The 112,574-nt window shown below is 73.2% G+C and carries 105 protein-coding genes and 1 pseudogene (1 of these 106 running past the window's edge); 40 read left to right on the forward strand and 66 right to left on the reverse strand.

The features are described from left to right. Positions 1–281 precede the first annotated feature (281 nt). Positions 282–674 (forward strand): DUF202 domain-containing protein, encoded by a 393-nt coding sequence (locus tag AB0E77_RS25025; RefSeq protein ID WP_361574173.1) that lies wholly within the window; start codon positions 282–284, stop codon positions 672–674. Next, positions 671–994 (forward strand): DUF202 domain-containing protein, encoded by a 324-nt coding sequence (locus tag AB0E77_RS25030; RefSeq protein ID WP_361574175.1) that lies wholly within the window; start codon positions 671–673, stop codon positions 992–994. Before AB0E77_RS25025 ends, AB0E77_RS25030 begins: the two co-directional genes overlap by 4 nt. A gap of 40 nt (positions 995–1,034) precedes the next feature. Here AB0E77_RS25030 and AB0E77_RS25035 read toward each other — a convergent pair whose 3' ends face one another. Next, entirely contained in the window at positions 1,035–1,976 is a 942-nt protein-coding gene (locus AB0E77_RS25035; protein WP_361574177.1) for an NADP-dependent oxidoreductase, read from the reverse strand. A gap of 219 nt (positions 1,977–2,195) precedes the next feature. On the opposite strand from AB0E77_RS25035, the gene AB0E77_RS25040 reads away from it, so the two are divergent. The 3 genes from AB0E77_RS25040 to AB0E77_RS25050 all read left to right on the forward strand — a co-directional run bounded on the left by AB0E77_RS25040 (position 2,196) and on the right by AB0E77_RS25050 (position 5,569). Then, positions 2,196–3,230, forward strand: coding sequence for a phosphotransferase family protein (locus AB0E77_RS25040; protein ID WP_361574179.1), 1,035 nt, complete (start codon positions 2,196–2,198; stop codon positions 3,228–3,230). Between the two features lie 6 nt (positions 3,231–3,236). Next, the gene (locus AB0E77_RS25045; RefSeq protein ID WP_361574181.1) at positions 3,237–4,451 is read left to right on the forward strand and encodes an acyl-CoA dehydrogenase; all 1,215 of its coding nucleotides are present in this window, start codon (positions 3,237–3,239) and stop codon (positions 4,449–4,451) included. 161 nt (positions 4,452–4,612) lie between these two features. Then, the gene (locus AB0E77_RS25050) at positions 4,613–5,569 is read left to right on the forward strand and encodes a LysR family transcriptional regulator (RefSeq protein ID WP_361574182.1); all 957 of its coding nucleotides are present in this window, start codon (positions 4,613–4,615) and stop codon (positions 5,567–5,569) included. On the opposite strand, the gene AB0E77_RS25055 is transcribed toward AB0E77_RS25050, so the two are convergent. Genes AB0E77_RS25055 through AB0E77_RS25065 form a run of 3 tightly spaced genes read right to left on the reverse strand, consistent with a single transcriptional unit; the run spans position 5,508 to position 8,564 of the window. Beyond that, a complete protein-coding gene (locus tag AB0E77_RS25055; RefSeq protein ID WP_361574184.1) occupies positions 5,508–6,101 on the reverse strand; it encodes a TetR/AcrR family transcriptional regulator in 594 nt (197 codons plus the stop codon). The genes AB0E77_RS25050 and AB0E77_RS25055 overlap by 62 nt on opposite strands. A 25-nt stretch (positions 6,102–6,126) precedes the next feature. Beyond that, a complete protein-coding gene (locus tag AB0E77_RS25060; protein ID WP_361574186.1) occupies positions 6,127–7,797 on the reverse strand; it encodes an AMP-binding protein in 1,671 nt (556 codons plus the stop codon). Next, positions 7,794–8,564, reverse strand: coding sequence for an SDR family oxidoreductase (locus tag AB0E77_RS25065; RefSeq protein WP_361574188.1), 771 nt, complete (start codon positions 8,562–8,564; stop codon positions 7,794–7,796). Before AB0E77_RS25065 ends, AB0E77_RS25060 begins: the two co-directional genes overlap by 4 nt. A gap of 160 nt (positions 8,565–8,724) precedes the next feature. On the opposite strand from AB0E77_RS25065, the gene AB0E77_RS25070 reads away from it, so the two are divergent. Further along, positions 8,725–9,984, forward strand: coding sequence for a DUF1343 domain-containing protein (locus AB0E77_RS25070; protein WP_361574190.1), 1,260 nt, complete (start codon positions 8,725–8,727; stop codon positions 9,982–9,984). Positions 9,985–10,012: 28 nt separating this feature from the next. Here the strand turns inward: AB0E77_RS25070 and AB0E77_RS25075 are convergent, their stop codons facing one another. Next, positions 10,013–12,820 (reverse strand): penicillin acylase family protein, encoded by a 2,808-nt coding sequence (locus tag AB0E77_RS25075; protein WP_361574192.1) that lies wholly within the window; start codon positions 12,818–12,820, stop codon positions 10,013–10,015. Positions 12,821–13,070: 250 nt separating this feature from the next. Here AB0E77_RS25075 and AB0E77_RS25080 point away from each other — a divergent pair, with 250 nt between their 5' ends. Next, on the forward strand, positions 13,071–13,673 hold the full coding sequence (locus AB0E77_RS25080; RefSeq protein WP_361574194.1) for a hypothetical protein: 603 nt from the start codon (positions 13,071–13,073) through the stop codon (positions 13,671–13,673). 287 nt (positions 13,674–13,960) lie between these two features. Here AB0E77_RS25080 and soxR read toward each other — a convergent pair whose 3' ends face one another. After that, complete coding sequence (gene soxR, locus AB0E77_RS25085) at positions 13,961–14,479, reverse strand: redox-sensitive transcriptional activator SoxR (RefSeq protein ID WP_361574196.1); 519 nt, start codon at positions 14,477–14,479, stop codon at positions 13,961–13,963. A 106-nt stretch (positions 14,480–14,585) separates the two neighbouring features. On the opposite strand from soxR, the gene AB0E77_RS25090 reads away from it, so the two are divergent. After that, a complete protein-coding gene (locus AB0E77_RS25090) occupies positions 14,586–15,047 on the forward strand; it encodes a MaoC family dehydratase (RefSeq protein ID WP_361574198.1) in 462 nt (153 codons plus the stop codon). A 21-nt stretch (positions 15,048–15,068) separates the two neighbouring features. On the opposite strand, the gene AB0E77_RS25095 is transcribed toward AB0E77_RS25090, so the two are convergent. The 3 genes from AB0E77_RS25095 to AB0E77_RS25105 form a co-directional block, all read right to left on the reverse strand. Continuing rightward, on the reverse strand, positions 15,069–15,716 hold the full coding sequence (locus tag AB0E77_RS25095) for a TetR/AcrR family transcriptional regulator (protein ID WP_361574200.1): 648 nt from the start codon (positions 15,714–15,716) through the stop codon (positions 15,069–15,071). Between the two features lie 101 nt (positions 15,717–15,817). Continuing rightward, positions 15,818–16,105, reverse strand: coding sequence for a YiaA/YiaB family inner membrane protein (locus AB0E77_RS25100; RefSeq protein WP_361574202.1), 288 nt, complete (start codon positions 16,103–16,105; stop codon positions 15,818–15,820). A gap of 61 nt (positions 16,106–16,166) precedes the next feature. Continuing rightward, entirely contained in the window at positions 16,167–17,318 is a 1,152-nt protein-coding gene (locus AB0E77_RS25105; RefSeq protein WP_361574204.1) for an acyl-CoA dehydrogenase family protein, read from the reverse strand. Between the two features lie 103 nt (positions 17,319–17,421). Between AB0E77_RS25105 and AB0E77_RS25110 the strand changes: the two genes are divergently transcribed. The 3 genes from AB0E77_RS25110 to AB0E77_RS25120 all read left to right on the forward strand — a co-directional run bounded on the left by AB0E77_RS25110 (position 17,422) and on the right by AB0E77_RS25120 (position 19,837). Then, positions 17,422–18,063, forward strand: a complete 642-nt coding sequence (locus AB0E77_RS25110) for a TetR/AcrR family transcriptional regulator (protein ID WP_361574206.1) — start codon at positions 17,422–17,424, stop codon at positions 18,061–18,063. Between the two features lie 46 nt (positions 18,064–18,109). Next, positions 18,110–18,823 (forward strand): winged helix-turn-helix domain-containing protein, encoded by a 714-nt coding sequence (locus AB0E77_RS25115; protein ID WP_361574208.1) that lies wholly within the window; start codon positions 18,110–18,112, stop codon positions 18,821–18,823. A 63-nt stretch (positions 18,824–18,886) separates the two neighbouring features. After that, positions 18,887–19,837, forward strand: a complete 951-nt coding sequence (locus tag AB0E77_RS25120) for a DMT family transporter (protein ID WP_361574210.1) — start codon at positions 18,887–18,889, stop codon at positions 19,835–19,837. Positions 19,838–19,867: 30 nt separating this feature from the next. Here AB0E77_RS25120 and AB0E77_RS25125 read toward each other — a convergent pair whose 3' ends face one another. From AB0E77_RS25125 to AB0E77_RS25165, 9 genes are all read right to left on the reverse strand, one after another. Continuing rightward, positions 19,868–20,965, reverse strand: a complete 1,098-nt coding sequence (locus AB0E77_RS25125) for a Zn-dependent alcohol dehydrogenase (protein ID WP_361574212.1) — start codon at positions 20,963–20,965, stop codon at positions 19,868–19,870. Between the two features lie 23 nt (positions 20,966–20,988). Then, positions 20,989–22,377 carry an aldehyde dehydrogenase family protein gene (locus AB0E77_RS25130; protein ID WP_361574214.1) on the reverse strand — a complete coding sequence of 463 codons (1,389 nt, stop codon included), beginning with the start codon at positions 22,375–22,377 and terminating at the stop codon, positions 20,989–20,991. Positions 22,378–22,497: 120 nt separating this feature from the next. After that, complete coding sequence (locus AB0E77_RS25135; protein ID WP_361574216.1) at positions 22,498–23,832, reverse strand: ABC transporter ATP-binding protein; 1,335 nt, start codon at positions 23,830–23,832, stop codon at positions 22,498–22,500. Positions 23,833–24,393: 561 nt separating this feature from the next. Further along, entirely contained in the window at positions 24,394–24,585 is a 192-nt protein-coding gene (locus AB0E77_RS25140) for a hypothetical protein (protein WP_361574218.1), read from the reverse strand. 34 nt (positions 24,586–24,619) lie between these two features. After that, complete coding sequence (locus AB0E77_RS25145) at positions 24,620–25,897, reverse strand: MFS transporter (RefSeq protein ID WP_361574220.1); 1,278 nt, start codon at positions 25,895–25,897, stop codon at positions 24,620–24,622. A gap of 20 nt (positions 25,898–25,917) precedes the next feature. After that, positions 25,918–27,372 carry a citrate:proton symporter gene (locus AB0E77_RS25150; RefSeq protein WP_361574222.1) on the reverse strand — a complete coding sequence of 485 codons (1,455 nt, stop codon included), beginning with the start codon at positions 27,370–27,372 and terminating at the stop codon, positions 25,918–25,920. Positions 27,373–27,495: 123 nt separating this feature from the next. Further along, on the reverse strand, positions 27,496–29,739 hold the full coding sequence (locus tag AB0E77_RS25155; RefSeq protein ID WP_361574224.1) for a molybdopterin oxidoreductase family protein: 2,244 nt from the start codon (positions 29,737–29,739) through the stop codon (positions 27,496–27,498). 385 nt (positions 29,740–30,124) lie between these two features. After that, positions 30,125–30,742: a TetR/AcrR family transcriptional regulator gene (locus AB0E77_RS25160; RefSeq protein ID WP_361574226.1), complete on the reverse strand. Its 618-nt coding sequence runs from the start codon at positions 30,740–30,742 to the stop codon at positions 30,125–30,127. After that, positions 30,739–31,356 carry a hypothetical protein gene (locus AB0E77_RS25165; protein WP_361574228.1) on the reverse strand — a complete coding sequence of 206 codons (618 nt, stop codon included), beginning with the start codon at positions 31,354–31,356 and terminating at the stop codon, positions 30,739–30,741. Before AB0E77_RS25165 ends, AB0E77_RS25160 begins: the two co-directional genes overlap by 4 nt. A 160-nt stretch (positions 31,357–31,516) precedes the next feature. Between AB0E77_RS25165 and hmgA the strand changes: the two genes are divergently transcribed. From hmgA to AB0E77_RS25180, 3 genes are read left to right on the forward strand one after another with little or no spacing between them, the layout of a single operon-like run. Next, on the forward strand, positions 31,517–32,842 hold the full coding sequence (gene hmgA, locus AB0E77_RS25170; RefSeq protein ID WP_361574230.1) for a homogentisate 1,2-dioxygenase: 1,326 nt from the start codon (positions 31,517–31,519) through the stop codon (positions 32,840–32,842). A gap of 27 nt (positions 32,843–32,869) precedes the next feature. Continuing rightward, positions 32,870–33,619 carry a GntR family transcriptional regulator gene (locus AB0E77_RS25175; protein WP_361574232.1) on the forward strand — a complete coding sequence of 250 codons (750 nt, stop codon included), beginning with the start codon at positions 32,870–32,872 and terminating at the stop codon, positions 33,617–33,619. A 22-nt stretch (positions 33,620–33,641) separates the two neighbouring features. Continuing rightward, complete coding sequence (locus tag AB0E77_RS25180; RefSeq protein ID WP_361574234.1) at positions 33,642–34,799, forward strand: type ISP restriction/modification enzyme; 1,158 nt, start codon at positions 33,642–33,644, stop codon at positions 34,797–34,799. 86 nt (positions 34,800–34,885) lie between these two features. Here AB0E77_RS25180 and AB0E77_RS25185 read toward each other — a convergent pair whose 3' ends face one another. Then, positions 34,886–35,590, reverse strand: a complete 705-nt coding sequence (locus tag AB0E77_RS25185) for a TetR/AcrR family transcriptional regulator (protein ID WP_361574236.1) — start codon at positions 35,588–35,590, stop codon at positions 34,886–34,888. Between the two features lie 63 nt (positions 35,591–35,653). Between AB0E77_RS25185 and AB0E77_RS25190 the strand changes: the two genes are divergently transcribed. Beyond that, positions 35,654–36,598, forward strand: a complete 945-nt coding sequence (locus AB0E77_RS25190) for an ATP-binding cassette domain-containing protein (protein ID WP_361574238.1) — start codon at positions 35,654–35,656, stop codon at positions 36,596–36,598. Further along, the gene (locus AB0E77_RS25195; RefSeq protein ID WP_361574240.1) at positions 36,595–37,416 is read left to right on the forward strand and encodes an ABC transporter permease; all 822 of its coding nucleotides are present in this window, start codon (positions 36,595–36,597) and stop codon (positions 37,414–37,416) included. The genes AB0E77_RS25190 and AB0E77_RS25195 overlap by 4 nt, the downstream gene beginning before the upstream one ends. A 154-nt stretch (positions 37,417–37,570) precedes the next feature. On the opposite strand, the gene AB0E77_RS25200 is transcribed toward AB0E77_RS25195, so the two are convergent. From AB0E77_RS25200 to AB0E77_RS25210, 3 genes are all read right to left on the reverse strand, one after another. Next, complete coding sequence (locus AB0E77_RS25200; RefSeq protein ID WP_361574242.1) at positions 37,571–37,840, reverse strand: hypothetical protein; 270 nt, start codon at positions 37,838–37,840, stop codon at positions 37,571–37,573. Between the two features lie 115 nt (positions 37,841–37,955). Continuing rightward, positions 37,956–38,771, reverse strand: a complete 816-nt coding sequence (locus AB0E77_RS25205) for an anti-sigma factor (RefSeq protein WP_361574244.1) — start codon at positions 38,769–38,771, stop codon at positions 37,956–37,958. Next, a complete protein-coding gene (locus AB0E77_RS25210) occupies positions 38,768–39,310 on the reverse strand; it encodes a sigma-70 family RNA polymerase sigma factor (RefSeq protein WP_361574246.1) in 543 nt (180 codons plus the stop codon). The genes AB0E77_RS25205 and AB0E77_RS25210 overlap by 4 nt, the downstream gene beginning before the upstream one ends. A 282-nt stretch (positions 39,311–39,592) precedes the next feature. On the opposite strand from AB0E77_RS25210, the gene AB0E77_RS25215 reads away from it, so the two are divergent. Continuing rightward, positions 39,593–41,248 (forward strand): serine/threonine-protein kinase, encoded by a 1,656-nt coding sequence (locus AB0E77_RS25215; protein ID WP_361574248.1) that lies wholly within the window; start codon positions 39,593–39,595, stop codon positions 41,246–41,248. Here the strand turns inward: AB0E77_RS25215 and AB0E77_RS25220 are convergent. After that, on the reverse strand, positions 41,218–42,024 hold the full coding sequence (locus tag AB0E77_RS25220) for an SGNH/GDSL hydrolase family protein (RefSeq protein ID WP_361574249.1): 807 nt from the start codon (positions 42,022–42,024) through the stop codon (positions 41,218–41,220). The two genes, AB0E77_RS25215 and AB0E77_RS25220, sit on opposite strands and share 31 nt — an antisense overlap. 621 nt (positions 42,025–42,645) lie before the next feature. On the opposite strand from AB0E77_RS25220, the gene AB0E77_RS25225 reads away from it, so the two are divergent. The 5 genes from AB0E77_RS25225 (at position 42,646) to AB0E77_RS25245 (ending at position 47,346) form a co-directional block, all read left to right on the forward strand. Further along, positions 42,646–43,473, forward strand: coding sequence for a glycosyltransferase family 2 protein (locus AB0E77_RS25225; protein WP_361574251.1), 828 nt, complete (start codon positions 42,646–42,648; stop codon positions 43,471–43,473). Next, positions 43,470–44,480, forward strand: coding sequence for a glycosyltransferase family 2 protein (locus AB0E77_RS25230; RefSeq protein ID WP_361574253.1), 1,011 nt, complete (start codon positions 43,470–43,472; stop codon positions 44,478–44,480). The genes AB0E77_RS25225 and AB0E77_RS25230 overlap by 4 nt, the downstream gene beginning before the upstream one ends. Then, entirely contained in the window at positions 44,473–45,288 is an 816-nt protein-coding gene (locus AB0E77_RS25235; RefSeq protein ID WP_361574255.1) for a polysaccharide deacetylase family protein, read from the forward strand. Before AB0E77_RS25230 ends, AB0E77_RS25235 begins: the two co-directional genes overlap by 8 nt. A gap of 84 nt (positions 45,289–45,372) precedes the next feature. Next, complete coding sequence (locus AB0E77_RS25240) at positions 45,373–46,467, forward strand: DUF5925 domain-containing protein (RefSeq protein WP_361574257.1); 1,095 nt, start codon at positions 45,373–45,375, stop codon at positions 46,465–46,467. A 15-nt stretch (positions 46,468–46,482) separates the two neighbouring features. After that, the gene (locus tag AB0E77_RS25245; protein WP_361574259.1) at positions 46,483–47,346 is read left to right on the forward strand and encodes a DUF72 domain-containing protein; all 864 of its coding nucleotides are present in this window, start codon (positions 46,483–46,485) and stop codon (positions 47,344–47,346) included. Here the strand turns inward: AB0E77_RS25245 and AB0E77_RS25250 are convergent. Further along, positions 47,334–47,702: a GntR family transcriptional regulator gene (locus AB0E77_RS25250; RefSeq protein ID WP_361574261.1), complete on the reverse strand. Its 369-nt coding sequence runs from the start codon at positions 47,700–47,702 to the stop codon at positions 47,334–47,336. The two genes, AB0E77_RS25245 and AB0E77_RS25250, sit on opposite strands and share 13 nt — an antisense overlap. Before the next feature lie 70 nt (positions 47,703–47,772). Here AB0E77_RS25250 and AB0E77_RS25255 point away from each other — a divergent pair, with 70 nt between their 5' ends. Together AB0E77_RS25255 and AB0E77_RS25260 are read left to right on the forward strand one after the other, a co-directional pair. Continuing rightward, positions 47,773–48,699, forward strand: coding sequence for a GNAT family N-acetyltransferase (locus AB0E77_RS25255; protein WP_361574263.1), 927 nt, complete (start codon positions 47,773–47,775; stop codon positions 48,697–48,699). After that, a complete protein-coding gene (locus AB0E77_RS25260) occupies positions 48,680–49,180 on the forward strand; it encodes a DUF402 domain-containing protein (protein ID WP_361574265.1) in 501 nt (166 codons plus the stop codon). Before AB0E77_RS25255 ends, AB0E77_RS25260 begins: the two co-directional genes overlap by 20 nt. Here AB0E77_RS25260 and AB0E77_RS25265 read toward each other — a convergent pair. Continuing rightward, positions 49,161–49,808, reverse strand: coding sequence for a class I SAM-dependent methyltransferase (locus AB0E77_RS25265; RefSeq protein ID WP_361574267.1), 648 nt, complete (start codon positions 49,806–49,808; stop codon positions 49,161–49,163). The two genes, AB0E77_RS25260 and AB0E77_RS25265, sit on opposite strands and share 20 nt — an antisense overlap. Before the next feature lie 112 nt (positions 49,809–49,920). Between AB0E77_RS25265 and AB0E77_RS25270 the strand changes: the two genes are divergently transcribed. Then, complete coding sequence (locus tag AB0E77_RS25270) at positions 49,921–50,055, forward strand: hypothetical protein (protein ID WP_077799539.1); 135 nt, start codon at positions 49,921–49,923, stop codon at positions 50,053–50,055. A gap of 33 nt (positions 50,056–50,088) precedes the next feature. Here the strand turns inward: AB0E77_RS25270 and AB0E77_RS25275 are convergent, their stop codons facing one another. Further along, positions 50,089–50,550: a GNAT family N-acetyltransferase gene (locus AB0E77_RS25275; RefSeq protein ID WP_361574269.1), complete on the reverse strand. Its 462-nt coding sequence runs from the start codon at positions 50,548–50,550 to the stop codon at positions 50,089–50,091. A 166-nt stretch (positions 50,551–50,716) separates the two neighbouring features. Between AB0E77_RS25275 and AB0E77_RS25280 the strand changes: the two genes are divergently transcribed. Beyond that, positions 50,717–51,739, forward strand: a complete 1,023-nt coding sequence (locus AB0E77_RS25280) for a lytic polysaccharide monooxygenase (RefSeq protein WP_361574271.1) — start codon at positions 50,717–50,719, stop codon at positions 51,737–51,739. Between the two features lie 101 nt (positions 51,740–51,840). Here the strand turns inward: AB0E77_RS25280 and AB0E77_RS25285 are convergent, their stop codons facing one another. Both AB0E77_RS25285 and AB0E77_RS25290 read right to left on the reverse strand, forming a co-directional pair. Further along, positions 51,841–52,704 carry an alpha/beta fold hydrolase gene (locus tag AB0E77_RS25285; RefSeq protein WP_361574273.1) on the reverse strand — a complete coding sequence of 288 codons (864 nt, stop codon included), beginning with the start codon at positions 52,702–52,704 and terminating at the stop codon, positions 51,841–51,843. A 173-nt stretch (positions 52,705–52,877) separates the two neighbouring features. Next, on the reverse strand, positions 52,878–53,324 hold the full coding sequence (locus AB0E77_RS25290; protein WP_361574275.1) for a MarR family winged helix-turn-helix transcriptional regulator: 447 nt from the start codon (positions 53,322–53,324) through the stop codon (positions 52,878–52,880). 117 nt (positions 53,325–53,441) lie between these two features. Here AB0E77_RS25290 and AB0E77_RS25295 point away from each other — a divergent pair, with 117 nt between their 5' ends. After that, positions 53,442–53,816 carry a cupin domain-containing protein gene (locus tag AB0E77_RS25295; protein WP_361574277.1) on the forward strand — a complete coding sequence of 125 codons (375 nt, stop codon included), beginning with the start codon at positions 53,442–53,444 and terminating at the stop codon, positions 53,814–53,816. 14 nt (positions 53,817–53,830) lie between these two features. Here the strand turns inward: AB0E77_RS25295 and AB0E77_RS25300 are convergent, their stop codons facing one another. Beyond that, complete coding sequence (locus AB0E77_RS25300) at positions 53,831–54,835, reverse strand: hypothetical protein (protein ID WP_361574279.1); 1,005 nt, start codon at positions 54,833–54,835, stop codon at positions 53,831–53,833. Then, positions 54,832–58,365 carry a DNA polymerase III subunit alpha gene (locus AB0E77_RS25305; RefSeq protein ID WP_361574281.1) on the reverse strand — a complete coding sequence of 1,178 codons (3,534 nt, stop codon included), beginning with the start codon at positions 58,363–58,365 and terminating at the stop codon, positions 54,832–54,834. The genes AB0E77_RS25300 and AB0E77_RS25305 overlap by 4 nt, the downstream gene beginning before the upstream one ends. A 152-nt stretch (positions 58,366–58,517) precedes the next feature. Between AB0E77_RS25305 and AB0E77_RS25310 the strand changes: the two genes are divergently transcribed. Further along, the gene (locus AB0E77_RS25310; RefSeq protein WP_361574283.1) at positions 58,518–59,588 is read left to right on the forward strand and encodes a DUF3533 domain-containing protein; all 1,071 of its coding nucleotides are present in this window, start codon (positions 58,518–58,520) and stop codon (positions 59,586–59,588) included. 76 nt (positions 59,589–59,664) lie between these two features. On the opposite strand, the gene AB0E77_RS25315 is transcribed toward AB0E77_RS25310, so the two are convergent. The 7 genes and pseudogenes from AB0E77_RS25315 to AB0E77_RS25345 form a co-directional block, all read right to left on the reverse strand. Then, positions 59,665–60,747 (reverse strand): S1 family peptidase, encoded by a 1,083-nt coding sequence (locus tag AB0E77_RS25315; protein WP_361574285.1) that lies wholly within the window; start codon positions 60,745–60,747, stop codon positions 59,665–59,667. A 299-nt stretch (positions 60,748–61,046) separates the two neighbouring features. After that, on the reverse strand, positions 61,047–61,955 hold the full coding sequence (locus AB0E77_RS25320) for a S1 family peptidase (protein WP_361574287.1): 909 nt from the start codon (positions 61,953–61,955) through the stop codon (positions 61,047–61,049). A 206-nt stretch (positions 61,956–62,161) separates the two neighbouring features. Further along, entirely contained in the window at positions 62,162–62,947 is a 786-nt protein-coding gene (locus AB0E77_RS25325; protein WP_361574289.1) for a DUF1684 domain-containing protein, read from the reverse strand. Between the two features lie 106 nt (positions 62,948–63,053). Next, entirely contained in the window at positions 63,054–64,130 is a 1,077-nt protein-coding gene (locus AB0E77_RS25330; protein WP_361574291.1) for an LLM class flavin-dependent oxidoreductase, read from the reverse strand. A 63-nt stretch (positions 64,131–64,193) separates the two neighbouring features. Then, positions 64,194–64,987, reverse strand: a pseudogene (locus tag AB0E77_RS25335) (amino acid ABC transporter ATP-binding protein). Next, a complete protein-coding gene (locus AB0E77_RS25340; protein WP_361574293.1) occupies positions 64,984–66,771 on the reverse strand; it encodes an FAD/NAD(P)-binding protein in 1,788 nt (595 codons plus the stop codon). Before AB0E77_RS25340 ends, AB0E77_RS25335 begins: the two are co-directional and overlap by 4 nt. Continuing rightward, positions 66,768–67,625 carry an amino acid ABC transporter permease gene (locus AB0E77_RS25345; protein ID WP_361574295.1) on the reverse strand — a complete coding sequence of 286 codons (858 nt, stop codon included), beginning with the start codon at positions 67,623–67,625 and terminating at the stop codon, positions 66,768–66,770. Before AB0E77_RS25345 ends, AB0E77_RS25340 begins: the two co-directional genes overlap by 4 nt. Positions 67,626–68,021: 396 nt before the next feature. Here AB0E77_RS25345 and AB0E77_RS25350 point away from each other — a divergent pair, with 396 nt between their 5' ends. Further along, the gene (locus AB0E77_RS25350; RefSeq protein WP_361574297.1) at positions 68,022–68,969 is read left to right on the forward strand and encodes an ABC transporter substrate-binding protein; all 948 of its coding nucleotides are present in this window, start codon (positions 68,022–68,024) and stop codon (positions 68,967–68,969) included. 28 nt (positions 68,970–68,997) lie between these two features. On the opposite strand, the gene AB0E77_RS25355 is transcribed toward AB0E77_RS25350, so the two are convergent. Then, positions 68,998–70,194: a DUF5685 family protein gene (locus AB0E77_RS25355; RefSeq protein ID WP_361574299.1), complete on the reverse strand. Its 1,197-nt coding sequence runs from the start codon at positions 70,192–70,194 to the stop codon at positions 68,998–69,000. Between the two features lie 291 nt (positions 70,195–70,485). On the opposite strand from AB0E77_RS25355, the gene AB0E77_RS25360 reads away from it, so the two are divergent. Further along, positions 70,486–70,923, forward strand: a complete 438-nt coding sequence (locus AB0E77_RS25360; protein ID WP_361574300.1) for a cell division protein SepF — start codon at positions 70,486–70,488, stop codon at positions 70,921–70,923. A 54-nt stretch (positions 70,924–70,977) separates the two neighbouring features. On the opposite strand, the gene AB0E77_RS25365 is transcribed toward AB0E77_RS25360, so the two are convergent. Next, positions 70,978–72,171, reverse strand: a complete 1,194-nt coding sequence (locus tag AB0E77_RS25365) for an acyl-CoA dehydrogenase family protein (protein ID WP_361574301.1) — start codon at positions 72,169–72,171, stop codon at positions 70,978–70,980. Between the two features lie 361 nt (positions 72,172–72,532). Beyond that, positions 72,533–74,143: an MFS transporter gene (locus AB0E77_RS25370; protein ID WP_361574303.1), complete on the reverse strand. Its 1,611-nt coding sequence runs from the start codon at positions 74,141–74,143 to the stop codon at positions 72,533–72,535. A 305-nt stretch (positions 74,144–74,448) separates the two neighbouring features. On the opposite strand from AB0E77_RS25370, the gene AB0E77_RS25375 reads away from it, so the two are divergent. Further along, a complete protein-coding gene (locus AB0E77_RS25375) occupies positions 74,449–75,588 on the forward strand; it encodes a mannosyltransferase family protein (RefSeq protein ID WP_361574305.1) in 1,140 nt (379 codons plus the stop codon). Between the two features lie 237 nt (positions 75,589–75,825). Then, positions 75,826–76,845, forward strand: a complete 1,020-nt coding sequence (locus AB0E77_RS25380) for a phosphatase PAP2 family protein (protein WP_361574307.1) — start codon at positions 75,826–75,828, stop codon at positions 76,843–76,845. Between the two features lie 105 nt (positions 76,846–76,950). Here the strand turns inward: AB0E77_RS25380 and AB0E77_RS25385 are convergent, their stop codons facing one another. Further along, positions 76,951–77,166, reverse strand: coding sequence for an I78 family peptidase inhibitor (locus tag AB0E77_RS25385; protein ID WP_361574309.1), 216 nt, complete (start codon positions 77,164–77,166; stop codon positions 76,951–76,953). A gap of 634 nt (positions 77,167–77,800) precedes the next feature. On the opposite strand from AB0E77_RS25385, the gene AB0E77_RS25390 reads away from it, so the two are divergent. Together AB0E77_RS25390 and AB0E77_RS25395 are read left to right on the forward strand one after the other, a co-directional pair. Beyond that, on the forward strand, positions 77,801–78,583 hold the full coding sequence (locus tag AB0E77_RS25390; protein ID WP_361574311.1) for a hypothetical protein: 783 nt from the start codon (positions 77,801–77,803) through the stop codon (positions 78,581–78,583). A gap of 64 nt (positions 78,584–78,647) precedes the next feature. After that, entirely contained in the window at positions 78,648–78,962 is a 315-nt protein-coding gene (locus tag AB0E77_RS25395; RefSeq protein WP_361574313.1) for a hypothetical protein, read from the forward strand. A 62-nt stretch (positions 78,963–79,024) separates the two neighbouring features. On the opposite strand, the gene der is transcribed toward AB0E77_RS25395, so the two are convergent. The 5 genes from der to aroH all read right to left on the reverse strand — a co-directional run bounded on the left by der (position 79,025) and on the right by aroH (position 83,490). Next, positions 79,025–80,503, reverse strand: a complete 1,479-nt coding sequence (gene der / locus AB0E77_RS25400; RefSeq protein ID WP_361574315.1) for a ribosome biogenesis GTPase Der — start codon at positions 80,501–80,503, stop codon at positions 79,025–79,027. Between the two features lie 74 nt (positions 80,504–80,577). Then, positions 80,578–81,165, reverse strand: a complete 588-nt coding sequence (locus tag AB0E77_RS25405) for a lysophospholipid acyltransferase family protein (RefSeq protein ID WP_361574373.1) — start codon at positions 81,163–81,165, stop codon at positions 80,578–80,580. A 62-nt stretch (positions 81,166–81,227) separates the two neighbouring features. Beyond that, positions 81,228–81,923: a (d)CMP kinase gene (gene cmk, locus AB0E77_RS25410; protein ID WP_361574317.1), complete on the reverse strand. Its 696-nt coding sequence runs from the start codon at positions 81,921–81,923 to the stop codon at positions 81,228–81,230. 122 nt (positions 81,924–82,045) lie between these two features. After that, positions 82,046–83,131, reverse strand: coding sequence for a prephenate dehydrogenase (locus AB0E77_RS25415; RefSeq protein WP_361574319.1), 1,086 nt, complete (start codon positions 83,129–83,131; stop codon positions 82,046–82,048). After that, a complete protein-coding gene (aroH, locus tag AB0E77_RS25420) occupies positions 83,128–83,490 on the reverse strand; it encodes a chorismate mutase (RefSeq protein ID WP_361574321.1) in 363 nt (120 codons plus the stop codon). The genes AB0E77_RS25415 and aroH overlap by 4 nt, the downstream gene beginning before the upstream one ends. Before the next feature lie 139 nt (positions 83,491–83,629). On the opposite strand from aroH, the gene AB0E77_RS25425 reads away from it, so the two are divergent. Next, positions 83,630–84,028: a Rieske (2Fe-2S) protein gene (locus tag AB0E77_RS25425; protein ID WP_361574323.1), complete on the forward strand. Its 399-nt coding sequence runs from the start codon at positions 83,630–83,632 to the stop codon at positions 84,026–84,028. Positions 84,029–84,051: 23 nt separating this feature from the next. After that, positions 84,052–84,795, forward strand: coding sequence for a nucleotidyltransferase domain-containing protein (locus tag AB0E77_RS25430; RefSeq protein WP_361574325.1), 744 nt, complete (start codon positions 84,052–84,054; stop codon positions 84,793–84,795). Here AB0E77_RS25430 and AB0E77_RS25435 read toward each other — a convergent pair. The 12 genes from AB0E77_RS25435 to AB0E77_RS25490 all read right to left on the reverse strand — a co-directional run bounded on the left by AB0E77_RS25435 (position 84,721) and on the right by AB0E77_RS25490 (position 98,370). Then, positions 84,721–85,473: a nucleotidyltransferase domain-containing protein gene (locus AB0E77_RS25435; RefSeq protein WP_361574327.1), complete on the reverse strand. Its 753-nt coding sequence runs from the start codon at positions 85,471–85,473 to the stop codon at positions 84,721–84,723. The genes AB0E77_RS25430 and AB0E77_RS25435 overlap by 75 nt on opposite strands. A gap of 4 nt (positions 85,474–85,477) precedes the next feature. Beyond that, complete coding sequence (locus AB0E77_RS25440) at positions 85,478–86,500, reverse strand: ADP-ribosylglycohydrolase family protein (protein WP_361574329.1); 1,023 nt, start codon at positions 86,498–86,500, stop codon at positions 85,478–85,480. Then, positions 86,497–87,216 (reverse strand): NUDIX domain-containing protein, encoded by a 720-nt coding sequence (locus AB0E77_RS25445; RefSeq protein ID WP_361574331.1) that lies wholly within the window; start codon positions 87,214–87,216, stop codon positions 86,497–86,499. Before AB0E77_RS25445 ends, AB0E77_RS25440 begins: the two co-directional genes overlap by 4 nt. A 79-nt stretch (positions 87,217–87,295) precedes the next feature. Beyond that, positions 87,296–88,411: a pseudouridine synthase gene (locus AB0E77_RS25450; RefSeq protein ID WP_361574333.1), complete on the reverse strand. Its 1,116-nt coding sequence runs from the start codon at positions 88,409–88,411 to the stop codon at positions 87,296–87,298. Next, positions 88,411–88,980 carry an SMC-Scp complex subunit ScpB gene (scpB, locus tag AB0E77_RS25455; protein WP_229869722.1) on the reverse strand — a complete coding sequence of 190 codons (570 nt, stop codon included), beginning with the start codon at positions 88,978–88,980 and terminating at the stop codon, positions 88,411–88,413. The genes AB0E77_RS25450 and scpB overlap by 1 nt, the downstream gene beginning before the upstream one ends. Positions 88,981–89,042: 62 nt before the next feature. Further along, positions 89,043–90,404: a segregation/condensation protein A gene (locus tag AB0E77_RS25460; RefSeq protein WP_361574335.1), complete on the reverse strand. Its 1,362-nt coding sequence runs from the start codon at positions 90,402–90,404 to the stop codon at positions 89,043–89,045. An 18-nt stretch (positions 90,405–90,422) separates the two neighbouring features. After that, a complete protein-coding gene (locus AB0E77_RS25465) occupies positions 90,423–90,986 on the reverse strand; it encodes a hypothetical protein (protein ID WP_361574337.1) in 564 nt (187 codons plus the stop codon). Next, a complete protein-coding gene (locus AB0E77_RS25470; protein WP_361574339.1) occupies positions 90,971–92,101 on the reverse strand; it encodes a ParA family protein in 1,131 nt (376 codons plus the stop codon). Before AB0E77_RS25470 ends, AB0E77_RS25465 begins: the two co-directional genes overlap by 16 nt. A gap of 413 nt (positions 92,102–92,514) precedes the next feature. Then, on the reverse strand, positions 92,515–93,639 hold the full coding sequence (gene ald, locus AB0E77_RS25475) for an alanine dehydrogenase (RefSeq protein WP_361574341.1): 1,125 nt from the start codon (positions 93,637–93,639) through the stop codon (positions 92,515–92,517). Between the two features lie 134 nt (positions 93,640–93,773). Continuing rightward, on the reverse strand, positions 93,774–95,801 hold the full coding sequence (locus AB0E77_RS25480; protein ID WP_361574342.1) for a tetratricopeptide repeat protein: 2,028 nt from the start codon (positions 95,799–95,801) through the stop codon (positions 93,774–93,776). A 201-nt stretch (positions 95,802–96,002) separates the two neighbouring features. Beyond that, on the reverse strand, positions 96,003–96,638 hold the full coding sequence (locus AB0E77_RS25485; RefSeq protein WP_361574344.1) for an NUDIX hydrolase: 636 nt from the start codon (positions 96,636–96,638) through the stop codon (positions 96,003–96,005). Positions 96,639–96,720: 82 nt separating this feature from the next. Further along, the gene (locus AB0E77_RS25490; RefSeq protein ID WP_361574346.1) at positions 96,721–98,370 is read right to left on the reverse strand and encodes a CTP synthase; all 1,650 of its coding nucleotides are present in this window, start codon (positions 98,368–98,370) and stop codon (positions 96,721–96,723) included. Positions 98,371–98,900: 530 nt separating this feature from the next. Between AB0E77_RS25490 and AB0E77_RS25495 the strand changes: the two genes are divergently transcribed. The 3 genes from AB0E77_RS25495 to AB0E77_RS25505 all read left to right on the forward strand — a co-directional run bounded on the left by AB0E77_RS25495 (position 98,901) and on the right by AB0E77_RS25505 (position 103,916). Then, on the forward strand, positions 98,901–100,703 hold the full coding sequence (locus tag AB0E77_RS25495) for a glycoside hydrolase family 15 protein (protein WP_361574375.1): 1,803 nt from the start codon (positions 98,901–98,903) through the stop codon (positions 100,701–100,703). A 93-nt stretch (positions 100,704–100,796) separates the two neighbouring features. Next, positions 100,797–102,179: an FAD-binding oxidoreductase gene (locus AB0E77_RS25500; RefSeq protein ID WP_361574348.1), complete on the forward strand. Its 1,383-nt coding sequence runs from the start codon at positions 100,797–100,799 to the stop codon at positions 102,177–102,179. 66 nt (positions 102,180–102,245) lie between these two features. After that, on the forward strand, positions 102,246–103,916 hold the full coding sequence (locus AB0E77_RS25505) for a PucR family transcriptional regulator (protein ID WP_361574350.1): 1,671 nt from the start codon (positions 102,246–102,248) through the stop codon (positions 103,914–103,916). An 11-nt stretch (positions 103,917–103,927) separates the two neighbouring features. Here the strand turns inward: AB0E77_RS25505 and AB0E77_RS25510 are convergent, their stop codons facing one another. The 5 genes from AB0E77_RS25510 to AB0E77_RS25530 form a co-directional block, all read right to left on the reverse strand. Next, positions 103,928–105,073 (reverse strand): glycosyltransferase family 4 protein, encoded by a 1,146-nt coding sequence (locus AB0E77_RS25510; RefSeq protein ID WP_361574352.1) that lies wholly within the window; start codon positions 105,071–105,073, stop codon positions 103,928–103,930. Positions 105,074–105,315: 242 nt separating this feature from the next. Then, complete coding sequence (gene recN / locus AB0E77_RS25515; RefSeq protein WP_361574354.1) at positions 105,316–107,058, reverse strand: DNA repair protein RecN; 1,743 nt, start codon at positions 107,056–107,058, stop codon at positions 105,316–105,318. 155 nt (positions 107,059–107,213) lie between these two features. Continuing rightward, positions 107,214–108,119, reverse strand: a complete 906-nt coding sequence (locus AB0E77_RS25520) for an NAD kinase (protein ID WP_361574356.1) — start codon at positions 108,117–108,119, stop codon at positions 107,214–107,216. After that, positions 108,116–108,931 carry a hemolysin gene (locus AB0E77_RS25525; RefSeq protein ID WP_361574358.1) on the reverse strand — a complete coding sequence of 272 codons (816 nt, stop codon included), beginning with the start codon at positions 108,929–108,931 and terminating at the stop codon, positions 108,116–108,118. The genes AB0E77_RS25520 and AB0E77_RS25525 overlap by 4 nt, the downstream gene beginning before the upstream one ends. Before the next feature lie 7 nt (positions 108,932–108,938). Then, complete coding sequence (locus AB0E77_RS25530) at positions 108,939–109,244, reverse strand: hypothetical protein (RefSeq protein WP_361574360.1); 306 nt, start codon at positions 109,242–109,244, stop codon at positions 108,939–108,941. 42 nt (positions 109,245–109,286) lie between these two features. Here AB0E77_RS25530 and AB0E77_RS25535 point away from each other — a divergent pair, with 42 nt between their 5' ends. After that, positions 109,287–109,634 (forward strand): SCP2 sterol-binding domain-containing protein, encoded by a 348-nt coding sequence (locus tag AB0E77_RS25535; RefSeq protein WP_361574362.1) that lies wholly within the window; start codon positions 109,287–109,289, stop codon positions 109,632–109,634. 32 nt (positions 109,635–109,666) lie between these two features. Here the strand turns inward: AB0E77_RS25535 and AB0E77_RS25540 are convergent, their stop codons facing one another. The 3 genes in view from AB0E77_RS25540 to AB0E77_RS25550 are tightly spaced (each overlapping or abutting the next) and all read right to left on the reverse strand, a layout consistent with a single transcriptional unit that may run on beyond the window. Beyond that, positions 109,667–110,548, reverse strand: coding sequence for an ABC transporter ATP-binding protein (locus tag AB0E77_RS25540; RefSeq protein ID WP_361574364.1), 882 nt, complete (start codon positions 110,546–110,548; stop codon positions 109,667–109,669). After that, the gene (locus tag AB0E77_RS25545; RefSeq protein ID WP_361574366.1) at positions 110,545–111,582 is read right to left on the reverse strand and encodes an iron chelate uptake ABC transporter family permease subunit; all 1,038 of its coding nucleotides are present in this window, start codon (positions 111,580–111,582) and stop codon (positions 110,545–110,547) included. Before AB0E77_RS25545 ends, AB0E77_RS25540 begins: the two co-directional genes overlap by 4 nt. Beyond that, a protein-coding gene (locus tag AB0E77_RS25550) for an iron chelate uptake ABC transporter family permease subunit (RefSeq protein WP_361574368.1) crosses the window boundary here: on the reverse strand, positions 111,579–112,574 show its 3' portion. The gene runs 48 nt beyond the window's last position; 996 of the gene's 1,044 nt are visible here — the last part of the coding sequence; its start codon lies off the right edge, out of view; its stop codon occupies positions 111,579–111,581. Before AB0E77_RS25550 ends, AB0E77_RS25545 begins: the two co-directional genes overlap by 4 nt.

The following is a 112,574-nucleotide window of genomic DNA, read 5'->3' on the forward strand; positions in this document are numbered from 1 at the left end:
AGCGGTTGGCGCGTCAACGCCCCGCCTGCTGGCAAGGAACCGATTTCGCGCCGTTCCGAGGACGGACACCCCCCGGCGCGGCCCCGACCCACCACACAACGCAACGCGCTACACGCACCCCCACCGAACCCGCACAGGCCGCCGCAGGCATCCCGCCCAACCGCCGGAGGCCACCGCAAGCACCGCCCCGCACAACCGCCGGAGCCCACCGCAGGCACCGCGCACGGCGCCGCACAACCGCCGGAGGCCACCGCAGGCATCGCGGCCGATAGGGTCCCCGCGTGATCGAATTCGTGCGGAACATCCGGCTCTGGTTCGTGCCCGAGGAGGCGCGGAAGGAGGGCGGGACTCCCGACTACCGGTTCTCGCTGGCCAACGAGCGCACCTTCCTCGCCTGGCTGCGCACCGCCCTCGCCCTGATCGGCGGCGGGTTCGCGGTGGACCAGTTCCTGCCCGACCTGCGCTGGGGCTGGCGGGTAGGACTCGCCCTCGCGCTCCTCGCGGCCGGCGTGCTGTGCTCCCTGCGCGCCGTCAACCACTGGGTCCGCTGCGAGCGGGCGATGCGCCGCGGCGAGGACCTCCCCGTCTCCCGCTTCCCGGCACTGCTCAGCCTCGTCGTCGCGGTGGTCGCCCTGGTCATGGTCGTCGTCGTCCTCGTCGGGTGGGAGGGATGAGCCCGAGCACAGCCGCGGACCGCGACCCCGGCCTTCAGCCCGAGCGCACCCGCCTCGCCTGGCGCCGCACGACCCTGTCCGCCACCGTCGTCGCCGTACTCGCCGCGAAGGCCGCGCTGCACGCCGGTCCCACGCCCGCCGCACTCGTCGCCACGGCACTGTGCTGCGCCCTCTGGCTGGGCTTCCTGACCATCGCCCACCACCGCATCCGCTCCCTCGCCTCGACGAGCCGCCCCCCGGTCATCGCCCCCGGCAAGGCCACGGCGGCCGCACTGTGCACGGTGGGGCTCGCGGTGTGCGGAGCGATCCTCGTCGCCTAGCGGCGCTCGGGGCCGCGCCCGGGGCCCGGCCCGCCGCCTCTCACGACGCCTCCGCCTCCCAGTCCACCGTCACCACGATCTTCCCCCGCGTCCGCCCCTCCTCGCTGCGCCGGTGCGCCTGCGCCGCCCGCTCCAGCGGGAACGTCTCCGACACGTGCACGCCCACCACCCCCTGCTCCGCCAGCTCGGTCAGCCGCAGCAGGTCCTCCGCGTCGGGCCGCACGAACAGATACCGCCCGCCGTAGTCGACGACATCCGGGTCGGCGATCGACACCAGCCGCCCCCCTGCGCCCAGCAGATCCGCGGAGACCCGCAGCGTCTCGCCGCCGACCGTGTCGAACACCGCGTCCACCCCCTCGGGCGCCAGCCCCCGCACCCGTTCGGCGAGCCCCTCCCCGTACGACACCGGCTCCCCGCCGAGCTCCCGCACGTAGTCGTGGTTGCGCTCACTGGCCGTACCGATGACCCGCGCGCCCAGATGCCGGCCCAGCTGGACGGCGATCGAGCCCACCCCGCCCGCGGCGGCGTGCACGAGGACGGTCTCGCCGCGCGCGACGCGCAGGGCCTTCAGGACCTGGTACGCGGTCAGCCCGGTCAGCGGCAGCCCGGCCGCCTCCTCGTAGGTGAGGTTGCGCGGCTTGCGCGCGAGGGTGCGCACGGGGGCCGCCACGTACTCGGCGAAGGTGCCCCGGGAGAGGAAGTCCTCGCGGACGTACCCGATCACCTCGTCCCCGACGGCGAACTCCGTCACGGACGCTCCGGGCTGCACGACCACCCCGGACACGTCCCACCCGGTGACGACCGGGAACACCGGCTCGAGGATCGCGTCGAGGTACCCCTCGCGGCACTTCCAGTCCACCGGATTGACCGCGGCGGCCCGCACCTTCACCAGCACCTGGTCGGGACCCACCCGCGGATCACGGACGTCTCCGTACTCCAGCACCTCGGGACCGCCGTACCGCGCGTAACTGATCGCCTTCATGGCTTCGACCTTCCGGGCTGCCTCCCCGCCGCGCAAGCCGAATGCCCGGATATGCACCCTCCCACCCTCCTCCCCTCGCCCCACCCTGCTCGCGCTCCTCCCCGTGCCGCCCCGCGTCGGCCTATCGTGGCCCCGATCACGTTCCGCTCCCCCACTGGACGCCATACCGACCGGTCGGCATCATGAGTCGCGTACTGTTCACCAGCCCGAGGAGTGACGATGAGCCCCGACCACCCGCCCGGACTCGATCTCGACCGGTTGCGCGCCCTGCTCGACCGCGAGCGGCCCGGTCTGGTGACCGGCCCGTTGTCCGGCCGGCTGATCGAGGGCGGACGGTCGAACCTCACCTACGCGGTCTCGGACGGCGCCGCGAAGTGGGTCGTGCGGCGCCCCCCGCTCGGCCATGTGCTGGCCACCGCGCACGACATGAAGCGCGAGCACCGGGTGATCAGCGCCCTGCACCCGACGGACGTGCCGGTGCCCCGCCCGGTCCTCCTGTGCGAGGACGAGGAGGTCCTCGGCGCGCCCTTCTACGTCATGGAGTTCGTCGACGGCACCCCGTACCGCACCGCCGACCAGCTCGTCCCGCTCGGCCCCGAGCGCACCCGCGCCGCCGTGCTGAACCTGGTCGACACGCTCGTCGGACTGCACGCCGTGGACCCCGCCGAGGCCGGCCTCGCGGACTTCGGCCGCCCCGAGGGCTTCCTGGACCGCCAGCTCCGCCGCTGGGCCAAGCAGCTCGACGCCTCCCGCAACCGTGACCTCGCCGGCATCGACGAACTGCACGCCACGCTCGGCCGGGAGCTGCCCCGCTCCCCCGCGCCGACGGTCGTGCACGGCGACTACCGGCTCGACAACGTCCTGATCGGCGAGGCCGACGGCGAGCAGGACAGGATCAAGGCGATCCTCGACTGGGAGATGTCCACGCTCGGCGACCCGCTCACCGACCTCGGTCTGCTGGTGATGTACAGCAGCCCGCTGGGCCTGCCCGACTCGCCCGTCTCCACCACGGCCCAGGCCCCCGGCCACCCGTCCCCCGCCGAGCTGATCGAGCGCTACGCCGCCCGTTCGGGGCGCGACGTGTCCGCCGTCGCCTGGTACACGGCGTTCGCGTGGTTCAAGCTCGCCGTGATCCTGGAGGGCATCCACTACCGCTACACGCTGGGCCAGACGGTCGGCCGCGGCTTCGACCGCATCGGCGAACTCGTCCCCGTCTTCATCGAGCACGGCCTGACCACCCTTCAGGAAGGCTGATCCGTCATGGACTTCGCGTTCGACGCACGCACCGAGGAACTCCGCGCCAAGCTGCTCGCCTTCATGGACGAGTACGTGTACCCGGCCGAGCGGGTCGCCGACGAGCAGCGTGCCCTCCTCGTCTCCCCCTGGGACACCCCGCAGGTCGTGGAGGACCTCAAGGCCGAGGCCCGCCGCCAGGGCCTGTGGAACCTGTTCCTCCCCGACGCCGGGTACGGCGCGGGCCTCACCAACCTCCAGTACGCCCCGCTCGCCGAGATCACCGGCCGCAGCCCGCAGTTGGCGCCGACGGCGACGAACTGCGCGGCGCCCGACACCGGGAACATGGAGGTGCTGGCCCAGTTCGGCGACGAGGCGCAGAAGAAGCAGTGGCTGGAGCCGCTGCTCGCCGGGGAGATCCGCTCGGCGTTCGCGATGACCGAGCCGGAGGTGGCCTCCTCGGACGCCACGAACATCACCACGCACATCGAGCGCGACGGTGACGAGTACGTCATCACGGGCCGCAAGTGGTACATCTCCGGGGCGATGAACCCGGACTGCAAGATCTTCATCGTGATGGGCAAGACGGACCCGGACGGCGCGGACATCCGCCGTCAGCAGTCCATGGTGCTGGTTCCCCGGGACACGCCCGGTGTGACCGTGAATCGGGCGATGCAGGTCTTCGGTTACGAGGACCACCACCACGGCGGCCACGCCGAGGTGACCTTCGACCACGCGCGCGTGCCGGTGTCGAACCTGATCGGCGAGGAGGGCGGCGGCTTCGCCATCGCACAGGCCCGCCTGGGTCCGGGCCGCATCCACCACTGCATGCGGCTGATCGGCATGGCCGAGCGGGCGATCGAGCTGATGTGCCGCCGGGCGGTGGACCGCACGGCGTTCGGCAAGGCGCTGGCCCAGCAGGGCGTCGTGCAGAACTGGATCGCGGACGCCCGGGTCACGGTCGAGCAGCTGCGGCTGCTGGTGCTGAAGACCGCCTGGCTGATGGACACGGTCGGCAACCGGGGTGCCCACACCGAGATCCAGGCGATCAAGATCGCGACGCCGCGCGCGGTGGTCGGCATCCTCGACCGGGCGATCCAGCTGCACGGCGCGGGCGGTGTGAGTCAGGACTTCCCGCTGGCCGAGCTGTACGCCGGCGCCCGCACGCTGATGCTCGCCGACGGCCCGGACGAGGTGCACCAGCGCTCGCTGGCCCGCCGGGAGATCAAGAAGTACCTCTAGTAGCCGCCCGAGTAGTGATGGTCCGTGCGCACCAGGGCACGGACGAACGAGACGAGACGGGTCCACGGTGAGGGTCTGCGCGTCATGCCTCCAGGCTGGCGCGCGGACCTGCCGTCGGTCCAACAGATCGTTTCGCTGCGGCCCATCTCTAGAATAGATGGATGGAGATCCGTCAGCTCCGCCACTTCCTTGCGGTCGTCACCGAGGGCAGCTTCACGGCCGCCGCGCGCCGCGAGCTGATCGTGCAGTCGGCGCTCAGCACCTCGGTCCGCAACCTCGAACGGGAGCTGGGCGCCGACCTGTTCGACCGCACCGGCCGCCGGGCCGTGCTGACGGAGGCGGGCCGCGCGCTGCTGCCGCGGGCCCGCGCGCTGCTGGCCGGCGCCGATGAGGCCCGGCAGGCGGTCGCGGCGGTGACGGGGCTGGCCACCGGCCGGGTCTCCATCGGCACGATCCAGACGCTGACCTGCGTGGACCTGCCCGCGGAACTGGCCACGTTCCACCGCCGGTTCCCCGGTGTCCAGGTGTCGGTGCGGGACGCGCCGGTCGGTGAGCTGACCGAGGCGCTGCGCGCGGGCGAGCTGGACCTCGCCTATCTCGTGCCGGACGCGGGGCCACTGCCCGAGGGGCTGACGCCGTACGCGTCCTGGCAGGAGGAGCTGGTGCTGATCACCGCTCCGGGCCACCGCCTCGCCGAGGCCGGGCGGACGCTGATCAAGGATCTCGCCGAGGAGCCGTTCGTCGACTTCCGCGCGGGCACCGGCCTGGAGACGGCGGTGCGGCGGCTGGCGGCGCACTGCGGCCTGGAGCGCCGTATCACCTGCGACGTCACGCAGATCGGGCTCCTGGTCGACCTGGTGCGGGCCGGGATCGGGGTGGCGTTCGTGCCGCGGCGGATCGGCGAGCGGGCCGGGCTGCCGTGCGTGCGGATCCGGCAGCCCGAGCCGGGCCGCACCGTCGTACTGGCCGGGCGCGGGCCGCGGCCGCGCAATCCCGCGGCGGCGGCCCTGACCGACCACCTCACCGGCCGGCTGCCCGGTCAGCCCGCGGACCGGCTCACGGACGCAGCGCCCGCAGCAGCAGGTCGGCCAGGTGGTCGGCCACTTCCTGCGGGGTGAGCGGGCCGTCGGGGCGGTACCAGGTCGACAGGTGGTGCACGGAGCCGAAGTGGTAGTCCACGACGAGGTCGGCCGGGACCTCCTTGGTGAAGACGCCGGCCCGCTGGCCCTCCTCGATGAGCGCGCGGAAGCGCTCGTGGTAGCGCCGGCGTTCGGCGCGCACCTGCTTGTTCTTCTCCGGGCTCAGCTGGTGCATGGACCGGAAGAAGATCGACGCGTCGTCGAGGTTGTCGATGGTGGTGACGACGACGTCGGCCGCCGCGGCGCGCACCCGCTCCTGGACCGGCTCGTCGGAGTCCGCGTAGGCGTCCAGCCGCTCCTGCTGGAGGCGCAGCACGCGCGCGTACACCTCGTGCAGGAGATCGTCCTTGGAGCCGAAGTAGTGGTACAGCGCGCCCTTGGTGACGCCGGCCGCCTCCACGATCTCCTGCACCGAGGTGCGGTCGTAGCCCTGCTCCGCGAAGAGCCGGGTGGCGGCGGCCAGGAGCCGCTGCGGCACCGGAGTGCCGTCCCCGTCCGTGGTCCTGGGCACTGCCGTCACCTGCCTTTCCCTTGTTTCACTGTCCGACGTCGTGCGTGCGGGAACGCAGTTCCCGACGGAGGATCTTCCCACTCGCCGTCTTCGGCAAGTCGGTCAGGATCTCCACCTGACGCGGGTATTTGTACGCGGCCAGTCTCTCCTTGCAGTACGCGGCCAGCGCGTCCGGGTCGGTGTCGGCTCCCGGGCGGAGGCTGATGTAGGCCTTCACGGTCTCGCCGCGGTATCCGTCCGGCACGCCGACGACGGCGGCCTCGCGCACCGCCGGGTGGGTGTAGAGGACGTCCTCGACCTCGCGGGGCCAGACCTTGAAGCCGGAGGCGTTGATCATGTCCTTCTTGCGGTCGACGACGTAGAGCCAGCCGCGCTCGTCCATGAAGCCGATGTCGCCGGTGCGCAGCTCGCCGCCGGGGAAGGTCTCGGCGGTGGCGTCGGGGCGGCGCCAGTAGCCGGGGACGACCTGCGGGCCGCTGACGACGATCTCGCCCTGCTCGCCGAAGGGCACCTCCTCGCCCTGGTCGTCCACGATCCGGACGACCGTCTCGGGGCCGGGCACGCCCACGGCGAGGGTCCCGGAGACCGGGTCGACGGGTGCCTCCAGGTGGGGCGGGACGGAGGCGCAGGGGGCGGTGCACTCGGTGAGCCCGTAGCCGTTGCGGATGTACGGGCCGAAGCCGGCGCGGAACTTCTCCACCAGGGCGGGCGGCAGCGGGGCGCCGCCGGAGGAGATGTTGGCGAAGGACGCGAAGTGCTCGCGGGTGACGCGGGGGTGGGCGGCGAGCGCCATGAAGGCGGTGGACGGGCCGACGGTGTAGTGCGGCCGGTGCTCGGCGAAGGCGTCCAGGACGACGCCCGCCTCGAAGCGGTACGCCAGGACGAGGGTGCCCGCGCTGTTCAGGCAGGCGCCGAGCTGGCAGACCATGCCGGTGATGTGGAACAGCGGCGCCAGCGCGAAGTAGACGGGCGCCTCGGGCAGGCCGAGGCCGGTGCGCTGCCGTTCGGCGTTGTACATGATGTTGCGGTGCGTGTTGGTGGCGCCCTTGGGAGTGCCGCTGGTGCCCGAGGTGTAGCTGATGAGCGCGGTGCCGTCGGGCTCGGGGTCGCGTTCCTCGGGTGCCCGGTGGCCGGCGCGGGCCGCCTCGGTGAGGTCGTCGGCGTCGTCGGGCCGCGGCAGCCGCTCGAAGGTCAGCACGCGGGCGTCGTTCCGGGTCTGGAAGTCCAGCTCGCAGGCGGTCAGCACGATCCGCACCGGCGAGCCGGCGGCCGTGTCGCGCAGGTAGCCGTCCCAGGCCCGGTCGGAGCAGATCAGGGCGGCCACCTCGCCGTCGCGCAGGACGTGTCCGACCTCCCCCGACTTGTACATGGGGTTCACCGGCACGACGACCGCGCCCGCCTTCCAGGCGCCCAGCACCGCGAGCACGAAGTGCGGGGAGTTCTGCAGCAGGACGGCAACCCGGTCGCCGGGCTCCAGGCCGCGGGCGGCGAGGTGCCCGGCGACGGAGTCGCTCAGCTCGTCCACGTCTCGGTAGGTGAGGCGGCCGTCGAAGTAGGCGAGGAAGGTGCGGTCGGGCGCCTCGGCGGCGGCCCGGCGCAGGGCGTGCACCAGGGAGGCGTCCGGGTCGAGCGGGGCCTTCTGGACGTCGGTGAGGAGGTCCAGCCAGGGCCTGGCGGCGTAACGGGAGCCGGTCATCGCCCCGTTCCCTCCTCCCACTGGCGCTGGACGTGGTTCATGCCGCGCAGCCAGCGCTCGGGGTCGGCGGCGCGGGCCTGGTAGTACCCGGCGACCTCGGGGTGCGGGAGGATCAGGAAGCGGTCCTGCTCGATGCCCTCGAACAGGGCGTCGGCCACGTCCTCGGGGGCGATCGCGGTCGGCGCGAGCACCAGCTCGCCCGCGCTGCCGCTGGCGGTGAGCATGTCGGTGCGCACGCCCTGGGGGCAGATGGCGTGCACCTTGACGCCGCGGTGGCGGTAGGTGAGGGACAGCCACTCGGCGAAGGCGTAGGCGCCGTGCTTGGTGACGCTGTAGGGGGCGGCGCCGATCATGGTGAGCAGTCCGGCCGCCGAGACGGTGGAGACGAAGCGGCCGTGGCCGCGCTCCAGCCAGTCGGGAACGAGTTGCTGGGCGGCGCGGACGTGGGCCATCACGTTGACGTCCCAGGCGAGCGCCCAGACCGCCTCGTCGGCCGCCTCCGAACCGCCGCATCCGACACCGGCGTTGGCGCAGTAGACGTCCACCGTGCCGCCCAGTGCGTCGCGGGCCTCGCCGATGACCGCGGAGGCGTCCCCGGCGACCGCGATGCCGCCGATCTCCTCGGCGACGGCCTTCGCCCGTCCGGCGTCCAGGTCGTTGACGACCACCCGGGCGCCCTCGGCGGCGAAGCGGCGGGCCAGCGCGGCGCCGATGCCGCCTCCCGCCCCGGTGACGACGACTCCGGCATTCTGCACGGCTTCCACCATCGGTCTCCTTCGACACGGCTCGGGCACTGCCGGACGACAGACTAACCAGTCGGTATGCACGGCGGAAGAGGTGAACCGCGGTTCGAGTCGTTCCGTGGGACCGGGGGCGCGGGTTAGCGTGCGTGCGCATGACACCCGCCGAGATCACGGAGGTCACCGCATGACGCTGTCCAGACGCACCCTGCTCGCCACCACGGCCGCGGCGGCGGCCACCGCCTCGGCCGCGGGCCCGGCCCAGGCGGCCCCCTCGGGCGGCGGCCGGGGCGGGGGCCACCGGCTGCGCACCGGCTTCGAGCGGCTGGCCGACGACGGCTACGCCCTGCTCGACGGCGAGCGCGTCGGCATCGTCACCAACCCCACCGGCATCACCCGGGACGTGCGCCACATCGTGGACGTGATGCACGCCGACGACCGGGTGAACCTCACGGCCGTCTTCGGGCCCGAGCACGGCTTCCGGGGCACCGCGCAGGCCGGCGGCTCCGAGGGCCGCTACGACGACCCGGCGACCGGCCTGCCCGTCTACGACACGTATCTGAAGAGCGGGCAGCCGCTCGCGGACGTCTTCACGGCCTCCGGCGTGGACACCGTCGTCTTCGACATCCAGGACGTGGGCGCGCGCTTCTACACGTACATCTGGACGCTGTTCGACTGCATGGAGGCGGCCGCGCTCGCGGGCAAGCGGTTCGTGGTGCTGGACCGGCCGAACCCGGTGACCGGGCGGGCGGCGCTGGGGCCGGTGCTGCACAAGGAGTTCGCCACCTTCGTCGGACGGCAGCCGATCGCGCAGGCGCACGGTATGACGGTCGCCGAGCTGGCGCTGCTGTTCAACGGCGAGTTCCTGGCCACGCCCGTGCGGCTGGAGACGGTCACGATGACCGGCTGGAAGCGGTCGGAGTTCTTCGACGCCTCCGGGCTGCCCTGGGTGCCGCCGAGCCCCAACATGCCGACCCCGGAGTGCGCGCTGGTGTACTCGGGCACGTGCCTGTTCGAGGGCACGAACCTGTCGGAGGGGCGCGGCACCACCCGCCCGTTCGAACTGCTCGGCGCCGAGGGCGTCGACGGGCGCTGGGCCGCCGCCGCGAACGAACTCGGCCTTCCCGGTGTGCGGTTCCGGGAGGCGTACTTCGCGCCCACCTTCTCCAAGTTCCAGGGCAGGACGGTCGGCGGTGTGCAGCTCCATGTGGACGACCGGGCCGCCTTCGACCCGGTGCGCACCGGGATCGCGCTGCTGGTGACCGCCAAGCGGAGCTGGGACGGCTTCGCCTGGCGGCCGGACAACTGGATCGACAAGCTCACCGGGTCCACGCAGGTGCGCACGATGATCGACGCGGGCGCGGACACCGACGAGGTGACCGGCGCCTGGCAGCGGGAACTGGCGGCGTTCCGCAGGACGCGCCGCCAGTACCTCCGCTACCGCTGATCCGCGTCACCGGCGCGGTGCCGGCCGGTCACCGGTGGGACGTGAACTCCACGACCTGCTGGTAGGTCGGCCGGTTCTGCCAGCCGATGCCGCCGTGCTTGATGCCGCCGAGGGTGCGGTGGATCACCGAGTCGGCGCACCACTGGTCGCCCGCGGAGCAGCTGTCGTCGCCCGGGTAGACCTGGGCGGCGGTGCGGCTCGCGGCCTCCTTCAGGGTGGAGACCAGGGTGTCCCGGCAGGCGGCGAGGTCGCCGCCCCCGCAGTACTCGCGGGCGAGCGGGCCCTCGACGGACTCGCCGAGCACCGAGCGGAGGTCCTTGTCGACATAGCTCCACCAGCCGTACTGGAAGGCGCTGCCGGCGTGGGCGCCGGTGGGGCCGTGGGCGGCGGACGGGGACTCGTCGACGGGCAGGTTGCGGGTGAAGGCGTCGTAGAGGCCGCTGCCGAGGCCGGGTGCGAACTCGGCCTTCACGAGCAGCGGCCACCAGGCGTCCAGGGTGCGGATCGCGTCGGCGTGGGCGTACTTCCTGGAGCCGGCCGAGGTCTCGGTGCGCAGGCCGCCCGCGGACAGCCACGCCTTGAGCCGGTCCACGGCGGTCTTCGCCGCGGGATCGGTGACCGGCGCCGACTCGACCACCTTCAGCAGTTCGGGCAGCACGTCCTCGGCCCGCAGGTCGGCGAGGCCCGCCTCGGCCATGGCCTTCACCAGCGCGGCCCGGGTGACTCCGCCCCGGGCGACCAGTTTCCTCACCCGGTCGTCGAGCAGGTTGCCGCGGTGGACGGAGCCGTTGCCCCAGGAGGCCGCCGGGTAGTCCTTGGCCTGCTTGTTGTTCCAGGAGATGTAGTAGTCCTGGTCGACCGAGCGGGGATGGGCCGACGCGGGCGTGTAACGGGCCGTGTTGGAGGCCGGATCCCAGCCCTGCCACTCGTACGCGTCACGCGCCCACACCGGGAACTCGGCGTCGACGCCGTCCGCCCGTACCGGGTTGTCGCCGCTGTTGTAGTACGCGGTGTGCGCGGAGTCGGCGTAGAACCAGTTGAAGGTGTAGTTGATGTGCTGCACCGCGCTCTGGAAGCGTTCGGGGCCGGTGAGGTAGTCCGGGTCGTTGAGCATCTGGAAGCCGATGATGGAGTCGGCCTCGTGCAGGAAGGACGAACGCAGCGTGGTGTAGGCGACCTTCTTGCCGCCGACCGTGGCGCGGGACTCGACCGGGCCGTACTTCGTGCGCCAGACCCGCATCGTGTAGGAGCCTGCCGCGGTGGAGTCGGCGACGGTCGGCTTCCAGGCGTTCTTGCGCTCGATCTTCTCCATCGGCGTGCAGGTGCCGCGGTAGAGGTAGTGGTAGTCGTCCTGGCACAGCTCGACGGCGTAGGTGTCGATGATGTCCTGGCCCGAGGTGGTGGCGCTCCAGGCGTAGTCCTGGCCGCGGCCGAGCTCGACGTACATGCTCAGGCCCGCGAAGGAGGCACCGCGGGCGCTCAGGCCGGGCCCCTGGAGTTCCTGGAGCATGAGCAGCTGGGGTGCGAAGTAGCCGGTCTGCGGGCCGAACACGGCGACCGGGTTGCCGCTCTCGGTGTGCTCGCCGCTGACGACGAGGGCGTTGGACATGCCGCGCCGGGCCGAGGTGACGGCCGCGTCCGCCGCGGTGGCGGAGGCGCCGGTCGCGCCGGCCGAGACCGCGCTGCCGGTGCGGTCGTACACCAGGGGCTCCGCCCGGACCGAGCCGGCGTCGGGCAGGGCGCGGCCCTGGGGGTCGTCCGGGGTGGGCAGGTACGGGAAGCTGCCGTCCTGCTGGGTGAGGACGGCCTCGGGGTCGTTGCGCTGGCGGAAGGACTCCCAGACCTTCGTGCCCTCGACGACGCCGTACTTCTCCTGGGCGGCGAGCAGGGACAGCGCGTTGTTCACCTCGCCGCCGCCGCCCGCGCCGAAGAGCGAGCCGATGACGGAGGCCAGCGCGATCAGGTCGGTGCGCCGGAACCGGTCGATGGTGCCGGCGTTGGTGATGGCGTCCTTGTGGCCCGTCAGCACGTACTCGCCGGGGAAGTAGCGGCCCTTGTCGGAGGCGTCGATGTAGGCGTTGACGCCGGCGACGTAGGCGTCCACGTCGGCGAGGGCCTGCTTGCCGCGCTCGCCCGCCTTGGCCGCGGCGCTCTCGATCTGCGCCTCCAGGTCGGCCTCGGAGTACGGGGCGCTGCGCCAGAACTGCTGCTCGAGTCCCTGGTTGGCGGGGGCACCGCCGGCGAAGGGGGTCAACTGGCCGCGCCCGACGTGCCGGAAGAGGTCCATGAGCCACAGCCGGTCCTGGGCAGCGGCGTAGCCGGCGCCGAACTCGGTGCCGTAGCGGGTGGTGCCGGTGATGTGCGGCACGCCGGTCTTCTTGTCGCGGACGATGGTCACGTCGTCGCGTCCGGCGGGGCGGACGGTGGAGGCGACCTGGTCGGCGGGGACGCCGAAGGAGGCGTCGTTGAAGAAGCTGTCGACCTTGTCGTCGGTGAGGCCGCTGTAGCCGGTGGCGAGGTTCGCGTAGGGGCCGAGCTGGTCCTCGGCGTGCGCGGGCTGGGTGCCGAAGGCCTGGTTGAGGAGGATCTCGGCGAGGGTGGCGTTGCCGTTCTGGCCGGGCGGCAGGATGTCGGAACACCGGCCGCCGCAGTGGTCGTCGGCCGCCGCTCGCGGTGCCGTGGGGGTGGTGGCGCCCGGGCCGGCGGCCACCGCCGGGGAAAGCGGTGACAAAAGTCCGGCAATGAGCGCGCATACGGATGCGCTCTTCAGGAACCCGTGGAAGCGGCGGGGAGTTCTCAGTCTGTCAAGGGCGTTGCGTGGGGTGCGCCGTTGCATGGCAGCTCCTCCCGACGAGGGTGGGCCCGGACGTTACCGCCGGTATCCCCGAGTGGGAAGGTGAACATGCGTCAGTTCTCGAACGGGTGCGATCGGCGGCGGGAGGTATCGGCTTATGGGAGGCATCGGAAATCGGATGGAGCCGAATCGCGTGTCGATACGTCTATTCGGCGACGTCGGGAGGACGACTCCGTACGACGACGCCGAAGTGACCGAAGTGCAGGTGCAGGTGTGACGGAGGTGCAGGGCGATGGCCGGTTTCCGGAGTCTGGCGAGACAGGTCCGCGATCCGCGGTGTGACCTGGCGCTACGGCGCTATTCGCTGCGCAAGTGCCTTGAGCGGTTCGCCCCTTACGGGCACAGGGCGACCTGGGACCATCTGTGCTCGCGGGCCGGCTTCGGCCCCGAGGACCGCTCCCCCGACCCGGCGCGGCTCGTGGCCGCACTGGAGGAGCTGGAGGAGGCGCGGTCGGTGTGGCTGGCCTACGAGGTGGAGTTCGCCGAGCGGCGCAGGAAGGAGAAGCACGACGGCCTGCGCAGGCCGGGCAGTGTGGACGACTGGCACCGGCTGACCTGGGGCGGTTTCGGGGTGGCCTGGTGCGACGACCCCGGAGTTCATCCCGACGGGCCGCTGGCGGAGGTCCTGCGCCGGCTGATCTCGGCGCTGGAGCGCGAGCCGGGCTCGGTGTGCCCGGTGTGTGACGGGGACCGGCTGGTCTGGAAGTACGGGCTCGACCATGAGCCGTCGACGGGGCCGGTCTGCACGGACTGCGGGATTCTGGTGCCGCGGCCGGTGCTGACGGCGGAGGCGCTGACGGGGGCCCGGCGGGGGCGGTTGTTGATGTCGGCGTAGGGAGCGGTACGGCACCCTGCTGGTGCGTCGGGGCCACGTCCGCCCACGACAGGGTGCGGCGGCGCGGGTGCCGGGCGGGTGGGTCGCGCGGACCGGCGTCGGCCGGGTGCCTCCCCCCAGAGGGGGACCCGCAGCGCCCACCCTCCCCCACGCTCGGCTTCGCTCGCGCGGGGGGACCTCCATGAGCGGGGGGGAACCCCCCATCGCCCCTGGGGTACCTCCCAGGCCGTTCAGGCACTGGGGGGCACGACTGTCCGCAGCTCGGGCAACCGGGGCGGCTGGGGCGGTCAGTCGCAGCAGGGCTCGCCCTGGGGCCGGGTTCGTTGTGGGACTCGTGGGGAGGCGGGGCGGCGGCGTTCCACCAGGAGGCGGGAGCCCGAGCCGCTCTCACCGAAGACGTCGTCCGGGTTGGACAGCACGCAGGTGTCCAGGGAGAGACAGCCGCAGCCGATGCAGTCGGTCAGGTGGTCGCGCAGGCGGTTGAGCTGCTTGATGCGCTCGTCCAGTTCCGCGCGCCAGGCCTCGGAGAGGCGCGCCCAGTCGTCCCGGGTGGGCGTGCGCCCCTCCGGCAGTTCGCCGAGCGCCTCCCTGATCGTGGCGAGCGGGATGCCGACGCGCTGCGCGGCCCGTACGAAGGCGACCCGGCGCAGCGCGTCGCGGCTGAAGCGGCGTTGGTTGCCCGAGGTTCGGCGACTGCTGATCAGGCCCTTGGACTCGTAGAAGTGCAGGGCGGAGACGGCGGCGCCGCTGCGCGCGGCGAGCTGGCCGACCGTGAGCTCGTGGATCTTCTCGGGAATCTGAGGCACTCGCCCAACCTACCCACCCCGTCACCCGTCCGGTCCGTTGACAGGGGCCCCGGCGGCGACCATGCTAAGCAGTTGCTTAGCAATTTTCGACGCGGGAGGCCGGGACATGGCAGAGCCGAGGATCTTCACATCCGCCGACGACGTGAAGGCGGCGGTGGGCGAGCAGCTGGGGTACACCGACTGGCTGGAGGTCGACCAGAAGCGCATCGACCTGTTCGCGGAGGCCACCGGCGACCACCAGTGGATCCATGTGGACCCGGAGAAGGCCGCCGCCGGCCCGTTCGGCGTTACCATCGCGCACGGCTATCTGACCCTGTCGCTGCTCCCGCTCTTCGGGCCGCAGCTGATCCAGGTGGAGGGCGTGAAGATGGGCGTCAACTACGGCACCAACAAGGTGCGCTTCCCCTCCCCCGTGCCGGTCGGCTCGCGGCTGCGCGCCACGGCGACGATCACCGGCGTCGAGGACGTCAAGGGCGGGATCCAGGTGGCCGTCGCCTTCACGGTGGAGCGCGAGGGCGGCGACAAGCCCGTGTGCGTCGCCGAGTCCGTCTCGCGCTACTACCTGTGAACCGCCGCCATCCGTGAGCCGCTACACCGCTGGAGCGGCGCCGGGCTCCTTGGCCCGCACCATGCGCAGCACGAGGTCGGCGTAGAGCGCGCCGACCTCGTCGGGCGTGCGGGGGCCGTCGATGTTGAACCAGCGGGCGACGTCGATGCACAGGGACAGCACGGCCAGCGTCGTGCCCTGCACGTCCACGACCTCGAACTCGCCCGCGGCCACGCCCTCCTCGATGATGCGCCGCACCTGCGCGTCGACCTGGCGGCGCAGCGCGACGATCTCGGCCCGGGCGTCCGGCCCGAGCGCGTCCAGCTCGTACTGCACCACCCGTGCGGTGGTGCGCCGCCCGGCGTGCCAGCGCACGAAGGAGCCGACGGCGTCGGCGAGCCGCTCGGTCGCGCTGCCGTCGCCCTCGGCCGCCGTGCGCAGGATCGACAGCGCCCGGTCGTGGCCGATCCGGCTGATGCGGTGGAGCAGCTCTTCCTTGGTCTTGTAGTGGATGTAGAGCGCGGCCGGGCTCATCCCGGCCCGCCCGGCGATGTCGCGGGTCGTCGTCGCGTGGTACCCCCGCTCGGCGAAGGCCTCCACGGCGGCGACCAGCAGTCGCCGGGCCGCGTCAGGCGTGACCTCGTCCCACGGCTCGATGTCGCCGCCCGCCGTCTCGGCCGCCGTACTCATCGCTCGATCGCCCCTCTCGGTGACATGAGCTCCCACCATACCGCCGAAGCTGAGCGGGCGCTTAGGGGCGCTCGGCGCACAGGTGATCGCCCCGGCCTTCGCTACAGCTTCTCGAAGGGGTCGTGCTCGGCGAGGAGCTTCTCCAGCCGGGCCTGGTCGACGCGGCTGACGATCTGTCCCGCCTCCTGCCGGTCTCTGATGATCTTGGCCAGGGTGAAGGCGGAGGTGACGAGGTACAGGACGGCGATGGCGAGGAAGGCGCGCACCCACGCATCGGCCTGGAGCCGGTAGATGCCGATGGCGGTGGCGATCATGGCGACGGCGAACGACGCGACGGCCTGCCCGTAGAAGGCGGCGGTGCTCTGCTGCTTGACCGGTGTCTCACTCATGGGGACAAGCGTCGGCGGATGTGGCGCCCACCACATCCGCCGACGTACTCAGTTCACGTACTCAGAAGGCCGAGACCCCGGTGAGCGCCCGCCCGATGACCAGCTTCTGGATCTGGCTGGTGCCCTCGTAGAGGGTCATCACACGGGCGTCGCGCAGCAGCTTGCCGGCCGGGTACTCGTCGATGTAGCCGTAGCCGCCGAAGACCTGGAGGGCGTTGTTGGCGGCGCGGACGGCGGCCTCCGAGGCGAAGAGCTTGGCCTTGGACGACTCGACCGCGAAGGGCTGCCCGCGGTCGATCAGGTCGGCGACCCGCCAGGTCAGCAGCCTGGCCGCGTCCACGTCCAGGGCGATGTCACTGATCAGCTCCTGCACCAGCTGGTGGTGGGCGATGGTCTTCCCGAACTGCTCACGCTCGCCCGCGTACCTCACCGCCGCGTCCAGCGCCGCCTGCGCGATGCCGACGCAGCCTGCCGCGACGGACATCCGCCCCTTGGCGAGGGCCGACATGGCGACCGAGAAGCCCTTGCCCTCGGGAGCCAGCATGGCGGAGGCGGGGACGCGCACGTCCTCCAGGACCAGTTCGGCGGTGGCCTGGCCGCGCAGGCCGAGCTTGCCGTGGACGGTGCGGCGGGTCAGGCCGGGGGTGTCGGCGGGGACGAGGAAGGCGGAGACGCCCTTGTGGCCGGGGGCGTCGGTGGAGCGGGCGAAGAGCAGGACGACGTCGGCCCAGGTGCCGTTGGTGATGAACATCTTGGTGCCGTTGATGACGTAGTCGTCGCCGTCGCGGACCGCGCGCGTGGAGAGGTTCCCGGCGTCCGACCCGGTGCCGGGCTCGGTCAGGCCGAAGCAGCCGACGTACTCGCCGGAGGTCAGCCCCGGCAGCCAGCGGCGCTTCTGCTCCTCGTCCCCCCAGGCGGCGATGGTCTTGGCGACCAGGCCGAGGGAGACGGAGACGATGCCGCGCACGGAGCTGTCGCCGCGCCCCAGCTCCTCCGTCACCAGGCAGTACGCGAGGTGGTCGCCGCCGCTGCCGCCGTACTCCTCGTCGACGGTGAGCCCGAGGAAGCCCACCTCGCCGAGCTTCTTGACGAGGGACCGGTCCACCTCCTCGGCTCGGTCCCAGGCGACGACGTGGGGGGCGATCTCGCGCTCCACGAAGTCCCGGGCGAGCTGCCGCACGGCGGTCTGCTCCTCGCTGAGCTCCAGGTTCATGACGGGTCACCCCACAGAAGACGGATCCGGACAGGCGTACCTTGAAAGCCGGACATTTAAATTAGCACTGCTAGTTTACGTGCGCAGCCCTACTATGTGCGCCATGGCCCGACCGCGCAAGCCCCTGCTCAGCACCGACCGGATCGTCGAGACGGCCCGCGCGCTGGTGGACGCGGAGGGCCTCGCCGCCGTCTCCACGCGCCGGCTCGCGGCGGAGCTGGGGGTCAGCGGGCCCTCGCTCTACAACCACTTCCGCACCAAGGACGAGATCCTGGAGGCCGTCGCCGACTCGGTGAGCGCGCAGGTCGACCTGTCGATGTTCGAGGACGGCCGGGACTGGCGGACGGCGCTGCACGACTGGGCCGTCTCCTACCGCGCGGCCCTGCGCGACCACCCGAACATCGTCCCGGTGCTGGCCCACGGGCCCGGCCGCCGCCCGGCCGCGCTGCACCTCGCGGACGCCGTCTACGGCGCGATGGTCGCGGCGGGCTGGCCGCCCGCGCAGGCCACGTCCATCGGCGCGCTGATGCGGTACTTCGTCATGGGCTCCGCGCTCGGCTCCTTCGCCCGGGGCTTCCCGGACGACGCCGACGCCTACGACCCCGCCGACTACCCGCACCTCGGCAAGGCGCACCTCCTGGCCGAGCAGCAGGAGAAGATCGACGAGCGGGCCTTCGAGACGGGGCTGACGGCCCTGCTGGACGGACTGGCCCAGCAGTACGAGCAGACGGCGCGGCAGGCCTGAGGACACTTCGGCGCCCACCGAAGTGTCCGTGCCCCATCCTGGACGCATGACCGACAGAGACGGCGAGGCACCCGGCCTCGCACGGTTGGCCGGGCTGATCGCCGACGAGACGCGGGCCGCCTGCCTGCTGGCACTGCTCGACGGGCGGGCGTGGACCGCGGGCGAGCTGGCCCGGCACGCGGGCGTGGCCGCGTCGACGCTGAGCGAACACCTCGGCAAGCTCGTCGCGGGCGGGCTGCTCGCCGAGGAACGCCAGGGCCGGCACCGGTACGTGCGGCTGGCCGACGAGCGGATCGCACACCTCGTGGAGGACCTGGCCGCGCAGGTCGCCCCCGAGGCGGCGGCCCGGCGTCCGCGCACCCTGCGGGCGTCGAGCGCCGGTTCGGCGATGGCCCGCGGGCGCACCTGCTACGACCATCTCGCCGGGCGGCTCGGCATCACGGTCACCGACGCGCTGACCGGGCGCGGACTGCTGCGCCAGGACACCGGCTTCGCGCTCACCGACGCGGGGCTCGACTGGTTCGGGGCCGCCGGGATCGCCCTGCGGCCGACGGGCCGCCGGCCGTTGGCCCGGGCCTGCCTCGACTGGACCGAACGCCGTCCGCATCTCGCGGGCGTCGCCGGAGCGGCCCTGTGCCGGCACGCGCTGGACGCGGGCTGGTGCGTGCGCATCGGCTCGGAGCGGGCGGTCAAGGTGACGCCGGCCGGCGAGGGCGCGCTGTCCGAGCTGCTGGGCATCGACCCGGCGGCGCTGCGCTGAGCCCGTGGGTCCCCGTCCGAAAGCCGCCGGTCCCCCCTGCCCTTCCTTCCTAGCCTCAGGAGCATGATGAGCACCGCCCCGTCCCGTCGTGCCGGACTTCTCGCCGCCGGCGCCGCCACCGTCACCGTCGTCCTGTGGGCCTCCGCCTTCGTCTCCATCCGCAGCGCGGGTGAGGCGTACTCACCGGGCGCGCTGGCGCTCGGGCGGCTGCTGTCGGGCGCGCTGACGCTTGGCGTGATCTGGCTGCTGCGCCGGGAAGGGCTGCCGCCGCGGCCGGCCTGGCGGGGGATCGCGATATCCGGGCTGCTGTGGTTCGGCTTCTACATGGTCGTCCTGAACTGGGGCGAGCAGCAGGTCGACGCCGGCACGGCCGCCCTGGTGGTGAACGTGGGGCCGATCCTCATCGCGCTGCTCGGCGCCCGGCTGCTCGGGGACGCGCTGCCGCCGCGGCTGCTCATGGGGATGGCGGTGTCGTTCGCCGGTGCGGTGACCGTGGGGCTGTCGATGTCCGGCGGGGGCGGCTCCTCGCTGCTCGGGGTGGTGCTGTGCCTGCTGGCGGCCGTGGCGTACGCGGGCGGGGTGGTCGCGCAGAAGCCCGCGCTGGGACACGCGAGCGCGCTCCAGGTGACGACGTTCGGGTGCCTGGTCGGGGCGGTGCTGTGCCTGCCGTTCCTGGGGCAGCTGGTGTCGGAGGCGGCCGACGCGCCCGTCTCCGCGACGCTCAACATGGTCTACCTGGGCGTGTTCCCGACCGCGCTGGCGTTCACGACGTGGGCGTACGCCCTGGCCCGGACGACCGCCGGCCGGATGGGCGCGACGACCTACGCGGTGCCCGCCCTCGTCGTCCTGATGTCGTGGCTGGCGCTCGGCGAGGTGCCGGGGCTGCTCACGCTGGCGGGCGGCGCGCTGTGCCTGGCGGGCGTGGCGGTGTCGCGGTCCGGCAAGCGCGCGGCGGCGGCTCCGGAGCCGGGCGGGGCCCCGGAGCCGCGCCGCGCGGACGCGGGGCGGCGCTGACGACGCCGGTGACCGGTGAGGCCCGGGCCCCTAGAAGACCACCAGCGCCCTGCCGCCCTTGCCGGCCAGCATGTTCTCGAAGGCGGCCGGGATGCCGTCGAGGGCGATGCGTTCCGTCACCAGGGCGCCGAGGTCGAGGCGTCCGGTGCGGACGTGCTCGGCCAGGACCGGGAGGTCGCGGGCCGGGTCGGCGTTGCCGTAGACGCAGCCGGAGAGGGTGCGGCCCCAGTGGAAGATCTCCAGGGCGTTGAAGGCGACCTGCTGGTCCTTGCCGCCGATGCCGACGACCGTGGTGCGTCCGCCGCGCCGGGTGGAGTCCCAGGCCGTGCGGATGGTGACCGCGCGGCCGACGCACTCGACGGCCGCGTCGACGCCCTGCTTGCCGGTGAGGGCGCGGATCTCGCGGGCGGTGGTGTCGGAGGCGATCAGGAAGTCGGTGGCGCCGGCGGCACGGGCCAGCTCCTCCTTCTCCGGGGACACGTCGACGGCGATGATCTTCGACGCGCCCGCGATCCGGGTGGCCTGGAGGGCGGCGAGGCCCACTCCCCCGGCGCCGAACACCGCGACGGTCTCGCCCTCGCGGACCTTCGCCGAGTGGTGGACGGCGCCGTAGCCGGTGAGGACGGCGCAGCCGAGCAGCGCGGCGTCGGCCAGCGGGATGCCGTCCGGGCAGGGCAGCACGCAGGACGCGGCCACGACCGTCTCCTCGGCGAACGCGGCGACGTTCAGGCCGGGGTGCAGGTCGGTGCCGTCGTCGGCGCGGCGGGCGTGCACGTTTGCGGCGCCGGTCAGGGCGTTCGCGCACAGCCAGACCTCGCCGAGCGAGCAGGCGTGACAGGCCCCGCAGGACGGGGCCCAGTTGAGGACGACGCCGTCGCCGGGCGCGACGTGGGTGACGCCCTCGCCGACGGCGACGACCGTGCCGGCGCCCTCGTGGCCGAGGACGGCGGGGAGCGGCACGCGCATGGTGCCGTTGGACAGGGACAGGTCGGAGTGGCAGACCCCGGCTGCGGCGAGCCTCACCCGGACCTGGCCGGGGCCGGGCTCGGGCAGCTCTATGCCGGTGACCTCCAGCGGGGCGCCGACGGCGGGTACGACGGCGGCACGGACTGCGGTACGGACGGCCATGACGTGGACGACTCCCCTGCGGGCTAGAACTGGAGGGACTTGGTCTGGAGGTACTCGGTGAGGCCGTGCGCGCCCAGTTCGCGGCCGACGCCCGACTGCTTGTAGCCGCCGAAGGGGGCCAGCGGGTTGAAGCGGCCGCCGTTGATGTCGACCTGGCCGGTGTCCATGCGGCGGGCGAAGGCGACGGCCTCCGCCTCGTCCCCGGCCCAGACGGCCCCGGCGAGGCCGTACACCGTGCCGTTGGCGATCCGCAGGGCGTCCTCCTCGTCCTCGTAGCGCAGGACGGTCAGGACGGGTCCGAAGATCTCCTCCTGGGCGACGGTCATGTCCTCGGTCACGTCGGCGAGGACGGTAGGGCTGACGAAGTAGCCCTTCTCGCGCGGGGCCTCGGGGCCGCCCGCGACGAGGCGCGCGCCCTCGGCGACGCCCTTCTCGATGTAGCCGCGCACCCGCTCCTGCTGCTTGGCGTTGACGACCGGGCCGATCCGGTCGCCGTACTTCGCGGCGGCTTCGGCGGCGAGCGTCACGGCCTCGTCGTACTGGTCGCGGTGGACCAGCATCCGCGTCCACGCGCTGCACGTCTGGCCGGAGTTGGACATGACGTTGGCGACGCCGACGCCCACGGCCCTGGCCAGGTCGGCGCTCGGGAGGATCACATTGGCGGACTTGCCGCCGAGTTCCAGGGCGACCCGCTTGACGGCGGCGCCGGCGATCGCGCCGATGCGGCGGCCGACGGCGGTGGAGCCGGTGAAGGAGACCAGGTCGACGTCCGCGTGCTCGGCGAGGGCCTGCCCGGCGACCGGGCCGAGGCCGGTGACCAGGTTGAAGACGCCCGCCGGGACGCCGGCCTCGTGCACGGCCTCGGCGAAGAGCTGCGCGGTGAGCGGGGTGTCCTCGGCGGGCTTCAGGACGACCGTGCAGCCGGCCGCGAGCGCCGGGGCGACCTTGGCGACGATCTGGTGGAGCGGGTAGTTCCAGGGGGTGATGGCGCCGACCACGCCGACCGGCTCGTGGTGGACGACGGAGTTGCCCACCTTCTCCTCGAAGGCGTACGTGGCCGCCAGCTCGGCGTAGGAGCCGGCGACCGCGAGGGGGACGGCGGCGTGCACGGCCTGCGAGAACGGCAGCGGTGAGCCGAGCTCGGCGGTGACGGTCTCGGCGATCTCGTCCTTGCGGGCCGCCAGCACGTCCCGAAGGGCGGCCAGCCGCGCGGCGCGTTCGGCGGGCGGGGTGGCGGCCCAGCCCGGCAGGGCGGCGCGGGCGGCCCGTACGGCGGTGTCCACGTCCAGGGCGGTGCCGGCGGGGACCTTGCCGATCACCTGCTCGTCGGCCGGGTTCACCACGTCGATCGTGTCCCGGCCGTCGGCGGGGCGCCAGGCTCCGTCGATGTACATGCCGTCGTGTGCCTTCATCGCGTTCCTTCCGGGCGGGCCTCGTCGTCGCCCCAAACTAGCGCCGATAGTTTTACGGCACCAGGGGCGGCCACCATGGTGGCGCGGCTCACCCTCCCGGAGGGCCGGATGCGGCCGGAATCACTCCTCCAGGTCCGGCAGACGCGCCGGAGCGGGACAGATCCGCTCGCCGTGCTGGTCGAAGACGAAGAGGTGGGCGAGGTCGACGAGGAGGGGGACCTGCATGCCGTGACGGAGGTGCATGTCGGGGGTGGTGCGCACGATCAGGTCGCCGGGCAGGCGGCCGTCGGGGGCGGTGACGGCGGGCGCGGCCTCCGCGGGTTCGTCCATGACCACCACCGGACCGGCGCGCAGGGCACCCGCCCGCTCCTTCAGCCGGTCGAGGACCGTGCCGTCGCGGCGGCGCCCCGCGGGGCGGGCGGCGGGGCGCGGCGCCTCCAGGTCGGGCACGACGGCGGGCCGGGAACCGGTGTTGAAGTGGACCAGGACCTCGTGCCCCTGGAACTCGACGTGCTCCACCAGGCCGGTGAGCAGCACCTCGCCCGGTCGGGCCGAGGCGGGGTCCGCGATCCGGACGGCCTCGGACCTGAGGCCCACGATGACCTCGCGGCCCTGCTGGACGCGGAGCAACTGGTGGTCCAGGGAGAGCGGTTCGGGCAGGCGCAGGAACTGCTTGCCCAGACTGATGGTCATCGCGCCGTCGAGCGGGGCGCGCACGAGGCCGCGCAGCAGGTTGATGCGCGGGGTGCCGATGAAGGCCGCCACGAAGACGTTGCGCGGCAGGGCGTAGACGGTGCGCGGGGTGTCCACCTGCTGGAGCACGCCGCCGCGCAGGACGGCGACGCGGTCGCCGAGGGACATGGCCTCGGACTGGTCGTGGGTGACGTAGACGGTGGTGACGCCCAGTTCGCGGGTCAGGCCCGTGATCTCGGCGCGCAGGTGGTTGCGGAGTTTGGCGTCGAGGTTGGAGAGCGGTTCGTCCATCAGGAAGGCGGTGGGCCGGCGGGAGATGGCCCGGCCCATGGCGACGCGCTGGCGTTCGCCGCCGGAGAGCTGGGCGGGGAAGCGGTCCAGGAGGTCCTCGATGCCCAGCATGCGGGCGGTGGCGTCCACGCGGGGGCGGTGGTCGGCCTGGGGTGCCTCGACGCGCAGCGGGAAGCCGATGTTCCCGCGGGTGGTCATGTTGGGGTACAGGGCGAAGTTCTGGAAGACCATCGACATGCGCCGCTCGGCGGGGAGCAGGTCGTTGGCGTACTCGCCGTCCAGCAGGAGCCGGCCCTCGGTGATCTCCTCCAGGCCCGCGATCATGCGCAGGAGGGTGGACTTGCCGCAGCCGGAGGGGCCGAGCAGGACGAGGAACTCGCCGGGCGCGATGTCCAGCGACAGCCGGTCCACCACGCGGACGCCTCGCGCGTAGGTCTTGCTCACGTCGTGCAGGGAGATGGCGCGTGTCATGGAGTGTCCCCGGGGGCTCACTGGGCGCTGGGTCTTCGCGGACGGACGCCTCGCACGGGACGCACGGGGCTTGTGAGTCACGGAAGTTAACGGACTGTGCGCGGCCGGGGAAGACACCGGACGCCAACTCGCGGAAGCGTCCGTATACCGAGAAAGCGGACGCCCGGATTCAGGTGCGGGGGTGTCTCAGGGGGTGATCAATGCGGTGTCGCCGCGGGGGCGGGCGCTGTCGCCGCGCGGGCGGGCGGACCGGCGCCGCGGGTCCGGCGGCAGGGCCCGCCCTCGCGCCGGTCAGCTGTCGGGCCCGGCCGGGCAGACGACCGGGCGGCCGGGGCCCGCTCGGCGCTGCGCGGCTTGTACGGCACGACCGGCCCCGTCCCCGCCCTGTGCGGCTTCGCAGCCGGACGGTCCGGCCGGGCAACGACCAGGCGGCCGGGACCGGGCCCGGTACTGCGGGACCGACGACCGGCGGCGCCCGGCGAGGCGCAACTGCCCGGCCGGGATCGCCCCTGCCCTCGGCGGGGCCGGCTTGTCACGACCGGCGTGCGGGTGCGCGCAGCGTCACCCGTCCGAGTCGTCGCCGCCGCTCGAGCGGCCGGACGAGCGGCGGGAGGCGCGGGCCAGTTCGCCGGCCGCGAGGGTCACGCGGGCCACTCCGCGGACCCAGCGCGGGCCGCCCCGGGCCGCCCACACCACGCAGACGCAGCCTCCGACGACGAGCAGCAGGACACCGCTCAGGACGAGCACGGTCACGGTCGTTCCCCCGATTCGCTTGTGGTCGCCCCCATCATCCCCCGTGGCCCGGCGGGCCCTCCTGGCGGCCACCGCCCTGGCACGCCGTACGACGGGACGACGACCGGGCCCGGTCGGGGCGGCCGGCGGACGGGCGGTCGGATGCCGGTCCGGACGGGGAGCGCAGGGCGACGCCCGAGGAGAGCAGGAGCAGGGCGCCGAGCATCACGAAGGGCGCGGCCACGCCCGCGACACCGGCGATCAACCCGGCCGCGGCGGGCGCGGCGACCTGACCGAGGCGATTGCCGGTCAGGCGCAGCGCGAGGGCGGTGGAGCGGGCCTCGTCGGGAGCCGCCTGGACGACGGTCGTCATGGACAGCGGCTGGCCGACCCCCAGACAGAAGCCCAGGACGACGAGCATCACGCCCAGCGCCCACACCGGCACCGGCAGCGCGACCCCGGCGCACAGCACGGCCGCCAGCAGACAGGTGACGGTGAGCAGGACGGTGCGCCCGAGCCGGCGCAGCAGGGGCGTCAGCACCAGCCGGCAGGCGATCGTGGCCGCGGCGCGCAGGCTGAGCAGGACGCCGATGACGGCCGGGGAGATGCTCCGGTGCTCGCCGACCACCGGCAGGTAGGCGGTGAGGATGTCGGTCGCGGACAGCACCGACAGGCTGATCAGGATGCCCGCGGGCACACCACGGGACCGCAGGATGCCGCCCACCGGCACGCGCGGCCCCTGTGCCGTACGCGGGCCTGCGCCCGTCGGGTGCTCTATGCGCCACAGCGACGTGAAGGCGACGGCCGCGCCCGCGCCCGCGACGACCAGGGCGAGCGCGCTGCTGCCGGCCATGTCGGGGCCGCCGATCAGCGCGCCCGCGGCGATGGGGCCGACGAGCTGGCCGAGCGAGGCCCCGATGGTGAAGTGGCCGAAGTTGCGGTCCTGTTCGTGCGGCGCGGACTGGCGGGCGACCAGGGACTGGGCGCCGATGACGAAGCAGAGGTGTCCGAGGCCCATGACGCCGCTCCACAGGGCCATCGCCCACAGGGACCCGGCGGCACCGCTCAGCGCGCAGCCGCCGGCGATGAGCACCACTCCGACGGGCAGTAGCGGCGCGCAGCGGCCGTGGTCGGTGCGGCGGCCCAGCGGTACGGCGGCGAACAGCGGCAGCAGGGCGTACACACCGGCGATGACACCGACCGCCTGCTCGTCCGCGCCCAGCGCGAGGGCCCGGTAGGAGACGGCGGGCCGGGCCATCGACACCGCCCCCTGCGCGAAGCCGAAGGCGATGACGAGGCGGAGCAGCCAGCCGCGGTTCCCACCGGGCGCCATGATCGTTTCCTTCCTGGTGATCAGATGATGCCGAACAGGATGCCCGCCGCGAGGATCACCAGGCTCGTCAGGACGGCCCACTTCACCACGAACCGCGTGTGGTCGCCGAACTCGACCTTGGCCATGCCGACCAGGACGTACACGGCGGGGACGAGCGGGCTGGACATGTGCAGCGGCTGGCCGACGATCGAGGCGCGGGCGATCTCCAGCGTCGGCACGCCGTGCGCGTGGCCGGCCTCGGCGAGCACCGGCAGGACGCCGAAGTAGAAGCCGTCGTTCGACATGAAGTAGGTCAGCGGCAGGCTCAGCAGGCCGGTGACGAGGCCCATGTGCGGGCCCATGCCGTCGGGGATGGTGTCCACCAGCCAGTTGGCCATGTGGTCGACCATGCCGGTGCCGGTGAGGACGCCGGTGAAGACGGCGGCGGCGAAGACCATGCCGGAGACGTTGAGGACGTTGTCGGCGTGGGCCGCGATGCGGGCCTTCTGGTCGGGGATGTGCGGGAAGTTGACGGTGAGGGCGAGCGCGGCGCCGATCAGGAACAGCACCGGGATCGGCAGCAGCTCCATGATCATGGCGGCCAGCAGGGCGACGGTGAGCAGCGCGTTGAACCAGTACAGCTTGGGCCGCAGGGTGGCCCGGTGCGGGTCGAGGCCCTGGAACTCGTCGTCCGCCGTGCCGTCCCGCTCGGCCGGCTCGCCCGAGCCCGCGGCTGACACGGACGCCTTGCCCGTTCCCGGCGCCTCGCCGGTACCGGAGCCCTTGCCGCCGGCGGTGCCTCCGGTGACCGTGCCGGCGCCGGCACCGACGAGTGCCGTCTCCGTCTCGTCCGCCCGCACCAGCGCCTCGTCCAGCGTCAGCGTGCCGACGCGCCGGCGCTCGCGCAGACCGAGGACGTAGGCCAGGACGAGGACGGCGACCAGTCCGGCGGCCAGGGCCGGGATCATGGGGACGAAGATGTCGGTGGCGTCGACCTTCAGCGCGGTGGCGGCGCGGGCGGTGGGGCCGCCCCAGGGCAGGGTGTTCATCACGCCGTTGGCCATCGCGGCGACGCCCGTCATCACGACCAGGCTCATCTTGAGGCGCTTGTACAGCGGGTACATCGCCGAGACCGTGATCATGAAGGTGGTCGAGCCGTCACCGTCCAGGGAGACGATCGCGGCCAGCAGCGCCGTGCCGACGACGATCCGCATCGGGTCGGCTTTGCAGAACTTCAGGATGGCGCGGACGATCGGGTCGAACAGCCCGACGTCGATCATCACACCGAAGTAGACGATCGCGAACATGAGCATCGCCGCGGTGGGGGCGAGGCTGGACACGCCGTCGATGACGTAGTCACCGAGGTGGGCGCCCTTGCCGACGAACACGCAGAACAGCGCGGGAATCAGCACGAGTGCCGCGATCGGCGACATCTTCTTCATCATGATCAGGACCAGGAAGGTCGCGATCATGGCGAAGCCGAGGATGGTCAGCATGAGTGGATACCTAACGTTCGCCCTTGAACATCCCACCGGGGCAGGCGGTGCGAGCGACGTTAGGGGGCGCAAAGCCGCGTTAACAAGATGTTGACACGCGAGCAATAAGCGCAAAACTCCAGGTCACAGCTTTGTGCCGGTCAGCGGGGTGAGCGTTATGGGGATGCCGTTGAGGACGGCGTTGCCCGAGAGCGGGTCCAGCAGGGTGCCGTCGAGGAGCTGGTTGACGTTGACGCCGGGGTCGCCGGCGGCGTGGGTGAGGCGGGTGCCGGGGCGGTCGTGGCCCCAGCCGTGCGGGAGGCTGACCACGCCGGGGCGGACGGTGTCGGTGACCTCGGCGGGCGCGGTCACCTCTCCCCCGGCGCCCTTGACGCGCACCGGCTGCCCGTCCCGTACGCCGAGCCGGGCGGCGTCGTCGGGGTTGAGGTGCAGGGTGCAGCGGTTGGAGCCGCCGGTGAGGGCGGGGACGTTGTGCATCCAGCTGTTGTTGGACCGCAGGTGGCGGCGGCCGACCAGGACGAGCCCGGTCGCGCGCTCGGTAAGGGAGCGCGCGAGGCGCGGCAGGTCGGCGGCGATCGGCGCGGGCAGCAGCTCGACCTTGCCGCTGCGGGTCTTCAGCGGCTGGGGCAGGCGCGGGCGCAGCGGGCCGAGGTCGATGCCGTGGGGGTGGGCGAGCAGCCGCTCCAGCGTGAGGCCGCCGGGGCGGGCGCCGAAGCCGTCGCCGTAGGGGCCGAGGCGCAGCATCATGTCGAGCCGCCGTTCGGGGCCGTCGGTGCCGGTGAGGAGGGCGGCGAGGTCGCGCGGGTCGCGTCGGTGCACGGGTGAGTGCGGGTCCCGTACCGCCTTGGCGAGGGTCTGCTCGATCACCGTGGCGTCGACGGCGGCCGGGTCGGCGCCGGGCCGGCCGGTGGCGGCGAGGATCAGCCTGGCCAGGATCTCGGTCTCGGCCATGCGGCCCGGTTGCAGCGGGACGGCGGGACGGGTGTAGCGGACCTGGTTGCGCACGGCGAGGGTGTTGAAGGCGAAGTCGTGGTGCGGGCTCTGGGACGGCGGGGGCGGCGGCAGGACGACGTGTGCGTGGCGCGAGGTCTCGTTCAGGTAGGGGTCGACGCTGACCATGAAGTCGAGCGAGTCCAGCGCCTTGTCGAGCCGGTCGCCGTCGGGGGCGGACAGGACGGGGTTGGCGGCGATCGTGATGAGCGCGCGGACCGGTGTGCCGTCCTCGGTGGCGGTGTCGATCTCCTCGGCGAGGGCGGACAGCGGCAGTTCGCCCTTCGCCTCGGGGTGTCCGCTCACCCGGGAGTGCCAGCGGCCGAGCGCGAAGCCGCGTCCGGGGCCGGCGGGGCGCGGGGTCCGGTCGGTGGCGGCCTGCGGGAAGAGGGCGCCGCCGGGGCGGTCGAGGTTGCCGGTGAGGATGTTGAGGACGTCCACGAGCCAGCTGGCGAGAGTGCCGTGCGGGACGGTGCAGCTGCCGATGCGGCCGTAGACGGCGGCGGTGGGGGCGGCGGCGAGTTCGCGGGCGAGGGCGCGGGTCGTCCCGGCGTCGACGTCGCAGGCGGCGGCGACGGACTCCGGTGTGAAGTCCCGTACGGTGTCGGCGAGTTCTGCCACTCCCTCGACGTGCGGGGCGAGGGCACCGAGGTCCACCAGGTCCTCCTCGAAGAGGACCTGGGCCGTCGCGGCCAGGAGCAGGGCGTCCGTGCCGGGGCGGATGGCGACGTGCCGGTCGGCGAGCCTCGCGGTGCGGGTGCGGCGCGGGTCGACGACGGTGAGGGTGCCGCCGCGGGCCTTGAGCGCCTTGAGCCGGCCCGGGAAGTCGGGTGCGGTGCACAGACTGCCGTTGGACTCCAGCGGGTTGGCGCCGATGAGCAGGAGGTGGTCGGTGCGGTCGAGGTCGGGCACGGGGATGGCGTTCGCGTCGCCGTACAGCAGGCCGCTCGAGACGTGCTTGGGCATCTGGTCGAGCGTGGAGGCGGTGAAGAGGCTCCGGGTGCCGAGGGCGCCGAGCAGGAGGTTCGGGTAGAGGGCGCCGGCCATGGTGTGCACGTTGGGGTTGCCGAGGACGAGGCCCACGGCGTGGGGTCCGTGCCCGTCGGCGACGGGGCGGAGGCCCGCGGCGACCGCGTCGAACGCCTCCTCCCAGGTGGCCTCGCGCAGCTCGCCGTCCCGGCGCACGAGGGGGGCGCGCAGCCGGTCGGGGTCCGCGTCGAGGGCGCCGAAGGAGGCGCCCTTGGGGCAGACGAACCCGCGGCTGAAGACATCGTCGCGGTCGCCGCGGGCGGCGGTGACCCTGGTGCCGTCGATGCTCAGGGTGAGGCCGCAGGTGGCCTCGCACAGGGGGCAGATGCGCAGGGCGGAGCGGGGCACGGGTCCTCCCGGAGGGCGGCGGTGACGCGCGGACGTGGAACCTCGCGGCGAGCATACCGACCGGTAGGCATGGAGGGGAGACCTTCGGGACATCGGAACAGCCGGGGCGGCGGCGGCCCGGCGCGCGCCGGTCGCGCACCCGGACACGCCGGCCTCCCCGCGCATCGATCGGGGCACCCGGACACGCCGGCCTCCCGGCACGTCGGCCAGGCACCCGAGTACGGCGATCTCCCCCGGCCCGTCGGCCGAGCATCGGCAGACGGCGACCTCCCGGCCCGTCCGTCGGGCCTCCAGGCGCCGCAGCCTCGCCGTGCACTCGTCGGGCATCCCGGGACGGCGGCCTCCCCGTGCTCCCGTCCGGCATCCGGAGGCGACGGCCGCCGCGTCAGTCGAGCACCCGCCCCAGATACGCCACCAGCAGCTCCCGGGCCTCGTGGATGATCGCCTCGTCGCCGTCCGGCGAGACCCGGAAGGCGAGCTGGACGAGGGTGTCGGCGGTCTCCACGGCGACCAGGAAGGCCCGGCGCATGGCGTCGTCGGGCCGGCGGCCGAGGTAGCCGGCGAGCAGCTCCGTGACCCGGTCGGCGACGCGGTGGTTGGGCTCGGCGTGGCGGTCACCGACCGGTATCTGGTTGCCGAAGTCGACGAGGGAGAAGCCGGGCGCGGTCCGCTTCATCGCCAGGTACTCGTCCAGCACCGCGTCGAGGGCGTCGCGCCAGCCCCCGTCGCCGGTGTCCGTCAGCCGTTCGGTCACGCGCTCGGCGTAGCGCTCGAGGTTGCGCTGGGCCAGCGCGTCGGCCATCTGCCGCTTGTTGCCGAAGAAGCGGTACACGGAGCCGATGGGCACGCCGGCGCGCTGGGCGACGGCCCGGGTGCTCAGCGCGTCGTAGCCGACCTCGTCGAGGAGGGCGGCGCAGGCGTCGAGGATCCTGGTCAGCCGTTCGGCGCTGCGCCGCTGCACGGGGGCACGACGGAGCGGGGTCGCGTGGGGCACGTGCATCATGATGCCTCTCCGCCGCGGCCCGGGGAACCGTGACCCCCGGTACGCGGAGGGACGGCGGCGGCGCCGAGCGGGGCCTCGTCCTCGCGGAGCGTCGGCTCCGTGGCCCCGGTCGGCTCCGAGCCCGAGGCCGTGATGTCGGCCGTGCTCTCCACCGGCTCGCCGTCGACCGCCCAGACGGTGCCGTCGTCGGCGTACAGCCGCACGGTGACGTGGTGGGTGCCGCGCGGGACGAGCCCGGCGGGCAGGCGGTGGCGCGGGCCGCGCAGGAGGGTGAGGAAGTCCCCGTCGACGAAGAGGTGCGCGACGCCGCGGCCGGCCACCGCCGTCGCCTCCGTGCCGGCCGGTGAGAAGCGGAAGTCGCGGACGGTCAGGCGGACGTCCCAGCTGTCGTCGGCGTTGGGCTTCACCACGATGCCGACCTCGGGTGCGGGCCCGGCGTCCGCCTCGCGGTAGCGCCGGCCGTCCTCGTCGGTGTCGCCGAGGAGTCTGCCGGCCGACGCCGGCGACGCCCCGGTCCCCGGTTCTTCCCCGTCACCGGAGCCGCAGCCCGCGGATCCGGTCAGCAACAGGACACAGACCGCGAGCGCGGCGGCTGCTCCCCGCGTCCACGACATGCCGGGAGGGTAGAACACGGGTCCGACACTCCGGATCCCCCCAGGGTCTGGTTCCGGTCATCGTCCCCGGGGAGGAGGCGAAGATCCGCCCGCCCTCTTGCGCCCGGGAAACCGCAATCCTACGGTGTGCCATAGGAATCAGAAGGCGAGGGAGCGATCGATGAGCGGGGACGCGCGGAAGACCGCGGAGGGCCTGACCTACCTGTCCGGCTTCGGCAACGAGCACAGTTCGCAGGCGGTTCCGGGCGCCCTCCCCGAGGGCCGGAACTCGCCCCAGCGCGCGCCCCTCGGGCTGTACGCAGAGCAGCTCAGCGGCTCGGCATTCACCGAGCCGCGGGCGCACAACCGGCGCTCGTGGCTGTATCGCATCCGCCCCTCGGCCGCGCACCCGGCGTTCACCCGGACGGGCAACGGCGCGATCCGCACCGCGCCGTTCACCCAGTGCGTGCCGGACCCCAACCGGCTGCGGTGGAACCCGCTGCCCGAGCCCGAGGCCGGGACGGACTTCGTGGCGGGCCTGTGGACCCTCGGCGGCAACGGTGACGCGACCCAGCGCACCGGCATGGCCGTGCACCTGTACCACGCCAACGCCTCGATGGAGCGGGTCTTCAGCGACGCGGACGGCGAGCTGCTGATCGTCCCGGAGCGCGGCGGCCTGCTGCTGCGCACGGAGTTCGGGCTGCTGCACGCCGAGCCGGGCCATGTGGCGCTGATCCCGCGCGGGGTGCGTTTCCGGGTGGAGCTGCTGGACGCGGACGCCCGCGGCTACGTCTGCGAGAACTACGGCGCTCCCTTCCGCCTGCCCGACCTCGGCCCGATCGGCGCCAACGGCCTCGCCAACGCCCGCGACTTCCTGGCCCCGGTCGCCGCGTTCGAGGACGGCGAGGGCGCGGCGGGCCCGGTGGAGGTGGTCAACAAGTTCTGCGGGAACCTCTGGACGGCCGTCTACGACCACTCCCCGCTAGACGTGGTCGCCTGGCACGGCAATTACGTGCCGTACGTCTACGACCTGCGCCGTTTCAATGTGATCGGCTCGATCTCGTACGACCACCCCGATCCGTCGATCTTCACGGTGCTCACCTCCCCGTCGGACACCCCGGGTCTCGCGGGCGTCGACTTCGTGGTGTTCGCGCCGCGCTGGCTGGTGGGCGAGGACACCTTCCGGCCGCCGTACTTCCACCGGAACGTGATGAGCGAGTACATGGGCCTGATCGAGGGCGCCTACGACGCCAAGGCGGAAGGCTTCGTGCCGGGCGGCGGCTCGCTGCACAACATGATGTCGGCGCACGGCCCGGACCGGGAGACCTTCGACCGGGCGAGCGCCGCCGAGCTGAAGCCGCAGAAGATCGACGACGGTCTGGCGTTCATGTTCGAGACCCGGTGGCCGGTGACCCTGACGCCCCAGGCGACCCGCGCGGACCACCTCCAGCAGCGCTACGACGACGTCTGGCGGGGGATGGAGCGTCACTTCCGCCCCTTGCACTGAGGATTCCCCTACCGGTACGGATGGCCCGTGACCTCCTTCGCCCCGGACTCCATCGTCCTGAACCGCAAGCTGCCGCTCTGGTACCAGGTGTCGCAGTCGCTGCGCGCCTCGATACTCGGCCGCTCGCCCCGGGACCCGCTGCGCCTGCCCACCGAGGAGCAGCTGGCCGGTCACTACGGGGTGAGCGTGCTGACCATGCGGCAGGCGCTCAAGGAGCTGGAGGACGAGGGACTGATCACCCGCCACCGCCGGCGCGGCACGTTCATCGAGCCGCACGCCCGGCGGGGCGCCCCGGTGCGGCTGCTGGGCTCGGTGGACGCCATCGTGGCTCAGCAGTCCGGCATGAAGGCCGAGCTGCTGAGCCACGGCACCGCCCCCGTGCCGCCCGGCCTCGCCGAGTACTTCCCGGACCTGGCCGAGGCGGCCGCGTACCACCGGCTGCGCTGTGACGAGAAGACCGGCGAGCCCACCAACCACGCCCGCAACTACGTCCGTCCGGAGGTCGCCGCCCGGATCGACCTGGACGACCTGGCCCGTTGGCCGATGACCAAGGTGCTGCGGGACGTGGTGGGCATGGAGATCAGCCGGATCACGGACACGGTGGAGGCGCGGCTCGCCGACCCGGAGACGGCGCGGCTGCTCGAGGTGCCGCTGCTCAGCCCGATCCTGCACTACACGGGCATCACCTACGACCCGGCGGGACGAGTGCTGGACGTGGCCGTCATCCACTACCGGGGGGACCGTTTCTCCTTCACGGTCACCCTGGACGCCACCTGAGGCCGTGGCGCCGCGTCGTACGATGCCGGGCGTGACGTACGACGACGCTCCGCGGCCGGCGGACCTCATGCCGTGGTCCGTCGCACCGCCGCGGCTCGGCCGCAGCTGGCCGGCGGCCCCCGACCCGGCGTCCCTCAGGGCCCGCTGGGACGCCCTGGTGAAGGCGGAGGGACCGGACCGGGAGGCTCTGTTCGAGCCGACGCGCTCGCGCACGCTGCACTCGGCGGTCGGACAGCTGCCGGGCACCTCCGGTGGGACGGACCGGCTGCTGCGCGCCTCCGGGCGCTGTCCCGAGCCGGTCCGGGTGCTGAGCGCGCCCTTCGACGAGCAGTGGCTGATCCCCGACCACCGGCTGATCGACGCGGCCCGTCCCGAGCTGTGGCGGGTGGCCGACGACCGTCAGGTCTTCGTGGTGGAGGTGTCCGGTGCGGCCGGCCCGTTCCTGCTCGCGACCTCGCGGCTGCCCCTGTTCGGTCCGGCCCGCGTCCGCCCGCTGCACCGGCGCCCGGGCGGGGCCGAGCCCAATCTGGCCCCCGGACTGCTGGATTACCTGGCCGGCCGGCTCGGGGTGCGCCCCGATCCGCTGGACGTGCTGGCGTGGATGGTGGCGGCCGTCCGGCCCGGTCCCGTCGTGCCGCTGACCGCCGACCCCGCGCAGTGGGAGCACGGTGTCGCGCTGGGCCGCCGCGCGCTGTGGCTGATGCGCCGGGACGGGGAACGCCCCAAGCTGCCCGGCGGACGCCGGCCCTACGTCCGCGCCCCGCTGCCCGCGCGCCCGCTGACCGTGCGCTACGACCGGGACGAGGAGACCCTGCACCTCGACGAGGGCCGCGTCTCCCCGGTGCCGCCGGAGGCCTGGGACTTCGAGGCGGGCGGGGTGAGGGTGCTGGAGCAGTGGTTCGCGGCCCGTACCGCCGGGGGCGAGCCGGGCACGCTGGCGGCGATCCGCCCGGCCGGGTGGCCGCAGGCCTGGACGTCCGAGCTGCTGGAGCTGATCACGGTGCTCGCCCTGCTGGCCGAAGTGCGCCCGCAGTGCGCGGAGCTGACGGTCACGGACCCGGTCACGGCCACGGAACTGCGGACGGCGGGCGTCCTGCCGGCCCCCGCGTCGGCCCACCGCCCGGCGTCGGTCCTCGCCGGCCCGGAGGAGGGCCCGGAGGGCCAACTGGCGTTGCTGTAGAGGCCGGCCACCGCCGAGGCCCTGGGGCGGTGTCCGCACGGTCCCTCCTGCCAAACGGGCGGACGGAGGGACTTCGCGGCCAGACTCTAGGCGAAGCCGTCCAGCACCCTCTCCAGTGCCCGCTCGAACACCGCTTCCAGGTCGATCGGGCCGGCGTCCTCCGTGAAGGAGGCGGCCAGTCGCGGGTAGGCGCCGCTCGCGAGCCGGCGGCCCAGGTAGGCGATCCGCACCGCGTCCTCCTGCTCCTGGGACCAGGGCAGGGAGCGGGTGCGCTCGACGGTGGCGAGTTCGTTGCCGACATATGTCGTCACGACGCCGTTCACCATCGCCACCAGCTCCATCTTCGTGCCGTAGGACGCCTCCAGGGGGTCGAGGCAGGCCAGGCAGTGCTCCAGGTAGCGCAGGGCGTTGGGGCTGAAGCCGTAGACCGGGGACATCAGGCGCGGGATCCAGGGGTGGCGGTGCATCAGCGTGCGGGTCTGGTGGGCGACCCGGAGCATGTCGGCGCGCCAGTCACCGCTCGGCTCCCACAGTTCGTGCTCGCCGCTGACGGCGTCCATCATCAGCTCGTGCAGGTCCTCCTTGCGGGGGACGTAGTTGTACAGCGACATGGTGCCGCAGCCCAGTTCGGAGGCGACGCGGCGCATCGAGACCGCGTCCAGGCCCTCGGCGTCGGCGATCCGCACCGAGGCGGCGGCGATGTCGGCGCGGGTGTACGCCGGCCTGGGCCCCCGGCCGGTGCGCTCGGGGCGCGCCCAGATCACTTCGGGTACGGCCGCTCGGCCCGCCATCGTTCATCACCTCGGCCACCATCCTAGTTACGTACAGCGTACGTAGTGCGCTATGGTCACCCCATGACTACTACGTACGCTGTACTTAGTGAGGGTCTGGAGAAGCGGTTCGGCGACGTGCGCGCCCTGCGCGGGCTGGATCTCGCGGTGGCCGAGGGCACGGTGTGCGGGCTGCTCGGACCGAACGGGGCGGGCAAGACCACGGCGGTGCGGCTGCTGACCACGCTGCTGCGGCCGGACTCCGGCTCGGCGCGCGTCGCGGGGCACGACCTCGTACGGGAGGCCGCGGCCGTCCGCCGCAGGATCGGCGTGACCGGGCAGTACGCCTCGGTCGACGGGGACCTCACCGGGCGCCAGAACCTGCGGCTGTTCGCCCGGCTGCACCGGGTGCGGGACGCCTCCGCGCGGGCCGCCGGGCTGCTCGAGCGGTTCGGCCTGACCGAGGCCGCGGACCGGCCCGCCTCGACCCTGTCGGGGGGCATGCGGCGCCGCCTCGACCTGGCGGCGAGCCTGATCCGCCGGCCCGAGGTGCTCTTCCTGGACGAGCCGACGACCGGCCTCGACCCGGCCAGCCGCAATCAGATCTGGGACGCCGTGCGGGCCCTGAAGGAGGACGGCACGACCGTGGTGCTGACCACGCAGTACCTGGAGGAGGCCGACCGTCTCGCCGACGACATCGTCCTGGTCGACCGGGGACGGGTGGCGCACACGGGGTCGCCGGCCGGACTCAAGGCGCTGGTCGGGGCGCACGCGGAGGCCGTCGTCGCGGACCCGGACGCCATGGGGCGGGCGGCAGCCGTCCTCGACCGGCTCACCGGGACCGAGCCGGTGCTCGACCACGAGCGCCGGGCCGTCGGCGCGGTGAGCACCGACCCGGCGCTCACGCTCCCGCGCCTGGTGCGCGAACTCGACGCGGCGGGCGTGCCGTTGGTGGACGCGAGCCTGCGCCCGCCGACCCTCGACGACGTCTTCCTCCGCCTGACCGGCAGCAAGGAGCTCGCGGCATGAGCACGACGACGGAACGCGCGACCGGGACGACCACGCCGTACGACCTGGTGTACGACGGCGCCGCGATGCTGGGCCGGCAGCTGCGGCGGCTCCGCAACAATCCGGGGCTGCTGATCCTCACCCAGACGATGCCGGTGACGATGCTGCTGTTCTTCGGATACGTCTTCGGCAGCGCGCTGGCCATGCCGGGCGCGGAGTACCGGTCCTTCCTGGTGCCGGGTCTGCTGGTGGCGACGGCGGCGAACGGGATCATGACGGGCATGTTCCAGGCCGCCCAGGACACGCACCGGGGCGTGACGGACCGGCTGCGCACCCTGCCGGTGAGCCGGGCGGCGGTACCGCTCGGGCAGGCGGTCGCGGACGTGCTCGTCACGGCCGCCGGGACGGTGCCGTTCCTGCTGGTGGGGCTCGCCGTGGGCTGGCGGGTGGAGGGCGGCGCGCTCGGCGCGGCGGGGGCCGTGGGGCTGTTGCTGCTGTTCCGGTTCGCGACGACGTGGATCGGGATCTTCCTGGGGCTGCTCACCCGGAGCGAGGAGGCCGCCGGCCAGCTGGGCGGGGCGACGTTCGTCCTGCCGTTGCTCTCCAACGCGTACATCCCGGCCGAGGGACTGCCGGGGTGGCTGCGCACGGTCGCCGAGTGGAATCCGATCAGCGCGGTGACCACGGCGCTGCGCGATCTCTTCGGCAACGCGCCCGTGCCGGAGGGGGCCGCCTGGCCGGTGGCGCACCCCGTCGCCGGGTCGCTGGCCTGGTGCGCGGTACTGCTGGCGGTGTTCATGCCGCTCGCCGTACGCCGGTACGCGCACGGCGAGCGTTAGCGGGCCTGGTTCTTCGTCGCCGCCGGGCGGGGACACGGCGGGACGGGGACGTGCCCGCGCCGGGATCACACCGGGGGCGCCACCGCGTGCCGTGGGGATGACGGCCGGGTGCGCGGCGCCGCGCCGGGACGGTGTGATCGCCGGGGCGCGGGCCTCAGTTGCCGCCGAAGAGCGAGCGGCGGAGCCGGCGCAGGGGTGCGAAGAGCGAGACCCCGCGGACGCGGGCGCCCCTGCTGCTGCGCCGGTGCGCGGGCTCACGCGCGGTCAGCTCGCGCATCAGCGACGTCGCCTCCACCGTCTCCCGCTGCGGAAGGGCGGGGCCTCCGAGCACCGCGAGATGGCGGTCGAGACGCGAACTGGTCGCGCTGCTCCCGCAGGTGATCGCGGGCACCCTTGCCCTGCTGCGCACTGTTATCTGTTCCATGTCACTCCCCACCCGTACGAGTCCACCCGGCCCGGGCAGGGTAACCCTATCGCCCCGGTGAGGCAGCCGTGTATCGCGGTCACAGGATTCACCTTCCCCGTAAGGGTGTTGACGATTACTCTCCGAATCCAACAGATTCCAGGGCGAGTTGGACAACGGGCCTGCTCGTCGGCCGGGACGAGCCCCCACCGGGTTCGACGGTCACGGCGAGTGACGTCGAGGATCGGTCGAGGCGGGAGGCGATCAGGGGCGTGTCGCCGTCGAAGAGCCCCAGGGAGCGCGGTCCCGCGCCGGGGCGCAGGAGCCACAACTGGTGCACGCGGCCGCCCGGGGGCTCGCCGTATCCGCGCAGGGTGACCACCGCGCGCCCCTCGGACGCGGAGGCGACCACCGTGACACCACGCCCCCGGTCGTCCGTGCCGCCGGCGGCACGGGCGTCCGGGGCCGACAGGACGTGGGCGATCTCACGCGCCCGGTCGCGGGCGGTGTCCAGCCGGTCCTGGGTCCGGCCGGCCTGCACGCCGAAGAGCGCGGCGACGACGAGCGACGCGGCGGCGGTCACGGTGGCGAACGGCAGCGCCAGGGCGCGCGGGCGGGTTGCGCGGGAGCGTCCCGGGACCGGCCGTACGCCCCGCGCGTGCGGCGACGGCCGGTGCTCCGGCCCGCGCCCGGGGGCGGGGTCCTGTGCCGTGGCGCGTACGGCGGCCAGGACGCGCTCGCGCAGGGCGGCGGGCGCGGGGGCGGCCGCGGACCAGGCCAGGCGCACGGCGTCCTCGGTCAGGTCCCGCACCTCGGCCGGGCAGTGGGCGCAGGTCCCGAGGTGCTTCTCGAAGCGGACGCGTTCGCGACCGTCGAGGGCGTCGAGCGCGTAGGGCGCGGCGAGCGAGTGGAGGTCCCCGCGGCGCGGAAACCTCCGGCCGAAGAGGCTCATGCGGCGCCTCCCAGGCAGTCGCGCAGGCGGGCGAGTCCGTCTCTCATCCGTGTCTTCACCGTGCCCAGGGGAAGGGAGAGCCGTTCGGCGACCTCCCGGTAGGTGTAGCCGTCGTAGTAGGCGAGGGTGACGGACTGGCGCTGGAGGGCGGTCAGCCGGTCCAGGCAGCGGCGCACCCACTCGCGTTCGAGGCCGGCCTCGACCTCCTCCAGGACCTGGTCGAAGGCCGGGTGGTGGGCGCGCCGGGCCTCGCGCCGTTCGCGCTCGCCGGCCGCGCGGGCGCTGCGCACCCGGTCGACGGCGCGGCGGTGGGCGAGGGTGAGGACCCAGGACAGGGCGCTGCCCCGGCGGGGGTCGAACCGGGCGGCGGACCGCCACAGTTCGAGCAGCACCTCCTGGGCCACCTCCTCGGACTGGGCGGGGTCGCGCACCACGCGTCGGACGAGCCCGAAAACGGGGCCGGACACCAGTCCGTACAGCTTCTCGAACGCCTCCTGGTCGCCGTCCGCCACGAGCGTCAGCAGTTCGTCCGCCTCCACCCGGTTCCCCTCCCTCTCCGCGAGCCGTGCCGGGCCCGTCCGTCTCGCCGGTCCGTGGCAACGCCCGTGCCCTCCGGAGGAGTTACGGATCAGAGGGCGGAAAACGCGGGTCCGCGGGCGGGCAATCGGCCACGGCGGAGGGGAGGGCGCCGGCCGCGCCCCGCCCGTCGGTGCCGGATCGGTGTCCAGGGAGGCGGCAACCCGGTCGGACTGAGCTACTTTGGGAAGAATCTCCGGGATCAGTGCGGGGCGAGTCCGCGCGAGACGTCATAGGGGGCGCCGGTGTTCGAAGAGCCCGGCAGTGAGCGTGTGGTCGCCGGCCGCTACCGGCTCCTGTCCCCGCTCGGCGAGGGCGGCATGGGCACGGTGTGGCGGGCCCGCGACGAGGTCCTGCACCGCGAGGTCGCCGTCAAGGAGGTCCGAGCGCCCGCCGGGCTCCCGGACGCCGAGGTGCGCCGGATGTACGCCCGGCTGGAGCGGGAGGCCCGGTCCGCCGCCCGCGTCGCCCATCGCAATGTCGTCACGGTGTACGACGTGGCCACCGACGGCGGCCGGCCCTGGATCGTGATGGAGCTGGTGCGCGGCCTGTCCCTGGCCGACCTGCTGGACGCGGAGGGTCCGCTGGAGCCGCGGCGGGCCGCCCGTGTCGGCGCCGAGGTGCTGGCCGCGCTGCGGGCCGCGCACGCGGCGGGCGTGCTGCACCGGGACGTGAAGCCGGCCAACGTGCTGCTGGCCGACGACGGCCGGGTGGTGCTCACCGACTTCGGGATCGCCACGCTCGAGGGCAGCTCCGCCCTCACCATGACCGGCGAGGTCGTGGGCTCCCCCGAGTACCTCGCCCCCGAACGGGCCCTGGGCCGCACGCCCGGTCCGGAGTCCGACCTGTGGTCGCTGGGCGTACTGCTGTACGCGGCCGTCGAGGGAGCCTCGCCGTTCCGCCAGGACACTCCGCTGAGCACCCTGCGGGCGGTCGTCGACGAGGAGCTGCCGCCGCCGCGGCGGGCCGGCGCGCTCGCGCCCGTCGTCGAAGGGCTGCTGCGCAAGGACCCGGCGTGGCGGCTGTCGGCCGAGCGGGCCGAGCGGGACCTGCGGCTCGTCGGGGCCGGCGGCACCCCCGCCGGGGACGGGGAGGGCCCGCCGCTCGCGCAGACGGCGCCGGCCGGCGCCTACGACCCGACGGTCGTGGCCCGGTCCGGGCCGGTGTCGCCGACGCCGCCGATGCCCGTGCCCGTGACGCCGGACGGCCCCGGGCCCCCGGCGTCCGGGCACCGGGAGGGCCGCGCGCGGGCCGTGCTGGTCGTGGGGCTGGCCGTGCTCGCGCTCGCGCTGGCCGGACTGACGTACGTGCTGCTGGACCGCTCGGACGGCGGTGGCGGTGCGAGGGGTTCGGGTGCGAGCGGGACTCCGGGGGCGGGTTCGACGGCACCGAGCCGCGACGACGGCGCGGAGCCGAGTCCGTCGGCCGGTTCCGGGAGCGGCGGTCCCGGAAGCAGTCCCCCGCCGCAGTCGGTGCGGGTGACCGTGACGGGCTCGCACACCCACTACTCGGGGAGCTGTCCCCCGCCGCACGGCCAGGCCCCCGCGTTCACGGCGACGTTCACGGTGGGGAGGCTGCCCGCCCGGGTCCGTTACCGCTGGGTGACGGAGGACGGGAAGGTCTCCGAGCCGGGCTGGCGGACCCTGTCCTTCCCTGCGGACGGTGGCCGCTCGCGGCAGGACGACGTCGTCGTGACGACGGACCACGACGGCGGCGCGTTCGAGAGCGCCGTCCGCGTGGAGGTGCGGGAGCCGGTGGAGGCCACCTCGGACGCGGTGGCGTTCTCGGTGGCCTGCGAGACGGAGACGGAGACCCCGACGGGCGGGGCCTCCCCCTCCTCCAGCTCTTCCGCTTCTCCTTCCGCTTCGGGTCAGGCGGCGGCGTCGAGGACCGGCAGGTAGCCGCCCGACTGCCCGGCCGCGGTCGGGTGGTACGACTCACCGATGTTGAGCCAGTTCACGCTGTGCAGCCAGGCGCTGCCGGAGCAGATCTCGTGCCCGGTGAAGGTGGACCGCACGTCGCCGAAGGTGAAGCCGTGGTCGGCGGCGCGCTTGGCGATGGTGGTGTTGAGCAGGTCGGAGGCGTCGTTGATCGCCTTCCGCTTGGTCTCGGAGAGACCGACGCATGAGGTGCCGAGCTTGTAGAAGCGCGGGTAGCCGATGACGACGACGCGGGCGTTCGGGGCCTTGCTGCGGATGGTGGAGTAGACGTTGTCGAGGTTGCCGGGCAGGGTCTGTTCGACGTACGCCCGCGCGGTGGCGATCCGCGCCAGGCAGGAGCTGTCGGACTGGAGCACACAGGTCGTCATGACGTCGGCGAACCCGGCGTCGTTGCCGCCGATGCTGATCGAGACGAGGCCCGTGGAGGAGCTGAGCGGGCCGAGCTGTCCGGCGAGAACATCACCCGTACGGGCGCCGGAGCAGGCGGTGAAGTCGAAGGACGAGGGCGAGTGGGCGGCGGCCCAGAGGTACGGGTGGGCCTTGGTGCTGCGCTTGCAGTCTCCGCTGGAGCTGATGTAGCTGCCCGCTCCGACGCCGGAGGAGTAGGAGTCGCCGAGGGCCACGTAGCCGCCGGACACCGCGGCCGGGGACGCCTGGGCCGAGGCGGCCCCGGTGAGGGCGGCGCCGGCGGCCAGGAGGGCTGAAGCCAGGAAGCCGATAAGTCGGAAACGTCTCATGGAACCTCCCTTTAGCAGGATCTCTGCCGCAACCGTGGTACCAGCTACGCGTGTTGACTGGAAGTGTCCATGCCAAGAAATGGCTGACGATGATTCAAAATCGGACGAGAATCGGTGGGAACACCAGTGCCGTCTTGACGCTCTGCGACGGGCTGGGCCACATTGAGGCCCGGCATCTTGGGCTTCGGGGGGCAAAGCGGAACGGTCTGGGGACCCACACCCGCGCGAGATCGCCCCTCGACAAGAACGGATGACGGCAAAACAACAAAAACGTGAGACCTCGTTTCAGGTCTTGCCATACGGGTTCAATCGTCAATACCGTCATACATCTCCCGCATCGGTACGTCGGCAAGCGGCTCAGGGGAGGGCTCGAGGCCGCGGCGGACCGGGGCGGGGCGCGCGGTAGGGGGGTGCCGTGCTCGGTGACCGCATCGGTGACCGGGCCGTGCCGCGCGGTCGGCTGCCTTTTCTCTTGCGGGCGTCGACAGGCTTCGCCAGCTCACCTGGCACGCACGGGGGTCCATGCCGTCGCGCCGTGGGTGAGAACCCCCCTTTCGAACCGGATTCAGAGCCGGACCGCCCCTGGGGCGGGCGGTCCGCCGGACGAGAGGGACCAGACTCATGAGCTCAGTTCTGCAGCCGGCGGTCACGGACGACGATCCGTCACCCGCCGGGAAGTACCGGCCCGTCTCCTCGCACCTGGCCATCGCTCCGCCGGTGAGCGTGGTCATCCCCGCGATGAACGAGGCGGAGAACCTTCCCTACGTCTTCAAGACCCTGCCCGACTGGATCCACGAGGTCGTCCTCGTGGACGGCAACTCCACCGACGGCACCGTCGAGGTCGCCCGGGAGCTGTGGCCCGACGTCAAGGTGGTCGAGCAGCGCGGCAAGGGCAAGGGCGACGCGCTGATCACCGGCTTCGAGGCGTGCACCGGCGACATCATCGTGATGGTCGACGCCGACGGCTCGGCCGACGGCCAGGAGATCGTGTCGTACGTCTCCGCCCTGGTCTCCGGGGCCGACTTCGCCAAGGGCTCACGCTTCGCCAACGGCGGCGGCACCGACGACATGACCTTCATCCGCAAGCTCGGCAACCGCGCCCTGTGCGCGGTCGTCAACCGGAAGTTCGGCGCCCGCTACACCGACCTCTGCTACGGCTACAACGCGTTCTGGCGGCACTGCCTGGACAAGATCGACCTCGACTGCACCGGCTTCGAGGTCGAGACCCTGATGAACATCCGGGTCGTCAAGGCCGGCCTCAAGGTGCAGGAGATCCCCAGCCACGAGTACCTGCGCATCCACGGCGTGAGCAATCTGCGCGCCGTGCGCGACGGGCTGCGAGTGCTCAGAGTGATCCTCGACGAGCGCTCCAACCGGCGTGCGCTGCGCAGCCGCGGGCACGCGCCGACGCTCGTGTCGGTCGGCTCGGCGCGGGGGAAGGTGTCTTGAGCACTGCCGGCACCCCGCTCACGGTCTCGGTGGTGATCTGCGTCTACACCGAGGAGCGCTGGGAGGACATCCTCGCGGCGGTCTCCTCGGTGCGGGCGCAGTCCCGCCCGGCTCTGGAGACGCTGCTGGTCGTCGACCACAACGAGCCGCTCCGGGACCGGCTGCTGAAGGAGTACAAGGAGGCCGGCGCCGTGCGGGTGCTGGCGAACGCGGGCCCCCGCGGGCTGTCGGCCGGCCGCAACACCGGCATCGCGGCCTCGCGCGGCGAGGTCGTCGCCTTCCTCGACGACGACGCCGTGGCCGAGCGCGACTGGCTGCGGCACCTCGCCGCCGGGTACACCGACCCGGCGGTCATGGCCGTCGGCGGGCGCACGGAGCCCGTCTGGGCGTCGGGGCGCCGGCCGGACTGGTTCCCGGAGGAGTTCGACTGGGTGGTGGGCTGCACGTACCGCGGCCTGCCGCCCGGCCGGGTCCGGGTGCGCAACGTGCTCGGCGGCAACGCCTCCTTCCGGCGCGAGGCGTTCGACGCGGCGGGCGGCTTCGCCACCGGCATCGGACGCGACGGCGACAGGCGCCCGCTGGGCTGCGAGGAGACGGAGCTGTGCATCCGGCTCACGCGCGCCCGGCCCGACGCGGTGCTGCTGATCGACGACCGGGCGGTGATCCACCACCGGGTGCCCGGGGCGCGCGAGCACTTCGGCTACTTCCGCACCCGCACCTACGCCGAGGGCCTGTCCAAGGCGCTGGTGGCCAGGAGCGTCGGGGCGGACAAGGGGCTGGAGTCCGAACGCCGGTACACCACCCGCGTCCTGCCGGCCGGGGTGGTGCGCGGTCTGCGCGACGCCGCGCTGGCCCGGCCGGGCGGTGCGCGCCGGGCGGGGGCCATCGTCGCCGGGGTGCTCACGGCGGCGGGCGGCTATGTGGTGGGCAGCGTACGGGCGCGACGGGGCGGGGCCACGTTCTCGGTGGCACCCGTCGGACCGGCGGAGGGAGGCGCGCATGGCTGAGGTGTCTGTGGCCGACGCGCGGGTGCCGGTCCTCATGTACCACGCTGTCGCGGCCGACCCGGCACCGGCGGCCCGCGCCCTGTCCGTGACGCCGGAGGCCTTCGCCGAGCAGATGGCGGCGATCGCCGGCCGCGGCCTCACTCCGGTCGGCACGGCGGAGCTGGCCGCCGCCTGGCGCTCCGGCCGCCCGCTGCCGGAGCGGCCGGTCCTCATCACCTTCGACGACGGCTACGAGGGCGTGCACCGGCACGCGCTGCCCGTCCTCACCGGGCACGGCTTCCCGGCCACGCTGTTCGTCACGACCGGCTGGCTGCGCGGCCCCTACGACACCGGCGGCGCCCCGGACACCATGCTCGACTGGGACCAGGTCAGCGAACTGGCCGCCGCGGGCGTGGAGATCGGGGGGCACAGTCACACGCATCCGCAGCTCGACCAGCTCGGCGAGGGCCCGCTGCGGTACGAGCTGATCCACTGCCGGGAGATCCTCACCGACCGACTGGGCGCCGGACCCGTCTCGTTCGCCTACCCGTACGGCTACTCGGACCGCCGGGTGCGGCGGGCGGTGCGCGAGACGGGGTACGCCCAGGCGCTCGCCGTCGGCAACGGCCTGGCACGCCGGCGCCAGGGGCCGTACGCCCTCAGGCGGGTCACCGTGCGCCGCAGCACGGGGCCGGAGGAGTTCGCCCGGCTCCTCGAGGGGCGCGCGATCGCCCGCACGTTCGCCCGCGACCGTGCGCTGACCAAGGGGTACGCCGTGCTCCGCGGGGCACGGCGGGCGCGGGCGAGGCGACTGACGGCCGGTGCCTGAACCGCCGGCCGTCAGGCGCAGCGTCTGCCGCGTGGGCCCGGGAAACCGGGTGCACGCGGCCTCCGTGTGCCCGATCATGGCGGCATGTCCGTGAACCCGCACGACGCCCTGCCGATCCGGCTCAACGTCGACGACAGCGACTCCCCCTCCGACGTGGTCGACGCGCTGTTCCTCGGCCGTTTCGCCACCGGCGAGCAGCCGTTCGCGCACGCCTCGAACATCGACCGGGTGCGCTCCGGTGCGACGCTGCTGCCGCCCGGCGCGCGCGTGCTGCGCGTCGCCCGCGACGACGACCGCAGCGCGACCCTGGCGGAGGGCGACGGCTGGACGCTGCTCGTCTCCCGCTGGAGCCGGGGCGCCGACGTCACGGTGACCGCGACCAGCGCCGACCTGGCCCAGAAGGTGCTCGGCGAGGCGACGCAGGGCGCGACGGACGAGCCGGAACCGCAGCCGGAGAACGTCACCATGGGCTTCTGGTACGTCTCCCCGCGGCGCGGCCCGCACCGCACCACCCGGCAGATCTCGGCCGGCACCTGGGACGAGGTCCGGGCCAACTACACGGCACCGGTCGCGCAGGCGATGGACGGCCTGATGAAGACGACGCCCGAGGACATCGCGGGCCGGCTGCTGCTCCTGCACGGTCCGCCGGGCACCGGCAAGACCTCGGCGCTGCGCACCCTGGCCCGCTCGTGGCGGGACTGGTGCCAGGTGGACTGCGTGCTGGACCCCGAGCGGCTCTTCTCCGACGTCGGCTATCTGATGGACATCGCCATCGGCGAGGAGGACGCGGCGGGCAAGGGCCGCTGGCGGCTGCTGCTGCTGGAGGACTGCGACGAGCTGATCCGCGGCGAGGCCAAGCACACCGCCGGGCAGGCCCTGTCCCGGCTGCTGAACCTCACGGACGGCCTGCTGGGCCAGGGCCGCAACGTCCTGGTCGGGGTGACGACCAACGAGGACTTGGAGCGGCTGCACCCCGCCGTCGTCCGCCCCGGCCGCTGCCTGGCCCGCATCGAGGTGGGTCCGCTCACCCGCCGGGAGGCGGTGGACTGGCTCGGCACCGAGGAGGGCGTCGGCAGGGAGGGCGCGACGCTGGCGGAGCTGTTCGCGCTGCGCCGGGGCACCTCGCCGACCACGCTGCCGGAGCCGCGGGACGGCGCGGAGGCGGGGCTGTACCTGTAGCTGTTCGATGGGGGTATGACCCTGTTCGTCGGCACGTCGGGCTGGCAGTACCGGGACTGGCGGGACGTCCTGTACCCGCCCGGCCTGCCCGTACGGCTGTGGCTCGAGCGGTACGCGGCCGCCTTCGCGACGGTGGAGATCAACAACGCGTTCTACCGGCTGCCCACGCGGGAGACCTTCGAGGGCTGGCGGGAGCGGGTGCCGCCGGACTTCGTGGTCGCGGTCAAGGCGAGCCGTTATCTCACCCACATCAAGCGCCTGCGGGACCCGGCGGAGCCGGTCGAGCGCCTGCTGACCCACGCGGCGGGCCTGGGCGACCGCCTCGGCCCGGTCCTGCTCCAGCTCCCGCCGACCCTCCGTGCCGACGCGGCCCTCCTCGACGCCTGCCTGGCCTGCTTCCCGCCCGGCACACGGGTCGCGGTGGAGCCCCGGCACGAGTCCTGGTGGACGCCCGAGGTGCGCGGGGTCCTGGAGTCCCGGGGCGCTGCCCTGTGCTGGGCCGACGTCCTGGCCCGTCCGGTCACCCCGCTGTGGCGCACCGCCGACTGGGGCTACGTCCGCTTCCACGAGGGCCGCGCCACCCCCTGGCCGCACTACGGCCGCCGCTCCCTGGCGACGTGGCTGGACCGCATCGCCACAACCTGGCCGGACACGGCGGACGTCTACACGTACTTCAACAACGACCCGACCGGAGCGGCGGTCCGAGACGCGGTGGCATTCGCCCGACTGGCCCGCACGGCGAACCTGACGGCCACCCGAACGTGCCCCGAAGGGGCGCGGGGCTGTGACGATCAGCGGCTCCGCCGCGGGGCGCGACCAGCCCCCGCACACCCGCAGCCGGCACCGGTCAAACACCCCAACGGCGCTCAATCCCCATAAGCGACCCGCAGAGCGTCCCGCACCGCGGCCACCGCATCCCCCTCCGACACCCCCAGCCTCCGAGCCCGCGAGGCGAACTCCCGCGCCGCGGACGCCACCTCCCGCTCCGCCGCATCGCCCGCCGCAGCTACGAACGTTCCGTTGCGCCCCCGCGTCTCGATCACCCCGTCCGCCTCCAGCGCCCGGTACGCCTTGGCGACCGTGTTGGCCGCGAGTCCCAGGGACTCGGCCAGTCCCCGCACCGTCGGCAGCCGGTACCCGACCGGCAGCGCGCCGGACCGCGCCTGTTCGGAGATCTGTGCGCGCACCTGCTCGTAGGGCGGGACGCCGTCGTCGATGTGGATCGTCAAGGTCACCCGGCGATTGTCCCGCACCCGCCGGAAATCCGGAGGCATCGTGCCCCGGCCCCGCGTAGCGTGCGGCCCCATGACCGTCATCGTGCGCGATCTGCGCCCCGGAGTGCGGGCCGACCTGGAGGGCTTCGCCCAGGTCCGGCACGCGGCCCTGCCGTACATCCTGTTCACCCCGGACTCGATCGTCCACGCCCTCACCCGGACCCACCCGCGGGCGCGATTCCGCTCCCTGGTCGCGGAGGAGGACGGCGAGATCATCGGCACGGCCCAGGTCGGTCTGGTCCACGACAGCCCGGAGCCCGGGCAGGGGTTCCTCAACGTCTACGTCCACCCGGACCGGGTCCGGCGCGGGGCCGGCGGGCTGCTGGCGCGCACGGCCGAGGAGTATCTGGCCGCCGAGGGCGCGACGAAGCTGTTCGCCTGGGTGCTGGACGAGCCCGCCAACACGGCCTTCGCCGAGCGGCACGGCTACGAACGGCGGCGCTCGGCCCACTTCCTCCGGCTGGACCTGGTGAACGCCCCGCTCCCGGCCGCGCCGACGCTTCCCGCCGGTGTCGAACTCCGCACGGCAGCCGACTTCGCGGACGACCCCCGCCCGTTGTTCGAACTGGACGCCGAGACGGCGTCGGACGAACCGAGCGACGTCGACTACGAGTTCACGGACTACGAGGCCTGGCTGGAGGAGACCTGGCGGCATCCGCTGCTGAACCGGGAGCTGACCACGGTCGCGCTCGTCGACGGCCGCCCGGCCGCCTTCAGCCTCGCCTACACCGCCGGCACCGGCTACTCGACCGCCATGACCGGCACGGTCCGCGCCCATCGCGGCAAGGGCCTGGCCAAGGCCGCCAAGACCGACTCCCTGCGCCGTGCCCGCGCGGCGGGGTGCACGGAGGCCTTCACGGGCAACGACACCGGCAACGGTCCGATGCTCGCCATCAACAAGGGCCTCGGCTACGAGGCCTGTGCGACGGAGGTGCGCTATGTCCGCGAACTCGGCTGACGCCCCGGACCAGGTGGAGGTCGTCCTGGTCAAGGCGGGCCGCACGAAGATCCGTTACCCGGGCGAGCTGCTGCACGACGACGGCACGCGGGTCGTGGTCCGTGCCCCCTGGGCCGGTGCCGGCGTCCGCGACTTCGGCTTCGTGCGCTTCGAGGCGGGCGACGTCTTCACCGAGTACTACTGGCGCGACCGCTGGTACTCGGTCAAGGAGGTCAGCACCGCCACGGGCGCGGTGAAGGGCTGGTACTGCGACGTCACCCGGCCCGCCGTGCTGACGGGGACGGAACTGGTCGTCGAGGACCTCGACCTGGACCTGTGGCGCTCCGCGGACGGCACGGACGTACGGCGGCTGGACGAGGACGAGTTCGCCGGGAGCGGCCTGGCGGAGCGGGACCCGGGGGCCGCCGCTGCCGCCGTGGGCGCGCTGGACGAGCTGGAGCGGCTCGCCCGCGGGGACGGTTTCACCGACCTGCTGGCATAGGCACCGCGGCGGGCGCGGGCAGCGCGACCACCGCGTACCGCTCGTCATCGACCTCCTTGCCCCACAACGCCGGGTCGTCCGACAGTCGTTCCACCTGGATCCGCCCGCCGAGCGGGGCGAGGAGCGCGGTGAGCCGGCCGGCTGGTATACCGACCGGGGTGACGCTCCCCCACACGCCCTCGACGAGGACGAGCCGTCCGCCCGGCCGCAGCAGCTCCCGCCAGTGCGCCAGGACGCGGCCCTGGTCGGGCAGGGTCCACAGCACGTGCCGGACCAGGACGGTGTCGAAGCGCCGCCCGCCCACCGGCGGCGCCGCGGCGTCACCGGTCAGGAACCGTGCGTCACGGCCGGCGAGTTTGGCGCGGGCCAGCCGGAGCATGGCCGGGGAGAGGTCGACGCCGGTCACCCGGTGTCCCTGCTCGGCGGCGAGGAGCGACAGGCTGCCGGTGCCGCAGCCCAGGTCGAGGACGTCACCGGGCCGCTCGGGCAGCCAGGAGCGCAGCCGGGCGGCCCAGGCCCGGCGCACGCCGGGGTCGCGCAGCCCGTGGTCGGACTCCTCGTCGAAGGTGGCGGCCCGTGCGTCCCAGTCGACGTCCGGCCCCGTCGTCCCGTCACTGTTGCTCGTCATGCGTCACAGAGTGACATCCACCACTGACAGCGATGCATCGATGGGGAACTCTCGGGGAAAGGGTCTACCTCCGTGAGAATGCGGAACCCGGTGGATCCGTGAGGAGGCAGCCATGCGCCGTCTGACCGTGCAGAAGCCCCTGAAGAAGACCGACGCCCGCCGAGTCCGCGAGGAGGCCGACGAGCGCCCCGCGGGGCGCCCGGAGGTCCGCAAGGACATCGCCCGCACGTGGTGGCCGGACAACTGACCGGGCGCCCGGCCATGAGACGCGCGAGACCCGTCAGAGCAGCCGCTTACGGTAGTGGACCCGGTCGTAGGGGCCGTCCACGCGTCGTTCCACGACCTCGTACCCGTACTTCGGGTAGATCTTTTGGTTCTCCGTCATCAGCGCGTTCGTGTAGAGCCTGACCTCGGGCAGGCCCAGCGCACGTGCCTGCGCGTCCACGAACCGCAGCAGCCGTCGCCCCACGCCCGTGCCGTGCGCGTCGGGGTGGACGGCGATGCTGTCGAGGAACAGATGGTCTCCCAACGCCTCCAGCACCACGAGGCCCACGACGGGCGCGCCCGGCTCCGCCTCCGTGACGAACACCTTCCCCGCGGCCACGTCCGCCGCGTGGTCCGCCTCCATCGGCTGCGGCACGACCCCGATGCGCTCGATGTACGGCCGGTACGCCGCGTCGGTGACGGCCGCCACCGCGGGCACGTCGGCGGCGGCCGCCCGCCTGATCCTCTCGTCGTCCATACGGCGAACGGTAGTTACCTGAGCGCAGTCTGAGCACTCCCTTAACGCGGCCATAAAGATCGCGCGCACCCGCTCCCAGCAGGCGGGTTCGCGGTGTCCAGGGGCTAGCTTGCTGGTCACCCCACGGGTTTCGGCCCATGTCCCAGTGACCGTCGAGGAGTTCCCCATGCCCGCACCCCGCAGGGTCGCCGCCGCCACCGTCGTCGCCGGCCTCGCCCCGCTCGCCCTGACCGCGCTGGCCGCCGCGCCCGCGTCGGCGCACGGCTCGATGGGCGACCCGGTCAGCCGGGTGTCGCAGTGTTACGCCGAGGGCCCCGAGAGCCCGACGTCGGCCGCGTGCCGGGCGGCCGTGGCGGCGGGCGGCACCCAGGCGCTCTACGACTGGAACGGCATCCGCATCGGCGACGCCGCCGGCCGGCACCAGGAGCTGATCCCGGACGGCAGGCTGTGCAGCGCGAACAGCGAGGAGTTCAAGGGCCTCGACCTGGCCCGCGCCGACTGGCCGGCGACCGCGGTGAACAGCGGCTCGTACACCTTCAAGTACCGCGTGACCGCGCCGCACAAGGGCACCTTCAAGGTGTACATCACCAAGCCCGGCTTCGATCCGGCGGGTGCGCTCAAGTGGTCCGACCTGGACCTTTCGGCGCCGGTGGCGACGGTCACCGACCCGGTGGCGTCGGGCGGTCACTACACGTTCTCGGGCGCCCTGCCCGAGCGGTCGGGCAAGCACGTGCTGTACGCGGTGTGGCAGCGCTCGGACAGCCCGGAGGCCTTCTACTCCTGCTCGGACGTGTCCTTCGGCGGTACCGGCGGCGGCAGCGGTGAGGCGGGCGGCGACACGGCGGGCGGCGCCGCCCCGGCACCCTCGGCCTCCGCGCCGTCCGAGGAGCAGCTCGCGGCGGCGGCCGACAGGTCGACGGTCGAGCACCACGGGCACGGCGACCAGGACGCCACCACGACGACGGACCCGACCGAACCGGCCGGACCGGCCGGCTCCACGGCCCCTGCGGCGGACGGGCCCAACCGCGTCAAGGCGGCCGGGGGCACCGCGGACCTCGCCGAGACGGGCGGCGACGGCAGCACCACGTATCTCGCCGTCGGCGGGGCCGCGACCCTCGCGCTCGGCGCGGCGGTGCTGTTCGCCTCGGTGCGCCGGCGGGCGCTGGACGGCGGCCGGCACGGTCGCTGACCCCAGGCACCCCAGGTACCCCAGTGACCACGGGGGAACGCGGGGCTCGTCCGGCGGCTCAGGCCGGACGAGCCCCGCGTCGGGCGCGAGACACGCCGGGATCAGCTGAAGACCGAGGCGCAGGTGGTCGGGGTGGCGTGCGCCGGGTCGAGGGCGTTGACCACCTCGTGGAAGGCGATCCGGTCGATCAGCCCGATCGCCAGGTGCTCGGAGAGGTCGAGCGGGCACAGGTCCTGGAGCAGGACGTTGCGCACGTTCGGCCCGTTCAGGTACTGGCCGCGGTACGGCGTGACCACCTCGTCGTAGCGGGTGGCGATGACGGTGTAGCGGACGCCGGGCACGGTGTCGCCGCCCTCGTTGAGCTTGGTGAGGAGGTCGGAGCCGACGACCTGGTCGGCGAGGGCCGGAGTGTTCTCGTTCAGCAGGTCCCCGATGCCCGGGAAGTACGGCAGCAGGTTGGTGAGGCCGGACAGGGTGGTGCCGTGGTTGCTGGGCGCGATGCCGACGAGGGCGTTCACCTTGCCGGCTCCGCCGAGGAACTTCAGGTAGTAGCGGGGCATCATGCCGCCCTGCGAGTGGCCGACGAGGTCGGCCTTCGCGGCGCCGGTCGCGGCGAGCACCTTGTCGACGTGGGCGGAGAGCTGCTCGGCCGACTTCTCGACCGGTCCGAGGCCGTGGAAGAGCGGGACGCCGGGCAGTTGCCCGTAGTCGAGGGAGAAGACGCAGTAGCCCCGGCTCGTCAGGTAGGGCGCGAGGCCCAGCCAGTTGTCGACGGAGTTCCCGAAGGTGCCGTGGACCAGGACGACGGGGCGGGGGTGGGCGGCGGACGGCTTGCAGGTGTAGTCGTTCCAGCCGCTGCTGGGACGCGCGTCGGCGGCGTGCGCGGAGGTGGCGGGAACCAGGGCGGCCGCGGCGGTCAGCAGCAGCGCGGCCAGGGGTCTGAGCACTCGCTTCCAGGGCAGCATCGGGTGATCTCCTTGCGGCTCAAGGGAGGTGCGACGGCAGGACGCCCTGTGATCCGGATCACGGGATGCTGTTCACTCGTCAAGTTACGGGCGAGTAGTCCAGCTGTGAAGTTACGCGTCAGTAAAAACTTCCAGTGATAACCGGACTCCGCCGGAGCTCGAGTGATAAATGGTCACCAGCTGGGTCGCACGGGGCCGTTGGGCGCGACGCGCGCCAGCAGGCCGTGCAGCGCACGGGCCCCGTCGTCGCCGATCACGTCGGACCACGCACGCACGGCCTCGGCCGCCGCCTCCTCGGCGGCCCGCGTGCACGCCCGCCCCCGCTCGGTCAGCACGACCAGCCGGGCCCGCGCGTCGGCGGGGTGGGGCCGGCGTTCGGCGTACCCCTTGCGGACCAGCTCGTCGACGAGCTGACCGGCGGCCTGCTTGGTCACCCCGAGATGCGCGGCGAGTTCGGTGGCCGTCGCGCCGTCGGGGGCGAGCCGGGCGAAGGCGAAGCCGTGGGCGGGCCGCAGCTCTTGGAAGCCGCGGGCGACGACGCCCTCGTGGATGCGCTGCGTGAGCCCGCCGGCGGCGGCGAGCAGGGCGACGGACAGGGCCATGGCTTCGGAGTTCTGCACGGGGGCATTGAAGCACCCTTGACTGATTGGTCAAGCAGCTTGACCATAGGTCGCGAGGAGTTGGTCAAGCTGCTTGACCAATCAGTCGAACGTGGCCACTTTCCCGAGGAGACCGTCATGCCCGTCGTCCGCTCGTCCGAAGGCGTCACCCATGAGATCCACGGCGTACGCTTCGTCTCGTACGCCGCCCCCCGCAGCGGCAGCAGGGAGCTGTGCGCCTGGCGGGGCGAGATCCCCGCGGGGACGAAGGCTCCGGCGCACACCGTCAGCCGGGAGGAGATCTTCCATCTGCTCACCGGCGAGCTGCTGATCACCCTCGACGGCCGCACCGAGCGCGTCACCGCGGGCGACACCGTGATCATCAACCGGGGTGCGACCCTCTCCGTGGAGAACCCCACCGCCCGCCCCGCGACGTCCTGGGTCACCACCTCCGTCGGTCTGGAGGCGGAGCTGGCCGACGGCAGCCGGATCACTCCCCCGTGGGCCAACTGACGCGCGTCGGGGGATCACGCCGCCAGCGACCCGGGCATCACCGCCCTCGGTCCGAACTTCGCCCGCGCGCGGTCCGCGACCTCCTCGATCCGGCGGACCTTCTCGTCCACGGGATCGAAGGTGAGCTGGTGGGAGGCCTGCTCGGCGGGGGCCAGATCCTCGGCGCGCAGGGCGATCGAGCGGACCCGGGCCCGCTGGAGGCCCAACGCCTCGTACAGGTCGTACGCGGTCCGCGTCAGCGCCGCCGAGTGCGCGGTCGGTTCCTTCAGGGTGCGGCTGCGGGTGGTGGCCGACCGGTCGGCGTAGCGGACGGTGAGGGTGAGGATGCGGCACACCTTGTCCACGGTGCGCAGCCGGGCGCCCAGTTCCTCGGCGGCCGAGAGCAGGGCGCGGCGGTGCCGGGCGGGGTCGAGTTCGTCGCGGGTGAAGGGGCGGTCGGTGGCCAGGGTGGGGGTCCCCCCGCTCGAGCGAAGCCGAGAGTGGGGGAGGGAGACCCCGTTGGGGACGACCCGGCCGCGGTCGACGCCCTGGGCCTTCTCGTGCAGCTCGCGCCCGGCCCTCGCGCCGACCAGGCGCTGGAGCGTGGACAGGGGCGCGGCGGCGACCCGGCCGAGGGTGTCGAGGCCGTACTCGCACAGCGTGCGGGCGGTGGCGGTGCCGACGCCGGGCAGCGCGACGACGGGCTTGCCGGCGAGGAACTCCCGCTCCTCACCCACGGGCACCGCGCGGGTGAGCCCCGGCCGGGCGTCGCGCAGGGCCATGCGGGCCAGCATCGGGCCGGGCCCGGCGCCGATCACGCAGTCGACGCCGTACAGGGCGAGGGCGCGGACGCGGATCACCGAGGCCAGTTCCACGGCGTCGCGCCCGAAGTACCGCTCGGCGCCGCGCAGGTCGGCCAGCGCGCCGTCCGGCGGCAGCGCCTCGACGACCGGTGTGAACTCCTCCAGGAGCCCGAGCAGTTCGGGCAGGGCCGCCTCGTACATCGGCGGCAGCTGGAAACGTACGCAGAGAATCGTCATCCCGCACTCCCCGGACTCTGGTGCCACAACTTCCTTCCGACCGCGGACCCTTCGCCCGCGGGGCGCAGATCGGCCCAGGGGTGCATCTCGTACCCGGTGGACATGCGGATCGTCCGCTGCCGCTCCATCGGGTCCTGGGCCGCGGAGCCGGCCGGTGCTGGCCGTCCGTCCGAACCGGCGAGGCGGCGGCGCGCCGGGCCGCCCTCGGGGTCGTCCCCCTGGGCGCCGCCCGCTCCGGCCAGCCGGGCGGCGACGCCCTCCAGCCCCTCCTCCCGGCGCACCTCCAGCAGGTCGGCGAGGTTCCACGCCGCGGAGCCGACCACGCTGAGGCTGCGCGGGCCGCGCCGCTGCACCACCCCGCGCACCAGCAGCAGCCAGGAGTGGAAGACGGTGTGCGCGCAGGCGTCGTGCGAGTCGTCGAAGAAGGCGAGGTCGACCAGGCCAGAGCCGTCGTCCAGGGTGGAGAAGATGACCCGCCGCCCGGAGCGGATCGGCGGGGTCTGGGTGGCCGCCTTGGCACCCGCGACCAGCACCGTCTCCCCGTGCCGGGCCTCGCGCAGCCGCTTGGCCGACACCACGCCCAGCTCGCGCAGGAAGGTGCGGTGGTCGTCCATCAGATTGCGCGAGGCGTCCATGGAGAGCACGCCCAGTTCGGCGCTGAGCTTCTCCGCCGAGGTGAGGTCGGGCAGCCCGGCCGACGCGGTCTTCCGCCCGCCGGACAGGGGGAGTTGACCCCCGCGTCCACCGCGGGCGCCGCGGTGCAGCTCGGTCAGGTGCAGTTGCAGGTCGCGCCGGTTGGCGCCGAACGCGTCCAGCGCGCCGACCTGGGCGAGCCGTCCGGCCAGCGGCCTGCTGGGGCGGGCCCGTTCCCAGAAGTCGAGCAGGGAGGCGTAGGGCCGCCCCGCGGCGATCCGTTCCGCCTCGGCCTCGCTGATGCCGTGCACGTCGGAGAGGGCGAGGCGCAGCCCCCACTTCCCCGGCCCCTTTGATTCAGACACCAGTTCGATCGTGTGTGCGACCCCCGACTTGTTCACGTCCAGCGGCAGGATCGGCACCCCGCGCCGCCGCGCGTCCGCCAGCAGCAGCCGCTTGGGGTACATGCCGGGGTCGTGGGTGAGCAGCCCGGCGTAGAAGGCGGCCGGATGGTGGGCCTTCAGCCATGCGGACTGGTACGTCGGCACCGCGAAGGCGACCGCGTGCGCCTTGCAGAAGCCGTAGGACCCGAAGGCCTCGACGATCTCCCAGGTCCGCTGAATCGTTTCCGCGTCATAGCCGTTCGCCGTCGCGTGCTGGGCGAACCACACCTTGATCCGCCCCTGCGACTCCGGGTCGGACAGCCCGCGCCGCACCCGGTCGGCCTCACCGCGTCCACAGCCGGTCATGATGTCGACGATGTCGATGATCTGCTCGTGGAAGACGACGACCCCGTACGTCCCCTCCAGCGGCTCCGACAGGTCCTCGTGCGGGTAGCGCACCGGCGCCCGCCCGTGCCGGGCCTCGATGAACGGCCGCACCATGTCGGCGGCGACCGGGCCGGGCCGGAAGAGCGAGATGTCCACGACGAGGTCGTGGAAGGTGGCCGGCTGGAGCCGCCCGACCAGGTCCCGCTGTCCCGGCGACTCGATCTGGAAGCAGCCCAGCGTCTCGGTGGAGCGGATCAGCCGGTACGTCGCCGGGTCGCCCTCCGCGATCGCGTCCAGGTCGACCTCGGTGCCCGTGGCCCGCTCGACCTCGGCGACCGCGTGGGCCATCGCCGACTGCATCCGCACCCCGAGCACGTCCAGCTTGAGCAGCCCGAGGTCCTCCACGTCGTCCTTGTCGAACTGGGCCATCGGGAAGCCCTCGCCACTGGTCGGCATGACCGGCGTACGGGAGAGCAGGGAGGCGTCCGACAGCAGCACTCCGCAGGGGTGCATGGCGACGCCGCGCGGGAGGGCGTCGAGGCCCTCGACCAGCTCCCAGAGCTTGCCGTACCGCTCCTTCTCCCCCGCCAGCTCCTTCAGCTCGGGCAGTTCCTCCAGCGCCGCGCGGGCGTCGCGGGCGCGGATGTGCGGGAAGGACTTGGCGACGCGGTCGATCTCGGCCGGGTCCATGGACAGGGCGGCACCGACGTCGCGGATGGCGTGGCGCACCCGGTACGTCTCCGGCATGGCGACCGTGGCGACCCGCTCCGTGCCGAACCGGTCGATGATCGCGCGGTAGACCTCCAGGCGGCGCGCGGACTCCACGTCGATGTCGATGTCGGGCAGCACGACCCGCTCCTTGGACAGGAACCGCTCCATCAGCAGCCCGTGTTCGACCGGGTCGGCGTGCGCGATGCCGAGGAGGTGGTTGACGAGGGAGCCCGCGCCGGAGCCGCGCGCGGCGACCCGGATGCCCATGTGCCGTACGTCGTCCACGACCTGGGCGACGGTGAGGAAGTACGAGGCGAAGCCGTGGTGGGCGATGATGTCCAGCTCGTGGTGCATACGCTCCCAGTACTCCCGGTGACCGCGGCGCCGGTCGTAGCCGCGCAGCACCATGCCCGCCGCCGCCCGGGAGGCGAGCGCGCGCTGGGCGGTGCGGCGGCCGGCGCCGACGAGGTGCGGTTCGGGGAAGTGGACGGCGCCCATGCCGAGGTCGTCCTCGGGGTCGACCAGGCACTCGGCGGCCGTGGCCCTGGTCTGCTCCAGCAGACGGAGGGCGGCCTCGCGCCGGAAGCCCGCGGACTCGACGATCCGCTCGGCGGCCTGCCGCATGGCACCGGCGTCCTTGAGCCAGGCCTCGCCGGAGTCGAGCTCCTTGCCGGCGTCGATCGGGACCAGGCGGCGGGCGGCGTCCAGGACGTCGGCGACCTCGCCCTGGCCGGGGTCGGCATAGCGGACGGCGTTGGTGAGCACCGGACGGACGCCCTGTTCGGCGGCGAAGCCGACGGTGCGGGCGGCCAGGCGCAGGGACCCGGGGCCGGTCCCTTTGCGGCCGTGCCAGACGGCCTCCAGGCGCAGGGCGTCGCCGTAGACCTCCCGCCAGGGGGCGAGGAGCCTCACCGCGCGGTCGGGGCGGCCGGCGGCGAGGGCTCGGCCGACGTCGGAGCCGGGGCCGAGCAGGACGGTCAGGCCGTCGGCGTGGTTGTCGGGCCAGGACAGCAGCGGCGTGGTCCCCGCGGTGTGGGCGGCGGAGACCAGGCGGCACAGGTCGGCCCAGCCGCGGGCGCCGTCGCGGGCGAGGAAGGTGACCCGGGGGGCCGACTCGTCGACGAAGGCGCCTCCGCGCACGGGGGTGCGGCGCCGGTCCCGGCGTACGGAGGTGTCCGTGCGGCCGGTCTCGGGCTCGGGGGCCGCGACCGCGAGCTCCGCGCCGAACAGGGGGCGGACGCCCGCCTTCGCGCAGGCCTTGGCGAAGCGGACCGTGCCCGCGAGGGTGTCGCGGTCGGTGAGCGCGAGGGCGTCCATGCCCCGTTCGGCGGCCTGCTCGGCCAGCCGCTCCGGGTGGGAGGCGCCGTAGCGCAGGGAGAACCCGGAGACGGTGTGCAGATGCGTGAAACCCGGCACACGCACCTCCCGCTCTCATGAACCGACGCCTTATCGAACGCCTGTTCCCAACTACCTCACCCCCACCATAGACCAATTTTCGAATGTGTGTGCGACATCCGTTCGGCCCCCTCCCACCTGCGCAAACACCCGCCGCCCCGGAGCGTGGGGACATGTCGCACACCCCGGTCACCGCCTCCCGGAGCGGCTCCTTCCTCAGGGAGGTGAAGGACGCCGTCACTCCGCGCGCCACCCTTCTCGTGCTCGGGGTGCTCGCGCTCCAGCTGCTGTTCATCGCCTCCTACGTGGGAGCGCTGCACGATCCCCGGCCGAAGGACGTGCCCTTCGGCGTCGTCGCACCCGAGAACGCGGCCGAGCAGGCGGTGGCCCGGCTGGAGCGGCTGCCCGGGGCGCCGCTGGACCCGCGCACGGTGGCCGACGCGGCGAGCGCCCGGCAGCAGATCATGGACCGGGAGATCGACGGCGCCCTGATCGTGGACCCGCGGAGCCGTACGGACACCCTGCTGGTCGCCTCCGGCGGCGGCACCGTCCTCGCCACCACCCTGGAGGCCATCGTCGGCAGGGCCGACAAGGCCGAGGGGCGCGCGGTGCGGGTCGTCGACGTGGCCCCGGCCTCACGCCACGACTTCGACGGGCTGTCGTCCTTCTATCTGGTCGTGGGCTGGTGTGTCGGCGGCTATCTGTGCGCGTCGATCCTGGCGATCAGCACCGGGGCCCGGCCCGCCAACCTGCGTCGCGCGGCGATCCGGCTGATCGTGATGGCGCTGGTCGCGATCGTCGGCGGTCTGGGCGGCGCGGTGATCGTCGGGCCGATCCTGGGCGCGCTGCCCGGCAGCGTGGTGGACCTGTGGGGGCTGGGCGCCCTGATCACCTTCGCGGTGGGCGCCGCCACGCTCGCGCTCCAGGGCCTCTTCGGGATCGTCGGCATCGGGCTGGCGATCCTGCTGGTGGTGGTCGCGGGCAACCCGAGCGCGGGCGGCGCCTTCCCGCTGCCGCTGCTGCCGCCGTTCTGGAGGGCGATCGGCCCGGCACTGCCGCCGGGGGCGGGCACCTGGGCGGCCCGCTCGGTCGCGTACTTCAAGGGCAACGACCAGACCCTCTCCCTGCTGGTGCTGTGGGCGTGGGCGGTCGCGGGAACGGCGATCACGCTGCTGGCGGCCGTGCTGCGCGGCCGGCGGCGGGAGACGGAGCTGCCCACGCGGCCGCCCGCCGAGGCGGGCTGACCGCCGTACCGCGCACGGGCACGCGGAAGTCCCGCCCCTCGCGCGCGGGACGGGACTTCTGCGTACCGTGTGCGGCTCAGCCGATCTGCGTACCGGTGGCCGACAGGGCCTCCGTCACCGGCTGGAAGAAGGTCTCGCCGCCCGAGGTGCAGTCGCCGCTGCCGCCGGAGGTGAGGCCGATGGCCTTGTCGCCCGAGAAGAGCGAGCCGCCGCTGTCGCCGGGCTCGGCGCAGACGTCGGTCTGGATCAGGCCGTTGACGATGTCGCCGTTGCCGTAGTTCACGGTGGCGTCCAGGCCGGTGACCGTGCCGTCGTGCACCTGGGTGGTCGAGCCGCTGCGGGTCACCTGCATGCCGACGGTGGCCTCGGCGGCGCCCGAGATGGCCTGGGCGGAGCCGTTGTAGAGGTTCACCTCGCTCGGGTGGGCCACGTCGGCGGTGTACTTGACCAGGCCGTAGTCGTTGTCCGGGAAGCTGGAGGCCTCGTTCTGGCCGATCACCGTGCCGGAGGAGTCCGACCAGCTGGAGATGGCCTCGGTGCAGTGCCCGGCGGTGAGGAAGTACGGCTCGCCGCCCTTGGTCACGTTGAAGCCGAGCGAGCAGCGCCCGCCGCCTCCGGTGATGGCGTCGCCGCCCGAGACGAAGGGCTTGTACTCACCCTTGGTCCGCTTGAGTTCGGCCTTGGCGCCGAGCCCGTCGACCACCTTGGTCAGCTTGGCCCACTCGGCCGCGGAGACCGTGCGGTCGGCGGTGACGACGACCTTGTTGCTGGTCGGGTCGGTCGCCCACGAGGTGCCCGGGATCGTGGCGTCCTCGGCGAGGGTGGTGCGGGCGCTCTTCAGGTCGGCGAGCGAGTTCTCGACGACTCTCGCCTTGGCGCCGGCCTCCTCGACGGTCTGCGCGGCGGCCTCGTCGAGCACGTTGACGACGAGGCTCTTCGCCTGGGCGTCGTAGTACGTGCCCGCCGCGTCGGCGCCGAGGTCGCCGAGCAGTGTGGAGGCGAGCTTTCCGGCCGCCGTGACCGACAGGGTCTCGGGCGCGGAGGCCTTCGGGGACTCGCTGGCGTTCGCACTCTGGAAGGTGACTCCCGCGGCGACCAGTGCGGTGATGCCCGCACCTACCACGGCTGCCCGCCGCCTGGGTATGCGTCGGTGCTTCAACTCACGTCCTCCTGTGGGGGGTCGGCCCGCAGGTTGTGGGGACCTCGCGGGCCGGAAGGCTGGTTGACGAGCGTTCACTCTTCCGACTCCACAGGCCGCACACAAGGTCGACTGAAGGACGTGCGCACGACAACTCCAGCGCGGTCACAGGTCCTTCACCAATCATGTCCCTTCCAGGAGGATTCGCGGAGCGACATCGCACCGCGAACGCCGGGGCGGGCAGCCGGGCAAGGGGAAGCCCCCGCACGCGGGCTGCGTGCGGGGGCTCGTGGCGCTGCCGGCTGCGCTGTGGGCCGGTCTCAGTAGACGCTGACGCCGTAGGCGCTCAGGGCCTCCGTCACCGGCTGGAAGAACGTCGTGCCGCCGGAGGAGCAGTTGCCGCTGCCGCCGGAGGTCAGGCCGTAGGCGACGCCGTTGCTGCCGTAGAGCGGGCCGCCGGAGTCGCCGGGCTCGGCGCAGACCGTGGTCTGGATCAGCCCGGAGACGATGTCGCCGCCGCCGTAGTTGACGGTGGCGTTCAGCGCGGTGACCCGGCCGCTGTGGGTGCCGCTGGTGGAACCGTCGCGGATGACGGTGGTGCCCACGCTCGGCGTGGCGGCGCGGGTGATGTCCACGCCGTTCGCGGTGCCGGGCTTGCTGACGGACGTGTTGGTGTACCGGACGATGCCGTAGTCGTTGCCCGGGAAGCTGGAGCCGGCGGTGGTGCCGAGGGTCGTGGTGTGCCCGGAGTTGGACCACCAGGTGCCGGCGCCGTCGGTGCAGTGACCGGCGGTCAGGAAGTACTCGGTGCCGTTGCTCGCACGGACGTTGAAGCCGAGGGAGCAGCGCCAGCTGCTCGCGTAGATGGCGTCACCGCCCTGGATGAGCTTGTTGAACGTGCCGGGGGTGCGCTTGATCGTGAGCGCGCCGGCCTTGTCGCCGGCCTGCTCCTTGATCTTCGCGATCTCGGCCTGGGTGACCGTGCTGTCGGCGGTGACGACCAGCCGGCCGGTGGCGCTGTCGACGGCCCAGGCGGTGCCGGGGACGTCGGCCTGGAGCACCGCGGCGCTCGCGCTGTTCAGCTCGGCGGCGCTGAAGGTGGCCGGGGTGGGTGCCGCGGTCGCGCTGGGGACCGCGATCGCGGCTGCGGCCACGAGACCGGTGGATACGGCGATCAGCCGGGTGCGTCTCGAGATGCCGCTGCGGGGGTTGGTGCGCTTGATCCTCACTTTTCGTTCCTCCACAAAGGAAGTCGGGGGCCCTCTCGTGGGGTTGGGGCCCGTGAGGCGCAGCCAGCGGACGGACGCCCGGGTTCCGGACGCGCCGTGCCCCTGACAAGCGCTGAGGTTGGAGTATTCGGCCGAACGGCCGGTCGGCGCAAGAGTGCCTTTCGGCCTTCAACCATCGGCCGGCCGCCGCCAACCCCCGCAGGACGTCAGCGCAGTTCGCGCTCCCCCGCCTCGATGCCGGCCTCCAGCGTGTTCCCCGGCGGCGGGAAAGGGCAGATGAAGTGGTCGGCGAACGCGCACGGCGGCAGCAGCGCGCGGTTGAAGTCGACCGTCGTGCGCCCCTCTGCGTCCGGCGCGGCCGGGCGCAGGAACCGGAAGCGGTAACTGGTGCTTCCGCTGGTGGTGTCCGCGAAGACGGCCCACAGCGAGCCGTCGCCCTCCACGGTCACCTGGAGCGTGTGCTCCCGTCCGTCCAGCGCGAAGGCCAGTTCCCCGCCGAGGCCGAGCCCGCGCTCCCGCCCGTCCGCGTTCGGCACCCGCACACTGCGCCGTCCGGTGTCGTACGGCGTGAAGCGTCCCGGCACCGACCAGCGCGGGTCGTAGGGCGTGGCCGCGATGCCGGTGAACGCGCGCCGTGCCTCGGCGGCCGGGTCGAAGTCACGCACCCCCCAGGCGCCTTCGCGGAGCAGCACGACCAGGCGCCGCTCGCCGTGGGCGACCCGGGCCGCGCTCGCCGGTCCCGGGTCGGCGGCGAGCCGTGCCTCGCCGTCCAGCGGCCGGTCGTCCACGGTCAGCCCGTCGGCCCCGGTGGCCGTCAGCACGACGGCGTCGCCGTCCGCCGTCCAGGTCCCCGGGATGTCCGGGAGCCGGCCGTCCGGATGATCCTCCAGCCAGTGCGTGCCGGTCAGCGCGAGCGGCCCGTAGGGCGCCGACACCGTCTCCTCGCGCTGCTCGTGCCAGCGCTTCCACGCCTCGGATGCGTCCGTCGTCATGGGATCAACCCTTACACACCGGCTCGGCGAGACCGAGGTGCGAGCACAGGGTGCCGCCCTCGTACTCCGGGTCTGCCGGATGGACAGTCCCTTCTTCTGCGTGCGGTCATGACGCCCCTCCTGCGGCGTACCGGTTGGCGGGCCGGCCCAGGTCCAGGTGCTCCCGGAGCGTGCTGCCCGGGTAGAAGGTGCGGAACAGTCCCCGGTGCTGGAGCAGCGGGACGGTGCCGTTGACGAGCCGTTCCAGGTCGCGGCGTGACTCGGCCGGGGTGAGATGGAAGCCGTCGACGGTGCCCTCGCGGTGCCAGGCGGCGATGAGTTCCGCCAGGTCGACGGGGCCGCCCCGGTACAGCGGGCCGCGCGGGGTGGGCCGGGGTCCGCCCCCGCCGTGGCCGCGCTCGGCCGCGTACTCGCCGTCGCCGAGGTCGACGTCCAGGGCGGCGAGGACGCGCAGGGCGTCCGGGTCGCGGCCCTGGGCGGCGGCCGAGGTCCGCAGCCCGGCCCGTGCGGCGGCGGCCTCGGCGGGATGCGCGGTGCGGACGAGGGCCACGTCGGCGTACCGGGCGGCGACCCCGCGGGCGGGCGGCTCGGTGGCGTCGACGACGCGGACGGGGTGGCCCTGCGGGGGCCGCGGCACGACGGAGGGGCCCTTGACCGAGAAGTGGGTGCCGGTGGAGTCGACGTGGTGCAGCTTGTCCCGGTCCACGAAGCGGCCCGTGGCCACGTCCCGGATCTCGGCGTCGTCCTCCCAGCGGTCCCACAGCCTCTCCGCCACGTCGGCCACCTCGCCGGCCTCCTGCCACAGGGCCTCGGCGAGTACGGCGCGGCGCCGGCCGAGGAGACGGGCCTCGCCCTCGCCGGCGGACACCCCGATCCGCCAGCCGGCCCGGCCGTGGCTGACCCGGTCGAGGGTGGCCACGGCGGCGTGGACGTGGACGGGCTCGGTGTGCGTGGTGGTGACGGTCGGGACCAGGCCGACGCGCCGCGTGGCGGGGGCGACCCGGGCCAGGACGGCGAGCGCGTCGGGCCCGGGGCGGCCCAAGCCCTCGTCCAGGGTCACGAAGTCCAGCGCGCCGCGTTCGGCGAGCCGTGCCGCGTCCACGTAGGAGCCGGCGTCGTGCACCGACGGCTGGTCGAGGGCGACGGCCAGGTGCAGCCGGCGCCGGTCGTGTGAGGAGGCCATGCGGAGGAGAACCTTTCCGGCAGCAGCGTCGGGATCCGGGGAGCGGGCATCGGGATCCGGGGATCAGAGGACCTTGGAGAGGAACGCCCTGGTGCGCTCGTGACGCGGGCGGGCCAGTACGTCACCGGGCGGGCCCTGCTCGACGACGCGGCCGTCGTCCATGAACACCACGGTGTCGGCGACCTCGCGGGCGAAGCCGATCTCGTGCGTGACCAGGATCATGGTGGTGCCCTGCCGGGCCAGGTCCTTGATGACGTCGAGGACCTCCCCGACCAGCTCGGGGTCGAGGGCGGAGGTCGGTTCGTCGAACAGGAGCAGCTTCGGCTCCAGGGCCAGCGCCCGCGCGATGGCGACCCTCCCCCAGTGCCTGAACGGCCTGGGGGCACCCCCAGCTGCTGGCCGCCCGACAGGTGGCGGGGGTAGGCGTCCGCCTTGTCGGCGAGCCCGACCCGGTCCAGCAGCCGGCGCGCGGCCTCGACGGCCTCGCGGCGGGGCCGCTTCAGCGCGGACACCGGCGCCTCGGTGATGTTCTCCAGGACCGTCAGGTGCGGGAAGAGATGGAAGTTCTGGAAGACGAAGCCGATCCGGGTGCGCTGCCGGAGCACCTCGCGTTCGGGCAGCTCGCGCAGCCGGTCGCCGGTGCGCCGGTAGCCGATCAGGGCGCCGTCCACGGTGACCACGCCCCGGTCGACCTTCTCCAGGTGGTTGACGGTGCGCAGCAGCGTGGACTTGCCGGAGCCGGACGGGCCGAGGATCACGGTGACCTCGCCGCTGCGCACGGTGAGGTCGATGCCCTTGAGGACCTCCAGGGCGCCGAAGCTCTTGTGGACGGACCTGATGTCGACCATGACGCTCATCGCGTGGACTCCTCGAGCCGGGGGCGGTGGTCCGTGGCGGGACCGGTGGGGGTGTGCAGGAAGGCCAGCAGGGCCCGTGCGGTGGCGTCGTTCTGCCGGAACGCCACTCCGCCGGTGCGGGGCCGGGTGAAGGCGCCGGAGCCACGCGCGTCGGTGTGCGGGCCGAGCGCGAACCGCCTCGGGTGCGGCAGGCCGGACCGGTCCAGGACTCGTCCGTCGGCCCGGTCGACGGCCAGCAGCCCGTCGGGGGTGGCGGCGGCGCCGTCGTCGTGCAGCGCGCGCAGGAGCGGGTCGCGGGCCCGCTCGACGGTGGGGTGCGGCAGCCGGGCCTCGACCAGCGCGCGGGCCTCCACCACATGGCCGGGCACGCTCGCGCCGCAGGCCCGGAAGACGCCGTCCTCGGCGGTGACGGTCATGCCGGCGCCCAGGAAGCGGACGACGCCGGCCCGGGACAGTGCGAGCAGCTGGCGCAGCCGGGGGGCGGGCGGGCCGGAGGCAAGGTAGCTGAAGAAGCCGTGCCACCAGCCGCCGACGTCGCCGAGCCGGACCAGCTGCCCGTAGACGGAGAGCAGGGCGAGGAAGACGGCCAGGTCGGGGCTGTGCTCGGAGTCGTGACGGCGCCGCAGGTCGTCCTCGACGTACCGGCGCAGCCCCTCCTGGAGCTCGTCGTGGGTGCCGTGGCGCACCCCGTCGAGGGGCCGGTCGAGGGCGGCGAGGTCGAGCCGGTCGGCGGGGTCGGGCACGGCGGCGGCGACGAGGGCAGCGCGTTCGGCGGGGTCCGCGGCGGCGTACCGGGCCTCGAAGGCGGGCCAGTCGAGGGTCACCCGCTCGGGGTGGGCGGTGAACAGCCGGTGGTAGTGGGCGAAGCCCAGCTCCTTCTCGACCAGCGGCCACACGTCGCGCCGGAAGTCGAAGCCGTCCGGCCGGGCGAGCAGCGCCTCGGTCTCGGCGGGCCCGAAGAACCGCGGCAGCGGCGGCCGGTCGCCGGTCCAGTCGTAGCCGATCTTGGAGTGGTACGGCACCCCGCGCCGCGAGCCGACGTACAGCACCGGCTCCCGCCCGGACGGCACGTACGTGTCGCCGTCGTACCGTCCGCCCCTGCCCTCGGTCAGCAGCACCATCAGGTCGACGAAGGCCAGCCCGAAGCCGCGGACGAGAACGTCGTCGCCGGGGCGCAGCGCGGACAGGTCGCTGTCGGCGGTGAAGTCCGGCGGGAGGTGGACGAGGCCGTGGGCGCGGGCGTACGCCGTGAGTTCCCGCTGCTCGTCGTCGGGTTCGGCGTCGAGGTGGCCGAGGGTGAGGACGACCAGGTCGGCGAGGAGGGGCAGGGTGCGGCCCTGGAGCCACACCCGCTGGCGTCCCTCGCGCGGGCCGTCGACCCGCACCGCGCGCCGGGCGTGGTGGTACACCACGAAGCCCGGGGGCAGACCGGCCACGGCCCGCTCGTACGCCCAGCGCAGATAGGCGCCCTGCACCCGGCGCCCGGCGAAGGTGCGGCCGTCCAGGCCCGCCCACTCGTGCAGGGTGGGGCCCGGCCGGACGGGCCCTGCCATCTCCACCGTCTCGTCGGTGAACATGGTGACGTCCTGGGCGTGCGAGTTCATCCACAGCAGCGGCGACTGCTCCTCGCGCCAGATCCGCCCGGCGCCCGGCGGGTGCGGGTCGACGAGGTGGATGTCGAGGCCGGTCTCGCCGTACAGCTCGGGCGCGTTGGCGGCGATGCGCTCCAGCAGGCCGGTGCCGCGCGGTCCGGCGCCGACGATCACCAGCGCGGGCCGGGTCATCGGGTGCGCTCCGTGCCGCGGGCGTAGTGCTTCTCGACGTAGTACTGGCCGGCGCTGAGCACCGAGGTGACGACGGTGTACCAGACGGTGGCCACCATCAGCAGGGGGATGACCTGGTAGGTGCGGTGGTAGACGAGCTGGACCGAGTAGAGCAGGTCCTGGACGGCGATGACGCTGACGATGGAGGTGCCCTTGAGGGTGCCGATCAGCATGTTGCCGGCCGGCGGCACGATGGAGCGCATCGCCTGCGGGAGCACGATCCGCCGCCACCGGCGCCACCGGCCGAGGCCGAGGGCCTGGGCGGCCTCGGTCTGGCCCCGGTCCACGGAGAGGATGCCGCCGCGCACCACCTCGGCCGCGTACGCGGCCTCGTGCAGGGTCAGGCCGATGACCGCGACGGTGACCGGGCCGAGCAGGTCGACGGTCTTCACGCCGAGGACCTGCGGGTACAGGGCGCCGATGTTGAACCACAGCAGGAGCTGCACAAGGATCGGTATCGACCGGAACAGCCAGACGTAGCCCCAGCTCACGGCGCGCAATACGGGGTTGGCGGAGAGCCGGAACGCGGCGAGCAGGGTGCCCAGCGCGAAGCCGAGGACCATGACGACGGCGGTCAGCCACAGGGTGAGCCACAGGCCGCGCAGGACGGCGTCGGAGGTGAAGTAGCCGGCGACGACGTCCCATTGGAAGGCGTCGTTGCGCAGGACGGAGTTGACGGCCAGTCCGAGGAGGACCAGGACGGCGACGGCGGCGATCCACTGGCCGAGGCGGCGTTGCGGGACGATCCGCGGAACGTCCGCCTTGTCCGGGGCGTCCGGTACGGCGGCGGGGCGGTCGAGGGTGTCGGAGGACATGCGAAGGCTCCGTGACATCGAGTCAGTCGGACACGGTGGGTGGTGCCTTCACACGGCCGAGCCCCTCAGCAGAGCCGTGGGCCGAGAGTACGGTGCGGTTTCGGTGCGCTGTCAAGGCCGTCCACACTGTGAGCCGTGCGTCTCAAGTCGTTGACGCGGAACCGGATGCCTGTTCCACTTGGCCCATGCATCCGCAGCAGTGGCTGGTCACGCGCTCCCACATCGACTTCGGTCGAGTGTGGTCCTCTTCCTGTTGAGCCGACCCCCCTGCATGCCCTGATCGCCTGACTCCTCCGTCGGGGCTTTTCGGGTTCCCGCTTTCTTTTCACGCCTTCACACGCGCACCCCTCCCCTCGTGCCGCCTTTGCCTTCTTCCGTTCTCAGGAGACCCCTGCCATGCGTACGCCCACGCGTGCCCGAAAGATACTCTTCGCGCCTCTTGCCCTGATCGCCTCGGCGGCCCTGCTCCTCACCGCGTGCGGCTCCGGCGATCCCGCCGGGGACGTGGCGGGCGCGGCGGCCGGCTCCGACGCGGTCCCGACCACGGACGTGGTCTCCGGCGTGAAGGAGAACCCGGCCGCGGTGAAGCTGCTGCCGCCCGGCACCGGGAAGGTCACCCTCGCCGTGACCGTCGGCGGCACCCCGCCCGGCACCACCTATCTGTCCGACGGCAAGACGCTGACCGGCCAGGACGTCGACTTCGCGAACGCCGTCGCCAGGGCGCTCGGCATCGAGCTGAAGACCGAGCAGGCGTCCTTCGAGGCGATCCTGCCCGCCCTGGACAGCGGCAAGTACGACGTCGGCGCCGCCAACTTCGGCGTGACCGAGGAGCGGCGCAAGACGATCGACTTCGTCACCTACATCAACGACGGCCAGGGCTTCGCCGCCCGGAAGGACAGCGACCTGTCGAAGGTCACCGATCTCACGCAGCTGTGCGGGCTCAAGGTGGCCACCGGCGCCGGCACCACCTTCGAGGCCACGCTGGAGGAGAACAGGCACCGGTGCACGGACGCCGGCGAGAAGGCCTACGAGGTGCAGACCTACGGCGAGCAGGGCGCCCTGTGGTCCTCGCTCCAGCAGGGCCGCAGCGACGTCGTGATGTCCACCATCAACGGCCTGCGCTACGCCGTCGCCCAGCAGGAGGGCCTGAAGTTCCTGAACGAGTTCCGCCGTCTGGACGTCGGCTTCGCCCTGAAGAAGGGGTCGAAGCTGGCGCCCGCACTCCAGGCGGCGGTGAACGGGCTCATCGCCGACGGGACGTACGACGAGATCCTGAAGAAGTGGGGGACGACGGAGTCGGCGATCGCCGAGTCCGAGATCTCGCCCCCCGAGCTGAAGGACTGACGGCGGCCGACGGCGGGGCGGCGGCCTCTCAGCAGTCGCACCCGCAGTCGCAGCCGTCGCCGCAACAGCAGCAGGCGTCGCCGCAGTTGCTGCAGCAGTCACAGCAGTCGCAGCAGTCACTGCAGCTCTGGAACAGTCCTTCCCGGCGCTGCCTGGTCCAGGGGTCCTCGAAGGTGCCGCAGCACATCTGGCACGTGCAGGCCAGCCCCAGCCACACGGCGCACCCCGCGAGCAGTCCCCGCCGGTCGCGGTGCGGCGGCTCCGGGGGCATCGGCGCACCGGGGCCGCCGGGAGCGCCGGGCGGGGAGTACGGGTGGCTGCCGTGCGCGCAGGAGGGGGTGCCGAAGGCGCGGTCGACGGAGGTGCCCAACTCGTGCACCAGCAGCCGGTGCACCAGCCGCCGGCCGGTGCTGTGTCCTCCCGGGGAGACCCCGGACCCCCAGGCGACCTCGCGCAGCGCCAGCCGTATCCCGTGCACGGCGTCGTCGGCCAGCCGGCGGGCCTCCGTGCGCGGGGTGCCGGTGGCGGTGAGCGGGTTCCAGGCGCCCGAGGCGGCGTCGGCCTCCTGGTCCTCCACGGCGTCCAGGAGATGGGCGAGCCGTCCGAACAGGCGCCCCGCCTCGGCGAGCGGCCCGGCGTTGTCCGGCCGGCCGGCGAGGTGGGCGGTGTGCGCGAACGCGGCGGCGGTGGCGGTCTCGGTCGGCTCGGTGACGGTCAGGAGAGGCGTCCCGGGCCCGGCGAGCGTCTCGATGCCGGCCTGCCGGTCCACGGCGTCGACGAGGACGGCGGTGTCGAATCCGACGGCACCGCCGCTGCGGCGGCCGGCCGCGTCCCAGCCGGCGGCCACCCGGCGGGCGGCGCGGGCCACGGGCCGCCGGGCCAGCAGTCCGTCCCCGTCGGCGACGTGGTCGCGCACCTTCGCCGAGGCCAGCACCAGGGAGACGGCCGCCGCGAGCCGGGCGCCCTCGCCGTGCGCGACGGACGCGGTGCGCATCCCGCGCAGCGGGCACGGACCCGCCGTACGCCGCCCGGCGCCCGCGCCGCCCCGCTCGGCCTGAGCCTCCGTCAACACCGATATGAGCAGCCCGTCATAGTTCGTCACGATGCGCGCGAACTGTCCGTGGTCCTTGCGCAGTGCGAGGCACAGCCCGCACAAATGCGCCATCCACTGGCTGGTGAGGCTCTCTCCGAGCCGGTGCCTGCAGGGCCTGACGATTCCGAACACGACTCTCCCCCGTGGGTACGTGCGACGCTGAGCTGCGGCATCGTACCGACAGCCGCCGTCACCCGTACGCACCCTGACTCACCCGTCCGCCGGGAAGAATCATATTTCACTCACAGTCAGCACCCGTTTGGGAAACGACCCTTGGGACACAAGGACTCTCGACGGATTCGCTGTGCACCAGTACCGTCACAAACCCCCCGGGCGGCGTCTATCCACTTGGCGCGACGTCCGCATCATGGATGACCATAGGGATGCGGAAGGCACGAAAGACCGCTGTGAGAGGAGGCGTCCATGGGATCGGTACGCAAGGCGAGTGCGTGGCTCGGCCTCGTCGACGACAACGATGACGAGCGCTACTACGACGACGACTACTCGGAGGGCACCGAGTCCCCGGACGCCTGGGTCACGGACCCGCGGGTGAAGGTGGCCTCGGACGTCGCCGAGGAGAGGGGCCGCCGGATCGGCACGGTCACCCCGGACAGCTTCCGGGACGCACGTGCCATCGGCGAGATGTTCCGGGACGGTGTCCCGGTCATCATGAACCTGACGGCCATGGAGGCCGGCGACGCCAAGCGCGTCGTGGACTTCGCGGCCGGGCTGATCTTCGGCCTGCGGGGTTCGATCGAGCGGGTCTCCACCCGGGTGTTCCTGCTGAGCCCGGCCGACACCCAGGTGATCAGCGGCGACCCGGCCGCGCACCGGTCGGACGGGTTCTTCAACCAGAGCTGAGGCGGGGCCGCGCACACGGCCCCGCACCGCTTTGCCGCTCCCCCGCCGGCGTCTCTACCGGAAGGCGTCGAGGCCGGTGAGCGCCTTGCCCAGCACCAGCTGGTGCATCTCGACGGTGCCCTCGTAGGTGAGCACCGATTCCAGGTTCGTCGCGTGCCGCATCACGGGGTACTCGAGGGAGATCCCGTTGGCGCCGAGGATCGTACGGGCCGTGCGGCAGATCTCGATGGCCTCGCGCACGTTGTTGAGCTTGCCGAAGCTGACCTGCTCGGGACGCAGGCGTCCGGCGTCCATGCGCCGCCCGAGGTGGTGGGCGAGCAGAATGCCCTTGTGCAGTTCGACCGCCATGTCGGCGAGTTTGGCCTGGGTCAGCTGGAAGCCGCCGATGGGCCGTCCGAACTGCTCCCGCGACTTCGCGTACTCGACGGCCGCCTCGAAGGAACTGCGGGCCGCGCCCATCGCGCCCCAGACGATGCCGTAGCGGGCGTGGGAGAGACAGCTGAGCGGCCCGCGCAGACCGATGACCTCGGGCAGCACGGCGTCGGCGGGCAGCCGTACGTCGTCGAGGACCAGCTCGCTGGTGACGCTGGCCCGCAGGGACCACTTGTGCTTGATCTCGGGGGCGGAGAAGCCGGGGCTGTCGGCCGGGACGACGAACCCGCGAATCCCCTCCTCGGTCTGCGCCCACACCACGGCGACGCCGGCCACGGACCCGTTGGTGATCCACATCTTGCGGCCGTTGAGCACCCAGTCGCCCCCGGAGTCGCGCTTGGCACGGGTGCGCATGTTGGCCGGGTCGGACCCGTGGTCGGGCTCGGTGAGCCCGAAGCACCCGATGACCTCACCGGCGGCCATGCGCGGCAGCCACGCCTGCTTCTGCTCCTCGCTGCCGAAGCGGTGGATGGCGTACATGGCGAGGGAGCCCTGCACGGAGACGAGCGAGCGGATTCCGGAGTCGGCGGCCTCCAGCTCGAGACAGGCCAGTCCGTACTGCACGGCACTCGCGCCGGCGCAGCCGTACCCCTCGAGCGACATGCCGAGCGCGCCGATGCTCCCGAGCTCGCGGGCGAGCTCCCGGATCCCGGGCAGCTCCCCCTTCTCGTACCAGTCCGCGATGTGCGGCAGCACGCGGTCGGCGGCCCAGCCCCGCACGGTGTCCCGGACCGCGAGGTCCTCCGGCTCCAGCAGGTCGTCGATGCCGAGGGGATCGACGGGGTCGAACGCGGGCAACTTCTGGGACGAGGCCATGGAACACCCTCCGGGGCTCTGGAAAACTAGCGCTGCTAGTCACGCTACTCGAGCCGACGTTACGACGCGCCGCACCTCACGTCCACCATGCTCTCCCACCCACGCACCACCCGTTCACCGCCAACCGGAAGGTGGTGGACGTCGCCCGTGGGGGTACGCCACCGCAGGCGGCTCACGGTGGAGCGCCCCTCCCAGCAGGCCCACCGCCGCCGGAACCGAGCCCGACCGGCGGCGAACGGATGGTGCGCGGGTGGGAGACCCCCGACGGCCCGCAGCCGCCGACGGCGGCGTACCCCCACAGGCGACGGTCACCTCTCGGCCGGCGGTGAACGGGTGGTGCGCGGGTGGGAGACCTCCCGCGTCACACCGAGACGCGTGAATCCACCGCGTCCCGAGGCGCAGGCACCGCCACCGCCTCCCCGTCCTCCTCGCACTGCATCACCCGCGGCAACCGCAACGCCATCACCGCCCCCAGCAACAACAACCCCGCACTCACCAGCAATGTCACATGCAGCCCGTGCACGAACGCATCACCCGCGGTCCGCCGCAGCGCAGCCCCCGCAGGCCCCCCGAGCTGCGCGGCAACCTCGTACGCCTCCCCCAGCGAATGCCCCGCCGCCACCGACGCCGACGCCGGCACCCTGGGCACCCCGCCCGTCACCCCGGGCGCGTACGCCGCGTTCATCACACTGCCCAGCAGCGCGATCCCGATCCCCGCGCCCAGCTGGTACGACGTCTCCCCGATCGCCGCCGCCCCACCGGACTGCTCCGGCGGCGCCTCGCTCAGCATCGACTCGTACGCCCCGAACAGCGTCGTCTCCAGCCCGAAGCCGAGCAGCACGAACCCGGACAGCAGCAGCGCGCAGTTGTCCGCCCGGCCCATCGCCGTCAGCAGCACCACCGCCACCGCCGTCAGACAGAACCCCGCGCACACCATGCGCCGCGGTCCGAACCGTCGCAGCAGACGCGCGCCCGCCAGCCCGGCCGCCATCGCCGCGAAGGTCAGCGGCAGCAGCCGCAGCCCGGTCTCCAGCGGCGACAGCCCGAGCACCAGCTGCAGATACTGCGCCGCGATCAGCTCGAGCCCGACCAACGCCAGCATGGCCAGCACGATGCAGCCCACCGACGTGCTGAACGCCGGCCGCCGGAACATCGCGAGATCCACCAGCGGATGCGTACGCCGTCGCTGCCGGCGCACGAAGCCCGCCAGCAGCGCCGCGCCCAGCACCAGCGGCAGCACGGTGAGCGGGCTCACCACCGGCTCCCCGCCGCCGAGCCGCTTCACCCCCAGGACGACCCCGAACAGGCCGGCCGCCGCCATCAGCGCGCCGACGACGTCCCAGGGGCCGGTGCCGTCGCCCTTGGACTCGGGCAGCAGCAGCCTTCCCACCGGCAGGCTGACCAGCATCAACGGGATGTTGACGAGGAACACCGAGCCCCACCAGAAGTGCTCGAGCAGGAAGCCGCCGAGCAGCGGCCCGACCGCCGCGCCCACCGCGGCCACGGCGCTCCAGACGCCGATGGCCAGTGCCCGCTCCCGCCGGTCGGGGAAGACCTGCCGCAGGATCGACAGCGTCGCCGGCATGATCATCGCCCCGCCGACGCCGAGCAGCGCACGGGCCGCGATCAGCACCTGGGCGCCCTCGGCGAGCGCCGCCAGCGCGGAGGCGACGCCGAAGAGCGCGTATCCGAGGAGCAGGATCCGTCTGCGGCCGACGCGGTCGCCCAGCGTGCCGAAGAGGATCAGCAGCGAGGCGCAGACGAGGGGGTAGACGTCGACGATCCAGAGCAGTTCGATCGCGCCGGGCCTCAGGTCCTCCGTGACGGCGGGGACCGCCACGTGCAGGACGGTGGCGTCGACGGCGACGAGCAGCAGGCTGACGCAGAGGACGACGAGGACCACCCAGCGGTTGGCGCCGGCCCCGGCAGCCCGGTGGCGCAGCGCGGCGGCAGCCGTGGTCGTCCCGGACATGCACGTACCTCCAAGATGTTCCCTCGCGCCCGGCGGCCAGCGCGGGGTGGGGACTCCCCGGCGGCTCGGCCGGAGAGGAGCGGGGTCTCCGGGCCGTGGGCGGAACGCGAGTGACTCGCCAGCGTACGCGAGTCACTCGCACACCCGCGTGGCCGGGCTCACACATCTCGCGTGAGGTGTGTGGTGTGCGCCACCGCGCCCACCGCGCCCCACCCGGCCATCGGGCGGGCCGTCACCCCGGGCGACGGCCGCGGCCGACCGCCCCGGCCGGCCGGCCCGCCGGGTGTCCGGCGGATAATCGGCCCGTGACCGATCTTGAAACACGCGTGGTGGCGGACCGCGCCGGAGCCCTGCGCCGGGCCGCCCCGGCGCTCCTCGGCTACGCGGCCGTCCGCGCCCTGGGCCTGCTCGGCCTGGCCCTGTGGAGCGCCGCGCGGGACAAGAGCGCGTACACGCTGCTGACCGCCCGCTGGGACTCCCTCTGGTACACCAGGGTCGCCGAGCTGGGGTACGGCTACGAGGTGCACCTGCCCAACGGCGACGTGCACTCCAATCTGGCCTTCTTCCCCCTCCTGCCCTGGCTGGAGCGGCTGGGCGCGGCCGTGAGCCCGCTGTCGTACGCCGACGCGGGCTTCGTGGTGAGCCTGCTCGCCTCGCTCGCGGCGGCCTGGGGGATCTTCGCGGTGACGGAGCACGTGTACGGCCGCAGGGCCGGGGTGTGCGCGGTGCTGCTGTGGGCCGTGCTGCCGGTGGGGATCGTGCAGTCGATGGCGTACAGCGAGTCACTGTTCACCGCGCTCGCCGCCTGGTCGCTGTACGCGGTGCTGACCGGGCGCTGGGTGACGGCGGGGGCGCTGGCCGCGCTGGCCGGTCTGACCCGGCCGGTCGGGCTCGCGGTGACGGCGGCGGTGTGGGCGGCGGCCGTCACGGCCCTCCGGCGCAGCCGGAGCGCCACCGCCGTGCTCGGCATGCTCCTCGCGCCCCTGGGCGCCGCCGGATACGTGCTGTGGGTGGGCCACCGCACCGGCAGGGGCCCGCTCGGCTACCTCGACGTCCAGGCCGGCTGGCGCAACGGTTTCGACGGTGGAGTGTCCTTCGCCCGGTTCGCCGGCGCGAAACTCACGTCGTTCCCGTCGGCCCTGGCGGGCGCCGGCCTGATCGCCGGGGTCGCCCTGCTGGTGTGGCTGTACGTCGTCTGTGTACGGCGGCGCCAGCCGCTCGCGCTGCTGGTGTACTCGGGGATCGTCATGGCGCTCGCCCTGTGCGCGTCGAGCTACTTCGGCTCGAAGCCCCGGCTGCTGCTGCCCGCCTTCCCCCTGCTGCTGCCGCCCGCCCTCGCCCTGGCCGGGCTGCGGACCTCCAGGTCGGCGCTGGTGGTCGCCGGGGTCGCCGTCGTCTCGGCCGGGTACGGCGCGTTCTGGCTGAACGGCTCCGGTCCGCCCTGACGGGACCCGTCCGTCCGATGAGCGGGGGAAGAATTCCGTACCAGCATTCGGTTAACGAATTAATAAGCACGATAAAACCCTCGACCGGGCCGATCAAAGGAATTGAGGCCCACTGCCGGACCGGATTACGGATTCCTCGGAAAAAGACCACTCCTGAGAGGAATCCCACATCACATCGTCATCACAAAGCCGTTGTTTCGTCGGGGATCACTCCTCACTCGCTGTAACGTCGATTGGGTGCGTACCGAACGGAACCTCACCCGTCTGGACCGGGTGTTCGCGAGACTCGACCGGGAGCCGGAACGACCGGCCCACCTAGATGTGCCGGTGATGAGCCGGCACCGCATTGCGCTGTTCTCCGGCACCCTCGCGTTCTATATCGCGATCGTGTGGGCCGTGCTGATCACCTCGTGGCTGGTCCGGCTCGACTGGCAGGTCATGTTCTTCCGGCCCTACCAGCAGTGGCCGGAGATCCACGCGTTCGTCGACTACTACGTGGTCCTGGGCCAGCGCGGCCCCACGGCGGTGATGGTCGCGGCGTGGCTCGGCTGGCGGTCCTGGCGTCAGCACACCCTGCGTCCGCTGCTCGCGCTCGGCACGTCGCTGCTGCTGCTGAACGTGACCGTCGGCGCCGCCAAGATCGGCATGGGCCGGCTGGGACCGCACTACGCGACCACGGTCGGCGCGAACGAGATGGGTCTCGGCGGCGATATATTTCCGAGCGGTCACACCGCGAACGCCGTCGTCACCTGGGGCATCCTGGCCTATCTGGCGTCGACGCCGAGGGCGCGGCGCTGGCTGTCGGCGCTGTCGGCGGTCACCTCCCTCGGGGTCGGGATGTCCACCGTCTACCTCGGTACGCACTGGCTCAGCGACGTGCTCCTCGGCTGGGCGGCGGGGCTGCTGATCCTGCTGGCGCTGCCGTGGTTCGAGCCGCTGATCAGCCGCACCGAGGCCTGGATCCTCGGCCTGCGGGACCGGTGGTCCGCCCGGCGCGGCCGTCCGCGGCAGGCCGGGGGGCCGGTCGCCACGCCCGTGGTGCTCGCGCACTCCGCCCCCGGCCGGGAGGGCGCTCCGGCGCGCGAGCCGGTCGCCACGCCCCGCACCGCCAGGGCGCCGGTGTATCTGGCCCCCGGCCCGCACACGGCCCGCTCGGACCGCACGCCGGTCACCCCGGCGGGCAGCCGCCGCCCGCCGCACTCCGACCGCCATCCGCGCAGCACGGCCCCGGCGGCACGGCCCCTGTCCGGCGGCTGACCGCTCCCCACGGGCCCGCGGGGGCGCCGGTACGCACAGCCCCTTCCCCGCAACGCCGACGGCCCCGGCCCCCCATCGAGGGGGGCCGGGGCCGTCGGCGTCGTGTCAGCCCTTCCAGGCGCGGGCCACTCGGCCGTCCTTCACCTCGAAGTTGAGGCGGCCCACGCGGTACTCCATGGTGATGACCGTGCCCGGTGCCAGCGACCGCACCGTCGACCAGCCGCGTTCGCGCGCGAGCCGTTCGGCCGCCCCGGATTCGAGGCCCACGTAGGTGTCCGGACTGTCCTGGGGTTCGGCGGGGGGTGTGGGAATCGGTGGCATGTCACCACGCTATGCCCTGCTCCACGGGCGGGGAAGCCCAGGCCCGTATCAGGGGGCCCGAAGACCCCTTCGGTCACATTTCTGTCACAGGATCACGGGGTGCGTTTTGACTGAACTCCTTCACCCGGATGGACGGTTCCGAACGACTTCCGCGAGCACGTCGCGACAATTACCGTGCGTCGCGCCGACCGCTCGAATAAACGCGCGGAAAAGGGTGCCCGAGCCACCCCAGGCATGCCGTTCGTTTTCCTTCGAACGGTCCGGAACGAACGTGCGTCGATCGGGTACCGACACAGGAAATACACGCTTCGCCCACATGCTTACCGCATCCGGCGGCAGGGCTTTTCCGTCACCCGGTTAATTCGCCGATTTCCGGATTTGTCGACCTACCGATCCAGCGACCTCCGACCCCTCCTCGCTCGTCAACTCCCTTGTGAAGCCCCGCACTTGACGGCCGCTGCCCGGCGCCGTGACCGTCTCGTCCCCGGCGCGGGACGGTTCGATTCCGTTCGGGATGGGGCGTGACTCCCGCCGCGGATCGCCCGTTGTCTTCAGCATGAGCCGGGGACCCACCCGGACCGCGGGCCGGGAGCCACCCGGCCCGGTCACGCACCGCATCCCGAGGGAGCCACCCGTGCCGCGCATGCTCGACGTCAGCGACGACGTACGCGCCGAGATCGGCGACGAAGAAGCCGACCGCCTGCTCGCCGGGGAGTCGGCCCCGGGCAGCTACGACTGCACGTCCTGCCGCACTCCGGGCGACTGCGAGCAGGAGCGCACCAGCACCGTTCTCTTCGTCGGGGACGAGACGGCCGTGCTCGCCTTCGCCCACGCGGGCTGCCTGCCCTCCCAGGTCGTCAAGGTCACCGAGGAGCAGCTCCAGGGGGCGGTGAAGTCCATCAGCGCCGACGCGGCCCGCCCGCAGCCGCAGCCGGCCGCGTCCGAGCAGGCCGTGCTGGGCGTGACCAGCGGCCTCGTACTGATCGCCGACGAGCTGCACCCGGCCCTGGTGGTGGAGCCGACCGCCCCCATCGTGCGGCCGGGCACCCACGGCACCGGTGACGACTTCCTGCCGCTCCTCATCGAGCAGGGCTTCATGCCGGTCGTCGAGCTGTCCACCGTCCCCACCGTGCTGCACGGCTGGTCGGTGCTGCTCGCCATGGGCCAGCTGCACGCGGTGCTCCAGCCCGGGGCGGACGGCGGCCGGCCGGTGGCCTGGTGGCAGGCGCACCAGCCCCTCCAGGTCACCGAGGGCTGGCGGACGGCGGCGGCCAAGCAGCAGCAGGTGCTGCTGTTCGCGGCGCCGGTCGGCACGATCGGCCGGCAGCCCCGGGAGGATCTGCTGCGCGAGGCACTGGACAAGGCGGCGGCCGGCGGACTGCTGGTCGCCGCCGCGTTGCCCCTGGCAGGGACCTGATCACCGGATGCGGCCGACCACCGTCGGGCCGCATCCCTTCGGGCCCGGGGTCGTTTGGACATACGTGCACGCATACGACTCCTCCCACCGCCACGGTGGCCCCTCGGCCACGCCGATCTACGACGCGCTCTACGCCGAGTACGTCCGGTCCTTCCGCTCGCTGCCGGGGGATCGCAGCGGCGAGGAGGAGCTGGAGTTCACCGGGTTCGGCAGCCTGTCCCGCGGCCGGGGCTACAGCGCCTACAGCCTGGGCGCCCAGAGCACCCGGTCCGGCCAGCCGTCGCCGTGGCAACGCGTCGGCCAGCTCGGCCCGCACGGCACCGGGACGATGCGCCACGTCCCGGCCGCGCTGCCGCCGGCCCCGCGCAGGGGCGCCTGAGCGCGGACGAACGGCGAGAAGGGGCTGTCCCGGCCGGGACCGCCCCTTCTCGCCGTCTCTCGCTACTTCTTCTTGGCGCCGCGCTTCTCGCGCACCCGCACCGAGATGTGGATCGGCGTCCCCTCGAAGCCGAACTCCTCGCGCAGCCGGCGCTCGATGAAGCGCCGGTAGCCCGCCTCGATGAAGCCGGAGGCGAAGAGCACGAACCGCGGGGGCTTGGTGCCCGCCTGCGTGCCGAACAGGATGCGCGGCTGCTTGCCGCCCCGCACCGGGTGCGGGTGGGCGGCGACCAGCTCGCCGAGGAAGGCGTTCAGCCGGCCCGTGGGGACGCGGGTCTCCCAGCCGGCGAGGGCGGTCTCGATCGCCGGGACCAGCTTCTCCATGTGCCGGCCGGTCTGCGCCGAGACGTTGACCCGCGGGGCCCACGCCACCTGGCCGAGCTCCGTCTCGATCTCCCGCTCCAGGTAGTAACGGCGCTCCTCGTCGAGGGTGTCCCACTTGTTGTAGGCGACGACGATCGCGCGGCCGGCCTCGACGGCCATGGTGACGATCCGCTGGTCCTGCACCGAGATGGACTCGGAGGCGTCGATGAGGACGACGGCTACCTCCGCCTTCTCGACGGCGGCGGCGGTGCGCAGCGAGGCGTAGTAGTCGGCGCCCTGCTGGAGGTGGACCCGCTTGCGGATGCCCGCGGTGTCGACGAACTTCCAGGTCTTGCCGCCGAGCTCGATCATCTCGTCGACCGGGTCGCGGGTGGTGCCGGCGAGCTCGTTGACGACGACGCGCTCCTCGCCCGCCACCTTGTTCAGCAGGGAGGACTTGCCGACGTTGGGGCGGCCGATGAGGGCCACGCGGCGCGGGCCGCCGACCGCCGTGCCGAAGGTCTGCGCCGGGGCCTCGGGCAGGGCCTCCAGGACCTTGTCGAGCATGTCGCCGGTGCCGCGCCCGTGCAGCGCGGAGACGGGGTGGGGCTCGCCGAGGCCCAGCGACCACAGGTAGGACGCGTCGGCCTCGCCGCTCGGGCCGTCGACCTTGTTGGCGCACAGCACGACGGGCTTGCCGGCCTTGCGCAGCAGCCGTACGACGGCCTCGTCGGTGTCGGTGGCGCCGACCTTGGCGTCCACGACGAAGACGACCGCGTCGGCGGCCTCGATGGCGTACTCGGCCTGGGCGGCGACGGAGGCGTCGATGCCGAGGACGTCCTGTTCCCAGCCGCCGGTGTCGACGACCTTGAAGCGGCGGCCCGCCCACTCGGCCTCGTAGGTGACGCGGTCGCGGGTGACGCCGGGCTTGTCCTCGACGACGGCCTCGCGGCGGCCGATGATGCGGTTCACCAGGGTCGACTTGCCGACATTGGGGCGGCCGACGACGGCGAGGACGGGCAGCGGGCCGTGCCCGGCCTCCTCGATGGCGCCCTCGACCTCCTCCAGGTCGAAGCCCTCTTCCGCGGCGAGCTCCATGAACTGCGCGTATTCGGCGTCGCCAAGCGCCCCGTGGTCGTGCACCTCGCCCGAACCCTCGGAGTGGATGTCGTCGTTCATGAAGTCCGTACCTCGTTCATCGTGGTGATCGGTGGAACACCCCTGTACCGGGTGATCCACTACTCAAGTGTCGCCTAACGGCCGGTGAGCCGCCTGGCGTTTTCCAGGTGCGCGGTGAGCTGCTTCTGGATGCGTTCGGTCGCCTCGTCGAGCGCCTTGCGGGTGCGCCGTCCACTGCCGTCACCGGCGTCGAATGGGTCGCCGAAGACGACGTCGACGCGGGAACGCAGGGGTGGCAGCGCCTTTATCAACCGCCCGGGCCGTTCGGAACTTCCCAGGACGGCGACCGGGACGATCGGAGCGCCGCCGCGCACGGCGAAGTAGGCGAGGCCGGCGCGCAGCGAGGCGAAGTCGCCCTCGCCGCGGGTGCCCTCGGGGAATATGCCGAGCACGCCGCCGCTCTCCAGCACGCCGAGCGCCCGGGCGATGGCGGTGCGGTCGGTGGAGGCGCGGTCCACCTGGACCTGGCCGATGCCGGTCAGGAACTGGCCGAGCGGTCCGACGAACGCCTCCTTCTTGATCAGGAAGTGCGTCGGCCGGGGCGCCACGCCCATGACCATCGGGCCGTCGATGTTGTGCGCGTGGTTGACGGCGAAGATCAGCGGGCCGGTCGTGGGCACCCGCCAGGCACCGAGCACGCGCGGCTTCCACAGGCCGTACATCAGGCCGACGCCGATGCGCCGCCCGACCTCGGCGCCCTTCTCGGAGGGGACGGAGGGTGAGGTCACTTACCCGCCCGCTTCTCCTCGACGAGGGTGACGACGCACTCGATGACCTGCGGGAGGGTGAGGTCGGTGGTGTCCACCTCGACCGCGTCGTCCGCCTTGGCGAGCGGCGAGGTCTTGCGGCTGGAGTCGGCCGCGTCCCGCTTGATCAGGGCCTCGCGGGTGGCCTGCACGTCGGCGCCCTTGAGCTCGCCGCTGCGGCGGGCCGCGCGGGCCTCCGGGGAGGCGGTCAGGAAGATCTTGAGGTCGGCGTCGGGCAGCACGGTCGTGCCGATGTCACGGCCCTCGACGACGATGCCCCGCTCGGCGCCGGCGGCGATGGTGCGCTGCAGTTCGGTGATCCGGGTCCGCACCTCGGGGACGGCGCTGACCGCGCTGACCTTGGAGGTGACCTCCTGGGTGCGGATCGGGCCGGCCACGTCCACGCCGTCGACCACGATGGTCGGGGCGGACGGGTCGGTGCCGGAGACGATCTCGGGCTTGCCGGCCGCGGCCGCGACGGCGTGCGGGTCGGCTATGTCGATGCCGTTGGTCACCATCCACCACGTGATCGCCCGGTACTGGGCGCCGGTGTCCAGGTAGCTCAGGCCGAGCTGCGCGGCGACGGCCTTCGACGTGCTCGACTTGCCCGTGCCGGAGGGGCCGTCGATGGCGACAATCACGGCCGGGGCGGTCGGGGCGGCGCCGTTTTCCACGAGGGGACACCTTCCTGGTGCGGTGCGGTGAGTGGTGTGCGGGACGCGAGCGCGTCCCGCACAAGGTTACTGGGTCCGCGGGACCCCTCCGACAGGCGCATGACCCGGTGCGGACCCGGGCCTCACTGCCGGATCGCCCAGCCCCGTTCCTTCAGGGCCGCCGTCAGCACGGCGGCGGCCTTCGGCTCCACCATCAGCTGCACCAGGCCGGCCTGCTGCCCGGTGGCGTGCTCGATGCGGACGTCCTCGATGTTGACGCCGGCCCGGCCCGCGTCGGCGAAGATGCGGGCGAGCTGTCCGGGCTGGTCGTCGATGAGGACGACCACGGTCTCGTAGACGCGCGGCGCGGAGCCGTGCTTGCCGGGGACCCGGACCTGGCCGGCGTTGCCTCGCCGCAGGACGGCCTCGATGCCCGCGCCGCCCTCGCGGCGCTTGTCGTCGTCGGAGGACTGGAGGGAGCGCAGGGCCCGCACCGTCTCCTCCAGGTCGGCGGCGACGTCGCCGAGCAGGTCGGCGACCGGACCCGGGTTCGCGGAGAGGATGTCGATCCACATCCGGGGGTCGGAGGCGGCGATGCGGGTCACGTCGCGGATGCCCTGCCCGCACAGCCGTACGGCGGCCTCCTCGGCGTGCTCCAGGCGGGCGGCGACCAGGCTGGAGACCAGGTGGGGCATGTGGGAGACGAGGGCCACGGCGCGGTCGTGGGCGTCGGCGTCCATCACGACCGGCACGGCCCGGCAGTGCGAGACCAGTTCGAGCGCGAGGTTGAGCACCTCGGTGTCGGTGTCCCGGGTCGGGGTCAGCACCCAGGGACGGCCCTCGAAGAGGTCGCCGGTGGCGGCCAGCGGGCCGGACTTCTCGCGGCCGGACATGGGGTGGGTGCCGATGTACGCGGAGAGGTCGAGCCCGCGCGCCTCCAGTTCGCGCCGGGGGCCGCCCTTGACGCTGGCCACGTCGACGTAGCCGCGGGCGAGCCCGCGCTCCATGGCGTCGGCGAGCACGTCGGCGACCAGGGCGGGCGGGGCGGCGACGATCGCGAGGTCGACGGGTCCTCCGGGCGCCTCGTCGGTGCCGGCGCCGAGGGCGGCGGCGGTGCGGGCCTGCTCGGGGTCGTGGTCGGCGAGGTGCACGGTGACGCCCCGCGCGGCGAGGGCGAGGGCGGCTGAGGTGCCGATGAGGCCGGTGCCGATGACGAGTGCGGTTCTCACTGGGCGATGTCCTTGCGCAGGGCCGCGGCGGCGCCGAGGTAGACGTGGGAGATCTCGGCGCGGGGCCGGTCGGACTCGATGTGGGCGAGGATCCGGACGACGCGGGGCATGGCGCCCTCGACGTCCAGTTCCTGGGCGCAGATCAGCGGGACGTCGGTGATGCCGAGCTTGCGGGCGGCGGCTGCCGGGAAGTCGCTGTGCAGGTCGGGCGTGGCCGTGAACCAGATGCTGATCAGGTCGTCCCCGGTCAGCCCGTTGCGTTCCAGGACGGCGGTCAGCAGGGCCGCGACCTGCTCGTCCATGTGACCGGCTTCGTCCCGTTCCAGTTGGACGGCGCCCCGGACCGCTCGTACCGCCACGGCGATGCTCCTTGCTGACGTGCGTTACTGCTCTTGGTCCGTCCAGCGTAGTCAGCCCGCGCCGGGCGGGTGCCCGGCGCCCGCCTCCTGAGACGCTGGTTCCGGCCCTGCCCCGCCCCCCTCACCCCGGAGCGACGCCATGACACACCATCCCACCCGCCGTACGGTCCTCGTCTGCACGGGCGCGGTGACGCTCGCCGTGAGCTGCGGCGGCGGGGGCGGTGACGGGGGCTCGTCGGCCGCCTCGCCGGGGCGGGAGCTGGCGGCGACGGGCGACATCCCGGTCGGCGGCGGCAAGGTCTTCGACGCCGAGAAGGTCGTCGTGACCCAGCCGGAGCAGGGGGACTTCAAGGCCTTCTCCGCGGTCTGCACCCACCAGGGCTGCATCGTGGCGGACGTGCGCGACGGCACCATCCTCTGCGCCTGCCACGGCAGCAGGTTCGCCATCTCCGACGGCGCGGTGGAACAGGGCCCGGCGACGAAGCCGCTGCCGGAGAAGCGGATCACGGTGGAGGGAAATTCGGTCCGCCTGGCGTGAGGGGCCGACGTACGCTCCCGGGCATGAACCCCGAGACCCTGGTACGCGACCACACGATCTACGCCTGTGTCATGGGTTCGCGCGCCTTCGGTCTGGCGACGGAGGACAGCGACACCGATCGCCGGGGCGTGTTCCTCGCCCCCACCCCGCTGTTCTGGCGCTTCGAGAAGCCGCCGACCCACGTCGAGGGGCCGGCCGAGGAGCAGTTCAGCTGGGAGCTGGAGCGCTTCTGCGAACTGGCACTGCGGGCGAACCCGAACATCCTGGAGTGCCTGCACTCCCCGCTGGTGGACTTCGTGGACGACACCGGCCTCGAACTCCTCTCCCTCCGCGGGGCGTTCCTCTCCCGCCGGGCCCACGGGACGTTCACCCGCTACGCCCACGGTCAGCGCCGCAAGCTGGACGCCGACGTGCGCACGCACGGCGCCCCGCGCTGGAAGCACGCGATGCACCTGCTGCGGCTGCTGACGTCCGCCCGCGACCTGCTGCGCACGGGCACGCTCACCGTCGACGTCGGCGACCGGCGCGAGGCGCTGCTCGCCGTGAAGCGCGGCGAGGTGCCCTGGCCGGAGGTGGACGCCCGGATGGCCCGCCTGGTGGAGGAGAGCGAGCGGGCCGTCCGCCACAGCCCGCTGCCCGACGAACCGGACCGGCACCGCGTGGAGGACTTCCTCGTCCGCGTGCGCCGCGCCTCAGCGCTCCAGGCGGGTCCGTACGACGAAGTCGTGCAGCGCGTCGTACGCGACCGGGGCGCCGGGCAGCGCTGACGCGGCCTGCGCCTCGTCCAGAACGGTGTGCAGCCGCTCCACGTCGTCCCGCACGCGCGCGTGGTCGACGGCGGCGTCGCCGTGCTCGCGCTCGGCCTTGGCGGCGATCAGCTCGGGCAGGTAGGCCGGAGCGGCGCCGACCTCCCCGACGAGCGTGGGCAGATGGGGCTGCACCTCGCCGGCGCGCATCAGGTGGATGCCGGTGAGCAGGACCCGGAAGGTGTACAGCAGCGGCTTGAGCTCACCGCTCTTGTCGAACAGCCGCCACTGGGTCTGCGCGAAACCCCGGTAGTGGTGGGCGTGGTGGCTGGTGAGCACGCCCGGCGCGAGCCCGGCCAGCTCCCGGTGGGCGTCGGTGGTGTGCACGACCAGCGGCGACAGCAGCTGCTCCAGCACATAGCCGTTGCGCCGGAGCATCAGCCGGACGAACTTGCGCAGGTCGTGCGTGACCAGGTCCATCTCGACGCCGTCGCGGTCCCACATCCGGGACCGGGTCTCCTCCGGCTCGCGCAGGCCGACCAGGTCGGCGGCGGGCAGCAGGTGGACGCCGCGCAGGTCGACGTCCGAGTCGCGGGAGGGGAAGCCGTACAGGTGGGCGCCGGAGACGGTGGCGAACAGGACCGGGAAGGGCTGCTCGGCCACCACCGGGGCCAGGTCGATGTCCAGGGCGTCGATCATGCGCTCAAGCGTCCCAGAGTGCCCCGAGGGCCAGCAGGTCGCTCCGGTACTCGATGCGGTCCGCCCAGTCGGCCGGCCAGGCGTCGGCCCCCAGGTGCGCGCCCGCGAAGGCGCCCGCGAGGCAGGCGATGGAGTCGGAGTCGCCGGAGGTGCAGGCGCCGCGGCGCAGGGCCGTGAGCGGCTCGTCGACGAAGAGCAGGAAGCAGAGCAGGCCGGCCGCCATGGCCTCCTCGGCGATCCAGCCCTCGCCCACCGCGAGGCACGGGTCGGTCTCCGGGGAAACGGTGCGCACCGCGTGCTGGAGCCGGTCGAGTATCGCCAGGCACTCGTCCCAGCCGCGGGCGATGAAGTGCTCCGGCGAGGGGTCCTGCGAACGGGTCCACAGGTCGCCGAGCCAGCGCTCGTGATAGCGGGTGCGGTTGTCGTAGGCGTAGGAGCGCAGCAGGCCGACGAGTCCGGTCGGTTCCGCGCCCTCGGCGAGCAGCCGGACGGCGTGCGCGGTGAGGTCGGAGGCGGCGAGCGCGGTCGGGTGGCCGTGGGTGAGCGCGGACTGCAACTGGGCGGCGCCGGCACGCTGTTCGTCGCTCAGGCCGGGGACGAGTCCGACGGGGGCGACGCGCATGTTGGCGCCGCAGCCCTTGGAGTGGATCTGACTGGCGTCCTGCCAGGGGCGGTCGGGCCGCTCCAGGAGGCCGCAGGCGGTGAGGCAGGTGTTGCCGGGGGCGCGGTTGTTCTCCGGAGAGCGGTTCCAGGCTGTGAACTCGTGCCGAACGGGCTCCACCATCCCTTCCGGGGTCAGGGCCCCGCGGTCCGTCGCCGTCCGCAGCCCCTTCCCCAGGGCCAGCGTCATCTGGGTGTCGTCGGTGACGACGGCCGGCCGGGGCAGTTCCATCCCCCGCCACGGGCCGCACTTGGCGAGGATCGACGGGACGTCGCTGAACTCGGTCGGGAATCCCAGCGCGTCGCCGAGGGCGAGTCCGGTGAGCGCCCCGGTGGCGGCGCGCTTGGTGACGGTGGTCGTGGTCATGCGGGGCGTCCTTCCCGAGGGGTGCGGAGCAGGGGCGGGTGCAGGGCGGTGGCCGGGCCGGCGCGGTAGAGGGCGGCGGGCTTGCCGCGGCCGCCGGTGAGGCGGGCGCCGCCGGGGACGGCTTCGACGAAGCCCGGCGTGGCGAGGACCTTGCGGCGGAAGTTGGGCCGGTCCAGGGTGGTGCCCCACACCGTCTCGTAGACCTGCTGCAGCTCGCCGAGCGTGAACTCGGCCGGGCAGAAGGCGGTGGCCAGGCAGGTGTACTCCAGCTTGGCGCCGACCCGCTCGCGGGCGTCGGCCAGGATCCGGTCGTGGTCGAAGGCGAGGCCCTGCGCCTTCTCGTACGGGAGCCAGCGGGCCTCGGCCGCGTCGGTGCCCGCGTGCGGTTCGGGAGGGTCGGGCAGCAGCGCCGTGAACGCGACGGACACGACCCGCATCCTCGGGTCCCGGCCGGGCTCGCTGTAGGTCCGCAGCTGCTCCAGGTGCAGCCCGGTCACCTCCGCCAGACCGGTCTCCTCGGCCAGCTCGCGCCGGGCGGCCGTCTCGGCCGACTCGTCCGGCAGCAGGAAGCCGCCGGGCAGGGCCCAGCGGCCGGCGTACGGCTCCTGTCCCCGCTCGACCAGCAGCACGTGCAGCGCGCCCGCGCGGAGCGTGAGGACGGCGAGGTCGACGGTGACGGCGAAGGGCTCGTAGGCGTGCTTGTCGTAGCCGAGCACGGACGGCCACCCCCTTAATAGTCACTCAGACTATAAAAGGGGGTGGCCGCCCGTCACAACCCTGCGGGCCTTCCGGCTCCTAGAGGTCGACCTCCTGCATCAGCATCCCGACCTCCGTGTTGGACAGCCGGCGCAGCCAGCCCGACTTCTGGTCGCCCAGCGTGATCGGGCCGAAGGCGGTGCGCACGAGCTTGTCCACGGGGAAGCCGGCCTCCGCCAGCATCCGGCGGACGATGTGCTTGCGGCCCTCGTGGAGGGTGACCTCGACCAGGTAGTTCTTGCCGGTCTGCTCCACGACCCGGAAGTGGTCCGCGCGCGCGTACCCGTCCTCCAGCTGGATGCCGTCCTTCAGCCGCTTGCCGAGGTCGCGCGGGATCGGGCCCACGATGTGCGCGAGGTAGGTCTTCTTCACGCCGTACTTCGGGTGGGTCAGGCGGTGCGCCAGCTCACCGTGGTTGGTGAGCAGGATGACGCCCTCGGTCTCGGTGTCGAGCCGGCCGACGTGGAAGAGACGGGTCTCGCGGTTGGTGACGTAGTCACCGAGGCACTGCCGGCCCTCCGGGTCCTCCATGGTGGAGACGACACCGGCGGGCTTGTTCAGCGAGAAGAACTGGTACGACTGCGTCGCGACGGTCAGGCCGTCGACCTTGACCTCGTCCTTCTCCGGGTCGACCCGCTTGCCCTGCTCCAGCACGATCTCGCCGTTGACCTCGACGCGCGCCTGCTCGATCAGCTCCTCGCAGGACCGACGGGAGCCGTAGCCCGCGCGTGCGAGGACCTTCTGCAGCCGCTCGCCCTCCTGCTCGGCGCCCGGGAAGGTCTTGGGCAGCTTGACGTCCTTCTTGCCCGCGTACCGCTCGCGGTTGCGCTCCTCGGCGCGGGTCTCGTACTCGCGGGACGTGGCCGGGGCGCTGCGGCCCCGCTGCTGGGGCCGCTTCGGGCCGCCCTTGGCGCCACCGCGGGCCGATGGGCCGCGGCCCGACTTCGGACCGTCCTGGGTGGCACCGGGGCCCACGTCGTAGCGCCGCTCCTCCGGGCGGGGCTTCTTCGGACGGCCGCCCTGCCTGTCGTCGCGGTTGTTGCCGGCGCCGCGGTAGTTGCCGCGACCCCCGCTGCTCCCGCCGCGGCCGCCGCTGTTGCCACCACGGCTCCCGCCGTTGTTTCCGCTGCTGTTCCTGCCGCTGCTGCTTCGCATCAAAGTTCCGTCTTGTCGTCTGCGTCCTCGGAATCCGGGGCGTCCGGATCGAACGACGGGACCCCTTCCAGCGTCTCGGCCTCGATCGCCGCCGCCTCCGGGAGGAAGGGCGCGAGCTCCGGGAGCTCGTCCAGGCCGCGCAGGCCCATCCGCTCCAGGAAGTAGTTCGTCGTCACGTACAGGATCGCACCTGTTTCGGGTTCCGTGCCCGCCTCCTCCACCAGACCCCGCTGGAGGAGGGTGCGCATCACGCCGTCGCAGTTCACGCCGCGCACCGCGGAGACGCGGCTGCGGCTGACCGGCTGGCGGTAGGCGACGACGGCCAGGGTCTCGAGGGCGGCCTGGGTGAGGCGGGCGTGCTGGCCGTCCAGGACGAAGCCCTCGACGGCGGCGGCGTACTCGGGGCGGGTGTAGAAGCGCCAGCCGCCCGCGACGAGCCTGAGCTCGAAGCCTCGGCCCTGGACGGTGTACTCGTCGGCCAGCTCGCGCAGGGCGTCCGCGATCTGCCGCCGGGGCCGCTGGAGGACCTTCGCGAGGTGCTCCTCGGTCGCGGGTTCGTCGACGACCATGAGGACGGCCTCGAGGGCCGGTCTCAGGTCGAGGCCGGCGACGGTCTCCGTGCTGTGCTCACTCACGCCTGCTGCTCCTCCTCGGCCTTGTCCGGCCCCCGGTCGAACTCGTCGGTCACCACCGGCTCGGCGTCCCCGTCCCCGCCGGTCCAGCGCACCAGCAGGTCGCCGAGCGCGGTCTCCTGGTCCAGGGCGACGGCCTTCTCGCGGTACAGCTCCAGCAGGGCGAGGAAGCGGGCGACGACGGTGAGGGTGTCCTCGGTGTCCTCCACCAGCACCCGGAAACTGGCCTCGCCCAGCTCCCTCAGCCGCGCCACCACGATCCCGGCCTGCTCCTGCACGCTGACCAGGGGCGCGTGGATGTGCTCGACGTAGACCTGCGGCTTGGGCTTGGGCTGCATCGCCTTCACGGCGAGCTTGGCGAACCCCTCGGGGCCGATGCTGATGACGACCTCGGGCAGCAGCTCGGCGTGGTGGGGTTCGAGGCCGACGGTACGGGGGTAGCGGCGGGCTTCCGCATCCAGCCGCTCGTTGAAGATCTCGGCGATCTGCTTGTACGCGCGGTACTGGAGCAGCCGCGCGAAGAGCAGGTCGCGGGCCTCCAGCAGGGCGAGGTCGGCCTCGTCCTCCACCTCTGCGGCAGGCAGCAGCCGGGCCGCCTTCAGGTCGAGCAGGGTGGCGGCGACGACGAGGAACTCGGTCGTCTCGTCGAGGTCCCAGTCCGCTCCCCGCGCCCGGATGTGGGCCATGAACTCGTCGGTCACCTTGGACAGCGCGACCTCGGTGACGTCCATCTTGTGCCGGGAGATCAGCTGGAGGAGCAGGTCGAAGGGCCCCTCGAAGTTGGCGAGCCGCACCTTGAAGACACCGTCACCGGCGTCCTCGGACACGTCGCCCGGCGGCGGGTCCTCCGTAGCGGGGGCCGCAGGCCCGGCCTCGGACGGCTCGCGCGGGCCCGTACGGGATCCCGAGCCCCCCTGCGCGGCCACCGCGCGGCCTGCGGGCCCTGTGCCGGACTCCGCTCCGGGCTCACCGCGCCCCGCGTCGGGCTCTGCCGTACCGTGCGCGTCCAGGGCCGGCCCCGCTTCGGGCCGCGCCTCCGCGGGCTCCGTGCCGGGCAGCGCCTCCACGAACTCCGTGCCGGGCAGCGCCTCCACGAGCTCCGTGCCGGGCAGCGCCTCCACGAGCTCCGTGCCGGGCAGCGCCTCCACGAGCTCCGTGCCGGGCAGCGCCTCCACGAGCTCCGTGCCGGGCGTCGGCTCCCCGGACTCGGTTCCGGCGGAAGCCGACGCCTCCGTCCCGGCTGGGGCGGGCGGCTCGGTGACCGGCGTCGGCCGCTCGGCCGGCGGAGCCCCCGGCCCCCTCCCCAGGGCGCGCCGACGGCCGGCGGGGGCGCCGGGGCGGGGAGCGTCGTTCGAGGTCATCGCCCCCGCAGGCTACCGCTACCGCCCGCGCAGCCGTCGTACGAGGATGCTGGCGTCCCCGCGGCTCTCCAGGTCGGCGAGGACCACGGCGACCGCCTCGCGGACGATCCGGCCGCGGTCGACGGCGAGCCCGTGCTCGCCCCGCAGCACCAGCCTGGCGTGCTCCAGGTCCATGAGTTCCTCGGCGGAGACGTACACGGTGATCTTCTCGTCGTGCCGTTCACGGCCGCTGGGGCGCCGTGCGGCGGCCCGGCCGCGCTTGCGGGGCTGGGCGGCGGCAGAACCTTCCTGCGCGTCCGTCCCGGGGTCCTGCCGCCGCGAAGAGCGCTCCGCGCCCCGGCTGCGCGACTCGCCGGCCGCGGCCGTCTCCGCGTCCGCCGCCGCGTGCTCCGCGCCCTCGCCGCCCTGGGCGGGCACCGACTGCGGCGCGTCCTCCGCGGCCGCCGGGTCGCTCTCCCCCGCCGGAGCCGGTACCCGGGCGTCGCCGCCCGCCGGTCGCCGCGGGGTGGAGGCCTGGAGCGCCGTCCCCCCTGTCGTACGGAAGAGTTCGTCGGCCCCCGGCAGACTCACTCGGCGTGACACCGGGCGAGCACCTCCCTGGCGAGCTGGCGGTAGGCGGCGGCACCGACGGAGTTGGAGGCGTACGTGGTGATCGGCTCACCGGCGACCGTGGTCTCCGGGAAGCGGACCGTGCGCCCGATGACCGTGTGGTAGACGTGGTCGTCGAACGCCTCGACGACCCGCGCGAGCACCTCACGGCTGTGCACCGTGCGCGAGTCGTACATGGTGGCGAGGATGCCGTCGAGCTCCAGGTCGGGGTTGAGCCGCTCCTGGACCTTCTCGATCGTCTCGGTCAGCAGCGCCACACCGCGCAGCGCGAAGAACTCGCACTCCAGCGGCACGATCACCTTGTGCGCGGCCGTCAGGGCGTTGACCGTGAGCAGGCCGAGCGAGGGCTGGCAGTCGATGACGATGTAGTCGTAGTCGTCCATCAGCGGCTTCAGCGCCCGCTGGAGCGTGGACTCGCGCGCGACCTCGCTCACCAGCTGCACCTCGGCCGCCGACAGGTCGATGTTGCTGGGCAGCAGGTCCATGTTGGGGACCGCGGTCTTCAGCAGCACCTCGTCGGCCGCCATGCCCCGCTCCATGAGCAGGTTGTAGACGGTGAGGTCGAGCTCCATCGGGTTGACGCCGAGACCGACCGACAGCGCGCCCTGCGGGTCGAAGTCGACGAGCAGCACCCGGCGCCCGTACTCGGCGAGCGCGGCACCCAGGTTGATGGTCGACGTGGTCTTGCCGACGCCGCCCTTCTGGTTGCACATCGCGATGATCTTGGCGGGGCCGTGATCGGTCAGCGGACCCGGGATCGGGAAGTAGGGCAGCGGGCGTCCGGTCGGGCCGATGCGCTCACGGCGCTGACGGGCCGCGTCGGGCGCGAGCGTGGCGGCGTACTCGGGATCGGGCTCGTACTCGGCGTCCGGATCGTAGAAGTGCCCCTCGGGCAGTTCGTCGTAGTCGGCGAAGTGGTTGCGGGGCGCGCCACTTCCGTCGCCGGCCATGGCGTTCACGTGTTGGCCATCCATACTCATGTGTGCTGTCTGAGTTGCCTGCGGACTCTGGTGGGCGGCTGCGAAGGTGCGTACAGCGACGGAGCCGACAGCCTCGAGACGCCCGGGGCCTTCGGCCCGTGCAGGCATTCCTGGTTGACCACCCCCGGGAGTAAATGTCGACTCATTCACAAGTCGTCTTACCTCCTTGGTGACCAGGAAACTTCTCAACAGGTCAGCGTGACACCATGCCGACGTTCGGCGACTCTATGGCGTGTCGGCCGTCCGCAGCAACACAATCCGCCGGACCCGGCCCGATGTGTCGGCAATGAAACATCCCCCTGTCAAGGGCGTACGGCCGTCGCACAGCAGGTTTCACCGGTGCGCGAATCGGTTGAAGCGTTACGTTCGAGGCGAGTTGGCCGAGAATCGCAAAGTGACCATACACACACCCGGCCGGACCTTGTCGGGCAAGGTCCGGCCGGGTGTGCGGGGTTGACGACCACTGTTGACGTATCGCCTTTTCCGGTTGCCGACTTGGCCGGTTCACCGGCCGTGACGGGTCAGGCGAGCAGCGAGGCCAGCTCGACGTGCTCCAGGCCGTGGGCCTCGGCGACCTCCTTGTAAACGACCTTGCCGTCATGGGTGTTGAGACCCTTGGCCAGCGCGGGGTCGCGGCGCAGCGCGTCGACCCAGCCGCGGTTGGCCAGCTCCACGATGTACGGCAGCGTGGCGTTGGTCAGCGCGTAGGTGGAGGTGTTCGGCACCGCGCCGGGCATGTTGGCGACGCAGTAGAACACCGACCCGTGCACCGGGAAGGTCGGCTCGGCGTGCGTGGTCGGGTGGGAGTCCTCGAAGCAGCCGCCCTGGTCGATCGCGATGTCGACAAGGACACTTCCGGGCTTCATCCGGGAGACCAGCTCGTTGGTGACCAGCTTCGGGGCCTTGGCGCCCGGGATCAGCACGGCGCCGATCACGAGGTCGGCCTCCAGGCAGGCCTTCTCCAGCTCGAAGGCGTTGGAGACGACGGTCTGGATCTTCGTGCCGAAGATCTTGTCGGCTTCCTTGAGCTTGGTGATGTCCTTGTCGAGCAGGGTCACGTGGAAGCCCAGGCCGATGGCGATCTGCGCGGCGTTCCAGCCGGAGACGCCGCCGCCGATGACGACGGCCTTGCCGGCCAGCACGCCGGGGACACCGCCGGGCAGCACGCCGCGGCCGCCGTTGGCGGCCATCAGGTGGTAGGCGCCGACCTGCGGGGCCAGGCGGCCCGCGACCTCGGACATGGGGGCGAGCAGCGGCAGCGCGCGGTTCGGGAGCTCGACCGTCTCGTAGGCGATCGCCGTGGTGCCGGACTCGATGAGCGCGTCCGTGCACTCCTTGGAGGCGGCCAGGTGCAGGTAGGTGAACAGCGTCTGGTCCTTGCGGAGCCGGTGGTACTCCTCCGCGATGGGCTCCTTGACCTTCAGCACCAGGTCGGCGGTGGCCCAGACCTCGTCGGCGGTGTCCAGTATCCGCGCACCGGCGGCGACGTACTCCTCGTTGGGGATGGAGGAGCCGACGCCGGCGTCGCGTTCGACGACGACCTGGTGACCGTGGCGCACCAGCTCATGCACGCCGGCGGGGGTGATGGCCACCCGGAACTCGTTGTTCTTGACCTCGCGGGGAATGCCGACCTTCACGTGGATCACGGTCCTTGGCTCAGAGAATGGGGCTATTACTAGGCATACCCGCTCAGGCTCGGGCACACCGGGGTAGACCGCAGGAGAACGTGCGGCAGAGCCAGTCTAATGAAGGTGTTCCCGCTGTCTAGCCTTTCAAAGCATCAATCTTCATCGGAAGCGCTGCGGATTTCGCAGGCATCAGCCGGTTCTTCCCTCAGCATGCGCTCGGCGGTGCTCCTGTGCAGGGCGGCGGCCGTGGGATCACCGAGGTGGTCGAGGGTGTCGGCGAGCCGGAGGTGCAGCGCGGCCTGGAGCCGGACGTCCTCGGCCCGGCGCGCCCACTCGACGGCCTCCTGGCAGGTGCGCAGCGACTCCTCGGGGCGTCCGGCGTACTCCTGGACCCGCGCCAGCTCGCTCAACGCCCGTGCGTGGGCCGGGAGATCGCCGGTCCTGCGGTACCCGGCGACCGCCGCGCGCCAGGAGCGCACCGCCTCGCCGTAGCGGCCGGCGTAGGTGTGGGCGGTGGCGATACGACCGTAGATCCGGGCCGCGTCGCCCCGCTCGTCCCGGGCGAGCCGCTGGGCGAGGGCCCGGCCGAACCAGTCGGCGGCCCGGTCGTAGTCCCCGAGCTCCAGGTGGGCGCCGCCTACGGATTCCATCGCGCGGCCGGTCGCGTACGGGTCGTCCGCCGCGCGTCCGGCGTCCAGCGCGGCCCGGTAGCGCACCAGCGCCTCGGCCGTGCGGCCGGTACGGGCGTCCAGGTCGCCCAGGTTCAGCAGGGCCGCCGCCTTCTCCCGGGGCAGGTCGCGGCGCTCGGCCACGTCGAGGACGAGCCGGTGGACGTCGTACAGGTCGGGCGCCGCGGCCTGGGTGCCGAAGTGGGCCACCATGGCGCGCACCAGCTGGGACAGCAGCCTGCGGGCGAGGGTGTCCAGCTCCCCGTCGGCGACCGCGAGGCGGGCCGCGGCCAGCAGGGCGGGCCGGCGCACGCGCAGCCAGTCGGCGGCGGCCCTGGGGGTGGGGAAGCGCAGGGCCCGCGGCATGCCGTCGAGCTTCTCGCGGGCCCGGTCGCTGTCGGTCTCGGTGATCGCCCGGCACGACTGCAGCAGCCGCACCGTCCGCTCGAGCATCCGGGCGCGGGCCAGCTGGAGCTCGGCGGGCCGGTCGTGCCGCGCGGCGAGGGTCTGGAGCAGGGGGAACAGGCAGCCGGGGACCTCGTACTGCGGCAGCGCCGAGCCGACCGGGTGCAGCAGGCCGAGGGCGACGAACTCGTCCAGGAGGGCGCGGGCGTCGCCGACGGAGCAGCCGGCGAGGGCGGACGCGGTGTGCGGGTCGACCAGGCCGGCCGGGGCGAGGGAGAGCAGGCGCAGGGTCCGGGCGGCGGTGCCTGGCAGCGAGGTGGAGACGAGGCGGAAGACGCGGCTGAGCGGCGTGCCCTGGTCGTCCTCGGCGTGCAGCTGTCGGGCGAGGTCGGCGACGGCCGCCTTGGGGCGGGCGGCGAGCCAGCCGCCGGCCAGGGTGAGGGCGGCGGGCTGCGCCTGGCAGACCTCGGCCAGCTGTTCGGCGGCGCGGGGGTCGACGGTGATGCGGACGGAGCCGGTGAACCGGGACAGCAGCTCCACGGCCGACTTGGTGTCCAGGCCGCCGAGCGTGCAGGGCCGGACGTCAGCGATACCGGTCAGCGGGCCCTGGGAGACGACGACGGCGAGGCAGTGCGGGGAGTCCGGGAGCAGGGCGTCGACCTGTTCGGCGTCGGCGGCGTCGTCGAGCAGCAGCAGGACCCGGCGGTCGGCGAGCGCCTCGCGCAGGGCGGCGGTGAGGTCGTCCTCGCAGGCGCCGGGCGGGGTGGGCCGGTCCAGCTCGGTGAGCAGCTCGCGGGCGAGCCGCCCGACGGGCACACGGCGGCCGTCCGGCTCGCTCAGCCGGGCCCGCAGCACCCCGTCGGGGTAGCGGCCGGCGACCTGGGCGGCGAGCTCCTCGGCGAGCGCGGTACGGCCGGAGCCGGGCCGGCCCGCCACGAGGAGCACGCGCGCGCGGGGGGCCTTGCGGCCGGAGAGGGTGTCGAGACCCGCCCGCTCGATGTCGGCGCGCAGCTGTTTCAGCTCGCGGGTGCGGCCCAGGAACCGAGTCTCCTCGGCAGGGTCGCCCGACAGCCTGGTGCCGTCCGTGTCCACCGCCTGATCCGTCACGGGCCACACTCCCGATCCACCGCACGTCGGCGCCCGCCGGAACTCCGGTTCGGGCGTTTCCCGAGCCTAGTTCACGCTGTGCGACGGACCGTGTGGAGCGCGGCGGGCACATCCCCTGATCGGATCAACCGATGGTCACACCGCAGGGTCGTGCACGGGCTGTGCGGGGTCCTCGCGGTCACCCCGCACGGGAGGTCCGGCTCAGGCCTCGAAGGGGCGGGCCGGCCACGGAGAATCCGCCGGGCGCAGGGCGTCCAGGCCGTCGCCCTGTTCGGCCGCGACCAGCGAGAGCACGCCCACGATGAGGCTGTTGTTGTGCAGGTCGCCGGCAAGCACCCCCCGGACCAGGTCGGCGACGGGCACCCGCGCCAGCTCCATGTCGGCCTCTTCGTCCTCGACCACGAAGCGCTCGCCCTCGGCCTCGGACAGGTTCCGGGCGAGGAAGATCCGCACGGCCTCGTCGCAGCCGCCGGGGGTGGTGTAGATGTCGGTCAGCACCCGCCAGTCCTCGGCCTTGACGTGCGCCTCCTCGTACAGCTCGCGCTGGGCGGCGTGCAGCGGGTTCTCGCCGGGCACGTCGAGCAGGCCGGCCGGGATCTCCCAGAGCTTCTCGCGCACCGGGTGCCGGTACTGGCGGAGCACCACCACGCGGCCCTCGTCGTCCAGGGCGAGGACGGCCACGGAGCCGGGGTGGACCTGGTAGTCGCGGCTCGCGACGGAGCCGTCGGGCATGACCACCTCGTCCGTGCGGACGGATGTCTTCTTGCCCCGGAAGGGGGTCTCCGTCGCCCGGACCTCCCACTCCTCGGGGGTGTCCTTGATGGTCGTGCCCGTCATGCCCTGTCCTTCCAGACGACGCGAAGCGGCCGGGACGCGTCCCGTTGAATGGACGCGCCCCGGCCACCGTACAACTGGTGTGCTACTTCGACGTCTTCCGCTCGACCGCGGCCTTGACCAGCCCGGCGAAGAGCGGGTGCGGGCGGGTCGGGCGCGAGCGCAGCTCCGGGTGCGCCTGCGTGGCGACCAGGTAGGGGTGGACCTCGCGCGGGTACTCGACGTACTCGACGAGCTTGCCGTCCGGGGAGGTGCCCGAGAAGACGATGCCGGCCTTCTTCTCCAGCTCCGCGCGGTAGGCGTTGTTCACCTCGTAGCGGTGGCGGTGCCGCTCCTCGACGTACTCCTTGCCGTCGTACACCTCGCGCACGATGGAGCCCTCGGCCAGCTTGGCCGGGTACATGCCGAGCCGCATCGTGCCGCCCATGTCGCCCTCGCCGGCCACGATGTCCAGCTGCTCGGCCATCGTGGAGATGACCGGGTGGGCGGTGGCGGGGTCGAACTCGGTGGAGTTGGCGTCCGTGATGCCGGCCAGGTTGCGCGCGGCCTCGACCACGATGCACTGCAGGCCCAGGCAGAGACCGAGCAGCGGGATCTTGTTCTCGCGGGCGTACTTGATCGCGCCGACCTTGCCGAGCACGCCGCGGTCGCCGAAGCCGCCCGGGATGCAGATGGCGTCGACGTCGCCGAGCTGCGCCTTGGCGCCGGCCGGGGTCTTGCAGTCGTCGGACGTGACCCACTTGATCTTCACGCGGGCCCTGTTGGCGAAGCCGCCCGCGCGCAGCGCCTCGGTGACCGAGAGGTAGGCGTCGGGCAGGTCGATGTACTTGCCGACCAGGGCCATGACGATCTCGTGCTCGGGGTTGTGGACCCGGTCGAGCAGGTCGTCCCAGGTCGTCCAGTCCACGTCCCGGAACGGCAGGTCCAGCTTGCGGACGACATAGGCGTCCAGGCCCTCGGTGTGGATGACCTTCGGGATGTCGTAGATCGACCGGGCGTCGGGGCAGGCCACGACCGCGTCCTCGTCGACGTCGCACATCAGCGAGATCTTGCGCTTGATCGCGGTCGGCACCTCGCGGTCGCAGCGCAGCACGATCGCGTCCGGCTGGATACCGATGTTGCGCAGGGCGGCGACGCTGTGCTGGGTCGGCTTGGTCTTCAGCTCGCCCGAGGGGCCGATGTAGGGCAGGAGCGAGATGTGGACGACGAAGACGTTGTCGCGGCCGACCTCGTGCCGGACCTGGCGGACGGTCTCCAGGAACGGCAGCGACTCGATGTCGCCGACCGTGCCGCCGACCTCGGTGATCACTACGTCCACCTCGTCCGTCGCCATGCGGCGGATGCGGTGCTTGATCTCGTTGGTGATGTGCGGGATGACCTGCACGGTGTCGCCCAGGTACTCGCCGCGCCGCTCCTTGGCGATCACGGTGGAGTACACCTGGCCGGTGGTGACGTTGGCGGAGCCGTCCAGGTCCCGGTCGAGGAAGCGCTCGTAGTGGCCGATGTCCAGGTCGGTCTCGGCCCCGTCGTTGGTGACGAAGACCTCACCGTGCTGGAAGGGGTTCATCGTGCCGGGGTCGACGTTCAGGTACGGGTCGAGCTTCTGCATCACGACGCGCAGGCCCCGTGCCTTCAGCAGCATGCCGAGGCTGGAGGCGGTGAGCCCCTTGCCCAGCGAGGAAGCGACACCCCCGGTGACGAAGATGTGCTTGGTCGTCGAAGATTTGGGCGGCATGGCCAAGAGGGGGCTCCCGTGGTCGCGGTCTGGGGTGCGGTGCGTCCGTCCTACGGCCCGGTCGTCCCGGGGTGTCGTCGGCGGCGCCGTCGCTGCGGTTCCGGGGTTTTTCTCCCACCGGTCCACGGGCTACCAGCGTATCAGCGCCGGAGAGCGACGGCTTCCGGCCACGCTCCGCGCACGCGCGGGCACGTATGCGCACGGCTCGCCGGATTCTCACCCGGTGGTCACCCGTTCGGCGGACCCGCGTTGCCCGGAGGGGCACACAGATCATCTACGTGCGTCGTATCCTGCTCGGACGTTCACTGCCGAGCCCGCCCGGCGACACGGCACCACCCCCCGCCCGTCAGCACCGGAACAACGAGAGCTCGTCAGTTCGTTGAGCAACAATTGTCGTTCGCGGTGCAGCGTTTGGCTTCACGGCCGGACAGCTGCTTCGCTTCATGGCTCAACAACGCATGACACCCCCCTTGACCGCACTAGCGACCGCCCCCACGCGGGGTGACGTGGCCGTTCGACTGGAGTTGCACGTGGCCGGGCGCATCGAAGACTACGCACTCATCGGAGACATGCAGACCGCTGCCCTGGTCTGCCGGGACGGCACAGTCGACTGGCTGTGCCTGCCCCGCTTCGACTCGCACGCCATCTTCGCCGGTCTGCTGGGCACCGAGGAACACGGCTTCTGGCGGCTGGGCCCCGCCCACGCGCCGGGCGGCGAGCCGCCGGCCGCCGCCCGGCGCGGCTACCGCGGCGACTCGCTCATCCTGGAGTCCGAGTGGGACACCCCCCGCGGCACGGTCCGGGTGACCGATTTCATGCCGCCGCGTGACGGCGCCCCGCAGCTGATCCGGATCGTGGAGGGCGTCTCCGGCCGGGTGCCGATGCGCTCGGAGCTGCGGATGCGGTTCAGCTACGGCCGGGTCGTGCCGTGGGTGCACAAGCACGAGGGGCGCACGGTGGCCGTCGCCGGCCCCGACTCCGTGTGGTTCGACACGGAGGCCGAGACCTACGGCGAGGCGCTCACCACGTACGCGGACTTCACGGTCACTCCGGGTGACCGGATCGCGTTCACCATCTCCTGGGAGCCCTCGCACAAGGAGCCGCCGGCGCTGCCGGAGCCCGAGCAGTCGCTGGTGGCGACGGAGGACTTCTGGCGCGAGTGGGTCGAGCACTGTACGTACCACGGGCCCTACCGCGAGGCCGTGGTCCGCTCCCTGATCACGCTGAAGGCGCTGACGTACGCCCCCACCGGCGGCATCGTCGCCGCGCCGACCACCTCCCTGCCGGAGGAGATCGGCGGCGTCCGCAACTGGGACTACCGCTACACCTGGCTGCGGGACGCGGCGATCACCCTGTCCTCGCTGCTGCGCACCGGCTACCGCGAGGAGGCCCGCGCCTGGCGCGAGTGGCTGCTGCGCGCGGTCGCCGGCGACCCGGAGAACCTGCAGATCATGTACGGCATCGCCGGTGAGCGCGAGCTGGGCGAGGCGGAGCTGGACTGGCTGCCGGGCTACGAGAACTCCACGCCGGTCCGGGTGGGCAACGGCGCGGCCCACCAGCTCCAGCTGGACGTGTACGGCGAGGTGACCGAGGCCCTGCACCTGGCCCACATGACGGGGCTCGCGCGCAACGACTACGCCTCGGTCCTCCAGCTGAAGCTGATCCGCTACCTCGAGGACCACTGGCAGGAGCCGGACGAGGGCATCTGGGAGGTGCGCGGACCGCGCCGCCACTTCGTGCACTCCAAGGTGATGGCCTGGGTCGCGGTCGACCGCACGATCAAGCTGATCGAGTCCGGTGACGCGGACGGCCCGCTGGAGCGCTGGAAGCAGCTGCGCGACGACATCCACCGGGACGTGTGCGAGAAGGGCTACGACAGGGAACGCAACACGTTCACGCAGTCCTACGGCTCGCAGGAGCTGGACGCCTCGCTGCTGCTGATCCCGCAGATGGGCTTCCTGCCGCCGGACGACAAGCGGGTCATCGGCACCATCGAGGCGATCCAGCGGGAGCTGTCCACCTCGGACGGCTTCATCCTGCGCTACCCGACGGACGGCAAGGACGAGGGCGTCGACGGCCTGCCCGGAGACGAGGGCGCCTTCCTGGCCTGCTCGTTCTGGATGGCCGACGACCTGGCGATGATCGGCCGGGTGGACGAGGCCCGCAAGCTCTTCGAGAAGCTGCTGTCCCTGCGCAACGACCTGGGCCTGCTCGCCGAGGAGTGGGACCCGCGCCTCCAGCGGCAGGTCGGCAACTTCCCGCAGGCCTTCAGCCACGTGCCGCTGATCGACACGGCCCTGCGCCTGACGGCGAGCGGGGCGTACGGAGGCTGAGGGCGCCGGACAGGAGGCGTCCTCGACGGGAACGCGTGGCCGTACCCGCCTAGGCTGGGGACAAACACCAACCCCTTGCGGAAGGGGGCGGCCATGACTTCCCTCTCGACGTCACATACGGCGGTGGCCGGGCTGCGGGAAGACCTCACCGGCGAGGTCTTCATCCCCGGTGATCCGGGTTACGACGAGGCCCGGGCCGTCCACAACGCCATGATCGACCGGCGGCCCGCGGTGATCGCGCGGTGCGCGGACGAGGACGACGTGGTGCGGTCCGTGCGCTTCGGCAGAGAGCTGGACCTGCCCATCGCGGTGCGCGGCGGCGGGCACAGTGTGTCCGGCCAGGCCCTCAACGACGGCGGTCTGGTCATCGACCTGCGTCTCATGAACGAGGTGACGGTCCACCCCGGGGCCGCGGCGGTACGGGTCGGCGGCGGGGCCACGATGAGCGACCTGGACCGTTCCACCCAGCCCTACGGCCTCGCCACCACCGGCGGCCGCGTCTCCACCACCGGCGTCGGCGGCTTCGTGCTGGGCGGCGGCACCGGCTGGCTGGACCGCCTCTTCGGACTGGCCGTGGACAATCTGCTCGGCGTGGAACTGGTCACCGCCGACGCCCACAGGGTCCGGGCGGCCGGCGACGAGAACCCGGACCTCTTCTGGGGACTGCACGGCGGCGGCGGGAACTTCGGCGTCGCCACCGCGCTCACCCTGAGACTGCACGAACTGCCGGAGTTCTCCATCGCCATGCTGATGTACCCGCCGGAGTCCGGCGAGGAGGTCGTCCGCGCCTACCGCGACCTCATCGAGCGGGGCCCCGACGAGGCGGGCGGCGCCGTCATCTACCTCACCGGCCCGCCGGAGGACTTCGTCCCGCCGCACCTGGTGGGCACCCTGCTGTGCACGGTGCTCCTCACCTACGCCGGCCCGGAGGCGGACCTGCGCAGGCTCGCCGAGCCACTGCTGGCGCTGCCCCACGAGGCCGAGGTGGTCGGCGCGATCCCGTACGCCGACCTCCAGTGCATGCTCGACGACCCGCCGGGGCTGCGGAACTACTGGTCGGCCGAGTACCTGACGGGCCTCCCGGACCAGGCCGTGGCCGCCTACTGCGCTCTCGCGGACACCATGCCCGTGCCGAGCGGCACCCAGCACATCCTGTTCCCGCAGGGCGGCGCGATCTCGGCCGGGCCGGCCGACTACCCGGTGCCCTACCGGGACGCACCCTGGGTGGCGCACCCCTTCGGCGTGTGGGAGGAGCCGGGCGACGACGAACGCGGCATCCGGTGGGTGCGGGACGTCCGCGCGGACGTCGGGCCCTGGGGCACCGGGGCGGTGTACCTCAACTTCATCGGCGACGAGGGCGCGGACCGGGTGGTGGCCGGACTGGGCGCCGAGAACACCCGCCGGCTCGCGGAGCTGAAGCGGCGGTACGACCCGGACAACGTGTTCCGGTTCAACCACAACATCCGGCCCGCCTGACGCACCCACGCGGGACGCCTCGCCGCGATGTGCCCGCCGGCGGCCCTCGCGGGTAGCGTCCGGCTCATGGACAGCGGCAAAGTCAACAGCGGCGACGGCCTCGGGGACGGCGGATACGGTCCCCGGGGCACCGGAATCACCGTGCAACGGGCCCTGGAACTGCCCGGCCTGCGCAGCGGCCTGCCGGAGATCGTCGCCGGCGCCGACCGCCTGCACCGCACCGTGCGCTGGGTGCACGCGGGCGAGGTGCCCAACATCGCCTCCCTCCTCAAGGGCGGCGAGCTCCTGCTGACCACGGGCTACGGCCTCGGCACGCGCCCCGCCGAGCAGCGGGCGTTCGTCCGCACGCTCGCCGAGCGCGGCATCGCGGCCCTGGTCGTGGAGCTGGGCCCGCGCTTCGCCCGGCTGCCCGCGACCCTCGTGGACACCGCCCGCGCGGCCGGGCTGCCGCTGGTCCAGCTGCACCGCGAGGTGCCGTTCGTGACGGTCACCGAGGAGATCCACACCGAGATCGTCAACGGCCACTACGCGTTGCTCCAGCGGGCCGAGGAGGTGCACCGCCGCTGCACCGAGGCCCTCCTGGGCGGCGGCGGGGTGCCCCAGGTGCTGGGCATCCTGGCCGGGTTCGCCGGCAACCCGGTCTTCCTGGAGACGCCTGACGGCCGTCTGCTGTACGCCGCCGGCTCCGGACCCGAGGGCGCCGACCCGCTCCAGGTGTGGGAGGGGCTGCGGGGCCAGCACAAGGAGACGCCGCCCCCTGCGGGCTCGGTCCTGGTGGACGTGCCCGGCGGCGGGGCCGGCGCCGGGTCGGTGCGCGCCCGGCTGGTGCTGCTGCCCGTACGGTCCCCCCTGGCGCCGGTGCACCGGATGGCGGCGGAGCGGGCGGCCGGCATCCTCGCCGTGGTGCTGATGCAGGCACGGCAGGAGGAGGAGCTGGCGGCGCGCGGGCGCGGTGACTTCCTCACCGACCTGGCGGAGGGCCGGATCACGGCCGAGGACGCTCCGGCGCAGGCCCGCGTCCTCGGCTTCAAGCCGGGCGGCAGCCCGCTGCTGCCGGTGGTGATGCGGCTCGGCGACGCCCTCGCCCCCACCGGCGGCGGCTGGGCGGTGCTGGCCCGCGCGGTCGCCGAGGAGCTGGCCTCGGTCGGGGTGCCGGTGCTGCTGGGCGTGCGGCCGGTCGAGGGCCGGGTGCCGCTGCTGCTGGGCCTGCGCGCGGAGTCGGAGCGGACGACGGTGGCCGACCGGGTCGCGGCGGCGCTGCGGGCGGGTGCGGAACGGGCGGGGATGCGGCGCCCGGGCGCGCAGCCACCGGTCGTGGTCGTCGGGGTGGCCGGCGGGTGGGCGGCGGCGTCGGCCGGTCTGCGGCACGCGGCGGAGACGGCGGCCGCGGCCCAGGGCCTCGGCGACCGGCCCTGGTACGACGCCCGGCGCCTCGACATCGACCTGCTGCTGTGGCGGCTGCGCGACCACCCGGACCTGGCGGCGTTCGTCACCCGGGCGATCGGCCCCCTCCAGGACCACGACGACCGCTCCAAGCCGCCCCTGCTGCCCACGCTCCAGACGTACTTGGCACACGCGGGCCGCAAGGCGGAGACGGCGCGCGAGCTCCATCTGAACCGGCAGACGCTCTACAACCGGCTGGCCCGCATCGGGGAGTTGCTGGGCACCGACCTCGACGACCCGCAGACGGTCCTGGCGTTGAGCCTGGCCCTGCGGGCCCGCCGCCACGTGCCCTAGCGGAGGGGCGCTCAGCGGAGCGGCATGGGCCGGGTCAGCTCGTCGTAGATGCTGAGGACCTGGGCGACCGTCTCGTCCTCGGTCGGCCAGGTGGCCGCCTGCCGTACGCCCCGGTCGCGCAGCTCCTGGCGCTGCGCGCCGTCGCCGAGCAGTGCGGCGACGGCGTCGGCGAGTGCCCCGGCGTCCCCGGGCGGGACGAGTTCGGCGGCGTCGCCGACCAGTTCGGAGATGCCGCCCGTGTCGCCGGCGACCAGCGGCAGTCGCGCGTGGAGGGCCTCCTGGGCGATGACGGAACGCCCCGGCCCGCGGTGGACCGGCAGCAGCGCGAGGTCCGCCGCCGTCAGCAGGTCGGTGACGTCGTCACGGCGGCCGATGAGCAGCACCGGCAGCCCCTCGTCCTCGATCCGCCGCTGCAACTCGCCGCGCAGCGGTCCCTGTCCGGCGACGACGACCAGGGGCACGGGGTCGAGACGGCGCCACGCGCGCGCGGCGTCGAGCAGGACGTCGTGTCCGCGGTGCGGCTCCAGGGAGCCGACCACGAGCAGCAACGGACGGTCGACGGCGCCTAGTTCGGCCCGGATCTTCGCGCGCGTCGGGTCGGGATCCTCCGGCCCGGCGGCCCGGGGCCGGCCGGGGAGCGCCACGGGACCGAGCCGGGCGTCCCGCGCGCCGGTCAGCCGGGCCCGGTCCACCAGCTCCGAGGTGGCGCCGAGCACCACGCCGGCGGCCCGCATCACCCGCCGTTCCAGCACTCGCAGCAGATGGGCGCGCGCTCCCTCGGCATGGGCCCGGTCGTGCCAGGTGACGACGAGCGGGGTACCGACCCGGCGCCCGCCGAGGGCCAGCACGGCGCGGAAGGAGGCGTGCAGCCCGTGCGCGTGCACCAGGTCGGCGCCGGCGCACACCGTCCGCAGCGCCGCCACGGAGACGGGGTCGCTGCTGCGGGGCACGTGCACGTGGTCGGCGCCGGCGCCGGTGAAGTCGTAGGTGCGTTCCGCCTCGGAGGGGGCGCACACCGTGACCTTCACGCCCCGCGCGACGAGCCCCGCGGCCAGCGAGCGCACGTGCGCGCTGCTGCCGGCGTTGCCTCCGCCCAGCACCTGCACGGTGCGCAGCGGCGCCTGGCCGAGCGGTGAGTGGCTGCTCACGGGGGTCACGTGTCCCGGGACTCCTGGTTCGGCGGGGGACGGTCACGAAGAACGTACAGAAGGATGGTGCGGCCGGGGCACGCCGCACGGTTTCCTGCGCGTCACTCCGTCAAGGATGCCAGCACGTACGGGTGTTCCGGGAACGACGATCCCCGCGCGCACGCGACCACGGGGCAACGGAACGGGACCGGTTCACTCACAGGAGTGAGGCGCCGACGCGCGCACCCGGTCCCCGCACGGCTCCCGCGTCCCTACGCGTCGTCCCTCGCCGTCGCGAGCAGTTCCTCCGCGTGGGCGCGGGCCGTCTCCGAGTCCTCCTGGCCCGCGAGCATGCGGGACAGCTCCCGGATCCGCTCCTCGCCCTCGAGGACCTTCACGCCGGAGCGGGTGACCGAGCCGTCGTTCGTCTTCTCCACCAGCAGCTGCCGGTCGGCGAACGCGGCGACCTGCGGCAGATGGGTGACCACGACGACCTGCGCGGTCTTCGCGAGGCGCGCCAGGCGCCGCCCGATCTCCACCGCCGCCTTGCCGCCGACCCCGGCGTCGACCTCGTCGAAGAGGTACGTCGGCACCGGGTCGGTCCCCGCGAACACGACCTCCACGGCCAGCATCACCCGCGACAGCTCACCGCCGGAGGCGCCCTTGGCGATGGGCCGCGGCGGCGCACCCGGGTGCGGGGCCAGCAGCAGCTCCACCTCGTCGGCGCCCGACGGCCCGTACGCGACCGTGCGTCCGCCGACCTCCACGCCCTCGGGGTCCTCGGTCTGCCGGACGGCGAACGACACCCGGGCGTGCGGCATGGCGAGCGAGGCCAGCTCGGCGGTCACCGCGGCGGCGAACCGCTCGGCGGCCTCCGTCCGCGCGTCGGTCAGCGCCTGCGCCAGTCCGCCCAGCTCCGCCCGCAGCGCGTCCCGCTCGACGGTCAGCTCGCCGATGCGCTCGTCGTCGCCGTCCAGCTCGGTCAGCCGGGCCGCGCTCTGCTCGGCCCAGGCCAGCACGGCGCCGACGTCCTCCCCGTACTTCCTGGTCAGCGCGGTGAGCGCGGCCCGCCGTTCCTCGACCGCCGCCAGCCGCAGCGGATCGGCGTCCAGGTCGTCGGCGTATCCCGCCAGCTCTCCGGCCACGTCCCGCAGCAGGATCCCGACCTCGCCGATCCGCTCGGCGAGCGCGGCGAGCGCCGGGTCGTGCGCCCGTACGGCGTCCAGGGCCCGCTGTGCGCCCGCGACGAGCGTCGCCGCGTCCACGCCCTCGGGGTCCTCGGGATCGCCCGCCAGCGCGGCGTGCGCGGCCGTCGCGGCCGACGCCAGGGCCTCGGCGTGCCCGAGCCGCTCGGCCTCCTCGGCCAGCTCCACGTCCTCGCCGGCGCGCGGTTCGACGGCCGCGACCTCGTCGAGGCCGTAGCGCAGCAGATCGGCCTCCTGGGCGCGCTCACGCGCCCGCGTGGTGATCTCCTCCAGCTCCGAGGCGACGGTGCGCAGCCGGCGGTAGGCCTCGGTGTACTTGGCGAGCGGCACGGCGACCGCGTCACCCGCGTACCGGTCCAGCGCCTGCCGCTGCCGTGACTGCTTCAGCAGCCCCTGCTGGTCGGTCTGCCCGTGCACGGCCACCAGCTCGTCGGCGAGCTCGGCGAGCATCCCGACGGGCACGGACCGTCCGCCCAGATGCGCCCGTGACCGCCCTTCGGCGGAGACGGTACGGCTGATCAGCAGGGCACCGTCGTCCAGCTCGGCCCCGGCCTCCTCGGCCCGCACGACGGCGGCGGCGTCACCGGGCACGGCGATCCGCCCCTCGACGACCGCGTTCCTGGCCCCGATCCGCACCAGTGCCGCGTCCGCGCGCCCGCCCAGGAGCAGCCCGAGACTGGTGACCACCATGGTCTTGCCCGCACCCGTCTCACCGGTGACAGCGGTGAACCCGGGCGACAGCTCGACCACGGCGTCGTCGATGACTCCGAGCGACCGTATCCGCATCTCCTCAAGCACGGACACGACCATACGAGGTCCGGGGCGCGGAGTGCGACCGGCCCGCCCTTGTCACCCAGGGGAGTGGACGCGCCCCGTCAGGGGCGCGGGGCTCCGTCGATCTGCGGCTCCGCCGCGAGGAACCACACACGACCCGCACACGCCGACGCTCCCGCACCCCTACGGCGCTAATGCGGAGCGCCCCGCCACCCGGACACCGGCAGCGCGAACTTCGCCACCAACCGGTCCGTGAACGACGCGTGGTGCAGCCGGGCCAGCCGCACCGGCACCGCCCCCCGCCGCACCTCCACCCGCGCCCCCGGCGGCAGCTCCACCGTCCGCCGCCCGTCGCACCACAGCACCCCCGGCGGGATGTGCGGGAGCACCTCCACCGCGAGCACCGAGTCCGGCGAGGTCACCAGCGGCTTGGCGAACAGCGCGTGCGCGCTGATCGGCACCATCAGCAGCGCCTCCACCTCAGGCCACACCACCGGCCCCCCGGCCGAGAAGGCGTACGCCGTCGACCCGGTCGGCGTCGACAGCACGATGCCGTCGCAGCCGAACCCCGTCACCGGCCGCCCGTCGATCTCCAGCACGACCTCGAGCAGCTTCTCGGCGCCGGCCTTCTGCACGGCCGCCTCGTTCAGCGCCCAGTCGGTGTGGACGATGTCGCCGTTGCGGTGCACGACGACGTCGACGGTCATCCGCTCCTCGACCTCGTACGCCCGGCTCACCACCCGGTCGACGACCTTGTCGAGGTCGTCCCGCTCGGCCTCGGCGAGGAAGCCGACCCGGCCGAGGTTGACGCCGAGCATCGGCACGCCGGAGGCGCGGGCGAACTCGGCGCCGCGCAGCAGCGTCCCGTCGCCTCCCAGCACGATGAGCAGCTCGCACCCGTCGAGGCACTGCGGGGTGGCCTCCTGGACCAGCTCCACCTCGTCCGGCAGCGGCAGGTCGCACGCCTCCGCCTCCAGGACCCGCACTCCTATGCCGGCCAGCAGCAGACCCTTGACCACGAGCTCGGCGCTGCGGATGGCCGCGGGCCGCCCGGTGTGGGCGAGCAGGAAAACAGTACGAGCTCGGTTCTGTGTCAACGCGGCCCCTCCGCCACTGCACGGTCAACGTCGGCCGGGTCCAGTTCACCGGCCCCGGCCCGCAGCCACAGAAAGTACTCGACGTTCCCGGAGGGACCCGGCAGCGGACTGGCGGTGACCCCCTTCACACCGAGCCCCAGGTCCCAGGCCCGCCGGGCGACACCCCGTACGGCCTCGGCCCGCAGCTGCGCACTGCGTACCACTCCCCCGCTGCCCAGCCGCTCCTTGCCCACCTCGAACTGCGGCTTCACCATCATCACCAGGTCGGCGTCCGGCCGCGTGCACCGCACCAGGGCGGGCAGCACCAGTCCGAGCGGGATGAAGGACAGATCCCCCACGACCAGATCCACGGGCTCCCCATCGATCGCGTCCGGCGTCAACTCACGCACGTTCGTACGGTCCTTGACGGTGACGCGTTCATCCTGCCGGAGGGACCACGCGAGTTGTCCGTATCCGACGTCCACGGCGACGACGTGCGCGGCGCCCGCGCGCAGCAGGACGTCGGTGAAGCCGCCGGTGGACGCCCCGGCGTCCAGTGCGCGCCGCCCCTCGACGACGAGGCCCTGCGGCACGAACGCGGCCAGGGCGCCGGCCAGCTTGTGGCCGCCGCGCGAGACGTAGTCGGGGTCGCTGTCGTCCTGGGTGACGACGATGGCGGCGGCGGTCTCCACCTGGGTGGCGGGCTTGGTCGCGACGGTCTTGCCGACGGAGACCCGGCCGGCGGCGATCAGCTGGCTGGCGTGCTCGCGCGAGCGCGCCAGCTTGCGGCGGACCAGCTCCGCGTCGAGACGGCGGCGTGCGACTCCTGCCACGTTCGGTTCAGCTCCTGCGGTCGTACGGCGAAGGGGACCCCGGAGGTCCCGGGCGGGCGTCGAGCGCGGTGAGCGCGTCGCGCAGTCCCCGGTGTACATCCTCGTACACCGCGACGTGCCCGTCCGTGGGGAGGTGGTCGGCGTCGGCCAGGCGCCGCAGTCCGGCGTCCACCCCGTCGTCGCCGGTGGGGGTGCGGGGGACGCCGAGGGGGGCGGGACCGGCGGGGGCGTACTCGTCCCGCGCCTCGCGGGGCTCCGCCCCGGCCTCCGTCTCCGCCGTCCGGCCCTCGGCCTGCGGTGCTGCGTCGCTCATGCCCCGACGCTACCGCGAACCGCTACGGTACGGTCTGTCCCGATGGCGACGACTGAGGAGTGCCGTGCCGCACTCGACAAGCTCTCGGACCAGATGCGCGGTGCCGAAGGGGACGTGCGGTCCGCGACCGCGCTGGACCGCTCGGTGAGCTGCCACATCACCGACCTGGACGTCACCTTCGCGGGCCGCATGGCGGACGGCGGCATCGACGTGCGCGAGACCCACGACGGGCCGCCGCGTGAGAAGGCCGACATCAGGCTGGCGATGACCGGCGGCGATCTGGTGGCCCTGGTCGACGGCGAGCTGCACTTCGCCAAGGCCTGGGGCTCGGGCCGGGTGAAGCTGGAGGCGGGTCTGCGCGACCTGTTCCGCCTCCGCAGGCTTCTGTAGCGGCCCTGGGCGGGCTTCCGGAGCCGCCACCCTCAGAAAGTCTTCGCCGTCGACACCTTCTCGCGCTCGGCGCCGCCGGTGACGCGGGCCTTGCGCGCGGCCGGCACGACCAGGGGCGTGCCGGTCTCCGGGTCGTCGATGATCTGGCAGCGCAGTCCGAAGACCTCCTCGACCAGCTCGGCCGTGACGATGTCGTTGGGCGCGCCCTCGGCGATGACCTTCCCGCCGCGCAGGGCGATCAGGTGGGTGGCGTACCGGGCGGCGTGGTTGAGGTCGTGCAGGACGGCCACGAGGGTGCGCCCCTGCGTCTCGTGGAGCTCCGCGCACAGGTCCAGGACGTCGATCTGGTGCTGGATGTCCAGGTACGTCGTCGGCTCGTCGAGCAGCAGCAGCGGAGTCTGCTGGGCGAGGGCCATGGCGATCCACACGCGCTGGCGCTGACCGCCGGAGAGTTCGTCGACGTAGCGGTCGGCCAGTTCGCCGACGCCGGTCTGGGCCATCGACTCCCGGACGACCCGCTCGTCCTCGGTGGACCACTGGCGCAGCAGGCCCTGGTGCGGGTAGCGGCCGCGGCCCACCAGGTCGCCGACGGTGATGCCGTCGGGCGCGATGGACGACTGGGGCAGCAGACCGAGGGTCCGCGCGACCCGCTTGGCGGGCATCGACTGGATGACCGAGCCGTCGAGGAGCACCCGGCCCCGTGTGGGCTTCAGCATCCGCGACAGGGCGCGCAGCAGGGTCGACTTGCCGCAGGCGTTGGGGCCGACGATCACCGTGAAGGAGTTGTCGGGTATCTCCACCGACAGCTGCTCGGCGATGACCCGCTGGTCGTAGGCGAGGGTGACGTTCTCGGCGGACAGACGGTTCACGATGCTCCTTTGGATGTTCAGCCCGTCGGCGGCGGTGGTGCTCATATCCGGCCCGCCTTGCGCTCGGTGACCAGCAGCCACAGCAGGTAGACACCGCCGACGACGCCGGTGACGACGCCCACGGGCAGCTGTTCGGCGCCGAAGACCTGCTGCGAGACCCAGTCGGCGCCGACCAGCAGTGCGGCGCCCATGCACAGCGACGGCACCAGGTTGGGGCCGGGCGAGCCGGTCAGGCGCCGGGCGAGCTGCGGCGCGGTGAGCGCGACGAAGCTGACCGGTCCGGCGGCGGCGGTCGCGGCGGCGGTGAGCAGCACGGCGGCCACCATCAGCAGCATCCGCACCCGCTCGACGCGCACCCCGAGGGCGTACGAGACGTCGTCGCCCATCTCCATCAGCCTGAGCGCCCGGCCGTTGGCGAGGACGAGCGGCACGAGCACCGCGCACAGCACCAGCAGCGGCCGGACCTGGGCCCAGTCACGGCCGTCGAGGGTGCCGGTCATCCAGACGACGGCACGGGCGGCGTCGACGATGTCGGCCCGGGTCATCAGATAGCCGTTGACCGCCGTGACGATCGCGGACATGCCGATGCCGACCAGGACCAGTCGATAACCGTGCACGCCCCGCTTCCAGGCGAGGACATAGATGCCGATGCCGGTCACCAGGCCGCCCGCAAGCGCGCCGAGGGTGACCTGGGTGGCGGTCCCGGAGAACAGGACGATCACCACGAGGGCGCCGGCCGTCGCGCCCTGGCCGAGGCCGAGGACGTCGGGACTGCCCAGCGGGTTGCGCGAGATGGCCTGGAACAGCGCGCCGCCCAGCCCGAGCGCGGCACCGACCAGCAGCCCGACCAGCACCCGCGGCAGCCGCAGTTCGTTGACGACGAACTCCTGGCTGGCGTTCCCCTCGCCGGCCAGCGTCCTGAGCACGTCCGCGGCCGGTATCTCGAAGTCGCCGGTGCCGATCAGCAGCACGCTCGCGACGAGCGCGACGACCAGCAGCAGGGCGACGACGACCACGGCCCGGACGTCCAGGCGCAGCGAGAGCCCACCGGGGCTCCGTACAGCACGATGCGTCTTCACAGCTGGGCCGTCCTCCGCCGTCGTACGAGAAAGATGAAGACCGGTCCGCCGAGGACCGCGGTGACGATGCCGACCTGGAGCTCCGAGGGCCGCGCGACGATCCGGCCGAGGACGTCCGCGCCGAGCAGCAGCACGGGCGACAGGATCGCGGCGTACGGCATGATCCAGCGCATGTCCGGCCCGGTGAAGGAGCGCACGATGTGCGGGACCATCAGGCCGACGAACACGATCGGACCGCAGGCCGCGGTGGCGGCCCCGCACAGCACGGTGGCGGCGAGCATGGCCAGCGCCCGGGTGCGGTTCAGGTTGACGCCGAGGGACTTGGCGGTGTCGTCGCCCATCTCCATGGCGTTGAGCGAACGGGACAGGGCGAGGGCGAGGAGCGTGCCCGCCACGAAGAAGGGCAGCACGCTCCTGAGGGTCTCGTCCGTCGCCGAGGAGAGCGAACCGACCGTCCAGAAGCGCATCCTGCCCAGCGCCGCGTCATCGATGATCATCACGGCCTGGAGGTAGCCGAAGAGCGCGGCGCTGATCGCGGTGCCGGCCAGCACCAGCCGTACCGGTGTGGCGCCCCGGCTGCCGCCCAGGAACCAGACCAGCGCCCCGACCCCGGCCGCCCCGGCGAACGCGAACCACACGTACCCGCTCAGCGAGGTGACGCCGAAGAAGGTGATGGCGGTCACGACGGCCGCGGAGGCGCCCGCGTTGATGCCGAGCAGGCCGGGGTCGGCCAGCGGATTGCGGGTGAGCGCCTGGAGCACGGCCCCGGCGAGACCGAGCGCGGCACCGGCCAGCAAACCGAGCACGGTCCGCGACAGCCGCTCGCCGACGACGACGTCGCCGTAGGTGCCCGAGTCGTGGAACACGCCGTGCCAGACCTGTGCCAGCGTCAGATCCTTCGCGCCGACCGCGATGCTCGTCATCGCGATCAGCACCAGGATCGCCGCCGAGACGGGCAGCCCTAGGGCACGCAGCGCACGGCGCTTCGGGGG

The sequence above is a fragment of the Streptomyces sp. NPDC032940 genome (assembly GCF_040636935.1).
Lineage (GTDB): Bacteria > Actinomycetota > Actinomycetes > Streptomycetales > Streptomycetaceae > Streptomyces.

Coding starts and splice junctions, on each gene's coding strand:
- AB0E77_RS25050 (WP_361574182.1), top strand. CDS start 4,613: ATGGAGATCCGTCAGCTCCGCCACTTCCTTGCGGTCGTCACCGAGGGC.
- AB0E77_RS25310 (WP_361574283.1), top strand. CDS start 58,518: ATGTCGCACACCCCGGTCACCGCCTCCCGGAGCGGCTCCTTCCTCAGG.
- AB0E77_RS25080 (WP_361574194.1), top strand. CDS start 13,071: ATGGCCGGTTTCCGGAGTCTGGCGAGACAGGTCCGCGATCCGCGGTGT.
- AB0E77_RS25275 (WP_361574269.1), bottom strand. CDS start 50,550: ATGGACGACGAGAGGATCAGGCGGGCGGCCGCCGCCGACGTGCCCGCG.
- AB0E77_RS25370 (WP_361574303.1), bottom strand. CDS start 74,143: ATGTCCGGGACGACCACGGCTGCCGCCGCGCTGCGCCACCGGGCTGCC.
- AB0E77_RS25070 (WP_361574190.1), top strand. CDS start 8,725: ATGACGCTGTCCAGACGCACCCTGCTCGCCACCACGGCCGCGGCGGCG.
- AB0E77_RS25235 (WP_361574255.1), top strand. CDS start 44,473: ATGGCTGAGGTGTCTGTGGCCGACGCGCGGGTGCCGGTCCTCATGTAC.
- AB0E77_RS25255 (WP_361574263.1), top strand. CDS start 47,773: ATGACCGTCATCGTGCGCGATCTGCGCCCCGGAGTGCGGGCCGACCTG.
- AB0E77_RS25365 (WP_361574301.1), bottom strand. CDS start 72,171: ATGGCCTCGTCCCAGAAGTTGCCCGCGTTCGACCCCGTCGATCCCCTC.
- AB0E77_RS25530 (WP_361574360.1), bottom strand. CDS start 109,244: ATGAGCGACGCAGCACCGCAGGCCGAGGGCCGGACGGCGGAGACGGAG.
- AB0E77_RS25265 (WP_361574267.1), bottom strand. CDS start 49,808: ATGACGAGCAACAGTGACGGGACGACGGGGCCGGACGTCGACTGGGAC.
- hmgA (WP_361574230.1), top strand. CDS start 31,517: ATGAGCGGGGACGCGCGGAAGACCGCGGAGGGCCTGACCTACCTGTCC.
- AB0E77_RS25145 (WP_361574220.1), bottom strand. CDS start 25,897: ATGGCGCCCGGTGGGAACCGCGGCTGGCTGCTCCGCCTCGTCATCGCC.
- AB0E77_RS25065 (WP_361574188.1), bottom strand. CDS start 8,564: ATGGTGGAAGCCGTGCAGAATGCCGGAGTCGTCGTCACCGGGGCGGGA.
- AB0E77_RS25540 (WP_361574364.1), bottom strand. CDS start 110,548: ATGAGCACCACCGCCGCCGACGGGCTGAACATCCAAAGGAGCATCGTG.
- AB0E77_RS25330 (WP_361574291.1), bottom strand. CDS start 64,130: ATGGCCTCCTCACACGACCGGCGCCGGCTGCACCTGGCCGTCGCCCTC.
- AB0E77_RS25035 (WP_361574177.1), bottom strand. CDS start 1,976: ATGAAGGCGATCAGTTACGCGCGGTACGGCGGTCCCGAGGTGCTGGAG.
- AB0E77_RS25360 (WP_361574300.1), top strand. CDS start 70,486: ATGGGATCGGTACGCAAGGCGAGTGCGTGGCTCGGCCTCGTCGACGAC.
- AB0E77_RS25220 (WP_361574249.1), bottom strand. CDS start 42,024: ATGAGACGTTTCCGACTTATCGGCTTCCTGGCTTCAGCCCTCCTGGCC.
- AB0E77_RS25165 (WP_361574228.1), bottom strand. CDS start 31,356: ATGTCGTGGACGCGGGGAGCAGCCGCCGCGCTCGCGGTCTGTGTCCTG.
- AB0E77_RS25340 (WP_361574293.1), bottom strand. CDS start 66,771: ATGACCCGGCCCGCGCTGGTGATCGTCGGCGCCGGACCGCGCGGCACC.
- AB0E77_RS25450 (WP_361574333.1), bottom strand. CDS start 88,411: ATGCGAAGCAGCAGCGGCAGGAACAGCAGCGGAAACAACGGCGGGAGC.
- AB0E77_RS25130 (WP_361574214.1), bottom strand. CDS start 22,377: ATGAAGGCACACGACGGCATGTACATCGACGGAGCCTGGCGCCCCGCC.
- AB0E77_RS25325 (WP_361574289.1), bottom strand. CDS start 62,947: ATGACGACGGACGCATCCGAGGCGTGGAAGCGCTGGCACGAGCAGCGC.
- AB0E77_RS25270 (WP_077799539.1), top strand. CDS start 49,921: ATGCGCCGTCTGACCGTGCAGAAGCCCCTGAAGAAGACCGACGCCCGC.
- AB0E77_RS25470 (WP_361574339.1), bottom strand. CDS start 92,101: ATGCCTGCACGGGCCGAAGGCCCCGGGCGTCTCGAGGCTGTCGGCTCC.
- recN (WP_361574354.1), bottom strand. CDS start 107,058: ATGGTCGTGTCCGTGCTTGAGGAGATGCGGATACGGTCGCTCGGAGTC.
- AB0E77_RS25245 (WP_361574259.1), top strand. CDS start 46,483: ATGACCCTGTTCGTCGGCACGTCGGGCTGGCAGTACCGGGACTGGCGG.
- AB0E77_RS25075 (WP_361574192.1), bottom strand. CDS start 12,820: ATGCAACGGCGCACCCCACGCAACGCCCTTGACAGACTGAGAACTCCC.
- AB0E77_RS25425 (WP_361574323.1), top strand. CDS start 83,630: ATGACACACCATCCCACCCGCCGTACGGTCCTCGTCTGCACGGGCGCG.
- AB0E77_RS25460 (WP_361574335.1), bottom strand. CDS start 90,404: ATGACCTCGAACGACGCTCCCCGCCCCGGCGCCCCCGCCGGCCGTCGG.
- AB0E77_RS25280 (WP_361574271.1), top strand. CDS start 50,717: ATGCCCGCACCCCGCAGGGTCGCCGCCGCCACCGTCGTCGCCGGCCTC.
- AB0E77_RS25100 (WP_361574202.1), bottom strand. CDS start 16,105: ATGAGTGAGACACCGGTCAAGCAGCAGAGCACCGCCGCCTTCTACGGG.
- AB0E77_RS25350 (WP_361574297.1), top strand. CDS start 68,022: ATGCGTACGCCCACGCGTGCCCGAAAGATACTCTTCGCGCCTCTTGCC.
- AB0E77_RS25180 (WP_361574234.1), top strand. CDS start 33,642: ATGCCGGGCGTGACGTACGACGACGCTCCGCGGCCGGCGGACCTCATG.
- AB0E77_RS25135 (WP_361574216.1), bottom strand. CDS start 23,832: ATGACACGCGCCATCTCCCTGCACGACGTGAGCAAGACCTACGCGCGA.
- AB0E77_RS25115 (WP_361574208.1), top strand. CDS start 18,110: ATGACCGACAGAGACGGCGAGGCACCCGGCCTCGCACGGTTGGCCGGG.
- AB0E77_RS25160 (WP_361574226.1), bottom strand. CDS start 30,742: ATGATGCACGTGCCCCACGCGACCCCGCTCCGTCGTGCCCCCGTGCAG.
- AB0E77_RS25120 (WP_361574210.1), top strand. CDS start 18,887: ATGATGAGCACCGCCCCGTCCCGTCGTGCCGGACTTCTCGCCGCCGGC.
- AB0E77_RS25485 (WP_361574344.1), bottom strand. CDS start 96,638: ATGACGGGCACGACCATCAAGGACACCCCCGAGGAGTGGGAGGTCCGG.
- AB0E77_RS25345 (WP_361574295.1), bottom strand. CDS start 67,625: ATGTCCTCCGACACCCTCGACCGCCCCGCCGCCGTACCGGACGCCCCG.
- AB0E77_RS25405 (WP_361574373.1), bottom strand. CDS start 81,165: ATGTACGGCCTGTGGAAGCCGCGCGTGCTCGGTGCCTGGCGGGTGCCC.
- AB0E77_RS25225 (WP_361574251.1), top strand. CDS start 42,646: ATGAGCTCAGTTCTGCAGCCGGCGGTCACGGACGACGATCCGTCACCC.
- AB0E77_RS25040 (WP_361574179.1), top strand. CDS start 2,196: ATGAGCCCCGACCACCCGCCCGGACTCGATCTCGACCGGTTGCGCGCC.
- AB0E77_RS25295 (WP_361574277.1), top strand. CDS start 53,442: ATGCCCGTCGTCCGCTCGTCCGAAGGCGTCACCCATGAGATCCACGGC.
- AB0E77_RS25505 (WP_361574350.1), top strand. CDS start 102,246: ATGGACAGCGGCAAAGTCAACAGCGGCGACGGCCTCGGGGACGGCGGA.
- AB0E77_RS25240 (WP_361574257.1), top strand. CDS start 45,373: ATGTCCGTGAACCCGCACGACGCCCTGCCGATCCGGCTCAACGTCGAC.
- AB0E77_RS25260 (WP_361574265.1), top strand. CDS start 48,680: ATGTCCGCGAACTCGGCTGACGCCCCGGACCAGGTGGAGGTCGTCCTG.
- AB0E77_RS25195 (WP_361574240.1), top strand. CDS start 36,595: ATGAGCACGACGACGGAACGCGCGACCGGGACGACCACGCCGTACGAC.
- AB0E77_RS25045 (WP_361574181.1), top strand. CDS start 3,237: ATGGACTTCGCGTTCGACGCACGCACCGAGGAACTCCGCGCCAAGCTG.
- AB0E77_RS25095 (WP_361574200.1), bottom strand. CDS start 15,716: ATGAGTACGGCGGCCGAGACGGCGGGCGGCGACATCGAGCCGTGGGAC.
- AB0E77_RS25110 (WP_361574206.1), top strand. CDS start 17,422: ATGGCCCGACCGCGCAAGCCCCTGCTCAGCACCGACCGGATCGTCGAG.
- scpB (WP_229869722.1), bottom strand. CDS start 88,980: ATGGTCGTCGACGAACCCGCGACCGAGGAGCACCTCGCGAAGGTCCTC.
- AB0E77_RS25500 (WP_361574348.1), top strand. CDS start 100,797: ATGACTTCCCTCTCGACGTCACATACGGCGGTGGCCGGGCTGCGGGAA.
- AB0E77_RS25430 (WP_361574325.1), top strand. CDS start 84,052: ATGAACCCCGAGACCCTGGTACGCGACCACACGATCTACGCCTGTGTC.
- AB0E77_RS25300 (WP_361574279.1), bottom strand. CDS start 54,835: ATGACGATTCTCTGCGTACGTTTCCAGCTGCCGCCGATGTACGAGGCG.
- AB0E77_RS25090 (WP_361574198.1), top strand. CDS start 14,586: ATGGCAGAGCCGAGGATCTTCACATCCGCCGACGACGTGAAGGCGGCG.
- AB0E77_RS25060 (WP_361574186.1), bottom strand. CDS start 7,797: ATGACCGGCTCCCGTTACGCCGCCAGGCCCTGGCTGGACCTCCTCACC.
- AB0E77_RS25435 (WP_361574327.1), bottom strand. CDS start 85,473: ATGATCGACGCCCTGGACATCGACCTGGCCCCGGTGGTGGCCGAGCAG.
- AB0E77_RS25105 (WP_361574204.1), bottom strand. CDS start 17,318: ATGAACCTGGAGCTCAGCGAGGAGCAGACCGCCGTGCGGCAGCTCGCC.
- AB0E77_RS25535 (WP_361574362.1), top strand. CDS start 109,287: ATGGCGACGACTGAGGAGTGCCGTGCCGCACTCGACAAGCTCTCGGAC.
- der (WP_361574315.1), bottom strand. CDS start 80,503: ATGAACGACGACATCCACTCCGAGGGTTCGGGCGAGGTGCACGACCAC.
- AB0E77_RS25490 (WP_361574346.1), bottom strand. CDS start 98,370: ATGCCGCCCAAATCTTCGACGACCAAGCACATCTTCGTCACCGGGGGT.
- AB0E77_RS25185 (WP_361574236.1), bottom strand. CDS start 35,590: ATGGCGGGCCGAGCGGCCGTACCCGAAGTGATCTGGGCGCGCCCCGAG.
- AB0E77_RS25150 (WP_361574222.1), bottom strand. CDS start 27,372: ATGCTGACCATCCTCGGCTTCGCCATGATCGCGACCTTCCTGGTCCTG.
- AB0E77_RS25190 (WP_361574238.1), top strand. CDS start 35,654: ATGACTACTACGTACGCTGTACTTAGTGAGGGTCTGGAGAAGCGGTTC.
- AB0E77_RS25205 (WP_361574244.1), bottom strand. CDS start 38,771: ATGAGCCTCTTCGGCCGGAGGTTTCCGCGCCGCGGGGACCTCCACTCG.
- AB0E77_RS25440 (WP_361574329.1), bottom strand. CDS start 86,500: ATGACCACGACCACCGTCACCAAGCGCGCCGCCACCGGGGCGCTCACC.
- AB0E77_RS25125 (WP_361574212.1), bottom strand. CDS start 20,965: ATGGCCGTCCGTACCGCAGTCCGTGCCGCCGTCGTACCCGCCGTCGGC.
- AB0E77_RS25200 (WP_361574242.1), bottom strand. CDS start 37,840: ATGGAACAGATAACAGTGCGCAGCAGGGCAAGGGTGCCCGCGATCACC.
- AB0E77_RS25385 (WP_361574309.1), bottom strand. CDS start 77,166: ATGCCACCGATTCCCACACCCCCCGCCGAACCCCAGGACAGTCCGGAC.
- AB0E77_RS25030 (WP_361574175.1), top strand. CDS start 671: ATGAGCCCGAGCACAGCCGCGGACCGCGACCCCGGCCTTCAGCCCGAG.
- AB0E77_RS25285 (WP_361574273.1), bottom strand. CDS start 52,704: ATGCTGCCCTGGAAGCGAGTGCTCAGACCCCTGGCCGCGCTGCTGCTG.